This window comes from Streptomyces sp. NPDC048643 (genome assembly GCF_040650615.1).
Classification (GTDB): Bacteria; Actinomycetota; Actinomycetes; order Streptomycetales; family Streptomycetaceae; genus Streptomyces.
On sequence record NZ_JBEZHO010000030.1, the window covers coordinates 1 to 103,486 of the forward strand.

General features: G+C 72.0%; 80 protein-coding genes, 1 tRNA gene and 4 pseudogenes. 47 read left to right on the forward strand and 38 right to left on the reverse strand.

Going from position 1 to position 103,486, the window contains the following annotated elements; translation table 11 throughout:
- Positions 1-123: 123 nt before the first annotated feature.
- The 4 genes and pseudogenes from AB0C62_RS26315 to AB0C62_RS26330 form a co-directional block, all read right to left on the reverse strand.
- A complete protein-coding gene (locus AB0C62_RS26315; protein ID WP_362977244.1) occupies positions 124-915 on the reverse strand; it encodes an aldo/keto reductase in 792 nt (263 codons plus the stop codon).
- A 202-nt stretch (positions 916-1,117) separates the two neighbouring features.
- Positions 1,118-2,944: an AMP-binding protein gene (locus AB0C62_RS26320; RefSeq protein WP_362977099.1), complete on the reverse strand. Its 1,827-nt coding sequence runs from the start codon at positions 2,942-2,944 to the stop codon at positions 1,118-1,120.
- Between the two features lie 424 nt (positions 2,945-3,368).
- Positions 3,369-3,695 (reverse strand): annotated as a pseudogene (locus AB0C62_RS26325) (MFS transporter); the annotation flags it as partial.
- A gap of 52 nt (positions 3,696-3,747) precedes the next feature.
- Positions 3,748-4,620, reverse strand: coding sequence for a LysR substrate-binding domain-containing protein (locus AB0C62_RS26330; RefSeq protein ID WP_362977101.1), 873 nt, complete (start codon positions 4,618-4,620; stop codon positions 3,748-3,750).
- A 185-nt stretch (positions 4,621-4,805) separates the two neighbouring features.
- Here AB0C62_RS26330 and AB0C62_RS26335 point away from each other — a divergent pair, with 185 nt between their 5' ends.
- Complete coding sequence (locus AB0C62_RS26335) at positions 4,806-5,915, forward strand: bile acid:sodium symporter family protein (RefSeq protein ID WP_362977246.1); 1,110 nt, start codon at positions 4,806-4,808, stop codon at positions 5,913-5,915.
- Here the strand turns inward: AB0C62_RS26335 and AB0C62_RS26340 are convergent.
- Together AB0C62_RS26340 and AB0C62_RS26345 are read right to left on the reverse strand one after the other, a co-directional pair.
- Complete coding sequence (locus tag AB0C62_RS26340; protein ID WP_362977103.1) at positions 5,851-7,086, reverse strand: DUF4185 domain-containing protein; 1,236 nt, start codon at positions 7,084-7,086, stop codon at positions 5,851-5,853. The genes AB0C62_RS26335 and AB0C62_RS26340 overlap by 65 nt on opposite strands.
- Before the next feature lie 10 nt (positions 7,087-7,096).
- Entirely contained in the window at positions 7,097-9,112 is a 2,016-nt protein-coding gene (locus AB0C62_RS26345; protein ID WP_362977105.1) for a sialidase family protein, read from the reverse strand.
- Positions 9,113-9,498: 386 nt separating this feature from the next.
- Between AB0C62_RS26345 and AB0C62_RS26350 the strand changes: the two genes are divergently transcribed.
- Complete coding sequence (locus AB0C62_RS26350) at positions 9,499-10,041, forward strand: isochorismatase family protein (protein ID WP_362977107.1); 543 nt, start codon at positions 9,499-9,501, stop codon at positions 10,039-10,041.
- 419 nt (positions 10,042-10,460) lie between these two features.
- On the opposite strand, the gene AB0C62_RS26355 is transcribed toward AB0C62_RS26350, so the two are convergent.
- Positions 10,461-11,180 carry an SDR family oxidoreductase gene (locus tag AB0C62_RS26355; protein ID WP_362977109.1) on the reverse strand — a complete coding sequence of 240 codons (720 nt, stop codon included), beginning with the start codon at positions 11,178-11,180 and terminating at the stop codon, positions 10,461-10,463.
- 140 nt (positions 11,181-11,320) lie between these two features.
- On the opposite strand from AB0C62_RS26355, the gene AB0C62_RS26360 reads away from it, so the two are divergent.
- Positions 11,321-12,136, forward strand: a complete 816-nt coding sequence (locus AB0C62_RS26360; RefSeq protein ID WP_362977111.1) for a LysR substrate-binding domain-containing protein — start codon at positions 11,321-11,323, stop codon at positions 12,134-12,136.
- 72 nt (positions 12,137-12,208) lie between these two features.
- On the opposite strand, the gene fdhD is transcribed toward AB0C62_RS26360, so the two are convergent.
- The gene (gene fdhD / locus AB0C62_RS26365; protein ID WP_362977113.1) at positions 12,209-13,072 is read right to left on the reverse strand and encodes a formate dehydrogenase accessory sulfurtransferase FdhD; all 864 of its coding nucleotides are present in this window, start codon (positions 13,070-13,072) and stop codon (positions 12,209-12,211) included.
- Between the two features lie 170 nt (positions 13,073-13,242).
- Positions 13,243-14,214 carry a 2-dehydropantoate 2-reductase gene (locus AB0C62_RS26370; protein WP_362977115.1) on the reverse strand — a complete coding sequence of 324 codons (972 nt, stop codon included), beginning with the start codon at positions 14,212-14,214 and terminating at the stop codon, positions 13,243-13,245.
- Positions 14,215-14,491: 277 nt separating this feature from the next.
- Here AB0C62_RS26370 and AB0C62_RS26375 point away from each other — a divergent pair, with 277 nt between their 5' ends.
- The 9 genes from AB0C62_RS26375 to AB0C62_RS26415 all read left to right on the forward strand — a co-directional run bounded on the left by AB0C62_RS26375 (position 14,492) and on the right by AB0C62_RS26415 (position 25,416).
- Complete coding sequence (locus AB0C62_RS26375; protein WP_362977117.1) at positions 14,492-15,823, forward strand: OFA family MFS transporter; 1,332 nt, start codon at positions 14,492-14,494, stop codon at positions 15,821-15,823.
- 240 nt (positions 15,824-16,063) lie between these two features.
- On the forward strand, positions 16,064-17,011 hold the full coding sequence (locus AB0C62_RS26380; protein ID WP_362977119.1) for a beta-ketoacyl-ACP synthase III: 948 nt from the start codon (positions 16,064-16,066) through the stop codon (positions 17,009-17,011).
- Positions 17,012-17,188: 177 nt separating this feature from the next.
- Entirely contained in the window at positions 17,189-17,863 is a 675-nt protein-coding gene (locus AB0C62_RS26385) for a GntR family transcriptional regulator (RefSeq protein ID WP_362977121.1), read from the forward strand.
- A 239-nt stretch (positions 17,864-18,102) separates the two neighbouring features.
- The gene (locus tag AB0C62_RS26390; protein WP_362977123.1) at positions 18,103-19,284 is read left to right on the forward strand and encodes an ROK family transcriptional regulator; all 1,182 of its coding nucleotides are present in this window, start codon (positions 18,103-18,105) and stop codon (positions 19,282-19,284) included.
- Between the two features lie 118 nt (positions 19,285-19,402).
- Complete coding sequence (locus AB0C62_RS26395; protein WP_362977125.1) at positions 19,403-20,941, forward strand: sugar ABC transporter ATP-binding protein; 1,539 nt, start codon at positions 19,403-19,405, stop codon at positions 20,939-20,941.
- Positions 20,938-21,957, forward strand: a complete 1,020-nt coding sequence (locus tag AB0C62_RS26400; protein ID WP_362977127.1) for an ABC transporter permease — start codon at positions 20,938-20,940, stop codon at positions 21,955-21,957. Before AB0C62_RS26395 ends, AB0C62_RS26400 begins: the two co-directional genes overlap by 4 nt.
- A 20-nt stretch (positions 21,958-21,977) precedes the next feature.
- Positions 21,978-23,027 (forward strand): substrate-binding domain-containing protein, encoded by a 1,050-nt coding sequence (locus AB0C62_RS26405; protein ID WP_362977129.1) that lies wholly within the window; start codon positions 21,978-21,980, stop codon positions 23,025-23,027.
- An 80-nt stretch (positions 23,028-23,107) separates the two neighbouring features.
- Positions 23,108-24,400 carry a Gfo/Idh/MocA family oxidoreductase gene (locus AB0C62_RS26410; protein WP_362977131.1) on the forward strand — a complete coding sequence of 431 codons (1,293 nt, stop codon included), beginning with the start codon at positions 23,108-23,110 and terminating at the stop codon, positions 24,398-24,400.
- An 11-nt stretch (positions 24,401-24,411) separates the two neighbouring features.
- A complete protein-coding gene (locus AB0C62_RS26415) occupies positions 24,412-25,416 on the forward strand; it encodes a sugar phosphate isomerase/epimerase family protein (protein WP_362977133.1) in 1,005 nt (334 codons plus the stop codon).
- 119 nt (positions 25,417-25,535) lie between these two features.
- Here the strand turns inward: AB0C62_RS26415 and AB0C62_RS26420 are convergent, their stop codons facing one another.
- From AB0C62_RS26420 to frc (AB0C62_RS26430), 3 genes are all read right to left on the reverse strand, one after another.
- Positions 25,536-26,942, reverse strand: coding sequence for an OFA family MFS transporter (locus AB0C62_RS26420; protein WP_362977135.1), 1,407 nt, complete (start codon positions 26,940-26,942; stop codon positions 25,536-25,538).
- Complete coding sequence (locus AB0C62_RS26425) at positions 26,942-28,330, reverse strand: OFA family MFS transporter (protein ID WP_362977137.1); 1,389 nt, start codon at positions 28,328-28,330, stop codon at positions 26,942-26,944. The genes AB0C62_RS26420 and AB0C62_RS26425 overlap by 1 nt, the downstream gene beginning before the upstream one ends.
- A gap of 164 nt (positions 28,331-28,494) precedes the next feature.
- Positions 28,495-29,727, reverse strand: coding sequence for a formyl-CoA transferase (frc, locus tag AB0C62_RS26430; protein ID WP_362977139.1), 1,233 nt, complete (start codon positions 29,725-29,727; stop codon positions 28,495-28,497).
- Positions 29,728-29,894: 167 nt separating this feature from the next.
- On the opposite strand from frc (AB0C62_RS26430), the gene sucC reads away from it, so the two are divergent.
- The 3 genes from sucC to AB0C62_RS26445 all read left to right on the forward strand — a co-directional run bounded on the left by sucC (position 29,895) and on the right by AB0C62_RS26445 (position 33,705).
- Entirely contained in the window at positions 29,895-31,025 is a 1,131-nt protein-coding gene (gene sucC, locus AB0C62_RS26435; RefSeq protein ID WP_362977141.1) for an ADP-forming succinate--CoA ligase subunit beta, read from the forward strand.
- An 11-nt stretch (positions 31,026-31,036) separates the two neighbouring features.
- Positions 31,037-31,963: a succinate--CoA ligase subunit alpha gene (gene sucD / locus AB0C62_RS26440; RefSeq protein ID WP_362977143.1), complete on the forward strand. Its 927-nt coding sequence runs from the start codon at positions 31,037-31,039 to the stop codon at positions 31,961-31,963.
- Between the two features lie 170 nt (positions 31,964-32,133).
- A complete protein-coding gene (locus AB0C62_RS26445; protein WP_362977145.1) occupies positions 32,134-33,705 on the forward strand; it encodes an aldehyde dehydrogenase family protein in 1,572 nt (523 codons plus the stop codon).
- Positions 33,706-33,755: 50 nt separating this feature from the next.
- Here AB0C62_RS26445 and AB0C62_RS26450 read toward each other — a convergent pair whose 3' ends face one another.
- Entirely contained in the window at positions 33,756-35,075 is a 1,320-nt protein-coding gene (locus AB0C62_RS26450) for a DUF2254 domain-containing protein (RefSeq protein WP_362977248.1), read from the reverse strand.
- Between the two features lie 154 nt (positions 35,076-35,229).
- Here AB0C62_RS26450 and AB0C62_RS26455 point away from each other — a divergent pair.
- Positions 35,230-35,314, forward strand: a tRNA-Leu gene (locus AB0C62_RS26455).
- 84 nt (positions 35,315-35,398) lie between these two features.
- Here AB0C62_RS26455 and AB0C62_RS26460 read toward each other — a convergent pair.
- The 6 genes from AB0C62_RS26460 to AB0C62_RS26485 all read right to left on the reverse strand — a co-directional run bounded on the left by AB0C62_RS26460 (position 35,399) and on the right by AB0C62_RS26485 (position 44,225).
- A complete protein-coding gene (locus tag AB0C62_RS26460) occupies positions 35,399-37,069 on the reverse strand; it encodes a glycoside hydrolase family 13 protein (protein ID WP_362977147.1) in 1,671 nt (556 codons plus the stop codon).
- Positions 37,070-37,162: 93 nt separating this feature from the next.
- Positions 37,163-39,676, reverse strand: a complete 2,514-nt coding sequence (locus AB0C62_RS26465; protein WP_362977149.1) for a CBM35 domain-containing protein — start codon at positions 39,674-39,676, stop codon at positions 37,163-37,165.
- 152 nt (positions 39,677-39,828) lie between these two features.
- Positions 39,829-40,713 carry a carbohydrate ABC transporter permease gene (locus AB0C62_RS26470; RefSeq protein WP_362977151.1) on the reverse strand — a complete coding sequence of 295 codons (885 nt, stop codon included), beginning with the start codon at positions 40,711-40,713 and terminating at the stop codon, positions 39,829-39,831.
- An 11-nt stretch (positions 40,714-40,724) separates the two neighbouring features.
- Entirely contained in the window at positions 40,725-41,714 is a 990-nt protein-coding gene (locus tag AB0C62_RS26475; RefSeq protein ID WP_362977153.1) for a sugar ABC transporter permease, read from the reverse strand.
- Between the two features lies 1 nt (position 41,715).
- On the reverse strand, positions 41,716-43,071 hold the full coding sequence (locus tag AB0C62_RS26480; protein ID WP_362977155.1) for an extracellular solute-binding protein: 1,356 nt from the start codon (positions 43,069-43,071) through the stop codon (positions 41,716-41,718).
- Between the two features lie 146 nt (positions 43,072-43,217).
- Positions 43,218-44,225, reverse strand: coding sequence for a LacI family DNA-binding transcriptional regulator (locus AB0C62_RS26485; RefSeq protein WP_362977157.1), 1,008 nt, complete (start codon positions 44,223-44,225; stop codon positions 43,218-43,220).
- Positions 44,226-44,461: 236 nt separating this feature from the next.
- On the opposite strand from AB0C62_RS26485, the gene AB0C62_RS26490 reads away from it, so the two are divergent.
- The 3 genes from AB0C62_RS26490 (at position 44,462) to AB0C62_RS26500 (ending at position 47,362) form a co-directional block, all read left to right on the forward strand.
- On the forward strand, positions 44,462-45,310 hold the full coding sequence (locus AB0C62_RS26490) for a DUF429 domain-containing protein (protein WP_362977159.1): 849 nt from the start codon (positions 44,462-44,464) through the stop codon (positions 45,308-45,310).
- Between the two features lie 317 nt (positions 45,311-45,627).
- Complete coding sequence (locus tag AB0C62_RS26495) at positions 45,628-46,176, forward strand: carbonic anhydrase (RefSeq protein ID WP_362977161.1); 549 nt, start codon at positions 45,628-45,630, stop codon at positions 46,174-46,176.
- 178 nt (positions 46,177-46,354) lie between these two features.
- The gene (locus AB0C62_RS26500) at positions 46,355-47,362 is read left to right on the forward strand and encodes an acyl-CoA dehydrogenase family protein (protein ID WP_362977163.1); all 1,008 of its coding nucleotides are present in this window, start codon (positions 46,355-46,357) and stop codon (positions 47,360-47,362) included.
- Between the two features lie 17 nt (positions 47,363-47,379).
- Here the strand turns inward: AB0C62_RS26500 and AB0C62_RS26505 are convergent, their stop codons facing one another.
- Complete coding sequence (locus AB0C62_RS26505) at positions 47,380-48,066, reverse strand: GntR family transcriptional regulator (protein ID WP_107482688.1); 687 nt, start codon at positions 48,064-48,066, stop codon at positions 47,380-47,382.
- 371 nt (positions 48,067-48,437) lie between these two features.
- Between AB0C62_RS26505 and AB0C62_RS26510 the strand changes: the two genes are divergently transcribed.
- From AB0C62_RS26510 to AB0C62_RS26530, 5 genes are all read left to right on the forward strand, one after another.
- Positions 48,438-48,917, forward strand: coding sequence for an NAD(P)H-dependent oxidoreductase subunit E (locus AB0C62_RS26510; RefSeq protein ID WP_362977166.1), 480 nt, complete (start codon positions 48,438-48,440; stop codon positions 48,915-48,917).
- Complete coding sequence (locus tag AB0C62_RS26515; RefSeq protein WP_362977168.1) at positions 48,914-50,527, forward strand: NADH-quinone oxidoreductase subunit NuoF; 1,614 nt, start codon at positions 48,914-48,916, stop codon at positions 50,525-50,527. The genes AB0C62_RS26510 and AB0C62_RS26515 overlap by 4 nt, the downstream gene beginning before the upstream one ends.
- A complete protein-coding gene (gene fdhF / locus AB0C62_RS26520; RefSeq protein WP_362977170.1) occupies positions 50,524-53,394 on the forward strand; it encodes a formate dehydrogenase subunit alpha in 2,871 nt (956 codons plus the stop codon). Before AB0C62_RS26515 ends, fdhF begins: the two co-directional genes overlap by 4 nt.
- Before the next feature lies 1 nt (position 53,395).
- Positions 53,396-53,608, forward strand: coding sequence for a formate dehydrogenase subunit delta (locus tag AB0C62_RS26525; RefSeq protein WP_362977172.1), 213 nt, complete (start codon positions 53,396-53,398; stop codon positions 53,606-53,608).
- Positions 53,609-53,754: 146 nt separating this feature from the next.
- Complete coding sequence (locus AB0C62_RS26530) at positions 53,755-54,687, forward strand: LysR family transcriptional regulator (protein WP_362977174.1); 933 nt, start codon at positions 53,755-53,757, stop codon at positions 54,685-54,687.
- Between the two features lie 23 nt (positions 54,688-54,710).
- Here the strand turns inward: AB0C62_RS26530 and AB0C62_RS26535 are convergent, their stop codons facing one another.
- Positions 54,711-56,300: a FadD7 family fatty acid--CoA ligase gene (locus AB0C62_RS26535; RefSeq protein WP_362977176.1), complete on the reverse strand. Its 1,590-nt coding sequence runs from the start codon at positions 56,298-56,300 to the stop codon at positions 54,711-54,713.
- Between the two features lie 293 nt (positions 56,301-56,593).
- On the opposite strand from AB0C62_RS26535, the gene oxc reads away from it, so the two are divergent.
- Positions 56,594-58,345: an oxalyl-CoA decarboxylase gene (oxc, locus tag AB0C62_RS26540; RefSeq protein WP_362977178.1), complete on the forward strand. Its 1,752-nt coding sequence runs from the start codon at positions 56,594-56,596 to the stop codon at positions 58,343-58,345.
- 65 nt (positions 58,346-58,410) lie between these two features.
- Positions 58,411-59,667: a formyl-CoA transferase gene (gene frc / locus AB0C62_RS26545; protein WP_362977180.1), complete on the forward strand. Its 1,257-nt coding sequence runs from the start codon at positions 58,411-58,413 to the stop codon at positions 59,665-59,667.
- A gap of 85 nt (positions 59,668-59,752) precedes the next feature.
- Here frc (AB0C62_RS26545) and AB0C62_RS26550 read toward each other — a convergent pair whose 3' ends face one another.
- The gene (locus AB0C62_RS26550) at positions 59,753-60,187 is read right to left on the reverse strand and encodes a PAS domain S-box protein (RefSeq protein WP_362977182.1); all 435 of its coding nucleotides are present in this window, start codon (positions 60,185-60,187) and stop codon (positions 59,753-59,755) included.
- A 203-nt stretch (positions 60,188-60,390) separates the two neighbouring features.
- The gene (locus tag AB0C62_RS26555; RefSeq protein ID WP_362977184.1) at positions 60,391-60,969 is read right to left on the reverse strand and encodes a helix-turn-helix domain-containing protein; all 579 of its coding nucleotides are present in this window, start codon (positions 60,967-60,969) and stop codon (positions 60,391-60,393) included.
- A gap of 324 nt (positions 60,970-61,293) precedes the next feature.
- On the opposite strand from AB0C62_RS26555, the gene AB0C62_RS26560 reads away from it, so the two are divergent.
- Positions 61,294-62,778: an MFS transporter gene (locus tag AB0C62_RS26560; protein ID WP_362977186.1), complete on the forward strand. Its 1,485-nt coding sequence runs from the start codon at positions 61,294-61,296 to the stop codon at positions 62,776-62,778.
- Positions 62,779-62,972: 194 nt separating this feature from the next.
- Here AB0C62_RS26560 and AB0C62_RS26565 read toward each other — a convergent pair whose 3' ends face one another.
- Positions 62,973-64,658, reverse strand: coding sequence for an aromatic amino acid ammonia-lyase (locus tag AB0C62_RS26565; protein ID WP_362977188.1), 1,686 nt, complete (start codon positions 64,656-64,658; stop codon positions 62,973-62,975).
- Between the two features lie 101 nt (positions 64,659-64,759).
- Positions 64,760-65,719, reverse strand: a complete 960-nt coding sequence (locus AB0C62_RS26570; protein WP_362977190.1) for an ABC transporter substrate-binding protein — start codon at positions 65,717-65,719, stop codon at positions 64,760-64,762.
- Between the two features lie 332 nt (positions 65,720-66,051).
- On the opposite strand from AB0C62_RS26570, the gene AB0C62_RS26575 reads away from it, so the two are divergent.
- The 4 genes from AB0C62_RS26575 to AB0C62_RS26590 are packed head-to-tail and all read left to right on the forward strand — an operon-like array spanning position 66,052 to position 70,150.
- Positions 66,052-68,625 (forward strand): ATP-binding protein, encoded by a 2,574-nt coding sequence (locus AB0C62_RS26575; RefSeq protein ID WP_362977192.1) that lies wholly within the window; start codon positions 66,052-66,054, stop codon positions 68,623-68,625.
- A gap of 2 nt (positions 68,626-68,627) precedes the next feature.
- The gene (locus AB0C62_RS26580) at positions 68,628-69,101 is read left to right on the forward strand and encodes a roadblock/LC7 domain-containing protein (protein WP_356173911.1); all 474 of its coding nucleotides are present in this window, start codon (positions 68,628-68,630) and stop codon (positions 69,099-69,101) included.
- 55 nt (positions 69,102-69,156) lie between these two features.
- Entirely contained in the window at positions 69,157-69,588 is a 432-nt protein-coding gene (locus tag AB0C62_RS26585) for a DUF742 domain-containing protein (protein WP_362977194.1), read from the forward strand.
- Between the two features lie 34 nt (positions 69,589-69,622).
- A complete protein-coding gene (locus AB0C62_RS26590) occupies positions 69,623-70,150 on the forward strand; it encodes an ATP/GTP-binding protein (protein ID WP_241539967.1) in 528 nt (175 codons plus the stop codon).
- A 69-nt stretch (positions 70,151-70,219) separates the two neighbouring features.
- Here the strand turns inward: AB0C62_RS26590 and AB0C62_RS26595 are convergent, their stop codons facing one another.
- From AB0C62_RS26595 to AB0C62_RS26610, 4 genes are all read right to left on the reverse strand, one after another.
- Positions 70,220-70,894 (reverse strand): ABC transporter permease, encoded by a 675-nt coding sequence (locus AB0C62_RS26595; protein ID WP_362977196.1) that lies wholly within the window; start codon positions 70,892-70,894, stop codon positions 70,220-70,222.
- A complete protein-coding gene (locus tag AB0C62_RS26600; protein ID WP_362977198.1) occupies positions 70,891-71,601 on the reverse strand; it encodes an ABC transporter permease subunit in 711 nt (236 codons plus the stop codon). The genes AB0C62_RS26595 and AB0C62_RS26600 overlap by 4 nt, the downstream gene beginning before the upstream one ends.
- Positions 71,601-72,734, reverse strand: coding sequence for an ABC transporter ATP-binding protein (locus AB0C62_RS26605; RefSeq protein WP_362977200.1), 1,134 nt, complete (start codon positions 72,732-72,734; stop codon positions 71,601-71,603). The genes AB0C62_RS26600 and AB0C62_RS26605 overlap by 1 nt, the downstream gene beginning before the upstream one ends.
- 162 nt (positions 72,735-72,896) lie before the next feature.
- A complete protein-coding gene (locus tag AB0C62_RS26610; RefSeq protein ID WP_362977202.1) occupies positions 72,897-73,778 on the reverse strand; it encodes a DNA-3-methyladenine glycosylase 2 family protein in 882 nt (293 codons plus the stop codon).
- 260 nt (positions 73,779-74,038) lie between these two features.
- On the opposite strand from AB0C62_RS26610, the gene AB0C62_RS26615 reads away from it, so the two are divergent.
- A complete protein-coding gene (locus AB0C62_RS26615) occupies positions 74,039-75,343 on the forward strand; it encodes a hypothetical protein (protein WP_362977204.1) in 1,305 nt (434 codons plus the stop codon).
- Positions 75,344-75,502: 159 nt separating this feature from the next.
- On the opposite strand, the gene AB0C62_RS26620 is transcribed toward AB0C62_RS26615, so the two are convergent.
- Positions 75,503-76,336: a CDP-alcohol phosphatidyltransferase family protein gene (locus AB0C62_RS26620; protein ID WP_362977206.1), complete on the reverse strand. Its 834-nt coding sequence runs from the start codon at positions 76,334-76,336 to the stop codon at positions 75,503-75,505.
- A gap of 106 nt (positions 76,337-76,442) precedes the next feature.
- Between AB0C62_RS26620 and AB0C62_RS26625 the strand changes: the two genes are divergently transcribed.
- The 5 genes and pseudogenes from AB0C62_RS26625 to AB0C62_RS26645 form a co-directional block, all read left to right on the forward strand.
- Positions 76,443-77,423 (forward strand): zinc-binding alcohol dehydrogenase, encoded by a 981-nt coding sequence (locus tag AB0C62_RS26625; protein WP_362977208.1) that lies wholly within the window; start codon positions 76,443-76,445, stop codon positions 77,421-77,423.
- Between the two features lie 137 nt (positions 77,424-77,560).
- Complete coding sequence (locus AB0C62_RS26630) at positions 77,561-77,959, forward strand: 6-carboxytetrahydropterin synthase (RefSeq protein WP_362977210.1); 399 nt, start codon at positions 77,561-77,563, stop codon at positions 77,957-77,959.
- Positions 77,960-78,030: 71 nt separating this feature from the next.
- Positions 78,031-79,182 (forward strand): glycosyltransferase family 4 protein, encoded by a 1,152-nt coding sequence (locus AB0C62_RS26635; RefSeq protein ID WP_362977251.1) that lies wholly within the window; start codon positions 78,031-78,033, stop codon positions 79,180-79,182.
- A complete protein-coding gene (locus AB0C62_RS26640) occupies positions 79,179-80,126 on the forward strand; it encodes a class I SAM-dependent methyltransferase (protein ID WP_362977212.1) in 948 nt (315 codons plus the stop codon). The genes AB0C62_RS26635 and AB0C62_RS26640 overlap by 4 nt, the downstream gene beginning before the upstream one ends.
- Before the next feature lie 290 nt (positions 80,127-80,416).
- Positions 80,417-81,268: pseudogene (locus AB0C62_RS26645) on the forward strand (lysylphosphatidylglycerol synthase transmembrane domain-containing protein); the annotation flags it as partial.
- An 89-nt stretch (positions 81,269-81,357) separates the two neighbouring features.
- Here the strand turns inward: AB0C62_RS26645 and AB0C62_RS26650 are convergent.
- The gene (locus tag AB0C62_RS26650) at positions 81,358-82,119 is read right to left on the reverse strand and encodes a creatininase family protein (RefSeq protein WP_362977253.1); all 762 of its coding nucleotides are present in this window, start codon (positions 82,117-82,119) and stop codon (positions 81,358-81,360) included.
- A 39-nt stretch (positions 82,120-82,158) separates the two neighbouring features.
- Between AB0C62_RS26650 and ribA the strand changes: the two genes are divergently transcribed.
- From ribA to AB0C62_RS26665, 3 genes are all read left to right on the forward strand, one after another.
- Positions 82,159-82,866, forward strand: coding sequence for a GTP cyclohydrolase II (gene ribA / locus AB0C62_RS26655; protein ID WP_362977214.1), 708 nt, complete (start codon positions 82,159-82,161; stop codon positions 82,864-82,866).
- Positions 82,863-83,849 carry an ornithine cyclodeaminase family protein gene (locus tag AB0C62_RS26660; protein ID WP_362977216.1) on the forward strand — a complete coding sequence of 329 codons (987 nt, stop codon included), beginning with the start codon at positions 82,863-82,865 and terminating at the stop codon, positions 83,847-83,849. The genes ribA and AB0C62_RS26660 overlap by 4 nt, the downstream gene beginning before the upstream one ends.
- Positions 83,850-83,997: 148 nt before the next feature.
- On the forward strand, positions 83,998-85,233 hold the full coding sequence (locus tag AB0C62_RS26665) for an MFS transporter (protein WP_362977218.1): 1,236 nt from the start codon (positions 83,998-84,000) through the stop codon (positions 85,231-85,233).
- A gap of 13 nt (positions 85,234-85,246) precedes the next feature.
- Here AB0C62_RS26665 and AB0C62_RS26670 read toward each other — a convergent pair whose 3' ends face one another.
- From AB0C62_RS26670 to AB0C62_RS26680, 3 genes are read right to left on the reverse strand one after another with little or no spacing between them, the layout of a single operon-like run.
- Positions 85,247-86,473 carry a serine hydrolase domain-containing protein gene (locus tag AB0C62_RS26670; protein ID WP_362977220.1) on the reverse strand — a complete coding sequence of 409 codons (1,227 nt, stop codon included), beginning with the start codon at positions 86,471-86,473 and terminating at the stop codon, positions 85,247-85,249.
- A 29-nt stretch (positions 86,474-86,502) separates the two neighbouring features.
- On the reverse strand, positions 86,503-88,005 hold the full coding sequence (locus AB0C62_RS26675) for an MFS transporter (protein ID WP_362977222.1): 1,503 nt from the start codon (positions 88,003-88,005) through the stop codon (positions 86,503-86,505).
- Positions 88,002-88,583, reverse strand: a complete 582-nt coding sequence (locus AB0C62_RS26680; protein WP_362977224.1) for a TetR/AcrR family transcriptional regulator — start codon at positions 88,581-88,583, stop codon at positions 88,002-88,004. The genes AB0C62_RS26675 and AB0C62_RS26680 overlap by 4 nt, the downstream gene beginning before the upstream one ends.
- A 129-nt stretch (positions 88,584-88,712) precedes the next feature.
- On the opposite strand from AB0C62_RS26680, the gene AB0C62_RS26685 reads away from it, so the two are divergent.
- The gene (locus tag AB0C62_RS26685) at positions 88,713-89,162 is read left to right on the forward strand and encodes a PPOX class F420-dependent oxidoreductase (protein WP_362977226.1); all 450 of its coding nucleotides are present in this window, start codon (positions 88,713-88,715) and stop codon (positions 89,160-89,162) included.
- Here the strand turns inward: AB0C62_RS26685 and AB0C62_RS26690 are convergent.
- Positions 89,118-89,990: an NAD(P)-dependent oxidoreductase gene (locus tag AB0C62_RS26690; protein WP_362977228.1), complete on the reverse strand. Its 873-nt coding sequence runs from the start codon at positions 89,988-89,990 to the stop codon at positions 89,118-89,120. The genes AB0C62_RS26685 and AB0C62_RS26690 overlap by 45 nt on opposite strands.
- Before the next feature lie 11 nt (positions 89,991-90,001).
- On the opposite strand from AB0C62_RS26690, the pseudogene AB0C62_RS26695 reads away from it, so the two are divergent.
- Positions 90,002-90,262, forward strand: a pseudogene (locus AB0C62_RS26695) (TetR/AcrR family transcriptional regulator); the annotation flags it as partial.
- 249 nt (positions 90,263-90,511) lie between these two features.
- Here AB0C62_RS26695 and AB0C62_RS26700 read toward each other — a convergent pair.
- Complete coding sequence (locus tag AB0C62_RS26700) at positions 90,512-91,864, reverse strand: MFS transporter (protein WP_362977230.1); 1,353 nt, start codon at positions 91,862-91,864, stop codon at positions 90,512-90,514.
- 233 nt (positions 91,865-92,097) lie between these two features.
- A complete protein-coding gene (locus tag AB0C62_RS26705; RefSeq protein WP_362977232.1) occupies positions 92,098-92,763 on the reverse strand; it encodes a TetR family transcriptional regulator in 666 nt (221 codons plus the stop codon).
- A 178-nt stretch (positions 92,764-92,941) separates the two neighbouring features.
- Here AB0C62_RS26705 and AB0C62_RS26710 point away from each other — a divergent pair, with 178 nt between their 5' ends.
- Positions 92,942-93,826 carry a shikimate dehydrogenase gene (locus AB0C62_RS26710; protein ID WP_362977234.1) on the forward strand — a complete coding sequence of 295 codons (885 nt, stop codon included), beginning with the start codon at positions 92,942-92,944 and terminating at the stop codon, positions 93,824-93,826.
- Between the two features lie 107 nt (positions 93,827-93,933).
- Complete coding sequence (locus AB0C62_RS26715; RefSeq protein ID WP_362977236.1) at positions 93,934-95,808, forward strand: TIM barrel protein; 1,875 nt, start codon at positions 93,934-93,936, stop codon at positions 95,806-95,808.
- A 99-nt stretch (positions 95,809-95,907) separates the two neighbouring features.
- Here AB0C62_RS26715 and AB0C62_RS26720 read toward each other — a convergent pair.
- Positions 95,908-97,944, reverse strand: a pseudogene (locus tag AB0C62_RS26720) (TIM-barrel domain-containing protein); the annotation flags it as partial.
- A gap of 958 nt (positions 97,945-98,902) precedes the next feature.
- On the opposite strand from AB0C62_RS26720, the gene AB0C62_RS26725 reads away from it, so the two are divergent.
- From AB0C62_RS26725 to AB0C62_RS26735, 3 genes are all read left to right on the forward strand, one after another.
- Positions 98,903-100,387, forward strand: a complete 1,485-nt coding sequence (locus AB0C62_RS26725; RefSeq protein ID WP_362977238.1) for an APC family permease — start codon at positions 98,903-98,905, stop codon at positions 100,385-100,387.
- A 12-nt stretch (positions 100,388-100,399) separates the two neighbouring features.
- Positions 100,400-101,377, forward strand: coding sequence for a hypothetical protein (locus tag AB0C62_RS26730; RefSeq protein ID WP_362977240.1), 978 nt, complete (start codon positions 100,400-100,402; stop codon positions 101,375-101,377).
- A gap of 544 nt (positions 101,378-101,921) precedes the next feature.
- Complete coding sequence (locus AB0C62_RS26735; RefSeq protein ID WP_362977242.1) at positions 101,922-103,370, forward strand: hypothetical protein; 1,449 nt, start codon at positions 101,922-101,924, stop codon at positions 103,368-103,370.
- Positions 103,371-103,486 lie beyond the last annotated feature (116 nt).

The following is a 103,486-nucleotide window of genomic DNA, read 5'->3' on the forward strand; positions in this document are numbered from 1 at the left end:
GGTACGGGCCCCTCCGTCACCTCCCGTGACACGGACCTCGACACCGACAACGTCAAGCCCGGTTCAGTGCAGCGCGGACGCGTCGAAGCGTCCGGGCCGACGGTGGTGGTCGGTGCGGGCCGGTCAGCCGATCTCGAACGTGGCCGGGTCCGGGCCGAGCCGGCGGTCCTCGTTCAGAGCGGAGATGGCCGCGATGTCCTCGGTGTCCAGGGAGAAGTCGAAGACGTCGATGTTCTCCTTGATCCGCGACGGGGTCACGGACTTCGGGATCACGACGTTGCCGAGCTGGATGTGCCAGCGCAGTACGACCTGTGCGGGGGTGCGGCCGTGCTTCTGGGCGATGGCGACGATCGCCGGAACCTCCAGGAGGCCCTTGCCCTGGCCCAGTGGGGACCAGGCCTCGGTCGCGATGCCCTGCTCCGCGTGGAACTCACGAGCGGCGTTCTGCTGGAGGTGCGGGTGCAGCTCGATCTGGTTGACGGCCGGGATGACGGACGTCTCGTCGATCAGCTTCGCCAGGTGCTCCGGCAGGAAGTTGGATGTGCCGATGGCCTTGGCGCGGCCGTCGGCGTAGATCTTCTCGAAGGCCTTGAACGAGTCGATGTTCGTGCCGCGGGACGGCATCGGCCAGTGGATCAGGTACAGATCCACGTGGTCCAGGCCGAGCTTCTCCAGCGAGGTGTCGAAGGCGCGCAGGGTGGAGTCGTACCCCTGGTCGCTGTTCCAGAGCTTGGTGGTGACGAAGAGCTCCTCGCGCGGGACGCCCGACGCGGCGATGGCCTTGCCGGTGCCCTCTTCGTTGCCGTAGATCGCCGCGGTGTCGATGCTGCGGTACCCGGACTCCAGCGCGGTGGCGACCGCCCGCTCCGCCTCGTCGTCCGGCACCTGCCAGACACCGAAGCCCAGCTGCGGCATCTCGACGCCGTTGTTCAGGATGATCGGGGGGACCTTGCTCACGAGCTCTCGATCCTTCAGTCGTCGGGTGGTTCTGCCATGGTCAACGATCACGGCCCGTGATGCATTCCTGACCGGGCCCGTGGTCCTGTGAAATACAGATTGGCCGAAAGGCCCACCGCGCCGGCCCCCGCCGACCGCCGTTTCCCGCGCCGTCCGGCCGCTACGCCCGGTACAGCGCCTCGACCTCCGACGTGTACGCCTTCTCGATCGCCTTGCGCTTCAGCTTCAGCGACGGGGTCAGCAGGCCGTGCTCCTCGGTGAACTGGTGGGCCAGTATCCGGAACGTACGGATCGACTCGGCCTGCGAGACCAGGGTGTTCGCGGCGACCACGGCGCGCCGCACCTCGGTCTCCAGATCGGCGTCGCGCACCAGGTCGCCGGCGGCCAGCTGCGGCTTGCCGCGCATCTGGAGCCAGTGCTCGACCGCCTCGGAGTCGAGGGTGACGAGCGCGGCGATGTACGGGCGGTCGTTGCCGACCACGATGCACTGCGCGACCAGCGGATGGTCGCGCACCCGCTCCTCCAGTACGCCCGGCGAGACGCTCTTGCCGCCGGAGGTCACCAGGATCTCCTTCTTGCGCCCGGTGATGGTGAGGTAGCCGTCCTCGTCCAGGGAACCGAGGTCACCGGTGGCGAGCCAGCCGTCGTGCAGGGTGGCGTCCGTGGCCTTGTCGTTGTTGAGGTAGCCGTGGAACACGTTGCCGCCGTGCAGCCAGATCTCACTGTCGTCCGCGATGTGCACGGTGGTGCCCGGGATGGCCTGTCCGACGGTGCCGAACCGGGTGCGCTCGGGCGGGTTGGCGGTCGCGGCGGCCGTGGACTCGGTGAGCCCGTAGCCCTCGTAGATGACGACGCCCGCGCCCGCGAAGAACAGTCCGAGCCGCCGGTCCATCGCCGAACCGCCCGACATGGCGTGCTTGACCCGGCCGCCCATCGCGGCCCGCACCTTGGAGTAGACGAGCTTGTCGAAGACCTGGTGCTGCATGCGCAGGCTCGCGGAGGGGCCGGGGCCGATGCCCCAGGCTTTCGACTCGACGGCGTCCGCGTAGCGCACGGCGATGTCGACGGCCTTCTCGAAGGGCCCCGATCTGCCTTCCTTCTCGGCCTTGCGGCGGGCGGCGTTGAAGACCTTCTCGAAGATGTACGGCACGGCCAGGAAGAAGGTGGGCCGGAAGGCCGCCAGGTCCGGCAGCAGCGCGGCCGCGTTCAGCTGCGGCTGGTGCCCGAACTTGACCCTCCCGCGCACCGCGGCCACCTGCACCATCCGCCCGAAGACATGTGCGAGCGGCAGGAACAGCAGGGTGGTCGCCTCGTCGCCGCGCTTGGAGTGGAACACCGGCTCCCAGCGCTCGATGACGGTGTCCGCCTCGAACATGAAGTTCTCGTGCGACAGGACACAGCCCTTGGGCCGCCCGGTGGTGCCCGAGGTGTAGATGATCGTCGCGGTCGACTCGGGGGTGACGGCGCGGCGGTGCCGATGCACCACGTCGTCGTCGATGTGCGCCCCGGCCTCGTACAGCTCGTGCACCGCGCCCGCGTCGAGCTGCCACAGCTGCTGCAGCGTGGGCAGTCGGTCCACGACCGTGGCGATGGTCATCGCGTGGTCCTCGTGCTCCACCATGACCGCCGACACCTGCGCGTCGTGCAGCATCCAGAAGACCTGCTCGGCGGAGGACGTGGGATAGACGGGCACCACCTGGGCGCCGACCGTCCACAGGGCGAAGTCGAAGAGCGTCCACTCGTAGCGGGTGCGGCACATGATGGCGACGCGGTCGCCGAACCGGACGCCCTGGGCGAGCAGGCCCTTGGCCAGGGCCAGGACCTCGTCGCGGAACTCGGCAGCGGTGACGTCGCGCCACTCTCCCCGCTCGTCCTTGCGGCCGAGCGCGATGCGCAGCGGGTCCTCCTGGGCATACTCGAAGACGACGTCGGCCAGGCCGCCCACCGGCGGCGCCGACGCCAACGGGGGGTTGGTGAACTCGCGCAATACCGCTCCTCGTGGCGCTCCGCACAGCGCCGTGAAAGCTACCCCACCCCGCGACCGGACGGGAGGGGGCTCGAACCGCCGAGGGGCACGGCGTCCGCACTGGTCAGCCGAGGAAATGCCCGCACAAGGGGAAGGGTCGGACAGAAGTGCCTACGGTTCCGTAGGTTTCGGGTCCGCAATCTCCACGGAATCTGTACGACCCCGGACCAGTCCGCGGCGCCACCCGCGTCGGAGGGTGATCCTCCCCCTCCCACCGCCGTGTGAACCCTCTCCGCGGGCCTCGTGAACCCCCGCCAGGCCGCCACGGTCCCGGCCCGGGGGAGGCCCTCCGTCCCGGGCGAGGGCGGCCCCGACCGGCGCGCCGGGCCGCCCGGTGAGCGCGTGTCGAGCCGGTCCCGGCGGGGCGGGACCGGCTCCGGGGGGCTCAGGCCCGGGACGCCGGCACCTTCTCCGCTGGGGTGCCCGCCGGGCTCGCCGCGGCGCGCGGTGTCCGGACCAGGATCAGGACGAGCGCGCCCGCGGCCAGGGCGGTCAGCCCGGCCGCCACCGAGGCCGTGTCGAGCCGCGAGGCGAACGCGGCCCGCAGCGTGTGCTCGGGGACGGTGCCCCGCAGTGCCCCGGCGCCGCCGCCCGCCAGCGTGTGCGCCGCGTCCTGTGACAGCGTCTCCCGCATCCGGGAGATCAGCACGGTCCCGAAGACGGCCACCCCGAGCGCGTACCCGAGCTGCCGGACGGTGTTCACCGCGCCGCCGTTCCTGCGCCGGGTCAAGCAGCTCACGTACACCCGGATCCGCTGACCGCCCTCAGCCCCGACGCCCCCGGTGCAGCCGGTCCCCGCCCGCCAGGATCACCGCCGCGAGCGCGTCCGCCGCCCCCTGCGCCGACGGCCTCCGATGCCCGTGCACCAGCACGAAGTCCACCTCGCCCAGCGTGGGCAGGCCCGCCCGCTCCGGGACCCGGGCCAGCCCCGGCGGCACGAGCCCCCGGGAGTGGGCCATCACGCCGAGACCCGCGCGGGCCGCGGCGATCAGCCCGTTCAGGCTGCCGCTGGTGCAGGCGATGCGCCAGGACCGGCCCTGGCGTTCCAGCGCCTCCAGCGCGAGGGCCCGGGTGATGCCCGGCGGCGGATAGACGATCAGCGGCACCGGGCGGTCGGGGTCGAGACGCAGCCGCGGGGCGCCGATCCACACCAGGTGGTCGTGCCAGACGAGTTGGCCGACCGGGTCCTCGGGCCGCCGCTTCGCCAGCACCAGGTCGAGGTGGCCCGCCGCCAACCGCTCGTGCAGGGTGCCCGACAGCTCGACCGTCAGTTCCAGGTCCACCTCGGGATGGTCGGAGCGGAACCCCTCCAGGATCTCCGGCAGCCGGGTCAGCACGAAGTCCTCGGAGGCCCCGAAGCGCAGCCGGCCGCGCAGCCGCGTCCCGGCGAAGAACGCCGTGGCCTGCTCCTGCACCTCCAGGATCCGGCGCGCGAACCCGAGCATCGCCTCGCCGTCCTCGGTGAGTTCCACGGAGTGCGTGTCCCGGGAGAAGAACTGCCGTCCGGCCGCGTCCTCCAGCCGGCGCACATGCTGGCTGACCGTCGACTGGCGCACCCCGAGCCGCCGGGCGGCCTGCGTGAAGCTGAGGGTCTGCGCCACCGCCAGGAACGTACGCAGCTGCGAAGGGTCGTACATGTCGATCACGTTATCGTGGAACGTGATGACAGTCAGAGCGGTGTGAAGGATTCCCGATCGCGGAGGGGGAGAGGACGATGGAGAGGGCACGACCCGGGCCGGCCCGAACGGCACCTCCGCCGGCCCCGACCGACGCACCGAACGAGTAGTGGAGCACCGTGAAACGCCTGCAGTGGCCGAGTTGGATGCCGATCGATCCGTACATCCTGCTGTTGCTCGGGACCGTGGGGCTCGCCGCCCTGTTCCCGGCGAGCGGTACGGGAGCGGACGTCGCCTCGGGGGCGTCCACGGCGGCGATCGCGTTCCTCTTCTTCCTGTACGGCGCCCGCCTGTCGACCCGTGAGGCGGTGGAGGGCGTCAAGCACTGGCGGCTCCACACCACGGTGCTGGTGTGCACCTTCGTGGTGTTCCCGCTGCTCGGCCTCGCCGCCCGCGGCCTGGTCCCGGTGTTCCTGACGCACGACCTGTACACGGGCCTGCTCTTCCTCACGCTCGTCCCCTCGACCATCCAGTCGTCGATCGCCTTCACCTCGATCGCGCGCGGCAACGTGCCCGCCGCGATCTGCGCGGGCTCCTTCTCCTCGCTGGCCGGCATCGTCATCACACCCCTGCTCGCCGCCGCCCTGCTCGGCAACAGCGGCGGCGGGTTCTCCGCCGACTCGCTCGTCAAGATCGTGCTGCAACTGCTCGTGCCCTTCGTCGCCGGACAGGTGCTGCGGCCCTGGATCGGCGCGTTCATCACCCGGCACAAGAAGGTCCTCGGGTACGTCGACCGCGGCTCGATCCTGCTCGTCGTCTACACCGCGTTCAGCGAGGGCATGGTGCAGGGCATCTGGCACCAGGTCAGCGCCGTCCGGCTGGCGGGACTCCTGGTCGTCGAGGCGGTGCTGCTCGCCGTGATGCTGGCTCTCACCTGGTACGGAGGCAAGGCGTTGCACTTCGGCCGGGAGGACCGGATCGCCATCCAGTTCGCCGGGTCGAAGAAGTCGCTCGCCTCCGGACTCCCCATGGCCAGCGTCCTGTTCGGCGCGCACGCCTCGCTCGCCGTGCTGCCGCTGATGCTCTTCCACCAGATGCAGCTGATGGTGTGCGCGGTGATCGCCAAGCGCCGCGCCCGCGACCCCGAGGCGACGGGACCGGCCGACGGAACCGGCCCGGACCGCCCGGACACGACGACGGGCACCGGCGGAACACGCGGCGCGGGCGGCACCACCGGCTCGGCCGGGAGCGCTAGGAAGGCGCCCCCAGGCGCAGCGTCACGAAGCGCGGTCGGTACAGGGACACGTTCCGGCTGAGGTTCGTCTGCGCCGCACCGCCCGTGGCGTCCAGCCAGTTGACGTCGTAGCTCAGCACGATGCGCCCGCCCTCGCCCAGCTCGGGATGCGCCTGCGGGTTGTACGCGGCCACCTCGCCCCGCGGCAGCGGCGGGCTGAAACCGCGGGTGGGCCCGTGCCAGGGCCCGGTGGGGGCGCACGCCCAGTAGGAGGTGACCGTGGTCAGGCCCGCGGTGCCCGCCGCCATGGTGAACAGGACGTACGTGCCGCCGTCCCGCACGACGCTGAACGCGCTGCCCACGCCGGTGCTCCGGCTGTTCCCGAGCACCGGCGCGGGACGCCCGCGCACCGTCCACGCCCTGCCGTCCCAGTACTCCCAGGCCCCCGGCTCACCGAGCCGGCCGCGCGGCACCCGCGCCACGTACGCCCGCGAGGCGGAGCGCCCGGCGGCGCGGCCGTCGTCACCGCCGAAGACGTACGTCCAGCCGCCGGCGTCGACGGCGGTGGTGCCGAAGAGGACCCGCCGGGAGGCGTCGGGCACGGAACGCTGGTCCAGGACCGTGGTGACGCCTTCGAGGCGGAGTCCCGGCAGGGACAGCGTGGCGACCTCGGTGGACGTGGGCACCCCGTAGATCCAGGGCGCCGGGCCGGTGGCGCGCGTCCACAGCAGGACACGCAGGACCTGCTCGCCGGAGGCGGGGGAGCGGGGTTCGACGCGGGCCGCCACCGGCCAGCGCCACTGCTGCGGGGCCGGGTCGGGAAAGAGGGGCGCGGGCAGCGTGCTCTCCGGCGTGCCGTCGCGCGCCGCCACGACCGCCGCGTTGCGCACCAGGGGCGTGCTCACGTCACGCCAGGCGTACGACTCGCCGACCGGGTTCGGCGGTGCGTACACGGGCCCGAGATAGGTGTCCGAGAACAGCCACAGCGTCCGGCCGTCCGGCAGCCGCACCGAATGGGTTCCGTCGCCGCCGGTCCAGTCGTCGGCGCGGCCGGCGTCGTCCCCGTACCGCGCGAACGCGTCCGTGTGCCGAGCGTCCGCGGACCAGGACCGCACACCGCGGGCGGCGCACGTGCCGCCGCCCTCCCGGTCGTGGTCCGGGAGGGCGGTGAGCAGCACGGCGGCCGAGACCAGGGCCAGCAGCACGCCGAGCCCGGTCCCGGTCCGCCGTCGCGTTCGTGCGTCGTCGGGCACGCACGGGACGTTAGTGGCCCCCGCCCACCCGGTCCATGGGGAGCCACAGGACGGTGTCGCGGGTGGCGTGTGCCGCGGGCTCCGCCGCCAGTTCGGCGTCGCTCAACGCCCGGTCGTGGACGCGCACGTCGTCGAGGGTGCCGGTGAAGTACGCCCGGCTGTCCATCCGTTGGCCGATGTGCACCCCGAACGGTGCGTTCCGGCTGACCGATCCGGGCACGTCCGCGGTACTCACGGCCGATCCGTCGACGGACAGGGTGAGCTGTCCGCCGCCGCGGCGCAGCGCCAGATGGTGCCACTGGCCGTCGTTGTACGCGCCCGTGGTCCGCACGGACGCGGTGGCCGGGGCCGCCGCACCGTTCCTTGTGGTGATGAGACCGGTGATCCGGCCGGACGCGGGCTCCCCGCGCACCCACACCTGCGGCTGCGTCGTACCGATCCCGCCCATCCACAGCAGGGGCTGTTCACCGCTGGCCGCCGTGTAGCGGAACCACAGGGAGGCCGTGAAGTCCTTTGTCCCCAGCGGCAGTCGGCTGCTGTAGGGCAGACGTACGGCGTCGTCGGTGCCGTCGAACTCCAGCGCGCCGCCGCGGACGCCCGCCGTCTCGTGGGCGCCGCCGAGGACCACGGCCCGCCGGGCGAACGGCACGAGGTCGGCGGTCGTCGGGTCGGGGCCCCGACGGGGCCGGAGCCAGTCCTCGGTGAAGCGGGCGAAGCGGATCTCGTCGCGTGCGTCGACCGCGCCACCCTCGTAGAGCAGGCCCACCGCGTCGCCGTCGATCCGCACCAGGTCGGAGTAGCCCGACCAGTCGGAGGTCACGACGGTCCCGCGGTCGACGCTGTCCCAGGTGCGCCCGCCGTCGTAGGAGGAGCGGATCATCATGGTCCGGCGGCGGTCCGGGTCGCCCGGGCAGGCCAGCAGGATCCGGTCGCCGACGCGCAGGACCGAGCCCTGCACCTGGGGCGCGTACAGGTCGGGGACGGCGGCGAAGGGCGACACGAAGCTGTCGCCGCCGTCCCGGCTCACCGCCTGGGTGCGGTGGCCCAGGTCGGTGCCGTCCTGCTCGCGGCCGCTGACCAGGACCGACCCGTCGGTCCGCTCGGTGAGTGTCATCTCGGACGGCTTCTGCCGGAAGGCCCCGTCGTCCGCGATCGGCCAGGAGTCCCGCGCGCCGATGTCCCAGTGGTCGCCGCCGTCGTCGCTGGTGATGAGCGCGGCGTTGTTGGCCGTGACCCGACCGCCGTCCCACGTCTCGGTGTTGACGGCGAAGACGAGGCGTCCCGCGTGGCGTCCGTGGGTGAGCTGGATGCCGTGCACCGGGCCGGTGGCGTACCAGGAGTTCCAGGTCGCGGGCAGGATCTCGTCGCTCAGGTCGCGCGGCTGCGACCAGGTGAGACCGTCGTCGTCGCTGTACTGGAGGTGCGGGGTGCGGTCGCACGGCACCGAGCAGCTCGCGCTGTCGGTCCGGCCCGTGTTGTACGTCTCGGCGAGCAGGATCCGGCCCGTCTCGCGGTCGACGACCGGCGTGGGGTTGCCGTGGGTGTCGCCGCCCCCGTCGTTGACGACCCGCAGCGGGCTCCAGGTGCGTCCGCCGTCGCCGGAGCGCTTCACCACGATGTCGATGTCCGCCGCGTCACCGCAGTTCAGGACGCGCCCCTCGGCGAACGCCAGCAGCGTTCCGTCCGTGGTCCGCACGACGGACGGGATGCGGAAGCAGGCGTAACCCGGGTCCTGGGAGGCCTTGAACAGCACCTGCTGCTCGAACGTACCGGGCGCGGTGGCGGTGGCGGTGGCGCTGGCGCTGGTGGGGGCGGCCGTGGCCGTATCGGCCGGTGAGGCGTGTGCCGTGCCGGGCAGTGTGAGCAGTGCGGCGGCGGCCGAGAGGGCGGTGAGCGCGGCGCCCGGACGGGTGCGGGAGCGGCGGCGCGGGCCGGGGGCCGAGACGGGCCGCCGGCGGGCGGTGAAACGCGGGCCCGGTCGCGCGGCGAGTGCGGATCTCAGACGGCTGCGGAGGCGTGACGGCATGCTGCGACCTGCCCTTCGTACGGCGGGGCAATCCGGATTCTCTGGACATCCCACGTCCAACGTTCGCGCCGCAGACGCTACTTGGGCCCTCGCCCACCTCACAAGGAGCGTGCACCGGTCGTGTTCACGCCAGATTTTCGGCTGCCGACGGCGAGCGGGCGGAGCGTTCGGGCGCAAGATCACCTTGCCTCGGCCCGCCCCGGGAGGACCGGACGCGGCACGGCCGCGCGTGTCGGTTCGTGGCCGTACGGCGGAGGGCGCGGACCGCGGGAACGCGGGCCGTCCCGGCCGGCCGTGCCACGCCCGACGGCCCCGGCGGGAGCAGTTCACGGGCTTGTTGATCCGGATTTCCGGTACGGACGGCTGATGCGGGCTAACGTTCCGTCATGACCGCACCCGAAGCCGAACCCCGCCTCGCCCTCGATCCGGCGTGCACCGCCCTCGTGCTCGTCGATCTGATGGAGCGCATCGTGGCGCTGCCCCTGGCGCCCCACAAGGGCACCGAAGTCCTCGCCACCGCAGAGGAGTTGGCGGCCACCTTCCGCAAGGCGGGCGCGCTCGTCGTGCTCGTCCGGGTCGAGCGGTCCGGAGTGCCCGAGCAGCCCCCCGGCAGCGGACTCGTCGCCGGGCTCGCCGAGGCGGGCGACCTGGAGATCGTGAAGCGGACCATCGGCGGGTTCCAGGGCACCGGTCTCGACGACAAGCTGCGCGAACACGGTGTCTCCACCCTGGTGTTCGGTGGGATCGCCACCAACCTCGGGGTCGAGTCGACCGCGCGCGCCGCCGGAGACCTCGGCTACGACCTCGTCTTCGTCGAGGACGCGATGGCCGCGTTCACCGCCCCCGAGCACGACGCCTCCGTCCGGCTGGACTTCCCCCGCCTCGGCACCGTCGTGGCAGCGGCGGAGGTGCGCTTCACGGCACGGTGAGCGGCGGCCGGGGGAAGCCGGTGTGCCGCGTCGCGCGGCGAAGCGCGGGTGCCTGCCGGGAGAGCCGGTGTGCCGCGTCGCGTCACGGCGGGCGGCGAGGGCCGGTGCGCCCGCCGAGGTGAGCCGCGGGCGCCGGTGGCCCACCGCGTACGACCTCCTGGTGACGTGCGGAATCCGGTGCGATGCCGGCGGGTGTCCCTGGCGTCGCGATGTGCGGAGCGGTGCGACGCGCGGACTCCGGTGCGATGCCGGCGAGCATCCCGGGCGTCGGGATGCGGTACCGGTGGGATGCGCCTCATTGTGCTGCGCGTCCCACCGGTCTCGCGGTCCCATCGGTCGCGCCGGCCCACTGTGCGCGCCGGACCGGCCTCCCGGTCCGGCGCCCTGCTTCGGTCCGGCGCCGTCCGTCCGGCCGGGCCTCAGACCAGCACCCCGCCCCCGTCCACCACGACCACCGATCCCGTGGTGTAGCCGCCGCGCATCAGGTACAGGTAGGCCTCCGCGACATCCTCCGGTTCGCCCGCCCGGCCGACGGGCAGGGAAGCGGCGGCGGACGCGAACAGCCCGTCGCGGTCCTGGGCCGGCAGGTCCCGCCACAGCTCCGTGCGCACCACCCCCGGCGAGACGGCGTTCACCCGGAGCGGCGCGAGCTCCAGGGCGAGGGCCCTGGTGAGCGACTCCATCGCCCCGCACAGGCTCGCCGCGACGGTCGTCCCCGGCAGGGGCCGGCGCCCGGCCGTACCGGTCGTCAGGACCACCGAGCCGCCCTCCCGGATCACCGGAGCGCCGTGCTTCACGGCCGTGTACGCGCCCCACAGCCGGGTGTCCAGGAAGCCCCGGGCCCGCGTCAGGTCCGACTCGGCGAGGGTTTCCAGCAGCAGGGACTCACCGGCCGTGTACACGAGGTGGTCGAACGCGCCGACCCGGCCGAAGAACTCCCGGACGGCCTGCTCGTCGGTGGCGTCCAGCACCTCCCCCTCGGCGCCCGCGGGCAGCCTCTTCAGCGCCGCCTCCACACCTTCCCGGCGGCGGGAGGCGACCACCACCTCCGCCCCCTCCCGCGCGGCCGCCTCCGCGACCGCGAACCCGATCCCCGCCGTACCGCCGATCACGACGACCCGCTGTCCTCGCAGACCCATGTCCGTTCCCTTCCGCGTCTTCCCCGGGGCCACCCCGGTGTCTGCAAGCCTGCGCGCGGCCCCGCCCCGCCGTCCAAGACCTCTTGCGGCGCCGGCGATACCCTGAAGGCATCGCCACCGTGTGGACGAAAGGGGCGGCCGTGGATCTCGACCTGCGCAAGGTCCGTTACTTCGTGACGGTGGCCGAACTGCTGCACTTCGGACGCGCGGCGGAGCGGCTGCACATCGCCCAGCCGGTGCTGAGCCGTCAGATCAGGGCCCTGGAGAAGGACGTGGACGCGGTGCTCCTCGACCGCGACAGCCACGGGGTGCGGTTGACGGCCGCCGGACGTCAACTCCTCGACGACTCGCGCCCGTTGCTCGCCGCGGCCGAGGCCGCCCGGCGCCGGGCGCACCGTGCGGCGCGCGGCCCGCGCCGGCTCGTCGTGGGCTTCCGGGCCGGGGTGGTCGTCACCCACGCCCTGCGCGCCTTCTCCGCCGGCCATCCCGACGTCGACGTGGCCGCCCGTCGCGTCGAGTGGGACGACCAGGAACAGCTGATCCTCGACGGGACCGTCGACGTCGCCTACGTCCGCAGGCCCGTCGACGAGCGGGGACTCACGCTGCTGCCCCTGTTCGGCGAGGCCAGGGTCGCCATGCTCCCGGCCGCCCACCGGCTCGCCGGGAAGCAGGAACTCCTGCTCGGCGACCTGGACGGCGAGACCTGGCTGCGCTACTCCGACCCCGGCCCGGACGACACACCGATCAGGACCGTCGAGGAGAAGTTCGAGCGCGTGGCGGGCGGCGCCGGCATCACGCTCGTACCGGAGTCGGTGGCGGCGCAGTACTCCCGGCCCGACATCACCTACGTGCCCGTCACGGACGCCGCGCCCGACCAGGTGTTCCTCGCCTGGGAGGCGGGCCGCCGCGCCCCCCTGGTCGCCGCGTTCGCCGAGGTCGCGGGGGTACGCGGCTGAGGCGGGGCCCCTCCGGCGCAGGGGGCGCACCCCGCCGTTCGGGGCCCCGCCGCCGTGTCGCGGGGAGCCGGGTCAGCCCTGGGCGGCCTCGGCCCGCAGAGCGATCCGGTGCTCGCCCGCGTACACGTTCATGTTGGAGCCGCGCAGGAAGCCGACCAGGGTCAGGCCGGTCTCCGCGGCCAGGTCGACCGCGAGCGACGACGGGGCGGAGACCGCCGCCAGCACCGGGATGCCGGCCATCACCGCTTTCTGCGCCAGCTCGAAGGAGGCCCGGCCGGAGACCAGCAGGACCGTCCGGGACAGCGGGAGCGTGCCGTTCTGCAGGGCGCGGCCGACCAGCTTGTCGACCGCGTTGTGCCGGCCCACGTCCTCGCGGACGTCCACCAGCTCGCCCTCCTCGGTGAACAGCGCCGCCGCGTGCAGACCCCCGGTCCGGTCGAAGACCCGCTGGGCCGCGCGCAGCCGGTCGGGGAGGCGCGCGAGCAGCTCGGGCTCCAGCCGTACCGGGGGAGTCGTGTCGCCCGCCGTGTCGTCGACGGGCCAGCGGGCCGTGGTGCGGACCGCGTCGAGGCTCGCCTTGCCGCACAGGCCGCAGGAGGACGTCGTGTACACGTTGCGTTCGAGCGTGATGTCGGGGATGACGACGCCCGGCGCGGTCGTCACGTCGACGACGTTGTAGCTGTTGGAGCCGTCCACGGTGGCGCCCGCGCAGTACACGATGTTCTGCAGCTCCTCGGCCGCGCCGAGCACCCCCTCGCTGACCAGGAAGCCCGCCGCGAGGGCGAAGTCGTCGCCCGGGGTGCGCATCGTGATGGCGAGGGGCTTGCCGTTGAGGCGGATCTCCAGCGGCTCCTCGGCGACCAGCGTGTCGGGGCGGGTGTTCACGGCCCCGTCCCGGATGCGGATCACCTTGCGTCGTTCCGTGACTCGTCCCATGTCCTGATCAGTCCCGGTTCTGTCCGTGCGGCCGGCCGGAGAGGCCCTTCATGCGGCGGTTGCCGTGCGGGTCACCGGCCCGTCGCGCGACCGGGTGACCGTCAGGCCCTCATTGTCCTGCACGGACGGAGCGGACCGCATGCCGCCCGGCCCCGCGGCCCGCTCCGCGCTCATGCCGCCGTCCGCAGCGCGAGCAGGTCCGAGATGGCGTGGACGGTGCGCAGGGTCGGCACCGGCACCCCGGTGATCTCGGCGAGTTCCACGACGGCCGCGAGCAGCACGTCGAGTTCCAGCGGTTTGCCGCGCTCCAGGTCCTGGAGCGTGGAGGTGCGGTGGTCCCCGACCCGCTCGGCGCCCGCGAGGCGCCGCTCGATGGACACCCCCACCTCGCAGCCGAGTGCCTCGGCGACGCTCAGCGTCTCGGTCATCATGATCTCGATGACCCTGCGCGTCCCGCCGTGCAGGCACATCTGCCGCATCGTGGCGCGGGCGAGTGCGCTGATCGGGTTGAAGGAGATGTTGCCGAGCAGCTTGAGCCAGATGTCGTTGCGCAGATCCGGTTCGACCGGGCACTTCAGCCCGCCCTCCCGCATCGCGTCGCCGAACGCCAGGCAGCGCGCCGACACCGACCGGTCCGGCTCCCCGATGGAGAACCGGGTGCCTTCGAGGTGACGGACGACGCCGGGCCCCTCCAGTTCCGTCGCGGCGTACACGACGCAGCCGATGGCCCGCTCGGGCGCGAGCACCGCACTGACCGCGCCGCCGGGGTCCACGCTCTCCACACGGTGACCGTCGTGGGGTCCGCCGTGCCGGTGGAAGTACCACCAGGGGATGCCGTTCTGGGCGGCGATCACCGCCGTGGTGTCGTGCAGCAACGGCTCGATGAGCGGCCCGCACGCCGCGTACGAGTTGGCCTTGAGGCCGAGGAAGACGTAGTCGACCGGACCGATCTCGGCCGGGTCGTCGGTGGCGTGGGCCCGGGCGGTGAAGTCGCCGCGCGGGCTGAGGACTTGGACGCCGTGCTGCCTCATGGCCGCGAGATGCGGTCCACGGGCCACGAGATGCACGTCGGCGCCCGCTCGGTGCAGCGCGGCGCCGACGTAGGCGCCGATCGCACCGGCGCCGAGAACTGCGACTCTCACTGTGTGGCGCTCCGTTCGGTCGAGGGTACCGAGGAACTTCCGAACTTGTCGACGAAATATTGTCTACAGGATGGAATGACTGGCGGCAAGGGATTCGACAACCACCGGGCGAAGGAGGTGAATCGGCCACGGGCGCGACCCTGCCGGCGTCCGCGGACCCGCTCGGCCCGCGTCCGCGACCGTTCGTCGCGTCAGGAGGACCGCTCGTCGCACACGTCCCGACGGTTCGCGTCACGCGGGTTCCCAGCCGGGCAACCGCTTCCTATCGTTCCGGATCATGAGCCCCCCTGTCGCACCCCCCGGCTGGAGCCGCTGGCTCGTCCCGCCGGCCGCCCTGTCGGTCCACCTCTCCATCGGCCAGGCCTACGCCTGGAGCGTCTTCAAGCCGCCGCTCGAGTCCGCGCTCGGTCTCAGCGGGACGGAGAGCGCGCTGCCCTTCCAGCTCGGCATCGTGATGCTCGGTCTGTCCGCCGCGTTCGGCGGCACGCTCGTCGAGCGCAACGGCCCGCGCTGGGCGATGACCGTCGCCCTCGTCTGCTTCTCCTCCGGCTTCCTGATCTCCGCGCTCGGCGCCGCCACCGAGCAGTACTGGCTGATCGTCTTCGGCTACGGATTCGTCGGCGGGATAGGCCTCGGCATCGGCTACATATCGCCGGTGTCCACCCTGATCAAGTGGTTCCCGGACCGGCCCGGCATGGCCACCGGCATCGCGATCATGGGCTTCGGGGGCGGCGCGCTGATCGCCTCGCCCTGGTCCGCCCAGATGCTGAAGTCCTTCGGGTCCGACTCCTCCGGCATCGCCCTCGCGTTCCTCGTGCACGGACTGACGTACGCCGTCTTCATGACGCTCGGTGTGCTGCTGGTGCGCGTGCCGCGCGGCGAGCGGCCGGTCGCCTCCGGGCCGAGCGCGCTCGACGGCGTCCAGGTCTCGGCACGCAGCGCGGTGCGCACCCCGCAGTTCTGGTGCCTGTGGATCGTGCTCTGCATGAACGTGACCGCGGGCATCGGCATCCTGGAGAAGGCCGCCCCGATGATCACGGACTTCTTCGCCGACACCTCCACCCCCGTGTCCGTCTCCGCGGCCGCCGGCTTCGTCGCCCTGCTGTCCGCCGCCAACATGGCCGGCCGGATCGGCTGGTCCTCGACCTCCGACCTGATCGGACGCAAGAACATCTACCGCGTCTACCTCGGCGTCGGCGCGCTCATGTACGCGCTCATCGCCTGGTTCGGGGACTCCTCCAAGCCGCTGTTCGTCATCGGCGCCCTGGTGATCCTCTCCTTCTACGGCGGGGGCTTCGCCACCGTCCCGGCCTACCTGAAGGACCTCTTCGGCACCTACCAGGTCGGCGCGATCCACGGGCGGCTGCTCACCGCCTGGTCCACGGCGGGCGTTCTCGGACCGCTCATCGTCAACCGGATCGCGGACCACCAGGAGGCGGCCGGCAAACACGGCGCTTCCCTGTACGGCATGTCGTTCCTGATCATGATCGGGCTGCTCGTCGTAGGCTTCGTCGCCAACGAGTTCGTGCGGCCCGTCCACCCCCGCCACCACGTCCCCGCACCGAGGGAGGCAGCCGATGTCGCACGACAGCAGCCCGAGTCCGCCTGACCGGCGACCGCTCATCGCCTTCGCCTGGCTCTGGGTGGGCGCACCCCTGTGCTACGGCGTCTACGAGCTGGTACAGAAAGTGACACAACTGTTCAGCGGATGAGTGTTCGGGCGTCCGAGAGTCTGACAGAAGCCGACAAGCCTGGCGCCCAGATCCTGTGGCATCACCTGCCGTCGTACCCGTGAGTCACTGATCAGACTGGTGGATCCCGCTACCCAAGGCAACGAGGGGGACCACTCATGAACGGCTCACGGATCGCCGCCGTCGGCCATTACCAGCCCGCCCAGATCCTCACCAACGAGGATCTGGCGGGCCTGGTCGACACCAGTGACGAGTGGATCAGGAGCCGGGTCGGTATCCGGACGCGGCACATCGCCGGGCCCGACGAGCCGGTCGACGAGCTGGCCGCGCACGCCGCCGCCAAGGCGCTCGCCGCCGCCGGGCTCACGCCGGGCGACATCGACCTGGTGCTCGTCGCCACGTCCACCGCCGTCGACCGCTCCCCGAACATGGCCGCCCGGGTCGCCGCCCGCCTCGGCATCCCCTCCCCGGCCGCCATGGACGTCAACGTCGTCTGCGCCGGTTTCACGCACGCCCTCGCCACCGCCGACCACGCCGTGCGCGCCGGTGCCGCGACCCGGGCGCTCGTCATCGGCGCCGACAAGATGTCCGAAGTGACGGACTGGACCGACCGCACGACCTGCGTCCTGGTCGGGGACGGCGCGGGCGCCGCCGTCGTCGAGGCCTCGGCGCCGGGCGCGGAACCCGGCATCGGCCCCGTGCTGTGGGGCTCGGTGCCCGAGATGGGGCACGCGGTTCGCATCGAGGGCACCCCCGCGCGCTTCGCGCAGGAGGGCCAGAGCGTCTACCGCTGGGCGACCACCCAGCTCCCGCCGATCGCCCGCAGGGCCTGCGAACGCGCCGGCCTCACCCCCGAGGACCTCGCCGGCGTCGTCCTGCACCAGGCGAACCTGCGCATCATCGAGCCGCTCGCCCAGAAGATCGGCGCGGTCAACGCCGTCGTCGCACGGGACGTCGTCGAGTCCGGGAACACCTCGGCCGCGAGCATCCCGCTCGCCTTCTCCAAGCTCGTCGAGCGCGGCGAGATCTCCAAGGGTGACCCCGTGCTGCTGTTCGGCTTCGGCGGCAACCTCTCGTACGCCGGACAGGTCGTCCGCTGCCCCTGATCCGGCTCCCGGCGGTCCGACCGGGCTGCCGGCGCGCCCCGGCCGGGATCCGGCCACCCCTGTGACAGGCCCAACTCCCGTGCCCGCGCGGCTTTGTGCGCCGTAGACTGTAGGCGAAAGACAATTCATAATTGCCTTTCCCTATCGCGGCGACGGCGCTGCCCAGGAGGGACCGTGATGTTGTCGGCAGGACTGCCTCAGGGAGCGGTACCCAAGCTCGAACGGCCCGGCCCACTGCGCGACCGTGTGTACGAGGCGCTGCTCGAACTCATCACCACCCGTGCCCTCCAGCCGGGCCAGCACCTCGTCGAGAGCGAACTCGCCGGCCACCTCGGGGTGTCCCGGCAGCCGGTACGGGAGGCGCTGCAGCGTCTGAGCACGGAGGGCTGGGTCGATCTGCGGCCCGCCCAGGGCGCGTTCGTGCACGAGCCGACCGAGGAGGAGGCCGACCAGCTCCTCACGGTGCGGACGCTCCTGGAGGCCGAGGCGGCCCGGCTCGCCGCCGGCAACGCGGGCAGCGACGCGATCAGAGCGCTGGAGGACCTGTGCGCGGAGGGCGAGCGGGCGGTGGCCGCCGACGACGTGGACGCCGCGGTCGCGCTGAACGCCCGGCTGCACGCCAAGGTCATGGAGCTCGCCGGGAACGCGGTGCTCGCGGAGCTCGCCGCGCAGGTCGACCGCCGGGTCCGCTGGTACTACACACCGGTCGCCCGGCAGCGCGGCCGGCAGTCCTGGATCGAGCACCGCGAGCTGATCGCCGCGATCGCGGGACGCGACGGTCAGCGTGCCACCGCGGTCATGCGGGCCCACACGGAGCACACCCGGAAGATGTACCACGAGCGCGCGAAGTGACCGTCTGAACAACGGCGTTGACCGACCCGCCGACCGTCCGCGACACCCCCGTCGACGGTCCGAGGGATGTCCGCACGCCCGGCTTTGTCCACGGAGTGGAGAAAGTAGGTGCCGATTGCTGCGCTACTTCTTCCCACCTCCGGCAGCCACTGCTACGTTCCCCTCGAAAGCGGACCGGTGCGGGTGGCCGGAAACCGACGGACGCAGGCCGGTGGGGCGGGGAGGGGCTCGTGAGACGGATGACGGCACGACCCGCGAACGCCCATCAGGCCCGGCTGCTGCGGCTGTTGCGTGACGGCGGCCCCAACTCCCGCGCACAGCTCGGCGATCAGATCGACCTGTCCCGGTCGAAACTGGCCGTCGAGGTGGACCGGCTCCTGGAGACCGGGCTCGTCGTGGCCGACGGCCTCGCCGCCTCCCGGGGCGGTCGCCGCTCCCACAACATCCGGCTCGCGCCGGCGCTGCGCTTCCTGGGCGTCGACATCGGGGCGACCTCGGTCGACGTGGCCGTCACCAACGCCGAACTGGAGATCCTGGGACACATCAACCAGCCCATGGACGTCCGCGAGGGCCCGGTCGCGGTCTTCGAACAAGTCCTCGGCATGGCAGCGAAGTTGAAGGCCTCGGGGTTCGCGGAGGGGTTCGACGGCGCCGGCATCGGCGTCCCGGGACCGGTCCGCTTCCCCGAGGGCGTACCGGTCGCCCCGCCGATCATGCCCGGCTGGGACGGCTTCCCGGTCCGCGAGGCACTCAGCCAGGAACTCGGCTGCCCGGTCATGGTCGACAACGACGTGAACCTGATGGCGATGGGGGAGCAGCACGCGGGCGTCGCGCGCTCCGTGGGCGACTTCCTCTGCGTCAAGATCGGCACCGGCATCGGCTGCGGCATCGTCGTCGGCGGAGAGGTGCACCGCGGGGCGACGGGCAGCGCGGGGGACATCGGGCACATCCAGGCCGTTCCCGGCGGACGTCCCTGCGCCTGCGGCAACCGGGGCTGCCTGGAGGCCCACTTCAGCGGCGCCGCGCTCGCGCGCGACGCCCTGGACGCCGCCCACCAGGGACGGTCGGCCGAACTCGCCGCGCGGCTGGAGGCGAACGGCGGCCTCACCGCCGTCGACGTCGCCGCCGCCGCCGCGGCGGGCGACGCCACCGCGCTCGACCTGATCCGGGAGGGCGGCAACCGCACCGGCCAGGTCATCGCCGCACTCGTCAGCTTCTTCAATCCGGGCCTGGTGGTGATCGGCGGCGGGGTGACAGGTCTCGGCCACACCCTGCTCGCCACGATCCGCACCCAGGTCTACCGCCAGTCGCTTCCGCTCGCGACCGGCAACCTGCCCATCGTCCTCGGGGAGCTGGGCCCCACCGCCGGAGTCATCGGCGGAGCCCGGCTGATCAGCGACCACCTCTTCTCACCCGCGTAACCCGCACCCCCACCACGGAGCACCGGCACGACGCCCGGCTCCGCCGTGTCCGAAAACAGCTCGCCCTGTACGCGCACCACCCGGCAACCGGCCCGCACGCCTGCCAAGGGGAACCGTCATGGCACCCGAACCACCGCTGCTCACCATGTCCGGCATCACCAAGTCGTTCCCCGGCGTCCGGGCACTCGACGGCGTCGACCTCGACGTGCAGGCCGGCGAGGTCCACTGCCTGCTCGGCCAGAACGGCGCCGGAAAATCCACGCTCATCAAGGTCCTGGCCGGCGCCCACCAGCCCGACGACGGCACCATCAGCTGGCGCGGCGAACCCGTCACCCTCCGGTCCCCGATCGCCGCGATGCGCCTCGGTATCGCCACCATCTACCAGGAACTCGACCTGGTGGAAGGCCTGTCGGTGGCCGAGAACGTCCACCTCGGACACGAACTCACCACCGCCGGATTCGTCGTGCGCGGGAAGGCCGCCAAGGCGTCGACAGCCGCGCTGCTCCACCGACTCGGGCACCCGGAGATCGATCCGGGGCGACTCGTCGGCGACCTGTCGGCGGCCCAGCAGCAGATCGTCTCCATGGCCCGGGCGCTCTCCCACGACGTGCGGCTGATCGTCATGGACGAGCCGTCCGCCGCCCTCGACCCCGACGAGGTCGACAACCTCTTCCGCATCGTCGGCGACCTGACCGCCGCCGGCGTCGCCGTCGTGTACATCTCGCACCGGCTGGAGGAGATCCGCCGCATCGGCGACCGGGTCACCGTGCTCAAGGACGGGCGGGCGGTCGCGGGCGGACTGCCCGCCAGGTCCACCCCGACCCGCGAGGTCGTGGCCCTGATGACCGGCCGGAACGTCGAGTACGCCTTCCCCGACCGGCCGGCCGAACGGCCGGCGGCCGACCCCGTCCTCACCGTCCGGGGCCTCTCCCGGGAGGGCGAGTTCGCACCCCTCGACCTCGACGTGCGCCCCGGCGAGATCGTCGGCCTCGCGGGGCTCGTCGGCTCCGGACGCTCCGAGATCCTGGAGACGATCTACGGGGCGCGCAGGCCCACCACCGGCCGGGTCGCCGTCGGCGGCACGCCGCTGCGCACCGGGAGCGTGCGGGCGGCCGTGCGCGCCGGGCTCGGCCTCGCACCCGAGGAGCGCAAGGCGCAGGCCCTGCTGATGCTGGAGTCCGTCACCCGCAACGTGTCCGTGTCGTCCATGTCCCGCTACGCGCACGCGGGCTGGATCGACCGGCGGGCCGAGCGCGTCGCGGCGCGGGCCGCGACCCGGGAGCTCTCGCTGCGCCCCGACAACCCGTCCGTGCCGGTCCGCACCCTGTCCGGCGGGAACCAGCAGAAGGTCGTGCTCGCCCGCTGGCTGCTGCGCGGCTGCCGGGTCCTGCTCCTCGACGAACCCACCCGCGGCGTCGACGTCGGCGCCCGCGCCGAGCTGTACGCCGTCGTCCGGCGGCTCGCCGACGAGGGGCTCGCCGTCCTCATGGTCTCCAGCGAGGTGCCCGAGGTGCTCGGCCTCGCCGACCGGGTCCTCGTGCTCCGCGAGGGTCGCGTCGTCCACGAGGCGCCGGCGGCGGAGCTGGACGAACACCGCGTACTCGACCTCGTCATGGAAGGAAGCCCTGTGGCCAGTGAAGGGAGCCCGGCGTCATGACGCAGCACGTGTCCCCGCCCCGGGAAGGCACCGACAAGGTGCCCTCGACGGGTGAACTCCCCGCGTGGCGCACGGCGGTGTTCCGCGCCGACGTCCGCACCCTCTCGCTCCTCGGTGTCCTCGCCGTCCTCGTCGTCATCGGAGGGGTGACCCGGCCCGACGAGTTCCTCGACACCCGCAACCTCCAACTCGTGCTCACCCAGGCCTCGGTGATCGGTGTGGTCACCGTCGGCATGACCTTCGTCATCACCTCCGGCGGCATCGACCTGTCGGTCGGCGCGATCGTCGCGCTGTCCTCGGTGTGGGCGACCACGGTCGCCACCCAGGAGTACGGCTTCGCGGGCATCCTCTTCACCGCCGTGCTCGTCGGCGTGGGCTGCGGCCTCGTCAACGGACTGCTCGTCGCGTACGGCGGGGTGGTGCCCTTCATCGCCACGCTCGCCATGCTCGCCTCGGCCCGCGGTCTCGCCCTCCAGCTCACCGACGGCAGGACCCAGATCGTGTCGGTGGACAGCGTCCTCAGGCTCGGTGAGCGCGACGCGTACGTGCTGGGCATCCCGCCGCTGGTCCTCGTCTTCGCCGTCGTCACCGTCATCGGCTGGCTGATCCTGAACCGCACCACCTTCGGCCGCCGCACCGTCGCCGTCGGCGGCAACGCGGAGGCGGCCCGCCTCGCCGGCATCGACGTACGACGCCAGCGGCTCTACCTCTATCTGCTGTCCGGACTGTGCTGCGGCATCGCCGCGTTCCTGTTGATCATCCTGTCCGGCTCCGGCCAGAACACCAACGGCAACCTGTACGAACTCGACGCCATCGCGGCCGCGATCATCGGCGGCACCCTGCTCAGCGGAGGCCGCGGCACCATCACCGGCTCCGTACTGGGCGTCCTCATCTTCACGACGATCACCAACATCTTCGCGCTGAACAACCTCCAGAGCGACGTCCAGCAGATCGCCAAGGGCGCGATCATCGTCGCCGCGGTCCTGGTCCAGCGGCGCACAGCAAGCACGACCTGACACGGGAAGGGTCCACCGCCATGCCAGAACCCACGAGCCTGACCAGCCGCAGAGGACTGCTCTTCGGCACCGCCGCCGTCTCCGCCGGCGTCCTCCTCACCGGCTGCACCAGCAACGAGACCAAGGACGACAAGCCGGCAGCGAACGACCAGCCGGCCGCCGACGACAAGCCCGGCAAGCACGTCACCATCGGCTTCGCCGGCCCCCAGGCCGACCACGGCTGGCTCAACGCCATCAACGACAACGCCAAGAGCCGCGCCAAGAAGTACGCGGACGTCAGCCTGGAGATCACCGAGGGCTCCAACGACACCGCCGCGCAGATCGGCCAGATCGAGACACTGATCAACAAGAAGGTCGACGTCCTGGTCGTGCTGCCCGCCGACGGCAAGGCACTCACCCAGGTCGGCCTCAAGGCGATGCGCGCCGGCATCCCCGTCATCAACCTCGACCGCATCTTCAACTCGCCCCAGGCGTACCGCTGCTGGATCGGCGGCGACAACTACGGCATGGGGCTCAGCGCCGGCCACTACATCGGGGAGAAACTCAAGGGCAAGAGCGACGCCCGGGTCATCGAGCTGGCCGGGATCGACAACCTGGAACTCACCAAGCAGCGCACCCAGGGCTTCGACGCGGCGCTCAAGAACTACCCGAACATCAAGAAGGTCGCCCGCCAGGCTGCCGAGTTCACCGTCGAGACCGGTCAGGCCAAGATGGCGCAACTCCTCCAGGCGCAACCGAAGTTCGACGCGCTGTGGAACCACGACGACGACCAGGGCGTGGGCGCGCTGCGGGCCATCAAGCAGGCGGGACGGGACGGCTTCCTGATGGTCGGCGGGGCCGGCGCGCTCTCCGCCTTCCAGGCCATCGAGGCCGACGACAGCGTCCTGAAGGCCACGGTCCTGTACCCGCCGACCATGGCCGCCTCCGCGATCGACCTCGCCCGCACCCTCGGCCAGGGCAAGGGCATCGGGGGACTGGCCGAGTTCGAGATCCCCGCCTCGCTCACCCTCTACTCCGCCGTCGTCGACAAGGACAACGTCAAGCAGTACATGCCCACCGGCTTCAAGTGAGCCGCCCCCGTTCCAGGGGCCCGGCACGGGGGTCCGGGCCCCTTTCCGCACCGCGCCACGACGACGAGGAGGACATCCGTATGGGACAGCCGCACCGGGGTGACGAGGCCGCGAAGCCCCCACTGCGTGTCGGCATGGTCGGCTACGCGTTCATGGGCGCCGCCCACTCACAGGGCTGGCGCACCGCGGGCCGCGTCTTCGACCTGCCGCTGCGCCCCGTCCTCGCCGCGGTCTGCGGCCGGGACGGAGCGGCGGTGCGGGCGATGGCCGACCGGCACGGCTGGGCGGCGGCCGAGACGGACTGGCGTGCGCTGATCGCCCGGGACGACGTCGACCTCGTCGACATCTGCACCCCCGGCGACAGCCACGCCGAGATCGCGGTCGCCGCGCTGGCCGCGGGCAAGCACGTGCTGTGCGAGAAGCCCCTCGCGAACACGGTCGCCGAGGCGGAGACGATGGCCGCGGCGGCCGCGACGGCCCTCGAACACGGCCGGCTGTCCATGGTCGGGTTCAACTACCGCAGACTGCCCGCCACGGTGCTCGCCCGCTCCATGGTCGCCGAGGGCCGCCTCGGCGCTCTGCGGCACGTACGGGTGACCTACCTCCAGGACTGGCTGGTCGACCCGGACTTCCCGCTCACCTGGCGGCTCCGCAAGGAGGTCGCGGGCTCGGGTGCGCTCGGGGACCTCGGAGCCCACATCGTCGACCTCGCGCAGTTCCTGGCCGGCGAACCGCTCGGCGGGGTGTCCGCGCTCACCGAGACGTTCGTGCGCAGCAGACCGTGGCCCACGGGAGCGTCCAGCGGACTGTCGGCCGTGCCCGAACCGGACGGATCGGCGGGCGGCACGGGCGCCGGTGCGGGTTCCGTCCCCGGTACCGATCCAGGGACGGCAGCCGCGGGCACCCTCCACGGGCCCGGTTCGGGAGCCGTCACCGTCGACGACGCCGCCCTGTTCACCGCCCGCTTCGCCTCCGGCGCCCTCGCCTCCTTCGAGGCCTCCCGCTTCGCGACCGGGCGCAAGAACGCCCTGCGCATCGAACTCAACGGCGAGCGCGGCTCGTTGGCCTTCGACCTGGAGCGCCTCAACGAGCTCTCCTACCACGACCACACCGAGCCCGCCACGCACGCGGGCTTCCGCCGCATCCTGGTCACCGAGCCCGACCACCCCTACCTCGACGCCTGGTGGCCGCCGGGCCACGGCCTCGGCTACGAGCACACCTTCGTGCACCAGGCCCGCGACCTCGTGAGCGCCATCGCCGCCGGCCGCCCGCCCACCCCGTCCTTCGCCGACGGTCTCCAGGTGCAGCGCGTCCTCGCCGCGGTCGAGGAGAGCGCCGAGAAGAACTCCGTCTACACCCCCATCGCGGTCTGAGGAGGCCCCGAATGCCGCGCACCTTCACGCTCTTCACCGGCCAGTGGGCAGACCTGCCCCTCGAAGAGGTCTGCCGCCTGGCCCGCGACTTCGGCTACGACGGACTCGAACTCGCCTGCTGGGGAGACCACTTCGAGGTCGACAAGGCGCTCGCCGACCCGGCGTACGTCGACTCCCGGCGCGCTCTGCTCGACAAGTACGGGCTGACCTGCCGGGCCATCTCCAACCACCTCGTCGGACAGGCCGTCTGCGACGCCATCATCGACGAACGCCACCGCGCCATCCTGCCCGCCCGCATCTGGGGCGACGGCGAGGCCGAGGGCGTACGGCAGCGGGCCGCCGCCGAGATCGCCGACACCGCGCGGGCGGCCGCCACGCTCGGCGTCGACACCGTCATCGGCTTCACCGGCTCGGCGATCTGGCACCTCGTCGCGATGTTCCCGCCCGTCCCCGAGTCGATGATCGAGCGTGGTTACGAGGACTTCGCGACCCGCTGGAACCCGGTCCTGGACGTCTTCGACGCCGAGGGCGTCCGGTTCGCCCACGAGGTCCACCCCAGCGAGATCGCGTACGACTACTGGACCACCCACCGTGCCCTGGCCGCCGTCGACCACCGGCCGGCCTTCGGCCTCAACTTCGACCCGTCGCACTTCGTGTGGCAGGACCTCGACCCGGTCGGCTTCCTGTACGACTTCCGCGACCGGATCTACCACGTCGACTGCAAGGAGGCCCGCAAGCGCCTCGACGGCCGCAACGGCCGCCTCGGCTCCCATCTGCCCTGGGGCGACCCGCGCCGCGGCTGGGACTTCGTCTCCGCCGGCCACGGCGACGTCCCCTGGGAGGACGTCTTCCGCATGCTGCGCTCCATCGGCTACACGGGACCGATATCGGTCGAGTGGGAGGACGCGGGCATGGACCGGCTCCAGGGCGCGCCGGAGGCGCTGAAGCGTCTGAAGGCCTACGACTTCGACCCGCCGTCCGCGTCCTTCGACGCCGCCTTCGCAGGCAACGACTAGGCGGGGCACGGCAGTTGTCCCGTTCCCTTCCGCTGTCGCGCACCACGTGAGGGGCCCTCCCCGCCGGATCTGCGGGGAGGGCCCCTCACCATGCGCCGCCCCGGTGCGGGCGGCCCTCCTCAGCCGACCGGCTGCGGCTGCGGTGTCGAGGTGTCCGCCGTGCTGCGTCCCGGCTGCCGCAGCAGCAGGGCGATCGCGGCCGCCACCATGGAGATGCCGCCCGCCAGCGCGTAGGCGCCGTCGTAGCCCCACGCCGCGACCACCATCGAGCCGAGGCCGCCGCCGAACAGGCCGCTGATCAGCTTGCCGCTGTACACCAGGCCGTAGTTGGTGGCGTTGTAGTTCTCGCCGAAGTAGTCCGGGGTCAGGGCCGCGAACATCGGATAGAAGGCGCCGCCGCCGAACCCGGAGAGGAAGGCGAAGAACAGGAACAGCGCCTCGCTGTGGATGTCACCGGCCCAGATCACACCGAACTGCGCGAGACCGAGGACCACGATGACGAACACCAGGGACTGCTTGCGGCCCCAGGTGTCGGACAGCCAGCCCACCACGCCCCGGCCGACGCCGTTGATGACCGCCATCACGCCCATCGACGACGCCGCCACCAGCGGGCCGAAGCCCACCTCCTTGGCGAAGTCGACCTGGAAGGAGATCCCGAAGATCGACACACCCGCGGTCATCACCAGCGCGACCCACATCAGGGGGAGCATCCCGGTCCTGATGGCCTCCTTGGGCGTGTACTGCTTCACCGCGGGAGGGTTCTTCGCGAGACTCGCGGCCCCCTTCGCACTGCCGCCGTACGTCAGCGGGTCGATGTCCGCCGGCCACCAGTTCTTCGGCGGGTCCTTGAAGAAGAACGCGGAGGCGAACACCACGACCATCACGTAGACACCGATGAGGTCGAGCACCCGGTGGTAGTTGGCGGTGTCGAACGCGTAGTTGAAGATGAAGATGAACGGCAGCGAGCCGTACGCGAAGCCGCCGTTCACGAACCCCGTCTTCGCGCCCCGGCGTTCGGGGAACCACTTGCCGACCATGTTGATGCAGGTCGCGTACACGAGCCCGGACCCGAGACCGCCGACGACGCCGAAGCCGAGGATGGCCAGCAGTACGTTGCCGAGGTGCGACAGGGCCAGGAAGCCGATCGCGCACATCACCGAGCCCACGTACATCGCCCTGCGGGCCGTGAGGATGCCCTTCTCCCGCATCCAGCCCGCCGGGAACGCGATGCCGGCCTGGAAGAACACCCAGACGCTCAGGATCCAGAAGGTGTTGCTCTGCGTCCAGCCGTGCGCGTGGGACAGGGTGTCCTCCGCCGAGCCGAAGGCGTACTCGAAGACACTGATCGCCATCATGGCCGCCCAGGGCAGGTACACCATGAACTTCCGCGAGTGGCCGAGGATGTCCCGGTCGCTCTCGCCGATCCGGTACACGCGGCCCCGGGAGTCGGTGACCTCCCGGTAGGCACGCCGTGAGGCGCCGGAGTCGTCCGGCCGGTCCTTCGCCGCCATGGGTTCCGCCGTCATCACGCCATCTCCTCGCCGAGCGGGTGCGGATTGGGAACGATGCTCCGGGCCTGCGGTCGGCCCGGCGATTTGAGGAACAGGGCCAGTACGGCGGACGCCAGTCCGACGGACCCGGCCAGCACGAAGGCGCCGTGGTAGTCCCACGCGCCGACGACGACCGCGCCCATTCCGGAGCCCACCAGGCCCGAGATCAGCTTCGAGCTGTAGACCATGCCATAGTTGGAGGCGTTGTTGTTCTCACCGAAGTAGTCCGCCGTCATGGCCGCGAACAGCGGGAAGATCGCGCCGCCGCCGAAGCCGGAGACCATGGAGCAGAACAGGAAGAACGGCATGCTGCCCATCTGGCCGGAGATCAGCACCCCGAACTGCGCGGTGCCCAGCACCAGACACACGATGATCAGCGTGTGCCGGCGGCCGGCCCGGTCGGAGATCCAGCCGATGACGCCGCGCCCGGTGCCGTTCACGATGGCCTTCAGGGACATCGCCGTGGCCACGATCCCGCCCGCGAAGCCCATGTCCTTGCCGAACGGCACCTGGAAGGCGATGCCGAAGATGTTGATCCCGGCCGTGCACAGCAGACAGAACCACATCATCCACAGAACGGGGGTACGCGCCGCCTCCCTCGGGGTGTACTGCTTCACGGCCGGCGGGTTCTTCTCCAGCGCCCGGCGGATCTTCGGGTCGTCCGACACCTTCAGCGGGTCCACGTGCGCCGGCCACCAGCCCTTGGGCGGGTCCTTGAAGAACCAGCCGGCCACCGCGACGATCGCGCAGCACAGCAGACCGACGCCCACCAGGACGACCCGGTAGTTGCCCAGGTCCATGTACGAGGTGAACAGGAACACGAAGGGCACGGACCCGTAGGCGAAACCGCCGTTGACGAAGCCCGTCTTGCCGCCCTTGCGCTCCGGATACCACTTGCCCACCATGTTCACGCAGGTCGCGTAGACAAGACCGGCGCCGATGCCGCTGCACATGCCGAAGCCGAGATAGGCGATCGCCACATGGGGCGCGTACGCCAGCGACACATAGCCGAGCAGGGTGCCCAGGGCGCCCAGCAGCATCGCCGTACGGGCCGGCAGCCGGCCGCTCTCGCGCAGCTGCCCGGCGGGGAAGGCCACGGCCGCCTGGAAGAAGATCCAGACACCCATCAGCCAGAAGATGTGTCCGCTGCTCCACAGATGCGCGTCGTGCAGCGTGTCCTCCGCCGAGGTGAACGCGTACTCGGCGGAACTGATGCCCATCATCCCCGCCCAGGGCAGGAAGACCATCCACTTGCGTGTGCGGCCCATGATGTCGACGTCGGACTCGCCGACGCGGTACACCCGGCCGTTGGAATCCGTCACCTCTTGATGGGGGACGGAGGTCGAATAGTCGGTGGTTGTCATGTCGGTCCAGCACCCCTTGCGTCGAAAGATCTGGTCAGCGCCCCCTGCCAAATGCCTTTCGTGCGCTCACGGGTCCCGGGGCCGGCCGACGCGCACCGTCGGCCGTCCCCGCGCACACTCATGTCATCGACGCGCCCCCCAACGGCAGGTGTGGACAGGCCATCTCAGATCACCCCGGTGGACTTGAGAAGCCGCAGTTCCTCTTCGCCCAGGCCGAGTTCACCGATGTAGATCTCCTCGTTGTGCTCGCCGAGGAGCGGGGAGGCGGTGATCTCGACGGGGGAGTCGGAGAGCTTCAGCGGGTTGCCGACGGTGACGTAGGACCCGCGTTCTGGATGCTCGACCTCGACGACCATGTCGTTGGCGGCGAGCGAGGAGTCCTCGATGATCTCCCGGGTGGACAGGATCGGCCCGCACGGGATGTTCTCGGCGTTGAGCCGTTCCAGCACCTCCCACTTGGGCAGGGTGCTGGTCCACTCCTCGATGAGCTGGAACATCTTGGCCAGCTTCGGCAGCCGGGCCCGCGGGGTGGACCACTCGGGGTCGTCGGCGAGTTCGGGCCGGGCGATCAGCCGGGTCAACGGCTGCCAGCCGGCCGGCTGGACGATGACGTAGACGTAGTCGTTGGGTCCGCCGGGCGCGCAGCGCACCGCCCAGCCGGGCTGTCCGCCGCCGGAGGCGTTTCCGGACCGGGGCACCTCGTCGCCGAAGTCCTCGTTCGGATACTCGGCGAGCGGCCCGTGCGCGAGGCGTTGCTGGTCGCGCAGTTTGACCCGGCAGAGGTTGAGGACGGCGTGCTGCATGGCGACGTTGACGCGCTGCCCGCGTCCGGTGCGGGTGCGCTGGAGCAGCGCGGCGAGGACGGCGGCGACGGCGTGGATGCCGGTGCCCGAGTCCCCGATCTGCGCGCCGGTCGCCATCGGAGGGCCGTCCTCGAAGCCGGTGGTGGCCATGGAGCCGCCCATGGCCTGCGCGACCACCTCGTAGGCCTTGAAGGCGGTGTACGGGCCGTCCCCGAAGCCCTTGATGGAGGCGTAGACGATCCGCGGGTTGATCTCGCGGATCCGGTCCCAGGTGAAGCCCATGCGGTCGACGGCTCCGGGGCCGAAGTTCTCCACCATGACGTCCGAGCGGCGGATCAGCTCGGTCAGGAGCTGCTTGCCGCGCTCCGTCTTGGTGTTGAGCGTGATGCTGCGCTTGTTGCTGTTGAGCATCGTGAAGTAGAGGGAGTCGGCGTCCGGGATGTCCCGCAGCTGGGTGCGGGTGATGTCCCCGGCCGGCGCCTCCAGCTTGACCACGTCGGCGCCGAGCCAGGCCATCAACTGGGTCGCCGAGGGGCCGGACTGAACATGTGTCATGTCGAGCACGCGGATGCCTTCGAGAGCCTTGGTCGTCACAGGTCACCTCACTTGTCCGTTGCCTTGGGCCGCCCTGGTGCCGCCGGTGGTCGGGTCCCATCCGGCACATTGCATACAGTCGACGAATACTGTATGAAGATTGTTATCCCGCATCCGCTGGGTGATGTCCAGAGGTCGCGCACCACTTTCAGGACAGGAGCCGAAACATGGACCTGTACGAGCACCAGGCGCGGGAACTCCTCGCGGGACACGGCATCTTGGTGCCCCGCGCCGAGATCACGGACTCGCCCTGCGAGGCCCGCGCCATCGCCCGCCGGCTCGGCGGACCGGCCGTCGTCAAGGCGCAGGTCAGGGCCGGTGGGCGTGGCAAGGCCGGCGGCGTCCGGTTCGCTGCCGACCCGGCCGAGGCGGAACTGATGACCCGGCGGATCCTCGGCACGGACATCAAGGGCCACCCCGTCCGCACCGTGATGCTGGCCCAACCCGTCGACATCGAGGCCGAGTTCTACGTCGCGTACGTCCTCGACCGGACCCGCGGACAGTTCGTCGCCGTCCTGTCCACCGAGGGCGGCACGGAGATCGAGGAGGTGGCCGCGGCCCGGCCGGAGGCGGTGATCCGCGTCCCCGTCGACCCGACGGAGGGCGTCACCCCGGCGAAGGCGGCCGGCATCGTCCGGGCGGCCGGACTGCCCGCGCGGGCCGCCGACGTCCTCGTACGGCTCTGGCAGGTGCTCACCCGCGAGGACGCCCTCCTGGTCGAGGTGAACCCCCTCGCCCTCACCGCCCAGGGCAGGCTCACGGCACTCGACGCCAAGGTCACCCTCGACGACAACGCCCGCTTCCGTCAGACACGCTGGGGCGAGCGGGACGCGGCGCACGACGACCCCTTGGAGGCGTCCGCCGCGGCCAGGGGACTCACCTACGTGAAACTGGACGGCGAGGTCGGCGTCATCGGCAACGGCGCGGGCCTCGTCATGTCCACCCTCGACGTGATCGCGGGCTGCGGCGCCCGTCCCGCCAACTTCCTCGACATCGGCGGCGGAGCCTCCGCCCGGGTCATGTCCGACGGCCTGTCCGTCGTCCTCTCCGACCCGGACGTCGAAGCCGTCCTCGTCAACGTCTTCGGCGGCATCACCGCCTGCGACGCGGTCGCCGGCGGCATCGTGCGGGCCCTCGACGCCGTGCGGCCCACCAAGCCGATCGTCGTCCGGCTCGACGGCAACAACGCCGCGCGCGGCCACGCCGTCCTCGACGACCGCGCCCACCCCCTGGTGCACCGGGCCACCACCATGGACGACGCCGCCCGCCGCGCCGCCCACCTCGCCAACACCACCTGAAGGAGCGGGACATGGCCGTCTTTCTCACCAAGGAGTCCAAAATCCTCGTCCAGGGCATGACCGGAGTCGAGGGCATGCGGCACACCCTGCGCATGCTCGCGGCCGGCACCGACGTCGTCGGCGGCGTCAACCCCCGCAAGGCCGGCCGGACCGTCCGCTTCGACGTCCCCCGGAGCCCCGCGGGCCTCGGCACCGCTCACCGGTCCGTCCCGGTCTTCGGCTCGGTGCGCGACGGCGTCGAGGCGACCGGGGCGGACGTCAGCGTCGTCTTCGTGCCGCCCGCCTTCGCCAGGGCCGCCGTCGAGGAGGCCGCGGACGCCGGCACCGGCCTCGTCGTCGTCATCACCGAAGGCATCCCCGTCCACGACGCGGTCGCCTTCCGCGCCCACGCCGCCGAGCGGGGCACCCGCGTCGTCGGCCCCAACTGCCCCGGCCTGATCACCCCCGGACAGTCCAACGCGGGCATCATCCCCGCCGACATCGCGGGACCGGGCCCCATCGGCCTGGTCTCCAAGTCCGGCACCCTCACCTACCAACTCATGCACGACCTGCGGGACATCGGCTTCTCCACCTGCGTGGGCATCGGAGGAGACCCCGTCGTCGGCACCAGCCACATCGACTGCCTCGCCGCCTTCCAGGACGACCCCGACACCGAACTCGTCGTCCTCATCGGGGAGATCGGCGGCGACGCCGAGGAACGGGCCGCCGCCTTCGTCCGCGACCACGTCACCAAACCCGTCGTCGGCTACGTCGCCGGATTCACCGCCCCCGAGGGCAGGACCATGGGCCACGCCGGAGCCATCGTCTCCGGCTCCTCGGGCACCGCCCGGGCCAAGAAGGAGGCACTGGAGACGGCCGGCGTACCCGTCGGCGACACCCCGACCGAGACCGCCCGCCTGGTCCGCGCCCGGCTGAACACCCCGACCCGGTCCCCCTGAACCCGACGTGACCTCACTCATAGTCGACGTGAGGTGACTCCCGGAAACCGCGCCGCCTCACTACCTTCCCCTTACCCGCGCGACGACTGTTCGCGCGGGCCCGGGCGACCCGCCGCAGGGCGGACGCCGGGCCCCCCGCCCCCGACTGTGCACCGAGAGCGGAGACACCCATGACAACCCTCGACCCCACCCCCGCGGAGCCCCCCAACACTCTCGTCCTCAAGTCCGGAACGTCCTGGACCGACGCCTGGCGGCGCTGCCTCGCCGTCGCACCCGAGGCGTTCCGCGACGACCGCGTCCTCAACCTCTGGAACGCCGCCTGGCAGGCGGACGGCCGGACCCTCACCGCGACCAGCCCCGTGGACGGGGGGCCCATCGCGGGCCCGCCCCGCCTCGACGGCGCCACCGCCCGGCAGGCCGTCGGCGCGGCGCTCGACCAGCACCGCGCCTGGCGCCACGTCCCCCTCGCGGAGCGCCGCGCCCGCGTCGCGGCGACCCTCGACGCCCTCACCGAACACCGCGAACTCCTCGCCCTCCTCCTCGTCTGGGAGATCGGCAAGCCCTGGCGGCTCGCCCAGGCCGACGTGGACCGGGCGATCGACGGCGTGCGCTGGTACGTCGACGGCATCGAGCCCATGGTCGACGGCCGGACCCCGCTCGACGGACCCGTCTCCAACATCGCGAGCTGGAACTACCCGATGAGCGTCCTCGTCCACGCCATGCTGGTGCAGGCCCTGGCCGGCAACGCGGTCATCGCCAAGACCCCCACCGACGGCGGCGTCGCCTGCCTCACCCTCGCCTGCGCCCTCGCTGCCCGCGAGGGAGTCCCTCTCACCCTGGTCAGCGGCAGCGGCGGCGAGCTGTCGGAGGCGCTCGTGCGCGCGCCCGAGATCGGCTGCGTCTCCTTCGTCGGCGGACGCGACACCGGCGCCGCGGTCGCCACCGCCGTCGCCGACCTCGGCAAGCGCCACGTCCTCGAACAGGAGGGCCTCAACACCTGGGGCATCTGGAACCACACCGACTGGGACGCGCTGACCGCCGTCATCCCCAAGCTCTTCGACTACGGCAAGCAGCGCTGCACGGCCTACCCGCGCTTCGTCGTCCAGCGCTCCCTCTTCGACGACTTCCTCACCGCGTACCTCCCCGCCGTCCGCACCCTGCGGACCGGCCACCCCCTCGCCGTCGAGCACCCCGACGACCCCTACCCCTCGCTCGACTTCGGCCCGGTCATCAACGCGGCCAAGGCGAAGGAACTCCACGACCAGGTCGCCGAGGCCATCGACCGGGGTGCCGTCCCGCTGCACCGCGGCAACCCGGCCGACGCGCGCTTCCTGCCCGGCCAGGACACCTCGGCGTACGTCCAGCCCGTCACCCTCCTCAACCCGCCCCCGTCCTCGCCGCTGCACCACGCGGAACCCTTCGGCCCGGTCGACACCATCGTCCTGGTCGACACCGAGGCCGAGCTGCTCGCCGCCATGAACGCCTCGAACGGCGCGCTCGTCGCCACCCTGTCCACGGACGACGAGGCGACGTACGACCGACTCGCCCCGCAGATCCGCGCCTTCAAGGTCGGCCACGGCAAACCCCGCTCGCGCGGCGACCGCGACGAGCTGTTCGGCGGCTTCGGCGCGTCGTGGCGCGGCGCGTTCGTCGGCGGGGAACTCCTGGTCCGCGCGGTCACCCAGGGCCCGCCCGGAGAACGGCTCCCGGGCAACTTCCCGGACCACCACCTCATGCCGTGAGGCGAGGGGCGGCGCCCGTGCGCGGCGCCGCCCCGTCCGCGGCAGGCGCGCTACGCGATGCCCTGCCGGTCCGGCCGCAGCGCGAAGGCGCGGTCCGACGGTTCGGCGACCGTGAGCTGCACGGCCTCCACCAGCAGGGTGCGGTGCCGGAGCAGCGGCTCCCGGCGCTCCTCGGGAGCGACGAGCAGCAGGTCGTCGAGGCCGGCGACCAGACGCCGCGTCACCTGCGGACTGCCCACCGCGCACGCCCGGATCTCCGCGAACGCGAGATCGACCAGCTCCGTCCACCCGGGCACGGGCTGCACCAGCCGCACCGCCCCGCGCCGGTCGCGGTGGAGCGCCGTGTCGAGGGGCCGACGCACGACGGCGGACAGGAACTGCACGATGCGGTCGATCGCCTGCACGGCGGTGGTCGGGTCGTTCACCGCCGCCGACAGCGCCCGCAGTCCGATGTCGGCGAGCTGCCGCAGCCCGAACGAGAAGTCCTGATGGAAGGTCCGCTCCACCCCGACGTTCACCGTGTAGCTCAACGACCGTCGCGAGGGGGCGGCCCCTCCGTGCACGGCGAGCAGCGGCGTGCCCGGTACGACGAAGTCCCCGATCCGCGGGATCAGCCGCAGTACGACGTCCTGCTGCCGGGCCGCCCGCACCAGCCGGGGGATGTTCACGTCGCGCAGCACCCCGGGCCGTCCCTGATGGGCGACCCGCGCGGTCTCCGGCCCGAGCGCGTCCTCCTCGCCGGTCGAACGGGCCACCGGCATCCGCCCGACGAGCTTGAACGCGTCCCGGGTGATGTGGTCGATGACGTGGCTGATGCGCATGAGCCGCAGCGTCTGGTTCACGTACAGCACGAAGAGCAGCAGGCTCAGCCCCAGCATCAGGAGCGTCAGCACCGACTGCACCAACGGGACCGAGGTCACCAGCCGCGCCTCGGCGTTCGACTCGTAGGAGGTGAGCACGAGGAGCGACAGCAGGAACGTCGCGAGGAACACCGCGAACGTCGCCTTGGTGATCCGGCTCCGTACGAAGATACGCACCACCCGCGGGCTGAACTGCCCGCTCGCCATCTGCACGGCGACCAGCGAGATGCTGAAGACCACACCGATGAAGGTCATCATCGCCGAGCTGACCGACGTCACCACGGTCTTGGTGTCCTCGGCCAGCCGCAGCAGGTCGTCGAGCGTGTCGTAGTCCCGCGACCGCTGGAGCGACTCGACGATCGCGGTGTCGATCGCGCCGGCCACCGTCCACACCACGAAGACCAGCACCATGGCCGCGGTGGGCGCGAACCAGAACGTGTCCCGCAGATGCTCCCGCAACGGCGACAACGCTCGCGGCCGACGCCCCTCCGGCAAGCCCCCGGTAGTCATCCAGTCACCCATGGTGAGACTGTAGGCGCACCCCCGTCCCGCCGCGCGGACCCGCTCCGGAGGCCCGGATATGCAGGTGAAGGGCACTCCGAAAGCTTGGTATTGTTGTCCATGTCGCCGCGGGGAACACCCCCGGCCAGGCGGCAGACACCTCGTCCGGGTGGCGGAATGGCAGACGCGCTAGCTTGAGGTGCTAGTGCCCTTTAACGGGCGTGGGGGTTCAAGTCCCCCCTCGGACACAGAGATCATCACCGATGGTGCAGACCGGAACCGGTCTGCACCATCGGTGTTTCCCGGGGCGCTTCGCCCCCGGAAACCTCCTCTCAGGACCCCGATCCCCGCTCCCACAGCCACACCGTCGTGTCGCCCGGCACCGTCACCCGTCCCTTTGCGTCCTCGTCCAGGGGACCGCTGGCCAGGGCCACCTCCGTGTCCCGGGGGAGGGGCTGAGGGGTGGACGACAGGTTGGTCAGGCAGTGGAAGCCGTCCGGGCGGGTGAAGCTCAGGACGTCGGCCGCCGACTCGGTCCACGTCAGGATCTCGGGGAGGTGGGCCAGCCGGGTCCGGCGCAGGGACAGGGCCGTGCGGTAGAGGTTCAGGACCGAGTCCGGGTCGCTCTGTTGGGCGGCCACGGCGAGGCCGTCCCAGTCCGCGGGTTGGGGGAGCCAGGGGCCGGCCGTCGCGCCCGCCGGGGAGAAGCCGAGCGACGGGCCGTCGGCGGTCCAGGGCAGCGGGATGCGGCAGCCGTCGCGGCCCCGGTCGGTGCCGCCGGAGCGGGCGAACGTCGGGTCCTGGAGCAGCTCGTCGGGCAGGTCCTGCACCTCGGGGAGGCCGAGTTCGTCGCCCTGGTACACGTAGACCCCGCCGGGCAGGGCCAGGGTGAGCAGGGCCGCGGCGCGGGCCCGGCGCCGGCCCAGCTCCGTGTCGCTCGGGTCCAGCAGCCGCTTGTCGGACATGTCGAAGGACGTGTCCTCGCGGCCGTAGCGGGTGACATGCCGGATGGTGTCGTGGTTGGCCAGCACCCAGGTCGGCGGGGCGTCGACCGGCGCGTGCGCGGCGAGGGTGCCGTCGACCACCTCGCGCAGCACCCGCGCGTCCCAGGGGGCGCACAGGATCTCGAAGTTGAACGCGGAGTGCAGCTCGTCGGGGCGCAGGTAGCGGGCGAACTGTTCGGCGGTAGGCAGCCACACCTCGCCGACGAAGGTGCGCTCCCCGTCGTAGGCGTCGAGGATCTTGCGCCAGGAGCGGTACACCTCGTGGACGTCGTCGACGTCCTGGTACGGGAGGTCCGTCGCGTCGGGGGCGGTGCCGACGTCCGGCAGGCCGGGCTTCTTGGCGAGGCCGTGGGCGACGTCGATCCGGAACCCGTCGACCCCGCGGCGCAGCCAGAAGTGCAGGATGTCCTCGAACTCGGCTCGCACCGCGGGGTGTTCCCAGTTCAGGTCGGGCTGCTGCGGCGCGAACATGTGCAGGTACCAGTCGCCGGGCGTGCCGTCGGCCTCGACGACGCGGGTCCAGGCGGGCCCGCCGAAGTACGACTGCCAGTCGTTCGGCGGGAGTTCGCCGTGCGCGCCGCGTCCGGGCACGAACCAGAAGCGGTCGCGTGCCGGTGCCTGCGGGCCCCCGGCGAGTGCCTCCTGGAACCAGGGGTGGCGGTCGGAGCAGTGGTTGGGCACGAGGTCGACGATGACGCGCAGGCCCTGCGCGTGGGCCTCGCCGATCAGGGACTCGGCCTCGGCGAGGGTGCCGAAGACGGGGTCGATGTCCCGGTAGTCGGCGACGTCGTAGCCCCCGTCGGCCATGGGGGAGACGTACCAGGGGGTGAACCACAGGGCGTCCACGCCGAGTTCACGCAGATACGGCAGCCGGTCCCGGGCGCCGGCCAGATCGCCGACGCCGTCGCCGTTGCCGTCGGCGAAGCTGCGGACGTAGATCTGGTAGATCGCGGCGTGTCGCCACCAGGGGGCGGCGGTACGAGGCGCGCGCTCGGTCACGTGGACTCCTTTGCGTTGCTTGCTGCGTGTGCCGGGTGGAGCTGGGCGGGCCCGGCCCGCGGGGCGTTGCGACCGGGCCCGCGTACGGGGCGGCTACCAGCCGGAGTTGCCGGAGCCGCGGTTGACGGTGAAGCCGCCCGCGAGGTTCAGACCGCCGGACGCCGTGCCGGTCACGGTCACCCCGGAGAAGGTGCCGGAGCCCGCGGAGTTGATCTCGATGCCGTACGAACCGGTCCTGTCGATGGTGAGGTTGCTGACGGTGAGGTTGCTGACGGTCTTCTGGTAGGAGATGAGGACCCCGCTGTAGGTGGAGTCGAGGATCGTGTTGTCGGTGACGTTCACCGGTGCGGTGATGTCGGAGGCGTCGGCGTAGATCCACAGGGCGCCGAACTTGCTCTGCCAGTTGGGCTCGTAACCGCCCGTCCTGGTCAGGGTGTTGCGGGCGACCGACGTGGTGCCGGCGAAGGGCAGCGGGGCCGGGTTGAAGTTGCGGGTGCTGATCGCGATGCCCGCGGAGGCGGTGACCGTGTCGGAGATCAGGTTGTCCTCGATGCGGTTGCCGTTGCCGCCGTAGATCGCCGCGCCGTTGGCGAGCAGCGGGAGCTGGACCGTGTTGAAGCGGTAGGCGGAGTCGGTGACGGCCTGGGCCTCGGAGAACATCGCGAGCGCGTCGTCACCGGTGTTGCGGATGCTGGAGTTGGAGATCTCGGTGCCGGCGGTGCCCTTGTGGAGGTTGACGCCGTCGGCGAACGTGTCGCGGATGCGCAGGCCGCTCGCGTACAGGCCGTTGGTGGGGGCGTCGATCCACAGGCCGACCTTGGTGTGCTCGATCCAGACGTTCTGGACGGTGGAGCCGCTGCCGAAGTCGCCCTCGACGGCGGTGTCGAAGCCCGCGTCGTCCCGGTAGGCGACGTCTCCGGAGATGCTCAGGTCCTGCACGGTGTTGGTGCCGCCCTGGCCGAACAGGCCGCCCTTGCCGTTCTTGCCGCGCAGGACGGTGTACCACTCGCCCGCGCCGCGCAGGGCGATGCCCGTGAGGTTGACGTGCCCGGAGATGTCGTACGTGCCGGACGGCAGCCAGAGTCCCTTGCCCTGGCTCTTGGCGGTGCCGACGGCGGAGTTGAGCGCCGCGGTGTCGTCCGAGCCGTCGTCGGCGGTCACGCCGAGCGTGGTGGCGGAGACGAATCCGGCGGGCATGGCGTAGGCGGCGGGCGCCGTCTCCGTCTCGACGAGATCGAGGGTGTACGAGGCGGCCGTGTCCGCCGCGTCCTTCTGGAACTTGAGCACGGTGCCCGCCGGGAGGGTGCTCGCCAGCCGGACGTGGACCTCGTCGAAGAAGTGGTGCCCGGAGCCCTGCGAGGGGTCGTTGTTGTAGGGGTAACCGCCGTACACCCAGCTGTACTTGTTCGTCAGGGTGAGGTCGCGGAGATGGGTTCCGGCGGAGTACAGGCTCAGGGGCGTCTGGTAGGCGGAGCCCGAGGCGCTGTCCGGGATCGAGTAGCGCAGGGTGAGGGCGTTGGCCGGCTTCGACAGGGTGAACTGGACGTACTCGCCGGTCTGGTCGAGGACGACGGCCCTGCGTCCCGAGGCCTCCGAGGCGGTCTTCAGGTAGGTGCGGTCGGGTCCGAGGACGGAGCCGTTGGTGCTGCCGCTCTCCGCCTCGTACGTCGTGTACGGGACGGTGGCGCCGCGGGTGGCGCTCGCGGCGGCGGTGGTGATGTTCAGGCCGTCGAGCTGGAGGTTGCCGTTGTCGCCGGACTCCTTGCGCAGCGTGACGTTGTTGAGGCCGGCCCGCAGCGGCGCGTCGGTCGCCAGGGTCTTCCAGTCGCCGGAGGTGGCGGGCAGGGTGAGCCTGCGGACGGTGAGGCCGTTCGCGACCAGGGTGATCGTCGCGGCGGTGGCGTCGGGCGTCCGGTAGCGCACGTCGAAGGAGTAGCTCTTCGCCTCGGCCGCGTTGACGGCGAAGGCGGCGCGGGCCCCGGTGGTGCCGAACCCGGTGAGGTATCCGCTGCCCGTGTAGCCCGACACCGAGGAGGCCTTGGCGGGGCCGCCGGAGGCGAACGCCTTCTCCGCCTCGTGCGTCACGCTGCCCGTGGGGGCGGTGGGCGTGGTGGCGACGACGTTGTCGAGGTTGATGTTCCCGCTGTCGGAGGACGTGAAGGTCAGGGCGACGGTGTTGCTGCCCGCCTGGTAGGTGAGCGCCTCGTCGGTGGTGGACCAGGTGTCCCAGTTCGCGGTGGCGGGGAGGCTGATCTGCCGGACCTTGCTGCCGTTGACGTACAGGCTGAGCGTCATGACGGCGGTGGTGCCGTTGGCGTACCGGATCTTGAGGGACCCGCCGCCCGCCACCGCCGAGGAGACGGTGAACGACGTGGACGCGGTGCCCTTGTGGCTGTCGGTGTAGCCGCCGACGTAGCCGGTACCGGTGTAGCCGGGGTGCTCGGTCTCGGTGACCGCCCCGCCGGTGCGGGTGGCCGACTCGGCTTCCAGCGTGGTGGACGCGGCGTGGGCCCTGGGTGCGGCGACCACGCAGAGGAGCGCGGCCAGCAGGGCGAGGAGCAAGGGGGGAACGAGTGCTCTGCTGAGGATTCCCGGTGATCGTGACATGGCGATCTGTCCTTCCGTCGGGGCGGCTCGCCCGTGGGGGTTCGGTTCGGACGGGAACGGGCTGCCCGGTCGCGGGCAGCGCTCGGCCGGGGAGCGGGCCGAGGGGATCGGGGGAGGAGGGAGACGTGCCGGTGGCGACCGGCTGACCGGTGTCAGCCCTTGAGGCTGCCGGCGGTGAGGCCCGTGATGATGTGGCGCTGGAAGACGAGGAACAGCACCAGCAGGGGGACGGAGGCCATGACCATCCCGGCGAGGAGCTGGTTGGCCGGCATGAACTCCGCGAGACGGCCGAGGGCGACGGTGATCGGCTGCTTCGACGGCTCGGGCAGCACGAGCATCGGCCAGAGGAAGTCCTTCCAGACGCCGACCACCGCGAAGATGGAGACGACGGCCAGGACCGGACGGGACAGCGGCAGCACGATCGACACGAGGACGCGGACCGGTCCCGCGCCGTCGATGCGCGCCGAGTCGAGGAGCTCGCCCGGGATCTGGTCGAAGAACCGCTTCAGGATGAAGATGTTGAAGGCGTTGGCCGACGCCGGGAGCCAGATCGCGAAGGGCGTGTTGATGAGGTTGACGTGCACGAGCGGCACGTCGGTCACGGTCAGATACGTCGGGACGAGCAGCGCCGACACCGGCAGCATCAGGGTCGCCAGCATCATCCCGAGGACGATGTTGCCGAGCGCCGGGCGCAGCTTGGACAGGGCGTAGGCGGCGGACACGTCGATGACGAGCTGGAACAGCCAGGCGCCGAGGGCGAGCAGCAGGGTGTTGAGGAAATAGGTGCCGAGGCCCACGTTGGTCCAGGCGTCGGCGTACGCCTCGGGGTGCCAGGTGTGGGGCAGCAGCGTCGGATTCGGGTCGGCCAGTTCCGCCGAGGACTTCAGCGCGCCGGTCGCCATCCAGTAGAGGGGGAAGACGAAGGCGAGGGTGAAGCCGGTCAGGGTGAGGGTGAGGACGGTGCGGTAGAGGATCCTGCCGGTGCGGCGGGTCATCTCGGTGGGCGCGATCAGGGTGCGTTCGGCGGTGCCGGCCATGTCGGTTCCTCTCAGCCCTTGGTCCGGGTCAGCCGGAGATAGACGGCCGCGAAGGTGCCGAGCACCACGAAGAGCACGGTGCTCATGGCGCTGGCCATGCCGAAGTCGTTGTAGATGAACGCGTAGCGGTAGAGCAGCAACAGGACGGTCACCGTGGCGTCGTCGGGGCCGCCGCCGGTGAGGACGTACGGCTCGATGAAGACCTGCATCGTCCCGATGACCTGGAGCAGCAGCGTGATCATCAGGATGAACCGCATCTGCGGCAGGGTGACGTGCCACAGGCGTCGCCGGATGGACGCGCCGTCGATCTCCGCCGCCTCGTACAGCTCGCCGGGGATGCCGCCGAGCGCCGCCAGGTAGATCAGCGTGGTGGTGCCCATGTTGGCCCAGGTCGAGACGAGGACCAGCGAGATCATCGCGAGGTTCTCCGACTCCAGCCACTGCTGCGGCGGCAGGTGCACGAGCTCCAGCGCGTTGTTGAAGAGGCCCGGCCCCGGATCGTAGAACCAGCGCCACAGCAGCATCGTCACGATCGGCGGGAGCATCACCGGCAGGTAGACGGTCATCCTCAAGTACGCCCGGCCGTGCCGGAGTTCGTTCAGGACGACCGCGGTGAAGAAGGGGGCCGCGAAGCCGAAGACCAGCGCGAGCAGGGTGAAGTAGCCGGTGTTGCGCCACGCGGTGACGAACAGGGGGTCCTCGAAGAGCCGCCGGAAGTTGTCCCAGCCCACCCACTCGGCGGGCTGGGCGAACGTGACCTGCTGGAAGCCGAGCAGCCAGCCGCGGACGATCGGGTACCAGGAGAACAGTGCGAAGCAGAGCACCCCCGCGGTCAGGAAGGCGTACGCGACGAGGTTCTCGCGGATCCGCCGGCGCCGCCGGGACGGGGTCGTCCCGCTCGGCGCGGACGGTCCCGCGTTCTTCCGGGCGGGGAGCGGATCCGTCCGAGTCGGCCGCTCCCGCGCGGAGTTCGGGGTCGGGGTGAGGGGCTGCACGGTCATGTCACTTGACCGTGGCGAGTATCGAGTCGACCCTCTTCGCGGCGTCGCCCAGCAGGTGGTCGATGTCCGCGTTCTCGCGGGTGAGCACCGCCTGCATGACGCTGTCGAGGACGGTGTAGATCTGCTGGGCGTTCGGCGGCTCGACCTTCTGCGTCAGACCGCTGTTGCGCTCCATGAACGGCTTGTAGTTCTCCTGTGGGACGGTCGCGTACCGCGCGTGGACCGCGTCCACCTTGGCCTGTGTCGACGCGGTGAAGAGCCGGTCGAGCGGCAGGCCGATGGGCACGTCACCGCCCTTGGCCCGCTTGTCGTCGTGCTGGGTGCGCTCGGGGTTGAGGTACTTCCACTGGATCCACCGGACGCCGGCCTTGATCTGCTCCGGCGAGGCCTTGGGGTTGAACATGAAGCCGTTGCCGCCGCCCAGGGTCGCGGTGCCGGGCATGGCGGCCACGCCGAACTCGGCGTACTTGCGCTCGAACTGCTTGACGATGGTGGGGATGTTGTCGGGGCCCGCCATGTAGATGCCGAGCTTGCCGGAGCCCATCATCTTCTGGACGTCCTCGATCTGGAGCAGTTGCCGGGTGCCCATGGTGCGGTCGGTCCAGCGCATGTCGTGCAGGTGGGTCAGCGCCTGCCGTCCCGCGTCACTGTCGAACGCGGCCTTCCAGTGGCCCCCTTGGCGGGTGGCGATGTCGCCGCCGAGCGAGTACACCCATGACGTGAGGTGCCAGCCGCCCTGGTTGTTCTTGCTGTAGTCGGCGTATCCCACGATGCCGTCGCCGAGTGCGGTGATCCGCCGTGCCGCCTCCCGGACCTCGTCCCAGGTGGTCGGGGGCTTGTCGGGGTCGAGTCCGGCCTTCTTGAACAGGTCGCGGTTGTAGATCAGTCCGAGCGAGTACTGGCCGTTCGGCAGGCCGTAGATCTTGCCGTCGGGTCCGGTGAAGACCTTCTTGAACGCGGGAGCGACGTCCTCGACGTACGGAACTCCCTTGAGGTACGGGGTGATGTCGGCGCCCTGACGGCGCTGGATGAGGCCGGAGGGATCGGTGAAGTAGACGTAGTACACGTCCTCCAACTGGCCGCCGGCGAGCTTCGCCGAGAAGGTCTTGGGGTCCATGTAGCCCTCGCGGGCATCGATCTTGATGTTCGGGTGACTCTTCTCGAAGTCCCGGACGTCCTGCTCGTACCACTTGCGGTCGACGGGCTGCGTCTTCGGCGGCATGCCGTTCACGGAGATCGTCACCTTGCCGCCCTTGCCCTCGGACGACGAGGAGCCGCCGCATGCGGACAGCCCGAGGGCGAGTGTCGACGCGATACCCGCACCGACGAAGCCGCGGCGGGAAAGAGAGTCGGCCATACGATCAGCGCCTTCCTGAAGTGAGCCCGGGGACGCCGGTTCCCGAGCAGCAGCGATGACGCAGACCGTAAAAGCTGTCACGCAAATCGTCAATGAAAGTACGCAAAAAATTGATCGTGCTGACGAAGTCGTCTGACGCGGTGTGGCTAGCGCGGGCGGGCGGCGGTTGATCCGCGCACGATCAACTCCGTGCCGAAGAGAAGGGGTTCGGCCGGTGGCGGCTGCCCGTTGAGCTGGGTGACGAGCGCGGTGATCGCCGCGTCGGCCATCGCCTGCACCGGCTGCCGCGCGGTCGTCAGGGGCGGATCGGTGGCGACCATGAACAGCGAGTCGTCGAACCCCACGACGGAGAAGTCGTCCGGCACGGCCAGGCCCTGGCGCCGTGCTCCGCGGATCACGCCGAGCGCCAGGGCGTCGCTCGCGCACACCACTGCGGTGACGCCCTGGGCGGCGAGTTGGGGCACCGCCGTGGCGCCGCCCTCCATCGAGAACATCGTGTGCGCCACCCAGCCGTGCCACTGCTCCGGCGGTACTCCGCGGGCCCGCCAGAAGGCCGCGTACCCGGCGAGCTTCCTGGCCGAGGGGACATGTCCGATCGGTCCCGCGACCAGACCGATCCGCTCGTGCCCCAGGGCGGTGAGGTGCGTCAACGCCTGGTCGGCGGCCTGCGCGTCGTCCGCCGAGACCTGCGCCAGGCCGCGGTTCTCGTCGGCCGCGTTGATCAGGACCAGCGGGGTCCTGCGGTCGCGCAGCGCCCTGCTCTGCTCGGGGCCGGCGTCGGCGTAACTGGACCCGACGAAGACGATGCCGCCGATGTTCTGCCCCAACAGCCGCTGGATGTAGTGGGCTTCGGAGGAGCCGTCCGCGGTGCGGGTGCAAAGGACGGGTATCAGTCCCTGCTTGTTCAGGCGTCCGGCGAGCGCCTCCGTGAACGCGGGGAACACGGGGTTCTGCAGTTCGGGCACCACCAAGCCGACCAGTGGCGCGCGTTCGGTCCGGCCGGCCGCGGGGCGCTCCAGGCCGAGCACGTCGAACGCCCTGAGCACCTTGTCCCGGGTGGCAGGCGCCACGACCGAACTCCCGCTCGCCACACGGCGGACGGTCACTTCACTGACGCCGGCGAACGCGGCCACCTCGGAGAGTCTCGTTGTCACACGGGTACTGTACAACTGTCTCCGCAAAACCGAATCAGATCTACGCAAGAAAGCGACAGTAATGGTGTGCGGGTGATCGGGCCGATGATCCGGGCGGGTGCGCACCCGCCCGGCCGGCCAACGGGCGGCCGACTGCCGCCCGTCGGCGGTCGACGCGAACCCGACGGACGGATGATCCCGACGGCTCTCGGGGGCGCGTCCCTGTTCACGGCCCGCGGTGCGGGTACAACCGACCCATGGCGCTTGAACGGTTCATCGGCATCGACCTCGCCTGGGCCCACGGCGGAGCCCGGGCCCGGCCGAACGAGACGGGTGTCGCCGTCATCGACGGACGGGGGGAGGTCCTCGACTGCGACTGGACCCGGGGGATCGACGAGACGGCGGAGTGGATCGCGTCGGTGGCGACGGAGCGGGCGTCCTGCCTCGCCTTCGTCGACGCCCCGCTCGTGGTGGACAACCCGTCCGGGCAGCGGCCGTGCGAACGGGAGGTCGGCCGTCGCTACGGGCGCTGGAAGGTGAGCGCGAACAGCACGAACACGGCTTCCCCGCGGCTCGCCGGTGTGCTGCTCCTCGAGCGGCTGCGAGCGGCGGGCTGGAGGTACGACGACGGCCTGGGCGGCCCGCCGGACGACGGGGGCGCGCTGTCCGAGTGCTACCCGTACACGACGCTGGTGGGCGCGCCCGAGCTGGGCTACCCGCTGCGGCGGCCGCCGTACAAGCGGCGTCCCGCGAGCGTGCCGACGGCACAATGGCGCGCGGTGCGGGCGGAGGTCTGCGACGAGCTGATCGCGCGCCTGGCGGGTCTCGCGACGGCGGACCCTCCGTTGCGCCTCGCGTCGCACCCGGTCGCGCGCGCCCTGCTCGACGAACCGACACCCGAGGCGGCCGGAGCCTACAAGCACCGCGAGGATCTCATCGACGCGCTGCTGTGCGCGTGGACGGCTTCCCTGTGGGCTCGCCACGGTCTGACGCGCTGCCAGGTGCTCGGTCCGGGTGAATCCGACGTCCGGCATCCCGGGGACGGCGTGGCCACGATCATCGCGCCCGCCCGGCCGGAGCAGCGACGGGACGCCGCCGGGCGGTGAATCGGGGGCGGAGCCGCCGACGGCTCCGGCCGGCTGGACAAGGAACGGCCGACGGTTCAAGAATGCTGGTTCCTGGATACCGTATGCATCATCCTGTACGCGTGTCCGCGCGGTGTCCCTCCGTCCCGGAAGGCGGCTCCCGAGTCGCGCGCCGTGGCCGGGGGCGCCTGAGGCGCGGGCCCACAGGTCGGAGAGCCGGCAGGCCCCGCGCCCGCCGGAGCCTTCGACCCGGTGACGCGTGCCTGTGGCGTCGCCGCGTGGGCATGCTCACCGACGCGGTACTCCTTTCGAACCCGACCGGAGTGAGGTAGCCCAGCATGACTCCAGCACCCCGACTCGCCTCGTCCATCGACGGTCCCCCCGGTGACGGCTCGGTCATCGACCGCCTCGTGGCGGCCAACCGCACCTATGCCGCCGGGTTCGTCGACCCGGGCATGGGCGCCCGGCCCGTCCTGCGGGTCGCCGTCGTGGCCTGCATGGACGCCCGGATCGATCTGCACGCCGCCCTCGGTCTCGAACTGGGCGACTGCCACACCGTGCGCAACGCCGGCGGGGTCGTCACCGACGACACCATCCGGTCCCTGACGATCAGCCAACGTGCCCTCGGTACACGCAGCGTGATACTGATCCACCACACCGGATGCGGTCTGCAGACCCTGACCGAGGAGTTCCGGCACGAGCTGGAGATGGAGGTCGGCCAGCGGCCGGCCTGGGCGGTGGAGGCCTTCCGCGACGTGGACCAGGACGTTCGGCAGTCGATGCAGCGCGTGCGGACCTCGCCGTTCCTGCCGCACACCGACGACGTGCGCGGCTTCGTCTTCGACGTCACCACGGGGCTGCTGCGGGAGATCGACCCCGGCATCTGAGTCGTCGGCCCCCTCGGCGTGCTGTCGAGGGGGCCGACGTCCGTCTCGGCCCGATTCCCCTGCACCGTCCTCTGGCGCACTCCACCCACCATCGGCATACTGTATGCAATTCTTGCGGAAGGGTGCTCCCGGGCGCTCCCGTGGGAGGCCGGTCAGGATTCCAGAAGGGGGTCACCCCGTGTCGTACCGCAGTTCTCTCTCCGCGGTCCTCGCCGATGTCGTCGCGCCCGCCGCCGAAGTGACCGGTGAGCAGGGCAGGTTCCCGCGTACGGGCGTGACGGCCCTCGGTCGCGCGGGGCTGCTCGGGCTCACCGTTGCCGTGGCCGACGGCGGTGGCGGCCGGGGGTGTGCGGAGGCCGCAGAGGTGGTGGCGCGGACCGCGCGTGTCTGTCCGGCGACCGCCGCCGTGCTCACCTCCCACTTCGCCGCCGTCGCCGCTCTGGGGAGGTACGGCAGCTCCTGGCTGCGGGGCGAGATCGCCGCCGGACGGCACCTCGCCACGCTCGCCCTCGGGGACAGGGGCCCGGCTGGGAGCGCTCCTGCCGGGGAGGGGGCGGGTCGGTGGCCGCCGGCGCCGGGGGAGGGCGGCTCGACCGCCGTCCGCTCCGGTGACGTGGTCGCCCTGAGGGCCCGGCGGCGGGATGTGGTCGCCGCCGGTGAGGCGGACAGCTATCTCTGGTCGTCCGGGACCCTGGAGTCCTCCCGATCGGACAGGTCGCCTGCCCTGTCCGGGGCCTCCCGACGGCCCGCGGGCGAGGGCGGCATGACCCTGTGGGTCGTTCCGGCGCACGCCCCCGACCTGTTCGTTCCGGCGAGACCCTACGGCGGGGGCCCCAGCGGCAGCGGGACCTCGACCGTGTGCGCCGACCCGGTGCTCGTTCCGGCCGACGCGATGCTCGGACCGGACGGCGCGGGGCGGGACATCGTCCTCGGTCTCGTGCGGCCATGGCTGCTGGAACTGACGGCCGCGATGGCCGCCGAGGTGTCGCGAGCCGCGGAAGCAGCCTTCGCGGAGGCGCAGTTCGCGGGCGCGCGGCCCGGCGGCGGCCGGTCGCAGGGTGCGGGCCCGGGTGACGTCCGGGCGGGTGACGGCCGGTCCGGGGACGGTCCGGCCGGGACGGCGCGGCCGGCGGACGGCGGTCTCGCGCCTGCCGGCCGGCCCGCCGGAACCCTCGCGCCGACGTGAACGCGGACCGGTACCGACTACGCCCGTCCGCCCGCCGCGATCTGCTTGCGGTAGAAGCCCGTGGTGCGCTCGGTGTGCTTGCGCATCACCTCGCCGGCGCGGTCGGCGTCGCCCTTGGCGATGGCCCTGATCAGCTGGGCGTGTTCGTTCCACGCCTCCTTGCCTCGCGGGCGGGCGATCGGTGTGTAGTACCAGCGCACCTTCTGGCCGACACCGGAGATCAGCTCGGCCAGGACGTCGTTGCCGGCCACGGAGGTGATGAAGGCGTGCAGAGCCGTGTTCGCGGCGACCAGCCGCTCGACGTCACCCTCGGCGAGCGCGTCGACGCCCTCCTGCTGCAACTCCCAGAGCCGCTCGATGTCCTCGGGCTTCGCGTTCTGCGCGGCGAGCTGGGCCGAGTAGGTCTCCAGAACGGCCCGGACACCGAGGAGTTGGGCGGCCTCCTCCTCGGTGGGGGAGTGGACGAACGCGCCCTGGGCCGGACGCAGGTCCACCCAGCCGTCGGTCTGGAGTCGCTGCAACGCCTCGCGGACGGGCTGGCGGCTGACGCCCAGGTGCTCGGCGAGCTCGGCCTCGACCAGGTGTTGGCCGGGCTTGAGGGAACCGCTGACGATCAGCTCGGTCAGAGCGTCGTACACGGCCTGGCGCAGCGGTGCCGGGCGGGTGACGCGCCGGGCCGCGGCGGCCGTGAGTGCCTCGCGCATGGGAGCCCCGTTCTGCCACCGGGCCCGCGGGCCGACGGCTCTGCCAAGTGGTGGCCGCCGAGTGGGTTGCCGACGGCCCGGTCAGCATACAGGTTTTGGTATGCAAGATGGTGGGCTCCTCCCGGAGGATTCCCAGGTCGGCCGGGGGTGTCCGTCGTGCCGCCCACGCTCGCGGGAAGGTGTCGAGAGCGGGCGGGGGTGCGGGCTCGGGTCGCGGGACCGTGACGATCCGTCCTGCGGGGCGCATCAAGTCCCCTACGGGTGAACGGGATCGATGACGATTGAGTTCTGTATACAGAAGCCTGTATGAGGTATCGTCCAGTCTCCCGCGAGCATCGCCGGGGGCCCGCGTGACGGAAGGCGGAGCGATCATGACGACCAGCGCGAGCGACGTGACGGTCGAGAGCGTGGTCCGGAGAGTGGCGGCCGGCCACCGGGATCAGCGCGGTGCGCTGCTGCCGGTACTGCACGCCGTGCAGGCCGCGTTGGGACACGTGCCGCAGGAGGCGATCCCGGTGCTCGCCGACGAGTTCAACCTCTCCCGGGCCGACGTCCACGGAGTCGTGACCTTCTACCACGACTTCCGCCGCGAACCCGCCGGACGCACCCTCCTGCGCATCTGCCGGGCCGAGGCGTGCCAGGCCCTGGGCGCCGACGGCCTGATGACCTACGCCCGCGAGGCGGGACTGGTACCCGGCGAGACGACCGCCGACGGTGCCGTGACCGTCGAGCAGGTCTTCTGCCTCGGCAACTGCGCCCTCGGCCCGGCGGTCGAGGTGAACGGCCGCCTGCACGGACGCGTGACCCCGGCCCGGTTGGGCCCGATCCTCGACGGGACGGTCTCCTCATGAACGACACCGCGCACCCGGCCGCCACGGTCTACGTCCCCCGCGACTCGGCGGCCCGGTCCGTCGGCGCGGACGACGTGGCGGTCGCCCTTCAACAGGCAGCGGATCGAGGCGACTTCACGCTCGACGTCGTACGCAACGGATCGCGCGGCCTGCTCTGGCTGGAACCCCTCGTCGAGGTGGTGACTCCCCGGGGCCGCATCGGATACGGCCCCGTCGCCCCGTCCGACGTCGAGGACCTGCTCGCCGCGGGCCTGCTCGACGGCGCCGACCATCCGCTGTGCCGCGGAGTGGTGGACGAACTCCCCTGGCTGGCACGCCAGAACCGGGTCACCTTCGCCCGCGTCGGCGTCACGGACCCGCTGTCGCCCGAGGACTACGTGGCGCACGGCGGTATCGCGGGGCTGCGCGCCGCGCTGGAGCGACCGCCCGCCGACGTGGTCGCGGAGGTCACCGCGTCCGGACTGCGCGGCCGGGGCGGCGCGGGATTCCCGGCCGGCATCAAGTGGAAGACCGTCCTCGACTGCCCGGACGCGCTGAAGTTCGTCTGCTGCAACGCCGACGAGGGCGACAGCGGAACCTTCGCCGACCGGATGGTCATGGAGGGCGACCCGTTCCTGCTCATCGAGGGCATGACCATCGCCGCGCACGCGGTCGGCGCACGCGAGGGTTACCTCTACATCCGCTCCGAGTACCCGGACGCGGTGGCCTCGATGCGCGCCGCGATCGGCGTCGCCCGTGAACAGGGCTGGCTCGGCACGGGCATCCTCGGCTCCGCGCTCGACTTCGACCTGCACGTCCGCGTCGGCGCGGGCGCGTACATCTGCGGCGAGGAGACCTCCATGCTGGAGAGCCTGGAGGGCAAGCGCGGCACCGTGCGCGCCAAGCCGCCGATCCCCGCGATCGAGGGCCTGTTCGGCAGACCGACGGTCGTGAACAACGTCCTCACGCTCGCGACGGTCCCCGTCGTGCTCGCCGCGGGCGCGGCCGCGTACCAGGAACTCGGCGTCGACCGCTCCCGCGGCACCCAGGTCTTCCAGCTCGGCGGCAACATCGCGCACGGCGGCATCGTCGAGACCGCGTTCGGCGTCACCCTGCGCGAACTGGTCGAGGACTACGGCGGCGGTACGTTCACCGGGCGCCCGGTGCGCACGGTGCAGGTCGGCGGCCCCCTCGGCGCCTACCTGCCGCCGTCGATGTTCGACCTGCCGATGGACTACGAGGCGTTCGCCGCAGCGGGCGCGATGGTCGGGCACGGCGGGATCGTCGTCTTCGACGACACCGTGGACATGGCGGCCCAGGCACGCTTCGCGATGGAGTTCTGCGCGGCGGAGTCCTGCGGCAAGTGCACGCCGTGCAGGGTCGGTTCGGTGCGGGGCGTCGAGGTGATCGACAAGATCGTGGCGGGCCGGCACCGGGACGAGAACCTGGCCCTGCTCGAGGACCTGTGCGACCTGATGACCGACGGATCCCTGTGCGCGATGGGTGGCCTGACGCCGATGCCGGTGCGGAGCGCCCTCGCGCACTTTCCCGACGACTTCCTCGCCCGTGGACCGGGACAGGGAGCCCCACCCGAGCCGACGAGCGGCGTACGGACGGAGGGCACGGCATGACGCTGCTCAAGGAACCCGACTTCGGAACCCCGGAACGCCCCGGCGCGGCCACGGTGTCCGTGGAGGTGGACGGACTGCCGGTGAGCGTGCCCGAGGGCACCTCGGTGATGCGGGCCGCCGCGCTGGCCGGCATCGACATCCCCAAGCTGTGCGCCACCGACAGCCTGGAGCCGTTCGGCTCCTGCCGGCTGTGCGTGGTGGAGATCGACGGCAGGCGCGGCACGCCCGCGTCCTGCACCACGCCGGTGGCCGACGGGATGCGGGTGAGCACCCAGACGCCGAAGGTGGAGAAGCTCCGCCAGGGCGTCATGGAGCTGTACATCTCCGACCATCCGCTGGACTGTCTCACCTGCCCTGCCAACGGCGACTGCGAACTCCAGGACATGGCGGGCGTGGTGGGGCTGCGGCAGGTGCGCTACGGCTACGAGGGGGAGAACCACCTCGACGCCGAGAAGGACACCTCCAACCCGTACTTCGACTTCGACGCGTCCAAGTGCATCGCCTGCTCCCGCTGCGTGCGGGCCTGCGGCGAGGTGCAGGGCACGTGCGCGCTGACCATCGAGGGACGCGGCTTCGACTCCAAGGTGTCGCCCGGCGCCGGCGAGACGTTCATGGACTCCGAATGCGTCTCCTGCGGGGCCTGCGTCCAGGCCTGCCCGACCTCCACCCTCCAGGAGAAGTCGGTGGTCGAACTCGGCATGCCGACCCGGTCGGTGGTCACCACCTGCGCGTACTGCGGGGTCGGCTGCTCCTTCAAGGCCGAGCTGCGCGGCGACGAACTCGTACGGATGGTGCCGTACAAGGACGGCGGCGCGAACGAGGGCCACTCCTGTGTGAAGGGCCGCTTCGCCTTCGGCTACGCCACCCACCCGGACCGGATGCTCAAGCCGATGGTCCGCGACCGGATCACCGACCCCTGGCGCGAGGTCGACTGGGACGAGGCGATCGGCACGGTCGCACGCCGGATGCGGGACATCCAGGCGCGGTTCGGACCCGGTTCGATCGGCGCGATCTCCTCGTCCCGGTGCACCAACGAAGAGGTCTACGTCGTCCAGAAGATGGTCCGCGCGGCCTTCGGCAACAACAACATCGACACCTGCGCCCGGGTCTGCCACTCCCCGACGGGATACGGGCTCAAACAGACCTTCGGAGAGTCGGCCGGCACCCAGGACTTCCGGTCCGTCGCCGAGGCCGACGTCATCATGGTGATCGGCGCCAACCCCACCGACGGGCACCCGGTGTTCGCCTCGCGGATGAAGCGCAGACTCCGTGAGGGCGCCCGACTGATCGTCATCGACCCGCGCCGCATCGACCTGGTGCGCTCACCGCACGTCGAGGCCGCGCACCACCTCCAGCTCAGGCCCAGCACCAACGTCGCCGTCGTCAACGCCCTGGCCCACGTGGTCGTCACCGAGGGACTGGTGGACCGGTCCTTCGTGGAGAGCCGGTGCGAGGGCTTCGAGGAGTGGGCGCGCTTCGTCGCCCTGCCCGAGAACAGCCCGGAGGCCACCGAGGAGATCAGCGGGATCCCCGCAGGCCAACTCCGGTCCGCCGCACGGCTGTACGCCGAGGCACCGAACGGCGCCATCTACTACGGCCTCGGCGTCACCGAGCACAGCCAGGGCTCCACCATGGTCATGGGGATGGCGAACCTCGCCATGGCCTGCGGCAACATCGGCCGCGACGGCGTCGGGGTGAACCCGCTGCGCGGCCAGAACAACGTGCAGGGCTCCTGCGACATGGGGTCCTTCCCGCACGAACTCCCCGGCTACCGGCACGTGTCCGACGACGCGGTCCGCGAGGTGTTCGAGAACCTGTGGGGCGGCACGCTCCTCGCCGAACCGGGCCTGCGCATCCCCAACATGTTCGACGCCGCGATCGACGGCACCTTCCGCGGACTGTTCGTGCACGGCGAGGACATCGCACAGTCCGATCCCAACCTCCAGCACGTCACGGCCGCCCTGGAGGCCATGGAACTCGTCGTGGTGCAGGACCTGTTCCTCAACGAGACCGCCAGGTTCGCCCATGTCTTCCTGCCCGGCGCGTCCTTCCTGGAGAAGGACGGCACCTTCACCAACGCGGAGCGCCGCATCAACCGGGTGCGCGCCGTCATGAAACCGAAGACGGGCAAGCACGAGTGGCAGATCGTCTGCGAGATCGCCACCGCCATGGGCTACCCGATGGCGTACGACCACCCGGCCCGCATCATGGAGGAGATCGCCTCGGTCACCCCGACGTTCACCGGGGTCTCCTTCGAGGTGCTCGACAAGCTGGGCAGCGTGCAGTGGCCGTGCAACGCGGCCGCTCCCGACGGCACACCGGTCATGCACGTCGACGCGTTCGTGCGGGGCAAGGGCCGGTTCGTCGTCACCACGTACGTGCCGACCAAGGAGCGCTCCACCCGGCGCTTCCCGCTGGTGCTCACCACCGGGCGCATCCTCAGCCAGTACAACGTCGGCGCGCAGACCCGGCGTACCGGCAACGTCGCCTGGCATCCCGAGGACGTCCTGGAACTGCACCCGCACGACGCCGAGGTGCGCGGCATCACCGACGGCGCGCTGGTCACGCTCGCCAGCAGGGTCGGGCGGACGACGCTGCGCGCCGAGATCTCCGACCGGATGCCGGCCGGCGTCGTCTACACCACGTTCCACCACCCCGTGACCGGCGCCAACGTGGTGACCACCGAGAACTCCGACTGGGCCACCAACTGCCCCGAGTACAAGGTGACCGCCGTCCAGGTCGGTCTCGTCCACCCGCTGGGCCGCGCCGACGACGTACCCGAGCAGACGGGGGACACGGCATCGGAACCCCTCGGGAACGGGGCCCGGACGTCCGCCGGCGACGACGTGCTCACGGCGGTGGACTGAGATGGCCGGGACCGTGCCGGCGGAGCGCCGGATGGCGAACGACATCGCCGTGAACCTGGGCCACCTGCCCGGGGACGAGGCGGCACAGGCGGTCGCCGGGCACATCGGCCGGTTCTGGGACCCACGCATGCGGTCCCGGCTCGTCGCGGACGTCGACGCCGGGGCCGACGGACTGCATCCGCTGGTGGTCGCGGCGGTACGGCTCCTGCGCTGACCGCGACCGTGTGCGGCGGGCCGGGGTCGGCCGTGCACGACAGGCCACGGGAGACGGCCGGATCGGTAGGCTCGGGATGATCACGGGGCAGCCGGCCGGCCGGTCCGCGGTGCCGGGGTGCGGCGCGAGCGAGAGAGGAGTCGTGCATGCTGTTCCGGCAGCTCGAGTACTTCGTGGCGGTGGCCCGCGAGCGGCACTTCGCGCGGGCCGCGGAGTCCTGCTACGTCTCGCAGCCCGCGCTCTCGGCGGCGATCGCCAAACTGGAGCGGGAGTTGAACGTCACGCTCATCAACCGCGGGCACAACTACCAGGGCCTGACACCCGAGGGCGAGCGGCTCGTGGTGTGGGCCAAGCGCATCCTCGCCGAACAGGACGCGTTCAAGGCGGAGGTGGCCGCCGTGCAGTCGGGCATCACCGGCACGCTCCGCCTCGGCACCGACCCCACCGCCTCCACCACCCTCGCGATGCCCGTGGCCGCGTTCTGCGCCGCGCACCCGCTGGCCAAGGTGCAGGTCCGCTCGCGCCTGTCGACCAAGGAACTCCACCGCCAGCTCCGCGACTTCGAACTGGACGTGGCGATCGCCCACTTCGACCCCGGCGACCAGGAGGGCCTCCAGGTCGTCCCGCTGTACCAGGAGCGGTACATGCTGCTGGTCTCCGACGACCAGCTGACCGCCCAGGCCTCCACCATGACCTGGGCGGACGCCGCCCAGCTGCCGCTCGCCCTGCTGACCCCGGACATGCGCATCCGGCAGGTCGTCGACGGCGTCTTCGCGGACAAGGGCTTCGTGGTGACCCCGCAGGTGGAGACCGACTCGATCGCCTCGCTGTACGCGCACGTCGGCGGCGGCGAGTGGGCGAGCATCGTCCCGCACACCTGGCTGCGCGCGATGCCGGTGATCGGGAGGACGCGGGCGCTGCCGCTGGTCGACCCGGAGGCGGGCGCACAGGTGTCGGTGGCCATCCACGCGGCGACCCCCGGATCGGTGGCCGCCCGCGCCTTCGTGAACGCGGCGACGAGCCTCTCCCTGGACGACTTCTTCGGCCGGCCCCTCACCGGCGAACACCGCGTGCGCTGACCCGGGGCACGTCCGTCCGGCTCTCAGTGCGCGTACCGGGCCTCGACCGCCAGCCGGTCGAGACCGCCCTTCGCGGTGTGCGGCAACGCGGCGACGAACTCCAGCCGTTCGGGCACCTCGAAGGGGGCGAGCCGCTCGCGGCAGTACCGCAGCACCTCCTCGGCGCCCGCGCACTCCGGGTCGCGAACGACCAGGGCCGCGCCGACCCGCTGCCCGTACACGGCATCGGGGACGGCGAACACGGCGGCCTCGGCGACGCCCGGGCAGCCCGCGAGGACGTCCTCCACGTGCTCGGGGGAGATCTTCTCCCCGCCGCGGCTGATGACGGTGGTGATCCGTCCCGTGAGGCGGAGATGGCCGTCCTCGTCGAGGGACCCCAGGTCGCCGGTGCGCAGCCAGCCGCCGGAGAAGCCGCGCGCCGTCTCCGCGGGGTCGGCGAGATAGCCGCGGGCCACCGTGGGTCCGGACAGCCACACCTCGCCCCGGACACCGGCCGGGCACGGCCGCCCGTCCTGGTCGACGACGCGCACCTCCACGCCTGTCGGCCGGCCGACCGACCCGTGCTTGAGGAGGCCGTCCTGTGGCAGCGGCTCGCTGGTCGCCTGGTGGGTGGACTCCGTCATCCCGTAGGCGGAGAGCAGCGGGGCGCCGAACGTACGCTCGAGGGCCCGTTGCGTGGCCGGGTTGAGCGGGGCGCTGGAACTGCGTACGAAGCGCAGCGGCGGACCCTGCGGTCCTGGATGCCCGGACTCGGCCCGCTCCAGCAGGACCTCGTGCAGGGTCGGAGCCGCGGTGAACCAGGTGGCGCAGGCCGCCCGCATGTCGTCCCAGAAGGTCCGCGCGCAGAAGCGGCCCGCTGCGGGCAGCAGGACGCAGCCCCCGCCGGCCAGCGATGCCAGGAGCGAGGCGAACAGGCCGTGACCGTGGAAGAACGGCATCACCGCGACGGTCGCGTCTCCGGGGCCCAGCCGGTAGGTGGCGCAGACGTTCCGCACGGAGGCGGCGACGTTCGCGTGCGTCAGCTGGACCATCCGGGCCCGGGTCGCGGTCCCGGAGGTGTGCAGCACCAGGGCGTCCCGAGCGGTCAACTCGCCTTCCTTGCCCGCCACGTGACGGGCGGCGGCGCTCGTGTCGGCGACCACGGCCGCCGTCCCGCTCGGGGAGACGTCCACCCGCAGGGGCCAGGCCGGGACCCGGAGCGGTGCGAGGGCCGCAGTGCCGGTCGCCGACGGGCCGAGCAGGACCGCGGGGACACCGAGCGCGTCGAGCCGTGCGGCGAGTTCGGGCGCGGGCAGCGCCGGGTCCAGCGGCGCGGCCACCAGTCCGGCCCGCGCCGCGCCGAACAGAGCGACGACGAACTCGGCGGTGTCGGCGCCGACCAGACCGATCGCGTCACCCCGGCGCAGTCCGGTGGCGGCGAGGCGGGCGGCCAGGTCGTCGGCCAGCGCCGACAGGACCCGGAACGAGATCGCCCGCCGGTTCGCCCCGACCACCAGGGCCCGGGCGTAGGGGCGTTCACGCGTCGGCCGGTCCAGCAGGTCGGCGAGGCCCGTCAGTTCGGGCGGCCGGTACCCGTCGGCCTCACGCGTCGACGCCGCGGCCGGAACGGCCATGACCCCACCTCCGTCCCCCGGGTCCGACGGAGCCGCCGTCCGCCGCAGCGGGCCCCGGCTTCGGCGAGGCGCTCCTCTGCGAGCCTGCGGCGAGGTGGGGAGCGCGTCCAATACGCAGCGCCGAACGGCCGATAGCGGGTGTCTATCAAGGGAGTCGAGAGGCGCCGGGGACGCCCTCGATAGACGCTGCTTATCGGCTGGTCGCCGATGGGTCTTGGACGCGGGCGGGCGCGCTGCCGAAGGTGGGAGAAGGAGCCGCACCGGCAGGATCTGCCCAAGGAGGACCTCGGACCATGACCGCCCCCTCGACACTGGAGACCGCGGCGAACGCCGACGTTCCGACCGAGCTCACCGACGGGTACCACCTGGTCGTCGACGCGCTCAGGATGAACGACGTCGACACCATCTACGGGGTGGTCGGCATCCCGATCACCGACCTGGCCCGCCTCGCGCAGGCCCGGGGCATCCGCTACGTCGGCTTCCGGCACGAGAGCAACGCCGGCCACGCGGCCGCGGCCGCCGGCTATCTCACCCAGAAGCCCGGAATCTGCCTCACGGTGTCCGCGCCGGGCTTCCTCAACGGTCTCGTCGCGCTGGCCAACGCCACCACCAACTGCTTCCCCATGGTGCAGATCTCCGGCTCCAGCGAGCGGCACCTCGTCGACCTGCGACAGGGTGACTACGAGGAGATGGACCAGCTCGCCGCCGCGCAGCCGTTCTGCAAGGCCGCCTACCGGGTGAGCCGCGTCGAGGACATCGGCCGGGGCATCGCCCGCGCCCTGCGCACCGCGGTCTCCGGGCGCCCCGGCGGTGTGTATCTCGACATCCCCGCCGCGGTGCTGGGCTCCATCATGGACGCCGAGGCCGGCGCCCGGACGCTGAGCCGCCTCGTCGACCCCGCGCCGCGCCAGCTGCCCGCGCCCGAGGCCGTCGACCGCGCGATCGAGCTTCTCGCGGGTGCGGAGCGGCCGTTGGTGGTCCTCGGCAAGGGCGCCGCGTACGCGCGCGCCGACGACCAGGTCCGCGAGTTCGTCGAGTCCACCGGCATCCCGTACGTTCCCATGTCGATGGCCAAGGGCCTGCTGCCCGACGACCATCCGCAGTCGGCGGCCACCGCCCGCTCGCTGGCCCTGAAGAAGGCCGACGTCGTCATGCTCGTCGGCGCCCGCCTCAACTGGCTGCTCAACCACGGCGAGTCACCGCAGTGGAACCCCGACGCGAAGTTCGTCCAGGTGGACATCGAGGCACGGGAGATGGACAGCAACCAGCCCATCGCCGCCCCGCTCGTCGGCGACATCGGCTCGGTCCTCGACGCCATCGCCGAGCGGACCAAGCCCGGCCGGATCTCCGCTCCCGCCGCCTGGCGCGAGGAACTCGGCGCGCGCTCGGCGCGGAACGTCGCGAAGATGGCGGAGCGCCTGAAGGCCGACCCGCACCCCATGCAGTTCATGGGCGCCCTCAAGGCCGTACGGGACGTGCTGCGCGAGCGCCCGGAGACATACCTCGTCAACGAGGGAGCCAACGCGCTGGACATCGCGCGCAACGTCATCGACATGCACGTACCGCGGCACCGCCTCGACAGCGGCACCTGGGGCGTCATGGGCATCGGGATGGGCTACGCGATCGCCGCCGCCGTGGAGAGCGGCGCCCCGGTGGTGGCCGTGGAGGGCGACAGCGCCTTCGGGTTCAGCGGCATGGAGCTGGAGACCATCTGCCGCTACGGACTGCCCGTCGTCACCGTCGTGATGAACAACGGCGGCGTCTACCGCGGCGACGACGTCAACCCGCTCGGTGACGCGCCCTCCCCGACCACCCTGATGGCCGCGGCACGGCACGACCGGATGATCGAGGCGTTCGGCGGCAAGGGCTACCGCGCGACCACGCCCGCCGAGGTCACCGCCGCCCTCACCGAGGCGCTGGCCTCCGGCGGCCCCGCGCTCATCGACTGCGTGATCGACCCCGCGGCCGGCACCGAGAGCGGCCACATCGCGCACCTGAACCCCAAGGGCATCACCGTCGGCAACATCAAGTCGGCCCGCCCGTGAGCCCTCGACCCCCCGCCCGCAGCGACGACTCCCGCACCGCGATCATTCACGAGAAGGAAACCGCCATGAGTGAAAAGCCGCTCGCCGGAATCAAGGTGATCGACTTCACCGGAGTCCAGGCCGGTCCCGCGTGCACGCAGATGCTCGCCTGGTTCGGCGCCGACGTCATCAAGGTCGAGCGCATCGCCGGCGGCGATGTGACCCGGCGTCAGCTCCGGGACATCCCCGACCTCGACGCCCTCTACTTCACCATGCTCAACAGCAACAAGCGGTCCCTGGCCATCAACACCAAGTCCCCCGAGGGCAAGGAGGTCATGGAGAAGCTGATCCGCGAGGCGGACATCCTGGTGGAGAACTTCGCGCCGGGCGCCATGGACCGGATGGGCCTCGGCTGGGACCACATCCACGCCCTGAACCCCCGGCTGATCTTCGGCTCGGTCAAGGGCTTCAACGACGACTCCCAGTGGAACGACCTCAAGGTCTACGAGAACGTCGCCCAGGCCGCCGGGGGCGCCGCGTCGACCACCGGGTTCTGGGACGGGCCGCCCACCATCAGCGGCTCGGCGCTCGGCGACAGCAACAGCGGGATGCACCTGCTGATCGGCCTGCTCACGGCGATCATCCAGCGCAACGCCACCGGCGTCGGCCAGAAGGTCTCGGTGTCCATGCAGGACGCCGTCCTCAACCTCACCCGGGTCAAGCTCCGCGACCAGCAGCGCCTGGAGCGCGTCGGCTACCTGGAGGAGTACCCGCAGTACCCGAACGGCGAGTTCGGCGACGCGGTGCCGCGCGGCGGCAACGCGGGCGGCGGCGGGCAGCCCGGCTGGATCCTCAAGTGCAAGGGCTGGGAGACCGACCCGAACGCCTACATCTACTTCACGATCCAGGAGCAGAACTGGGCCCGCACCTGCGAGGCCATCGGCCGTCCCGAGTGGACCGAGGACCCCGGCTACACCACCGCGCTGGCCCGGCAGCCGCACATCATGGAGATCTTCGGCGAGATCGAGCAGTGGCTCGCCGACAAGACCAAGTACGAGGCGGTCGACATCCTGCGCACCTTCGAGGTGCCGTGCGCGCCCGTGCTCAGCATGAAGGAACTCGCCGCGGACCCCGACATGCGCAGGAGCGGCACGATCGTCGAGGTCGAGCAGAAGGAACGCGGCACCTATCTGACGGTGGGCAGCCCCATCAAGTTCTCCGGCTTCAAGCCCGAGATCGCCGGCGCCCCGCTGCTCGGGGAGCACACCGACGAGGTGCTCGCGGACCTCGGCTACGACGCGAACGCGATCCGCGAGCTGCACGAGGGCAAGGTCGTCGCCTGACCCCGAACGGCGAAGTGCCCCGCGAACGGACGCCGTTCGCGGGGCACTTCGTGATGTCCCGTGTGCGGGAGGGCCGTCGTGCGGATCACACGGCCGTACGGTCCGTCTCGGCCCGCCGCCGCATCAGCTCCCTCTCCCGGGCCCGCCGGGCGGTGACGTCCCGGACGACCGCGCCGACGTACGGGGCGCCGTCGTCCCCGGTCAGCAGCACGACGCTGAACTCGATGGACAGGGTCCGGCCGTCCGACGCCAGCGCGGGCACGGTCAGGAGGTCGGCGTCACCGTACTTGGTGGTCCCTCGCTCCACGGCGGTGTCGAAGCCCTCCCAGTGCCGACGGCGGTGCTTCTCCGGAATGATGACGTCGAGACTGCCGCCGTCCACCTCGGCCGCCGAGAAGCCGAAGATGCGCTCGGCCCCTCTGTTCCAGTACCGGATCAGGCCTTCCCGGTCGATGATCACCACACCGTCGGGCGCATGGTCCGCCATTCCCAGCACCACTCGGGGATCCAGCTCTGCCATGTCGCCTCCGGTTCGGGGCCATTTGGTGGCGACAGTATACAGAATCCAGTCTGCGGAGAGCCTGGTCGTCGGCTCCCTTCCGTTCCCGTCGGCTCCCGCTGCGGAGGACGGGGGAGCGCGGAAGCGGCCCGGCTCGGCCGTTCGAAGGCGCTGTCGAGCCGGTCCGTCGTCCGTCACCGGGCGGCGGACGTGTTCGTCTCCGGTCAGGCCGGTGCCCGCACCCCGTCGAGCGCCACCGACAGGACGCGGTCGCGCTGGGCGTCGTCCAGGAAGTTCGTGGCGGTGATACCGGCGATCATGCGCAGCAGGTCGTCGAAGTTCATGTCGGTCCGGGCCTCGCCGGCCTTCTGGGCCCGCTCGAAGAGCGGTCCGCCCGCCGCGTACATCGAGTCGCGGCAGGCCAGGAAGATCTCGGACTCGTCGTTCAGTGCCTCCCGGATGGCCCGCTTGGTGACCGTGTAGTCCACGAAGCGCCGCAGCCAGGACGTCAGTGCCTCCCACGGCTCCAGGCCGGAGACCTCCTCGGCGACCCGGCACAGGTCGTCGACCTCGCCCGCGTAGACGCTCTCGAAGAGGTGGCGGCGGGTGGGGAAGTTCCGGTACAGCGTGCCGATGCCGACGCCCGCACGACGGGCCACGTCCTCCAGGGACGCCTCGGCGCCCTTCTCCGCGAACGCCTCACGGGCGGCGGCCAGCAGAGCGTCGTAGTTGCGGGCGGCGTCCTTCCGGTGCGGACGGCGGGACGCGACGATCTCGCTGACGGGGTACGGCTCTGCCGTCACTGCTGCCTCCCGGCTGGATCGGGTTGAAGCGGAGGTATGCCTCCGCTACAGTGGAGGGGTACCTCCACTTTAACAGCCGGGGTGCGTCCGGCGTCGGCCGCGTGCGGCCGCACGCGACGCCGACGTGCACCTGCCCCGGCCCACGACCCCGGCGGGCCGTGCGACGACGCACGGCGCCCGCCCACCCCGACGTATCTCCTCGTATCTCTTCGCGCGACCCGCCGTCGCGGTCGCCGGTGTGCCCGGGCGCCGCCCGGCGCCCCGCCCGTCCCGTACGACCGTGGCCCGACGACCTCGGCCGCAACCTGTCCGGAGAGGCTCTTCATGCCCCGCACGTCCACCCGCCTCACCTTCGCGGTCCTCGCGACCGGTGCCGGCGTGTTCTCCATGCTGCAGTCGCTGATCGCGCCGGCCCTGCCGACCGTCCAGCACGCGCTGCACACCTCGCAGTCCACCGCGACCTGGGTGATGACCGCGTACCTGCTGTCCGCCTCGATCTTCACGCCGATCCTCGGAAGGGTCGGCGACCTCATCGGCAAGAAGCGGACCATGGTCGCGGTCCTCGTCGCCGTCCTGGCCGGATGTCTGCTCGCCGCGCTCGCGCCCACCATCGGCGTACTCATCGTCGCCCGCGTGGTGCAGGGCATCGGTGGCGCGCTCTTCCCGCTGTCCTTCGGCATCATCCGTGACGAGTTCGCCGCCTCCCAGGTCAGCGGCAGCATCAGCAACCTGTCCGCCGTGATCGCCGCGGGCGGCGGAGTCGGCATGGTGGCGGCCGGCCCGATCGTGAGCGCGCTCGACTACCGCTGGCTGTTCTGGATCCCCGTCGGCATCGTCGCGGTGACCGCGCTGATCGCCCTGCGCTACGTCCCCGAGTCGCCCCGACGGGCCGCGGGCCGCGTCAACTGGCTCGGCGCCGTCCTGCTCTCGGGCTGGCTGGTCGCGCTGCTGCTGCCCCTCAGCCAGGCCGGACAGTGGGGCTGGGGGTCGGGCCGGGTGATCGGTCTGTTCGCCGCCGCCGTCCTGCTCTTCGCCGTCTGGCTGGCCTCCGAGGCACGGTCCGCCAGCCCGCTCATCGACCTGCGCATCATGCGGCTGCCCGCCGTGTGGACCACCAACACCGCCGCGCTGCTGTTCGGCGCGGGCATGTACGCGATCTGGTCCTTCCTTCCCGGCTTCGTCCAGACCCCGGAGTCCGCGGGCTACGGCTTCGGCGCGAGCGTGACCGCGGCCGGACTGCTCATGCTGCCGATGCTGCTCGCGATGTTCTGCTCCGGCGTGCTCAGCGGCCGCCTCGAACCCGTCCTCGGCGCGAAGAAGTTGCTGGTCGCCGGTGCCACGCTCGGCGCGGTCGCGTGCGCGATCCTCGCCCTGTGGCACGACCGGCAGTGGCAGGTCGCCCTCGCGGCAGGCGTGTTCGGCCTCGGCATCGGCCTTGCCTTCGCCTCCATGGCCAACCTCATCGTCGGCAGCGTCCCGGCCGAACAGACCGGCGCCGCGACCGGGATGAACGCCAACATCCGCACCATCGGCGGTTCCATCGGCGCGGCCGTGACGAGCGTCCTGGTGACGGGGCACCTCCAGTCCTCGGGCCTGCCGTACGAGTCCGGGTACACCCACGGGTTCACCCTGCTCGCGCTGCTCTGCCTGGCCGCCGCCCTGGCCGCGCTCCTCGTGCCGGCCCGGCGCACCGCACGCCTCTCGGGCCCGCGCGCCTCGGGGGACACCCGGCGCGCCGGCGTCGGTTCGGCCGCCCGGGCAGGGGAGCAGGCGCGGACAGAGGTCGTCGCCCCGGGCGCCCGGAGCTGACCGCGGGGCCGGTCCCCGGCGCACCCGCCTGGTGAGGCGTCGTGCCGTGGACCGGGCCGCGAGCGCCCAGGACCGTGCGGGGGTCGAGTCGCGAGACCGGCCCCCGCACGGTGCTGGGCGCGGGGTGGGTCGCAGGACCGACCTCCTGTGCGCCCCCCCGGGCAGAGCCGCTCCGAGCCTGAACGCAGGTTCCCTCAGCGGGCGGTGGTGAGACCGGCGAACTCGTCGAGCAGCGCCGCCGCGGTGGTCACGTCGTCCGTGAGGGGACGGTCCCGCATCTCGGGGTCCAGCTCCGCGGCCGCGCGGGCGTAGGCCAGGCCGCCCGCCACCGTCTCCGGGCGCGGCGCGCTGCCCCGTAGCCGCAACGCCCGTACGGCGGACACGAGTTCGCACCCGAGGACCAGCCGGTACGCCTGGGCCAGCCGCAGCGACGTGCGGGCGGCCTGGGTCGCGAAGGTCGCCGCCTCCTCCATCCCCTGGGACAGCACCACGTGCCCGAGCGCGGCCGGAGTGGCGCAGAGCTGGAGCTCGGCGAGCGCGGAAGCGGCGCTGTACTCCAGGATCATCATTCCCGACCCGGCCGAGGACGTGTCGGCCAAGTAGGAGCGCAGACCGGTCAGTTCGGGTCGGCCGAGGCCGGACAGCCGAGCCGCGGAGAGGCGGGCGGTGCCGAGCACGGCGAGACCCAGCCGATCGAGCGCGAGCGTGAGCGGCGCGGTGAAGAAGCCGCCGTGATGCAGCGCGACCGGTGCGCCCGTGACCGCGTCCCAGCCGATCAGGGGGTTCTCGGTGGCGGAGTTGAGGTCGATCGACAGCACCCGCTCCAGGCCCTCCCACGCCTCGGTCGCCGGACCGTGGGCCTGCGGGAAGCACCGGAAGCCATAGGAGTCCTGCACCCGGGACGTGCCGCTCGGGGGCTGCTGTGGCACCGCACCCGGGGCCTCGCCGGTGCCGAGCAGTTCCCGGACCCGGGCCGCCGCCCCCTGGATCGCCGGGTGCGGATGGGCGGCGTGGACCTCGGGTGCGTACGGCTCCATGGACGCGTCCACCGCGAGCAGCGAGAGCGCGGCCACCACGTGGGCGGCGCTCAGCAGGACGCCCAGGTCGTGGCAGGCGAGCGCGGACTGGCCGAGGGTGAGGGCGTTGCTGCTGAGCAGGGCCAGCGCGTCACCCCGGCGGACCGGAAGGCTCGCGGGGAGGACGTCCCCGGCGTCCGCCCGGTCCCGATTCCAGGTGCCGTGCCCGAACAGGGCCAGCCCCAGCTCGGCCAGGGCGGTCAGATCCCCGGTGCCCACGGACCCGTACTCCGGCACCCGGGGGTGGACCTCCGCCCGGAGCGCGTCCGTGACGGCCACCGCGATCTCGGGGCCGAGCCCCGATCCGCCGGCGAGGAGCTGGTTGGCGCGCACCAGCATCATGGCGCGGACCTCGCGGGCGGGCAGCGGAGCGCCGACGCCTCCCGCGTGGCTCAGCAGCAGCCGCAGGTCGTGACCCGCGCCGTCGGACTCCTCGACGGCGAGGCCCCGGTGCGCGCCGACGCCGGTGCTGCGCCCGTAGACCCGGGCGCCCTCGGCGGCCAACCGCCGTGCGGCACGCCTGGTGTGTTCCATCGCCTTCAGTGCCGCGGGGTGCGGCGGGGGAGGCGGGGCCCCGTCGGCGACCGAGGCCACCGTCGTCGCGTCGAGTCCCCGGCCGTCGAGAGCGGCTCCGGGCGGCAGGGTGTTCCGGGCCGGTCCGGGAGGGTCCGTCTCCCCGGCGCCGGGGGCCCTGCCCGCGCGGGCGACCGGCGGGCCGCTCTCGGGTGCGAGGGCGATGTCCCCGCCGCCCGCGTCCGCGAGGGCCGTGGCTGCTTCGGCCGCGTCGGCCGTGCGCTTGAGCATGACGGGCGTTCACTCCTCCGTACGCCGTCGGAAGGCCGGGGGCCGGGGTGTCCCGACCGCCCCGGCCCCCGGCATCCGTCAATCGGCCGACGGCCTGCGCGTCAGCTGAGTCCGGCCGAGGACAGCCAGGACTTCGCCACGTCCAGCGGGTCCTTGCTGTCGTTCTGCACCTGGCCGTTGAGCGACACCAGGGTTTCCGTGTCGAGCTTCGCCGAGACGTCGTTGAGAACGGCGATTCCCGCCTTCGGGAGACCCTTCTTGTATGTCAGCGGCGTCACGTTCTCGAAACCGAAGAGACTCTTCGGGTCCTGGAGCACGACGAACTTGTTCTTGCTGATTCCGGGGTCCGTCGAGAAGATGTCCGCGGCCTGGATGTTGTTCCCCTTCAGGGCCGCCACGGTGAGCGGGCCACCGGCGTCCAGCGCCTTGAAGTTCTTGAAATCGAGGCCGTATACGGACTTCAGTCCCTTCAGACCCTGCTGGCGGGTCTGGAACTCCGGCGAGCCGCCGATCACCAGGTCCTTCGCCGAGTCGGCGAGGTCGGAGATGGTCGACTTGTCCGTCAGGCTGTACTTCTTCGCCGTGGCCTCGTTGACCGCTATCGCGTCCTTGTCCTCGGCCTTGGACGGCGTCAGCAGGCTCAGCTTGGAGTCGAGCTTGGCCGTGATGGCCGTGCTGGTCTCCTCGACGGTCTTCGGGGTGGCCTTCGCGTCGAGGTAGGCGAGCAGCGCGCCGTTGTACTCCGGCAGGACGGTGATCGTGCCGTTCTTGATCAGGCCGTACGTGGTCTCGCGGCTGCCGATGTTCAGCTTGTAACTGACCTTGATCCCCTTGGACTTGAGGGCCTCGCCGTAGATGTCGGCGAGCAGGATGCTCTCGGGGAAGTTGTTGGAGCCGACGACGACCGTACCGCCCTTGGCGGCGTCACCCTTCAGCGGGTCGGACGTGCCGGAGTCGTCGGAGGAACCGCAGCCCGTCAGTGCGGCCGCGGCCACAACCAGCAGGGTGGCAGCGTACGTTGCGGACGTTCGGGAACTTCTGGCGATGGTCACGTTGGTCATCCAGACTTGGCATCGGGTGGGGCGTGGGCGCGGGTCTTGACAGTCCAGACGATCCAATCGAGCCAACGCGAGAAACGTCAAGACACGAATAGATCACTGGTGGGGACCGTACAGCTTCGCCGCGTAGGCGCATCGCGATCAATATGCGCGCGAATCCGGCGTCACCGCATGTCACTTTTTGGTTGATCATGGCCGTACTCTTGCGCCAGCCGCTAGGGTTGGCCGCGTCGAGGGCCCCCTTCCACTTGTCGGCCCGAGCGCGCTGTCGTGACCACTGATCCATGCAGGCCTGCCAAAAGGCTTCCAACGGGGAATGAAGTCAAGGAGGTTGGGTGCCCGCGCACAGAAAAGCCGCCTCGGGGCAGCCGTCCACGGCTCTTCCGATCGGCCGGACACCATCCCCGCTGGACCGCTGGCCCTTTCGCCGGAAACTCAACGTCCTGGTGATCGTGCCGCTCGCCGTCATCTCCGCGATGATCGCCTATGTCGTGTACGGCGAGATCGACAAGGCCCGCTCGGCGGCCGACACCGCCCAGCTCGTCCGCGACAGCGCCCAGGTGACCAAACTCATCGACGCCGTACAGACGGAGCACCGGCAGGCGCTGCTCGTCTCCCTGCGCCACGAGGCGGGCGGATCCTCGAAGGGCGCGCAGGACACCACCTCCTACCTCGACGCGCAGCAGGAGGTCGGCACCCGTATCGCCGCCGTCCGCACCGCCTACGGCGACCGGCTGCCCGACGCCGAGGCCCAGGCACTGAAGGAACTGGAGGGCCTGGACAGCCTCCGCAAGACCGTCGAGCAGGGCCCGATCCCCGCCGACAACATCGACCCCGCCTACGGATCGGTGATCGAGGGCCTCATCAACGGCCTCGGCCTCGGACTGTCGGGCGGCGAGTCCGGCTCGACCGCGGCCAACCTGCTCGACGCCCTGCTGCGCGCCGACACCGCCCACGCCTCCTTCGAGACCAGCGTCTTCGCGGCCCGGACCCGCGACTCCAACGCGCTCATCGAGTTCACCGGCGCCGTCGGCGACTACGACCAGTACTCCTACCAGGCCGAGCGGTTCACCCGGTTCGCGAGCCAGGACCAGAGCACCGCCCTCGCCGGGATCGAACGCAGCCCGTACCAGAGCGTCATCAGCCAGCACTGGGCCGCCCTCCAGGTCGACCCGAGCGCCCTGGTCGCCGAGACACCGGCCCAGCTGCGGGCCGCGCTCGGCGACGCGCTGCGCGCCGACCCCACCTACGAACGACAGGCCGGGAACCGCCTGAAGATCGTCCAGTCGCTCATCGGCGAGATCGCCGCGGACGCCCAGTCCGCGTCCCACGACGCCTGGTGGCGGGTGGCCTGGCTGGTCGCCGGCAGCCTCCTCGCCTTCGCCGCCTGGATGCTCTTCTCCGTGCTGGCCCGCCGCTCCGTGGTGCGCACCGTACGATCCCTCACCGCGGCCGCCCAGCACGTGGCCGGCGCGGCCCGCACCGAACTCGCCCGGGTCGCGGACGACGACGCCGACGACGCGAGCCCGCCGCGGCTGGAGGCCGTGCCCGTGCCGGTGCGCGACGAGATCGGCGAACTGGCCGAAGCCTTCAACCAGGTCCAGGTCACCGCGACCGCCCTGCTGGAACGCCAGGTCGTCAGCCGGCGCAACATCGCCGAGATGTTCGGCAACGTGGGGCGCCGCGTCAGCAACCTGACGGCACGCCAACTCGCCCTGATCGACTCGGTGGAGCGCGGCGAGACCGACCCCGAGGTGCTCGACCGCCTCTACCGCATCGACCACATCGCCGTCCGGCTCCAGCGCAACGCCGACAGCCTCATGCTGCTGGCCGGCATCAGCGAGACCGGCCTCACCACCGAACCGATGCGGCTCAGCAACATCGTCCGCGCCTCGCTCGGCCAGATCGAGGGCTACCAGCGTGTCACCCCGCACGCCGAGGGCGACGTCACCGTCGTCCCCGACATCATCGGCGACCTGACCCTGATGCTCGCCGAACTCCTGGAGAACGCCGTCATGTTCTCCCCGGCGAGCAGCGGCGTCGAGGTCGTCCTGCGCCCCCGGCACGACGGGGGCGGCGCGCTCGTCGAGATCGTCGACCACGGTCTCGGCATGAGCCCCGAGCGGCTGGAGCAGGAGAACGCCCGCCTGATCCGCCGTGAGCGGCTCGACCTCGCGCCGACGGAGGTCCTCGGCCTGTTCGTGGTCGGCGGTCTCTCCCGGCGCTGGGGCATCGAGGTCGTCCTGTCCCGCACCCCGGGAGGCGGCGTCACGGCCACCGTCGCGATCCCCGCCTCCCACCTGGTGTCCGGCGACCCCGGCAGGTCCGCTCCGCGCGCCCCGCGCATGATGCCGCCGGCACGCCACCCGGGTCCGGCCGAACCGCGTCCCGCGCAGGTCGAGTCGCCGCCCGGACCCGCCGGACTGCCCCGCCGGGTGCCCGCCCGGCCCCGGCCCGCCGAGCCCGCCGGCCACGCCCGCCGCGCCGAACCCGCGACGGGCCCCGGCGCCGAGCACGCCATGACCCACGGCGGGGTCCGGGCCGGCACCGGAGCCGACGCGGTTCCGGGACCCACGGCCCCCGCCCCACCGGCACGGCCCGGCGAGGCCGGTCCGCTGCGCCGCCGGGTGCGCGGGGCGACCCTGTCGGCCACCACGGCGTCCACGCGGCTGCCCAAGACCCGGGAAGCCGTCACCCACCGCAGACCACCCTCCTGGCAGCCCACGGACGCCGAGGCGGCACGCTCCGAACTCGACGAGTTCGAGGCAGCCGTGCAGCGCGCCCAGCGCGAGAGCGAGACCGGGGAACACCCGGTCTGGGCGTTCCGCCCCGACGACGGACCCGGCGGACCCGCCGGCTCCGACACCCTGAACAGAAGACCCTCTTCCCCGGAAGGCATGAGCACGTGACCATGTGGACAGGCGGGCCGGAGTCCCGAACCGCGGAGCCCGAGACGGACGTGAAGGCCGCCGCTGCCGACTTCAACTGGCTGCTCAACCGGTTCGCCACCGAGACGGCCGGGGTCGTCGACGTCATCGGAGTCTCCTCCGACGGACTGCTCATAGCCGTCTCCCAACTGCGCGGCCAGGCCGACTCCGAGCGCCTCGCGGCGATCGTCTCCGGCATCACCAGCCTGGCCATGGGCGCCTCCGGGAACTACGGCCTCGGCGGGCTCAACAAGGTCATCATCGACCTGGAGGAAGGACACGTCCTGGTGTCCGCCCTCGGCGCCGGAGCGGTGCTCGGCGTGGTGGCGTCGAAGGAGGCGAAGCTCGGCAACATCGCCTACGAGATGACCCTGTTCGCCAACCGGGCGGGCGCGGTACTGAGCCCGCAGTTGGTCATGGAACTGAAGAACACCGTGGGCATCGCCCCGGCCGGATGACGTCCGAGGCGTCGTCGCACGACCGGTGACGGCACTGGGTGAAGGGGAGGACGTGATGACGTCCGGCGAGCCACGGGCCGGCGGCGACGCCGAGTGGGGGGCCGAGCGGCCCGCCTCGGTCGTCCGGCCGTTCCTGCTGACCGCGGGACGGATCGCCGGCGGCGACAGCCTCGTCCCGCCGATCCCGATCGAGACGCAGGTCGTGGCCACCGAGGTGGGACTGGCCGCACTCGACGCGTTCGTCTTCGACCAGCACCGCGACATCATCGCGGTCTGCCGTGAGCCGCAGTCCCTCGCGGAGATCGCGGCGAAACTCCGGATGCACCTCAACGTGATCCGGGTCCTCGCCGACGATCTGCGCGCCGACGGCCAACTGGCCCTGTACCTACCCCAGGCCCACTCCAACCGCGATGTCTCCGTATTGCGAAGGGTTATCGATGGTCTCCGAGCTGTCCCCGACTCCCGGGGAGCGATCCGTGAGGGCTGACGACGAGCGGCCCCGGCCGCCGCTGCCGGTGAAGATGGTGATCGCGGGCGGCTTCGGCGTGGGCAAGACCACCACGGTGGGTGCCATCTCCGAGATCGAACCGCTCACCACCGAGGCGTCCATCACCTCGGTCGCCGCCGGCGTCGACGACCTCTCCCACACGCCGGAGAAGGTGACGACGACCGTCGCCATGGACTTCGGCTGCGTGACGCTCGACCCCACGCTCAAGCTCTACCTGTTCGGCACCCCCGGCCAGGAACGCTTCGGCTTCATGTGGGACGACCTCGTCGAGGGCGCGCTCGGCGGACTCGTCATCGTCGACACCCGGCGGCTCGACGACTGCTATGCCGCCGTCGACTACTTCGAGCACCGCCAGATCCCCTTCGCCGTCGCCGTCAACGCCTTCGACGGCCGGCTCGAACACGATCTGGACGACGTACGGTGGGCGCTCGACGTCGCCGACCACGTGCCGCTGACCGTGTTCGACGCCCGCGAACGGGGCTCCGTGCGCGACGCGCTGCTCGTCGTCCTCGAACACGCCCTGGCCACGGCACAACGCTGAGGCGGACGGCACGACGCGGAGGCGGGGAGGGCCCTCGGGCCCTCCCCACCTCCGCCGTCGCGACGGCCCTCAGGCGGACCGGCGCCTGCGTACTCCGGGAGAGACGGCCACCCGGCCCACGGCCCAGAACAGCATGAGGACGAGCAGCGCCAGGACCGCCGTGAGGGCGGCCCCGCCGACGACCTTCTCGTAGTCCCGCTGGTACAGGCCGTCCAGGATGTAGCGGCCGACCCCGCCGAGGGACACGTAGGCCGCGATCGTCGCGGTCGACACGATCTGGATCGTCGCCGAGCGCAGTCCGCTGAGGATCAGCGGCAGCGCCGCCGGGACCTCGACCTGGAACAGGATCTTCGACTCCTGCATGCCCATGCCCCGGGCGGCGTCCACGGGGGAGGGGTCCACGGTGCGGACGGCCTCGTAGGTGGTGATGAGGATCGGCGGGATCGCCAGCACCACGAGCGGGATCATCACCGGCACGATCCCGAGCCCCAGCCACACGAACATCAGCACCAGAAGACCGAAGGTCGGCAGCGCGCGGGCACCCGCGGACACGAACGCGAGCGCGTTGCCGCCGCGCGCGGTGTGCCCGGTGACCAGACCGACCGGCAGGCCGATCGCCGCCGCGATCGCGAGGGCGCCCGCCGTGTACTGCAGGTGCTCCCACACGCGCTGCGGAATGCCGTCGTAACCGTGCCAGTGGGCGCCGTCGCTGAAGAACGACTGCATGAAGGTGAGTACGTTCACGACACGGCCTCCGGAGTGCGGACCGCCGGGTCCTCGAGCGTTGCCGCGGGACGCCGGGCGGCACGGCCTGACGGGGGCTCCCACGGGGTGAGGAGGCGCCGCAGCAGGACCAGCAGCGCGTCGACCACGATCGCCAGCACGGCGGTGGTGACCACCGAGGTCACCGCGAGCCGCGGACGGTGGTAGAGCATCGCGGTGGTCAGCAGGTTGCCCAGCGCGCCCTGGTTGCCGATCAGCGAACCGACGCTCACCAGGCTGATGCTGGAGGCCGTGGCCACCCGCAGCCCCGCCATGATCGCGGGGACGGCGATGGGCAGTTGGACCTGGAAGTAGCGGCGCACCGGCCCGATGCCCATCGCCGCGGCGGCCGCGTTCGTCTCCTCGGGAACCGAACGGATGCCGTCGACGACCGCCGGCACGAGCACGACCAGGCTGTACAGGCACAGCGGGATCATCACGGTGAGCTGGGTCAGCCCGGTGGAGTCGATGAGCACCACGAAGAAGGCGATCGAAGGGATCGCGTACAGCACCGTGGAGGTCCACAGCACCGGCGGGTACAGCCAGTCGTAGTGCACGCACAGCAGCCCGATCGGCAGCGCGAGCAGCAGACCGACGAGGACCGGGATCAGCGCCTCCTGCATGTGGATGCCGATGAGGCCCGCATAGCTGTGCTGGAGGTCGCTCGGTATGTCGAAGAAGCCGTTCATCACAGGGCCTTCGCCGGTGCGGCGTCCTGCGTGGCGTCCCTGGCCGTGCGCTGCCGGGCCACGCGGATCGCCGCGGCGATCGTCTCCTGCCCGGCGACACCGAGCACCTGCCCCGAGCCGTCGACGCCGACGGCGCGGCCGGTCGGCGACAGCACGGCCCGGTCGAGCGCGACGCGCAGCGAGTCCCGGCCCACCTCGAAGCTCTGCCCGTGGGGTTCGAGCGTCTCCGTCTCGCCGTTCCAGGCGGGCGGTGCCCAGCCGAGCGGCTTGCCGCCCGCGTCGGTCACCAGCACCGGCTCCTGCGCCGTGCCGCGACCGGCGGCCTCCCGCGCCTCGGAACCGACGGGCACGACCCGGGAGCGGTCGAGTTCTAGATCGCGGGTGGACAGGAACGACAGCCCGCGGATGCCCCGGTCCGCGCCGAGGAACTGCTCGACGAACGGGTCGGCGGGTGCCGACAGGATCTCGTCGGGCGCGGCGAACTGGGCGAGCTTGCCGCCGGTGCGCAGTACGGCGATGCGATCACCGATCGTGATCGCCTCGTCCATGTCGTGCGTGACGAAGACGATGGCCTTGCCCAGTTCGCCCTGGATGCGGAGCAACTCCTCCTGCAGTCCCTTGCGGACGACCGGGTCGACCGCGGAGAACGGCTCGTCCATGAGCAGGATGGGCGGATCGGCGGCGAGCGCGCGGGCGACACCGACACGCTGCTGCTGGCCGCCGGAGAGCTGGTACGGGTAGCGGCGGGCCATGCCCGGGTCGAGGCCGACCCGCTCCATGAGCTCCGCCGCGCGGTCCCGGGCGCGCTGCTTGGACCAGCCCAGCAGCCGGGGCACGGTGGCGATGTTGTCGAGGATCGTCCGGTGCTGGAAGAGACCGGCGTTCTGGATGACGTAACCCATGGAGCGGCGCAGGGCGTTGACCGGCTGCCGCGTGATGTCCTCGCCGTCGACCCGGATCGTGCCGCTGCTCGGCTCGACCATGCGGTTGATCATGCGGAGCGTGGTCGTCTTGCCACAGCCCGAGGGTCCCACGAGGACGGTGATGGAGTGGTTCGGTATCTGGAGGGACAGGCGATCGACGGCCACCGTGCCGTCTGCGTATCGCTTGCTGACATCTTCGATGGCTATCAAGCGTCGAAACCCTTCGGGGACGGCATTGCTCGCGCGTGGCGCGATCACGTGCACAAGGGGTCGTAGTCTAGCCAGTTGATGTTTGTTCTCGGCCGGGGCAGGTCGTGAAGTGCGCAAGTGCGCCCGATTTCGGCGGAGTCGTGTCGAAAGCGGGACCACCGGTCACGTCGCGCGGGTCCGCGCCGGCCGGTGCCCGTCGGCGTCGAGCCGTTCGGCCCGCAGGACCCGCAGATGGAGCGCGGCCCAGGTGCGGAAGGGCCGCCAGTCCTCCGCGATCACGGCCGGATCGCGCCCGGGCCCGTACTGTTCCTCGATCTCCGCGGCCAGCCTCCGCTCCTGCGTGGGCAGCACGTCCGGGTGTCCGGCACCCCGGACGACGACGAGTTCGGCGGCGAAGGCGCCGAGCCCCTTGACCTGCCGGACCCGGCGCATGGCCTCCTCCGGTTCCAGGGCCCGCAGTTCGGCCCCGTCCAACTCCCCGTCCAGCGCGGCGCCGGCGACGGCGTGCAGGTACTCGGTCTTGCGCCAGGGCAGTTCGACGTCCAGACCGAGCAGCCGCTCGGGCGACGGGAACGCCCCGCCGTCGCCGAGCCGCGCGACGATGTCGGCCCGTGCGCCCCTGGCCGCCGTCCTCCCGGTGCGCTGCGTCAGCACCGCCCACGCGGCCGCCTCGTACGGGGAGTGGAAGCCGCACGGGCGAAGTCCCGGCCTGCGTGCCTGGATCCCGCCGATCACCGGGTCCCGGTCGCCGACGGCGGGCCAGCCACGGGCGTCGACGTCCAGGGAGAGGAAGCGGACCACCTGCTCCGCGGCCGCGTCCAGGTCGCCGTCCCCGGTGACCACGATCCCGGCGGCGGAGCCGGACTGCGTGACCTCCGCGGTGACGCGCCGCCAGTCGGCGTCCGCGGGGAAGACCGTCCGCAGCGTCCCTTCCGTGCCCGCCGCCCCGGCCGGGGGCACCGGTGCCATCTCCTCCCAGAACTCCCGGCTGCTCTCCAGGGACCAGGGACCCCTCACCTCGTACGTGATCTCGTGCCGCGCCATGTCCGACCTCCCGCTGGGGACACGCTCACCGTGTCGACGCGCACCACTGTGACGGCAATACCTGACACATCCCGTCAACCAATCCGAACGGGGCCTCGCACCGGTCGCGGCGGAGCGGCCGAGCCGTCTTGGCCCGTCGGGGTGAACCATGCCCGGCCCCCGCACCGGGTTCGTACGAATATCGGGCCGGGGTGCCGACCATGATCGCGTGCGGGGCCTCCCGGCCGCCGCTCCCCTTACTCACGCACCGAGGTGGAGACATGCTCAGCCCGCGCGCTCGGCGGACCACGAACCGGCTCCTCGCCCTGGTGACGGGCTGCCTGCTGCTCTCCGCCGCCGGCACGGTGCCCGCACCGGCTGCGGAGCCCGGCCGGGTCACCGTCCCGGCGCCCGGAGCCGGCGGGTGGACACACAACGGGTCCGCCCGGCTCTCCGGCGCCGACCTGCAGCTCACCCGGACCGTGGCACACCAGGCCGGCTCGGCGGTGTTCCCGGTCCCGGTGGTCACCGACGGCCTCAAGGCCGCGTTCTCCACCGTCATCGGCGGCGGCAGCGGCGGCGACGGCCTCACCTTCGGCCTGCTCGATCCGGCCCGGGCCACCCCCACGGCCCTCGGCGCGGCCGGCGGCGGGCTCGGCTGGGCCGGGAAGCCCGGGGTGGCGATCACCTTCGACACCCACCGCAACAGCGGTGACCCGTCGGCCAACTTCATCGGCGTCACGAGCGCCACGAGCGCCAGCTCCCGTACCCTCGCGACGACGTCCGCCAGTGTGCCGGACCTCCGCTCGGGCCCGCACGCCGTCGCGATCGCCGTCTCCGGGAAGACCCTGTCCGTCTGGATGGACGGTGCCCGGCTGCTGACCGCGACCGTCCCCGCGCTGCCTCCGACGGCCATGCCTGTCTTCACCGGCGCCAACGGCGGCAAGACCGACAACCACGCCGTCCGCGACACGGTCATCACGGCTGCCTCCTACGCGGTGGCGCCGCCCGGTCCGAACGGCTGGACCCGCAACGGTTCCGCCACGCAGTCCGGCACCGACCTCGTGCTCACCGACGCCGTGCGCGACGCCAGGGGATCCGCCGTCCAGGCGGGCGCCGTACCGTCGGCGCGGCTGCGCGCTCGCTACACCGCACAACTCGGCGGCGGCACCGGCGGGGACGGGCTCGCGCTGCTTCTTCTCGACGCCGCCAAGGCGACTCCGACGGCGCTCGGCGCGGGCGGCGGGGGCCTCGGCTCCGCGGGTCTGCCGGGCATCGCCGTCACCCTCGACACCCATCGCAACACCGGTGAGCCGGCTGCCGGGTTCGCCGGGGTGGCCGTCGGCGGAGCGGGCTCCCCGCTGCGGTACGCCGCCACCTCGGCCGCCCTGCCCGGCCTGCGGACCGGTACCCATGCCCTGGACGTGTCCGTGACGGGGTCGGGGCATCTGCGGGTCGCCGTGGACGGCACGCGGGTCGTCGACGCCGACGTCACTCTCCCGCGGAACGTGCTGGTCGGCTTCGCCGCGGCCACCGGCGGCCGCACGGACCGTCACACCGTGCGCGACGCGGTGATCACCTACTGAACCATCCCTGCCGCATCACGCCCTCGGACCGGATCACGGGTCGGACGGCATCGCTGGTCGGACCGGAGCACGGCCGGACCCTCGCGGGGTCGTGAGTGGACCACGGTCCGGAGCGGACCACGGGCCCGGAGCCGGCCGCGGGCGCGGGCCGGTCGGCGGTCAGGCCGCCGTGCGGGTCGTCGGGGCGACCGGGCGCGGAGCCGCGACCGGGCCCGTCGCCGTGGCGCCGACCAGGTGGCGGGGCCGCCGCTCGACGCGCGCGGCCCGCTCCACGGGCGGCCGCGCGCCGTGCCGCCACAGCCACACGATGTCGCGGCCGAACGACCAGACCAGCGAGCCGAGCGCCAGCGCCACGGCCGCCGCCGTCACCCCGTACGGCAGGACCCCGGCGCCCGCGACCAGCAGCACCACGCCCTGCAGCGCCGCCACCGTCTTGCGGGCCATGCTCGGCGGCAGCGCCGCGTTCAGCCACGGCAGCACCCGGGCCGCCGCGACGAACACGTAGCGCATGGTGCCGATCAGCAGCACCCACGGTCCGAGCGACATCGCGACGTACACGCTCAGGACCAGGATCAGGAACGCGTCCACCTCCATGTCGAAGCGGGCGCCCAGGGCGGACGACGTGCCGGTCCGCCGGGCGACCTTGCCGTCGACACCGTCGAGGATCAGGGCGACCGCCGTCAGGCCGACGAGCAGGCTCACCGGCGGCGAACTCCGGAAGGAGTCCGCGACGAGCGCGGTGACACCGCCCACCAGGATCGCGCGGCCGAGCGTGACGCGGTTGGCCGGTCCGAAGGAGCGGGGCCGCGTGCGCCGCAGGGCGCGGGTGAGCACCGCCCAGGTCGCGATCCCGAAGGCCAGACCGCTCAGCCAGCCCGCGGGCCCCATGCCTATCACCGTGCCCAGCAGCACCAGCAGGAGAAGCTGCACCCCGGCCCCCACCATGGTCTCCTGTTGGGGGAGCCTCGCGCCGTACGTGTTGTTCAGGGCCACCGCACATCCTCCGGCCGTGTGACAGAGTCGATCAACGCCGCGTACCGTCCGCGGCTTGTCACTGGTCCGTACGTGAAGATCTGCTGAATCGTTCAGGGGGACGCTCATGGAACGCACGGCTCGCGCCTTCTGGCTCGCCGAACCCGGCCACGGAGAGATCCGACCGACACTCCTGTCCCCTCCCGGTGACGGAGAGGTGCTGGTGCGCACGCTGTACTCCGGGGTCAGCAGGGGCACGGAGACCCTGGTGTTCCGCGGCGGAGTCCCGGAGAACCAGCACGCCTCGATGCGCGCGCCCTTCCAGGAGGGGGACTTCCCCGCACCCGTGAAGTACGGCTACCTGAACGTCGGCCGGGTCGAGGAAGGACCCGAACCGCTCCTCGGGCGCACCGTCTTCTGCCTCTACCCGCACCAGACGCACTACGTCGTCCCGGCGAGCGCCGTGACCGTCGTGCCCGACTCCGTGCCCGCGTCCCGCGCGATCCTCGCCGGCACGGTCGAGACCGCGGTCAACGCCCTGTGGGACGCCGCCCCGCTGATCGGGGACCGGATCGCCGTCGTCGGCGGCGGCATGGTCGGCTGCTCGGTCGCGGCCCTCCTCGCCCGGTTCCCCGGCGTACGGGTCCAGCTCGTCGACGCCGACCCGGAACGCGCCGCCGTCGCCCGCGCCCTCGGCGTCGGCTTCGCGCTCCCCGGGGACGCGGCGGGCGAGTGCGACCTCGTCGTGCACGCCAGCGCCACCGAGGCCGGCCTCACCCGCTCCCTGGAACTCCTCGCCCGGGAGGGCACCGTCATCGAACTGAGCTGGTACGGCGACCGCCGGGTCAGCCTGCCGCTCGGGGAGGCCTTCCACTCCCGGCGACTGACCCTGCGCAGCAGCCAGGTCGGTTCCGTTTCCCCCTCCGGCCGGGCCGGACGGACCTACGCCGACCGGCTCGCCCTCGCCCTGGAACTCCTCGCGGAACCGGCCTTCGACGCCCTGATCACCGGAGAGTGCGCCTTCTCCGAACTCCCCGACGTGATGGGGAAACTCGCCTCCGGATCGATCCCCGCGCTGTGTCACCGCGTCGCCTACGACGAGGTTTGAGCCGACCGAAACCGGCCTGACCTCCGGCGACTCCGAAGAAAGGGCGACCGGCGGCTGAACACGGTGCGCGGGGTACCCGTACTAGAAGACGTGATCCCGGCAGAGGATCAGACGTACCGCACCTGGAGGGTCGTCCGTTGTTCAGCATCACCGTCCGCGATCACCTGATGATCGCCCACAGCTTCCGTGGCGAGGTCTTCGGACCCGCGCAGCGCCTGCACGGAGCGACGTTCCTGGTGGACGCCACCTTCCGCCGCCCCGAGCTCGACGACGACAACATCGTCGTCGACATCGGGCTCGCGACGCAGGAACTCGGCGCCCTCGTGAGCGAGTTGAACTACCGCAACCTCGACAGCGAGCCGGACTTCAAGGACACCAACACCTCGACCGAGTTCCTCGCCAAGGTCATCGCGGACCGGCTCGCCGCCCGGGTCCACGCGGGCGGGCTCGGCGAGGGTGCCCGCGGCCTGACCGGCATCACCGTCACCCTCCACGAGTCGCACATCGCCTGGGCGAGTTACGAGCGTGCGCTGTGACCGACGTGATCCTCGACAAGACGACCCCGCGGGCCGGACACGGCACCGTGACGCCGGGACCCGACGGCGCCCTGAACTACGTGCCCGTGCAGCACACGGCTCTGAAGAACGCCGAGATCATCCCCATGTCCCTGCGCTCCGTGCACTTCGTCATGCCCGGCGGTGTCGACGACCCGGCGGCGCCGAGCGGCGGCAACGCCTACGACCGCCGGCTCTGCCTGGACCTGCCCGGCTTCGGCTGGCAGGTCCACCGGCACGCCGTCCCCGGTGAGTGGCCCCGCCCCGGCGTCGCGGCCCGCACGGAACTCTCCCGCACGCTCGCCGACCTGCCCGACGGCACGGTCGTCCTCCTCGACGGTCTGGTCGCCTGCGGGGTCCCGGAGATCGTCGTCCCCGAGGCCGACCGGCTGCGGCTGGTCGTGCTGGTGCACCTGCCGCTCGGCGACGAGACCGGGCTCCCGCCCGCCGTCGCCGCCGACCTGGACGCCCGGGAACGCACCACTCTGCGGGCCGTGTCGGCCGTCGTCGCCACCAGTGACTGGGCCGTCCGCCGGCTCGTCGCCCACCACGGCCTCGCCCCCGACCGCGTCCACGTCGCCGCCCCCGGCGCCGACATCGCGCCGCTCGCCTCCGGCACGGACGGTGTCTCACGGCTGCTGTGCGTCGCCGCGGTCACCCCCCGCAAGGGCCAGCACCGGCTCGTCGAAGCCCTCGCGACCGTCACCGACCTGCCCTGGAGCTGCGTCTGCGTCGGCGGACTCGCCCAAGACCCGGCCTACGTCGCCCATCTGCGCTCCCTGATCGCCCAGTACGGCCTCGGTGACCGCCTCCACCTGGCGGGCCCGCAGGCCGGAGCCGAACTCGACGCCAGCTACGCCGCCGCCGACCTCATGGTCCTCACCTCGTACGCCGAGACGTACGGCATGGCCGTCACCGAGGCGCTGGCGCGCGGCATTCCGGTGCTCGCCACCGACGTCGGCGGCCTTCCCGAGGCGGTCGGCCGCGCGCCCGACGGCGGGGTGCCCGGCATCCTCGTACCGCCGGAGGACCCGGGGGCACTCGCCGCCGAACTGCGCGGCTGGTTCGGCGAGGCCGATGTGCGCCGCCGGCTGAAGGCCGCCGCCCGCGGGCGGCGCGCCGCGCTCGACGGCTGGGCGACCACCGCGCGCAGCCTGGCCGGAGTGCTCGGCCGGCTGCCCGACGCACCCCGGAGGGCCGCATGAGTGCCCCGACGACGTCCACGGGCGGGCCGGATTCCGGCACGCCCGAGGAGCCCGAGGAGAAGGTGAGGACGGGCGTGCCCGGTCAGCCAGGGGCGGAGTCCGGCGCCGACGAGGTGCCGCGCTACGCGCCCCAGTGGCTCCGGCTGCGTGAACCCGCCGACGCCGCGGCCCGCGCGGCGGACCTGCTCGACCCGCTGCGCGTCCGGCTGGCCAACCGGCCGGTGCGCGGCGGCGACCTGGTGATCCACGACCTCGGCTGCGGCACCGGCTCGATGGGCCGCTGGCTGGCGCCCCGGCTCGACGGCGCCCAGCACTGGATCCTGCACGACCGGGACCCGTACCTGCTGCACTTCGCCACGGTGGGGGCGCCCCGCGCGGCGGCCGACGGCAGCCACGTCGGCGTCACCACCCAGCGCGGCGACATCGGCCGACTGACCGCTGACGCTCTCGCCGGAGCGTCCCTGGTGACCGCCTCGGCCCTGCTCGACGTGCTCACCGGCGAGGAGATCGACCGGCTCGCGGCGGCCTGTACCGGCGCCGGGGTGCCCGCCCTGCTGACCCTGTCCGTCGTCGGCCGCGTCGAACTCTCCCCGGCCGACCCGCTGGACGCCGAGATCGGCGAGGCGTTCAACGCCCACCAGCGGCGCGGCGACCGGCTCGGCCCCGAGGCCGTCACGGCGGCCTGCGAGGCCTTCGGCCGGTACGGGGCGACGGTGCGCGCCCATCCCAGCCCCTGGCGGCTCGGCCCCGACCAGGCCGATCTGACCGCGGAGTGGCTGCGCGGCTGGGTCGGCGCGGCGGTCGAGCAGCGCCCCGAACTCGCGGAACGCGCCGAGTCCTACCTGAGCGCCCGCCTGGAGGCGTGCGCCGCGGGGGAGTTGAGCGTTCTCGTGCACCACAGCGACGTCCTGGCGCTGCCCCGGGGCAACGGGGGTGCGCGGTGAGTGCCGGCCTGGAGACGGTGAGCGCGCCCGGGGCTGCCGTACCGGCAACTCCGGTTCCCGCGGACGCGGCCGCGGTCGCGGTGAACAGCGTGGCGGTGAAACCTGTCGGCGGTGTCGGCGGGGTGCACGCGCCGGCGGTCCGGCCGGCCCGCACGGGACCGGCCGACGCGGCCTCCGCGTCGGCGGGCACCGCGACGCCGGTGAGCGTCCCCGGGCCGTCCCCTGCCGACAGCCTCCCGGACGAGACCGAGCCGGACCCCGGGCCGCGTGCCCGGGACGCCGTCCGCCGGATGCGCAGGCATCTCGGCACGGTCGTCGGTGTCCTCATCCTCGGTGTGCTGCTCTGGCGACTGGGTACAGGAGTGTTCCTCGACGGGTTGCGACGGATCGACGGGACGACGCTCATGGCGGCGATCGGGATCGGGCTGCTCACCACGGCGTTCAGCGCCTGGCGGTGGTGCCTCGTCGCGCGCGAACTGCGCATCCGGCTCCCGCTCGGCGCGGCCGTCGCGGACTACTACCGCGCGCTGTTCCTGAACGCCGCGCTGCCCGGCGGTGTCCTCGGCGACGTGCACCGGGCAGTACGGCACGGACAGAGCGCCGGCGACATCGGCCGGGGCGTGCGCGCGGTGGTCATCGAACGCACTGCGGGACAGGCCGTGTTGGTCGCCGTCGGCGCGGTGGTGCTGCTCACCCAGCCCTCGCCCGTGCTCACCCAGTCCCGGGAGTCGGCCCTGCTGCTCGCCGTCGTCTCGGTGTGCGGGGTGGTGACCGTCGGAGCCGTCCGCAAGGGCCGGGCCCCGGCCTCCGCCACCCGGTACGGCGCCGTCCGCGTCGCTCTCACCGAGGCGCGGGGCGCCCTGCTGGCCCGGCGCAGTTGGCCCGGCGTGACGCTGTCGTCGGTTCTGGTGCTCGCCGGACACCTGGCGATGTTCGTGCTGGCGGCCCGGGCGGCCGGGTCCGACGCGTCCGTCACCCGACTGCTGCCGCTCGCCCTGCTGGCCCTGCTCGCCATGGGACTGCCGCTGAACATCGGCGGCTGGGGTCCTCGCGAGGGCGTCACCGCCTGGGCGTTCGGTGCCGCCGGGCTCGGTGCCGGCATGGGCCTCACCGTCGCCGTGATCTACGGCGTCCTGAGCTTCGCGGCGAGCCTGCCCGGCGCCGTGGTCCTGGTCGTCCGGTGGGGAGCCGCGCTGCGGCGCCCCCGCGAGGAGAACGCGGAAGGACGTGATCAGTGCAGCGTCTCGGACGTCACCAGAGCGAAGTACGCGCCGAAGGCCTCGGTCAGCCCGGCCAGGAGCGCCCTGCCCTTCTCGGCGGACGCCATCGAGGGACGGCCGATGACCCCGGACTCGGTATAGGCGGACATGCCGAGCGTGAGCAGATGCCGACGGTCGTCGGCGACGAAATCGGAGGCCTCATAACCGTCTTTGACGCATTCCGGATGAGCGTGCAGGAGAATGGACGTCTCGATTTCTCCCGCGTGCATGTCGCTGAGCAACGAGGTCTGCACACCGGCCTGTTCGCAGGCGCCCTCCCAGTCCTCCGCGACGGGGAAAAGCGCCATACGCGTACCGGTGCCCGCGGATTCCTGCACGACATTCCCCAGCACGTAATTCCCGCCGTGGCCGTTGACCACCACCAGGGTGTCGACGCCCGAGCGCCGCAACGACGCGGCGATGTCGCGGACCACCGCGTACAGGGTGACCGCGGAGATGCTCACCGTGCCCGGCCAGGCGGCGTGCTCGTGCGAGCAGGAGATCGTCACCGGGGGAAGGAGCTGCACCGGGTAGGCGTCCGCGATCTCCCGGGCCACGGCGCACGCGACGAGCGTGTCGGTCGTCAACGGCAAATGGGCCCCGTGCTGTTCGAGACTGCCGACGGGAAGAACGGCGACCTGACGGGGGACACCGGCCCCCCGTGCGCGGACATCCTCCGTGGTGTCCAGCGGCAGTACACCGGACACCGTCGAGCGCGTTCCCGAACCACTCATGTTTTCACGGCCCTTTCGACTCTGCTTAGGAACCAGATCATGACAGATAACTTTGGCGTACTCGGCGGGAATGCCCACCTCACAGGTGTCGAACGAGTCGTGATTGCCCCCCTGCCCACCGAATACGGCGACTTCCAGGCCGTCGGCTACCTCGACCACGACCGGGGCGAGGAACAAGTCGTCCTCGTCTACGGCGACTTGGACGCCGTGCGGGAAGGCGATGTGCTCACCCGGCTGCATTCGGAATGCCTGACCGGTGACGCGTTCGGCTCGCAGCACTGCGAGTGCGGGCCCCAACTCGCCGCCGCACTGCGGGCGATCGTCGCCGAGGGCCGCGGTGTCCTCGTCTACCTGCGGGGCCACGAGGGCCGGGGCATCGGTCTGCTCGCCAAGCTGAAGGCGATGAAGCTCCAGGCGGAGGGCCTCGACACCGTCGAGGCCAACCTCGCCCTCGGCCTGCCGGTGGACGCCCGCGACTACGGGGTGGCGGCGCAGATGCTGCACGACCTCGGCGTACGGTCCGTGCGGCTGCTGTCGAACAACCCGCGCAAGCGCGAGTCTCTGGTGCGGCACGGCATCAAGGTCGCCGAGCAGGTGCCCCTGCTGATACCGCCGTGCGAGGACAACCTCACCTATCTGCTGACCAAGCGCGAGCGCCTCGACCACTACCTCCCGCACCTCGACGGCGACGAATGGGCGAAGGCGATCTTTTGCGGGTCGGCGAAAACGGTCATCACTGAGGAATGACACACGACGACCCAGGCCCGCTGTTCCTCTCGCGCGAGCGGGTGAGCGCGCTGCTGGACACCGACGCGGCGATCGCCTCGCAGCGCGCGGCCTTCACCGCGCTCGGTGACGGCACCGCGGAACTGCCCGGCAAGATCATGCATCCCAGCCGCTTCGACGACAGCGTGGTCTTCGCCTACCTGGCGCGGCTGTCCGCGGACACCGGGGCGGTCGCCAAGATCGGCAGCGTCAACCCGGCCAACGCGGCGGCCGGGCTGCCCACCGTCCACGCGGTCGTCACCGTGCTCGACCCGGTCACCGGCCAGGTCGTCGCCGTCCTGGACGGCACCGCGGTGACGACCCTGCGCACCGCCGCGGCCAGTGCCGTCGCCTTCGACGTCCTGGCCCGCCCCGACAGCGCGGAACTGGGCCTCCTCGGCTCCGGAACCCAGGCCCTCGCCCACGCCCGGGCCGTCGCCCTGGTGCGCGACCTGCGGTCCGTACGCCTGTGGAGCCCGCACCCCGGCCGCCGCGCCACGGCGGCGGCGCGTCTCACCGCCGAACTCGGCGTCCCGGTCGAGGCGGTCGGCTCGCCCGAGGAGGCCGTCACCGGCCTGCCGATGGTCGCCGCCTGCACCCTCAGCGCCACCCCGGTCGTCCGGGGCGCCTGGCTGACCCCCGGCTGCACGGTCGTCAGCGTCGGCTCCTTCGAACCCGGCCGCAGCGAGGTCGACGCCGAGGTGCTCCGCCGGGCCGCCGCGGTCGTCGTCGACGATCCGGCCACGGCGGCCGAACACGCCGGCCCGGTGGTGGACGCCCTGCGGGAGGGACGCCTGACCGTCGACGACCTGGTCCCGCTCGGCGCCGTCCTCACCGGCCGCCACCCCGGCCGCACGCACCCCGAGGACATCCTCTTCCACAACAGCACGGGCCTCGGGATCCAGGACGCCGCGGCGGCGTGGGCGGTGGTGCACGCCGCGGGAGCGGCGGAGCCGGGGGCCTGAGGGCGGCACGCCGCCCTGGTCCGCGGCCCCGGTCCGAGGATCCGCCGCCCGCCCTCGCGTCCCGCGGCCGACCTCGTATGATCGCCCGGCACAGGGAGTCGATCGACGGAGCCGGGCCGTGTCCCGGCGTCGTCGGTGAGGGAGGACGATGAAGACCGCGGCGCGCCCGCCGACGACCCGGACGGCGCCGCTGCGCAGCGCCGCCTTCCGCCGGTTCGTCCTCGCCAACCTGATCTCGGCGACGGGGACGGCGATGGCGCCGCTCGCCCTCGCCTACGCGGTGATCGGGGAGGGGGGCGGGGCCGGCTCGCTCGGCCTGGTGCTCGCCACGAACACCGTGCCCACGGTCGCCTTCCTGCTGGCCGGCGGGGTCCTCGCGGACCGGATGTCCCGCAGCCGGATCCTGGTGGCGGGCAACCTCGTCGCGGCGACCGCCCAAGGCGCCCTCGCCGCCGTGGTGCTTTGCGGCGCGGCCTCGACCCTCTCGATCGCCGCCTGCGGATTCCTCTCGGGCGTCGCCATGGCGTTCACCGTGCCCGCCGGTCAGGGAGTGGTGAACCAACTGGTCGCGGCCGAACACCTGCAACAGGCCAACGCGCTGGTCAGGCTGCCGAGCAACGCGGTACGGGTGCTCGGCCCGGTCGTGGGCGGACTCGTCGTCGCGCTCTGCGGACCCGGATGGGCACTGGCCTGGGACGCCGTCACCTTCCTGATCGCGGCCCTGCTGCTGCACGGACTGCGCCTGGAGACCCCCGTCAGCGTGCACAGCGCCCTGAGCGATCTGCGCGCGGGCTGGACCGGATTCCGCTCCCGGACGTGGCTGTGGACGTACACCGTGGCCGGAATGATCGTGGTCGCCGCCTGGCTGGCCGGCTTCCAGATGCTCGGGCCCCTTCTCGCGGCGGAGCTGTACTCCGGCGCCGGCTCCTGGGGCCTCGTCCAAGGCGCCTTCGCGCTGGGCCTGTTGGCGGGCGCGCTGGTCTGTCTGTGGTGGAAACCGTACCGGCTGCTCGCCGTCGCCGTGAGCACCACCTCGCTGCTCTTCCTGCCGCTGACGGCGATGGGACTCGGTCTCCCGCTGCCCGCCGTGCTGGTCGCGGCGCTGCTCGCCGGGATCGGCCTCGACGTCGCCATCGTCGCCTGGACGACCGCCTTCCAACTGCACATACCTGAGCAGGAGTTGGGTCGGGCAGGCTCCTTCAACAGCATCGGCGAGCGCCTCGCGATTCCGCTCGGCTACCTGCTCGCCGCGCTCGCCGCGGGCACCTGGTCCGACCGGGACGTCCTCCTCGTGTGCGCGGGGGTGATCGTGGCCGCCACGGTGGTCAACCTGTGTGTGCGGGACGTCTACCGCGTCAACCGGGCCGATCGACAGCCCGGTTGACGTCGAACGCCGGTCAACCCTGGACGGCCTCGTGCACCAGGCGCTTGAGCTCGGGGTAGACCGAGTGGGAGGCGGTCGGGCGGAGCTGGCTCAGGAACTGCACCGTGAGGTCGTTGCGCGGGTCCACCCAGAAAGTGGTGGTGGCGACGCCGCTCCAGCCGAACGCGCCCTCGCTGGAGGGGGACCGGGTCAGCTCCGGGTCGAGTACGACCGAGACACCGAGGCCGAAGCCGAGGCCCGCGTTGCCCGGCTCCTGGTGGAAGGGGGTGCCGACGCTACGGCGGTCGGCGTTGCCCGGCAGGTGGTTGGCCGCCATCATGTCCACGGTCTCGGGGCGCAGCAGCCGAACCCCGTCGAGTTCGCCGCGCCTGCGGAGCATCTCCGCGAAGCGGTGGTAGTCGTGGGCGCTCGCGACCATCCCGCCGCTGCCGGAGAGGAAGCGGGGCCGGCCGCGCAACGGCAGCCCGGCGATGGGCCGGATGCAGCCCTCGCCGTCCTCCCCGTACAACTGGGCCAGCCGGACGCTCTGTTCGGGGGTGACGTGGAAGCCGGCGTCCGTCATGTCGAGCGGACGGAAGATCCGCTCGTGGAGGAAGGTGTCGAGGTCCTGGCCGGACACCACCTCGATGACGCGGCCGAGGACGTTCGTGGCGACGGAGTAGTTCCATCGGGTGCCGGGCTCGAACTGCAGGGGCAGCCCCGCGTACACCTCGCACGTCCGGGCCAGGTCGGTGCCGGGCGCCACCGAGGACTCCACACCGGCGTCCCGGTACAGCGCGTCGACGGGGTGTGCGTGGTAGAAGCCGAAGGTCAGGCCGGCGGTGTGGCTGAGCAGGTGCCGGATCAGGATGGGCTGTTCGGCGGGCCGTGTGACCGTCCCGGATCCCGAACCGCTGACGTACACGCGTGGTTCGGCGAAGGCCGGGAGATGGTCGGACAGACGGTCGTCGAGTCCGAGCCGTCCCTCCTCGACCAGCGTCAGCGCGGCGACCGAGGTCACCGGCTTGGTCATGGAGTACATCCGCCACAACGTGTCGGTCTCCACCGGGAGTCCGGCCTCGCGGTCACGCCGTCCGTACGTGGTGAGGTGGGCGACCTTGCCGTGCCGGGAGACGCAGACCAGATAGCCGGGCAGATGGCCGTCGTCGACCATGTGGGTGAAGTGCTGGTCGAGTCGGGCCAGCGCCTTGGTGTCGAGGCCGACCGATCTCGGTTCGACTTCCTGTCGCAGATGTCCCATGGCTCTCCTCCGGGCTGCGCCTGTCTCGTTCATCGTCCCGTACGGGCCGAAGCCGCGTCGTCCGGGCTCCGGTGAGCGGTGCTCACGGTGTTCTTGTGCCCAGGAAGCCGCAGCGCGAGCAGTGTTCCGGCCGTGCAGATCGCCGCCAGCGTGACGAGGGGGAGGCCGACGGAGCCGGGTGTCACGGTCAGCAGCGTGGCGGCGGCCGCGATTCCGAGGACGGGGCCGACGTTCATCGCCGTCTGCTGCAGCCCGCCCGCCACGCCGGCCGATCCAGCGGACGCCTGCCGGACGACGACCGCGGTCGCGGTGACCATCACGGTGGCGAAACCGCTTCCCAGCAGCATGAAGCCCGCGCCGACGGTCACGGCGGTCGACGTCGTGTCGAGCCGGGACAGGAGCAGGACACCGGCGGTGAGGAGGAGCGTTCCGGTCAGGGTGGTCGCACGGGCGCCGAGCCTGCGCAGGAGGACGGCGGCGACGGGGGCGCCGAGCACCATCATGACGCCGCCCGGCAGGGCCCGTACACCGGTCTCCAGCGGGTCGAGAGTCAGGGTGCGCTGGAGGAAGTAGCTGGCGGTGAACAGGGTGCCGAACATGGCGGCGGACGCGGCGACCAGGATGCCGAGCGCCGCTCCGACGGTCGCCGAGCCGAGGACGTCGAGGGGCACCAGCGGGCTCGCGGCACGCCGTTCCCGGCGTACGAACGCGGCGCCGGCGACGGCCACCACGGTCAGGCCGAGCGCGGTGGCCGCCGTCCAGCCGGAGTCGGGGATCGCGACCAGGGTGTGGACCAGGGCGACCAGCGTCACCGTCAGAAGGCAGGCGCCCGGCACGTCGAGGGCGTCGGACGCGGCGGGGCCGCCGGTCCTCACGCCCGCACCTGCGCCCGCCTCCGCACCCGCGTTCCCGGCCCCGCCGGCCTCCACGGCGACCGGCGGCCGGACCGTCAGCGCCAGCACGCCCAGCACCAGCGCGGGAAGGACGTTGAGGGTGAAGACGGCCCGCCAGCCGAACTGGCCGACCAGCGCGCCGCCGAGGAGGGGTCCGGAGGCCGCGGCGACGCCGATGGCACTGGTCCGCAGCGCGATGGGCATCCCGAGCCGGTCGGGCGGATAGGCGGCCCGCAGCATGCCGAGAGTGGCCGGCTGCAGGAGCGCCCCGAAGACACCCTGCGCCACCCGGAGCGCGATCACCCAGCCGATCCCGGGAGCGAGGCCGATCCCCGCCGACGCCACGCCGAAGCCCAGCATGCCCAGGGCGAAGACGCGTTGATGGCCGTGGCGGTCCCCGAGCCGTCCGGCGAACACCAACAGCCCGGCCACCGCGATGAGATACCCGGTGCTGGTCCACTGGACCCGGGCGAACGAGGTGTGCAGATCGCGCTGGAGAGTGGGTTGCGCGACGGTGAGGACCGTGCCGTCGAGCGCGACGATCACCGCACCGACGACGCTGCTCGCCAGCGTGACCCGGCGGTGCGCGGCCGCGGTCGCCGTTCGCCGACCGGCGCCCACGGAGCGGTCCGCGCTCACCGCTCCTCCGGCCCGAGGTGCGCGTCGAGCGCGGCCCGCAGCAGCGGCGTGAACTCGGACGCGCCGGTGCTGAGTTGCAGGCTGCCCCACCCCCACAGCTGGGCGATGCCGTGCAGGTTCGCCCACAGGGCACCCGCGACGGTCGGGGCGTCGGCCTCCGGGCGCACCCGACCGACGAGGTCGACCAGCACCCCGAACAGCGGAAGGCTCGTCTCCCGCAGCCCCAACCGATCGCTCTCCAGCAGGTCGTGACGGAACATCAGCTCGTACATGCCGCGCCGGGACAGGGCGAAGTCCAGATAGACCGTCGCGAGGGCGGTGAGCCGGGTCCGCGGGTCGCCCGAGCCGTCGTCGTCCACCGCAGCGGCCCGCGCCTGGAGATCGCCGAACCCGCGCTGCGCGATGGCGGACAGCAGTTCCAGGTGGGTCGGGAAGTAGCGGCGCGGGGCACCGTGCGACACCCCCGCCCTGCGGGCGATCTCCCGCAGGGTCAGCGCCTGCGCGCCCTCTTCCGTCACCAGGTCGACGCCCACGTCGATCAGGCGCGCCCTCAGTCCGCCGGTCTCCGGATCGCTCATAGACACTGTCTACCAGGATGGAGTAGACACTGTCTACGGATGGCCGTGAACGGGACCGGGGAACGGCCGGACGGGTGGTGCGGCCCGTTGGGCGGAATGGGACGTCCGGCCCCGGGCGTTGCCACCGACATGACTGCTGAAGAGAAACGGGACGGGACGCAGGACGACCTGCTCGAACTGCTCTCCGCGTACAAGGGCGGCGTACTCGTCACCCTCAAGAAGGACGGCCGGCCCCAGTTGTCCAACGTCAGCCACGTCTACTACCCCGACGAGGGGGTCATCCGCGTCTCCCTCACCGACGACCGGGCCAAGACGCGCAACCTCCGCCGGGACCCGCGGGCCTCGTACCACGTGACCAGCGACGACCGCTGGGCGTACACGGTGGTCGAGGGCACGGCCGAGCTGACGCCCGTCGCCGCCGACCCGAACGACGAGACGGTCGAGGAGCTGATCCGCGTCTACCGTGACGTCCTCGGCGAGCACTCCGACTGGGACGACTACCGCGCGGCCATGGTCCGCGACCGCCGCCTCGTCCTACGCCTGCGCGTGGAGCGGGCCTACGGAATCCCCGCCCGCTGACCGTGTGGCGTCGCCCCGTGCCGGGCCCGCCTCCGTGCGGTGCTCGATCGCCCGCAGCACCGCGACCATGTCCAGGTCCCCGTGACCGAGTGCCACGGTCTCGGCGAAGAGGGCGTGACAGGCGTCCAGCAGGGGCGACGCCAGACCGGTGAGCCGAGCCGCCCGCGCGATCAACTCGTTGTTCTTCAGGACGTCCTGGACGGCGGCCTGCACCGCGAAGTCCCCGTCCAGCAGTTTCGGCGCCTTCATCCGGGAGACCCCGCTGGCCATCGGGCCCGCGTCCAGGACGTCCAGGAACAGGCCCCGGTCCAGGCCCTGTCGGTCGGCGAAGTGGAACGCCTCGGTCAGGCCGGTCACCAGGGTGATCAGGAACAGGTTCACCGACAGCTTCATCAGCAGGGCGTTCGGCGCCGCTCCGCACGCGAACGTCTCCTGGCACAGAGGTGCGAGCAGCGGGCGTACGTCCTCGACCGTGACCGGGTCCCCGGCGAGCATCGCCACCAGCCGTCCCGCCTCGGCGGGAACGCGCGAGCCTGAGACGGGGGCCTCGGCGTACCGGCCGCCGACGGCACGGATGTCGGCGTCGAGGGCGCGCGAGTACTCCGGTGACGTCGTGCCCATGTGGACCACGGTGCGCCCGGCGACGCGCGCCACGAATCCGTCCGTCCCGCGGGCGAGGACCGCGTCGACGGCGCCCTCGTCGGCCAGCATGAGGAAGACCGTGTCCGCCCGATCGAAGACCTCGGAGGGGCCGGCCGCCACCTCGGCCCCCTCGGCGCGCAGGGGCTCGGCCCGGGAGGCCGTGCGGTTCCAGACGACGAGGGGCACGCCCGCCCGGACTCGACCGTGCCGAGTCCGCCGACGCGACCAGGGCCGCCGCGGCCGCGGCGTTCGCGCGCTGGACCCGTCCGGTCGCCGAGGCGCTCACCGGGACGGGTGTCCCCGCCGAGCGCGCCGAACCGCTCGCGACCTTGATGATCAGCGCGCTGGAGGGCGCGCTCCTCATCGCCCGGGCCGAACGCGACGTACGCGCCCTGACCGCCGTGACCCGCGAACTGGGCCCCCTGCTCGACGCGGCACGCGGGGGAGCGGCGCCCTGACGTCCGATCGCCGACTTCTCTGCGCAGAGGCGGCATCGACGGTGTACGGCTCCGTTGCGCCCGCCCGCGACGGGAACTCCGCGCACCCCGGCCGCCCCTGAACCCGGCCGGGGTGCGCGGAGCCCCTCTCAAGGGTGCCGCAGACCAGAGCGTCGCGGGTGCTCTGATCGTCTTTCAATACCTGATGTTGCCTCAAGTGCCCTGCTGTGAAGGGCCGGTGAACGTGACGACACGGTCGGTGCCGTCGGATCAGGCGGCGACCGTGGTCGGCCGTACCGCCTCGTCCGGCGCCCGCTCGCCCAGCTGCTCGGTCGGCACCTTGTGCGTCTCTCGGGCGGTGAGCACGGCGATGACCGGCGGGACGCACAGCGCCGCGGTGAACAGGGCCACCGCCGACCAGTCGTCCCCGTCCGGACCCGCGATCCGCGCCGCGAACGTGACGGCGAACCCGGCGACCGCGAAACCGATCTGCGTGCCGATGGCCATGCCGGACAGCCGGACCCGGGTGGAGAACATCTCGCCGTAGAACGACGGCCAGACGCCGTTCGCCGCGCTGTAGACGACGCCGAACGCGAGGATGCCGAAGAGCATGACCAGTGCGTACGAGCCGGTGGAGATCGCCCACAGGTAGGCGACCATCAGGACGGCGCTGCCCGCGGCGCCGATCAGGTACACCGGACGGCGGCCGATGCGGTCCGAGAGCGTGGCCCAGGCGGGAATCGCGCCGAGCGCGACCACGTTGGCCAGCGCGCCCACCCACAGCATCTGTGTCCGGGACAGACCGACCGCGTCACTGGTGCCGTAGGCCAGCGCCCACACGGTGAAGATCGTGCTGACCGACGCGATCAGCGCACCGGCGACCACCCGCAGCACGTCCGCCCAGTGGTCGTGGAAGAGTACGCCGAGCGGCAGCTTCACGACGCCCTCCGTCGCCGCCTGCCGGGTGAAGGCCGGGGTCTCCTGGAGGGTGCGGCGGATGACGTAGCCGACCACGGCGACCGCGACGCTCGCCCAGAACGGGACGCGCCAGCCCCACGAGAGCAACTGGTCCTCGGGCAGCGCGGCGATCGGCAGGAAGACGAGGGTCGCGAGGAGCTGGCCGCCCTGGGTGCCGCTGAGGGTGAAGCTGGTGAAGAAGCCGCGCCGGTCCGGCGGTGCGTGTTCCAGCGTCATCGAGTTGGCGCTGGCCTGCTCGCCGGCCGCCGAGACGCCCTGGAGGACCCGGCACAGGACGAGCAGCACCGGGGCGAGGCCGCCGACCTGGTCGCGCGTCGGCAGGCAGCCGATGAGGAACGTCGAGAGCCCCATCAGGATCAGCGTGAAGACCATGATCTTCTTGCGGCCGACGCGGTCCCCGAAGTGGCCGAGGAACAGCGCGCCGACGGGCCGGGCCGCGTAGGCGACCCCGAAGGTGGCGAGCGACAGGAGGGTCGCGTTGGCGGGGTCCGAGTCGTCGAAGAAGACCTTCGGGAAGATCAGGGCCGCGGCGCTGCCGTAGATGAAGAAGTCGTAGTACTCCAGGGCGCTGCCGATCCAGGCGGCCGTCGCGGCCTTCTTCGGCTGGCCCGGTGGCGCGGTGAGCGGGGTGGCGGGGTCGGACACGGCTGCTCCTTCGGGGAACTCCGGGGACGGGAGTGCGGCGGTGCCAGGGGAGGGGTGCCGAGACCCTGGGGGTGTACGGGTCGGCCGTGCCGGGAGCGGGACCGTGTGGCGCCCGCGCATCCGGCTAATTAACCCACTGGATAGTTAGTAGCGACTGGCTACGGATGCTGCGCCCACGTCTCCCGGGTGTCAAGAGGTCGCGCCGAAGGATCTCCCCGCGCTCGGCGGGCCGTTCAGCCGGCCGCGCGGTCGGCGGTGAGGTAGGCGATGACCATGTCGCCGAGCATCGCCCGGTAGTGGTCCCGCTGGTCGGGGGCGACCAGGTCGCGGCCGAACAGGGCGCCGAACGTGTGCCGGTTGGAGACCCGGAAGAAGCAGAAGGAGCTGATCATCGCGTGCAGGTCCACGGCGTCGACCTCGGCCGTGAACAGCCCCGACGCGCGGCCGGTCGCCAGGATCCGGCCGATCACGTCCAGGGCGGGTGAGCCGATGCTGCCCAACTCGTCGGAGGCGACGATGTGTTCGGCCTCGTGGATGTTCTCGATGCTCACCAGGCGGATGAAGTCGGGGTGCGCCTCGTGGTGGTCGAAGGTCAGCTCGGCGAGTCTGCGGATGGCCGCGACCGGGTCCAGATGCTCGACGTCCAGCTTCTGTTCGGCCTGCCGGATGACCGTGTACGCCCGCTCCAGGACCGCCGTGAAGAGCTGCTCCTTGCCGCCGAAGTAGTAGTAGATCATCCGCTTCGTGGTGCGGGTGCGGGCGGCGATCTCGTCGACCCGGGCGCCCGCGAAGCCGGCGCGGGAGAACTCCTGGGTCGCCACGTCGAGAATCTCGGCCCTGGTGCGGGCGGCGTCGCGGATGCGCCCGCCGGGTCGTGCCGGTTCTTCGACGCTGGTCATCGGGTTCCTTCGGGCGAGACGGTCGGTGCCCGCGATTCTAGAAGCAGGGTGCGGCGGAGCGAGGGCGCGCGGTCCCCTCCCGCCGCCTCCCTTCCCATCGGACGGAGGGCTTGATATGACTAACGAACAAGTTCGTACATTAACTGCCGCCAGTCGTCCGCGCCCCCGGAGGCCCGCCGTGTCCCAGACCTCGTATCTCGTCGGCCTGATCGGCTCGGGGATCGGCCCCTCGCTCAGCCCGGCGCTGCACGAGCGCGAGGCCGACCGTCGGGGACTGCGCTGTCTGTACCGGCTGATCGACATCGACCGGCTCGGCGTCGCGCCGGAGGCGGTCGGCGATCTCGTACGCGCCGCACGCGACCTCGGCTTCGACGGGCTGAACATCACCCACCCCTGCAAGCAGCTCGTCATCGGACACCTCGACGACCTCACCCCGCAGGCGGCGGCGCTCGGCGCGGTCAACACCGTCGTCTTCGAGGACGGCCGGGCGATCGGCCACAACACGGACGTCACGGGCTTCGCCGCGTCCTTCGCCCGCGGCCTGCCCGAGGTGTCCCTGGAGCGGGTCGTCCAACTGGGCGCGGGCGGCGCGGGCGCCGCCGTCGCCCACGCGGTGCTCACCCTCGGCGCGGGCCACGTCACCGTCGTCGACGCGCTGCCCGACCGCGCCGCCGAGCTCGCCGCCGCGCTGCGACGGCACTTCGGCACCGGCCGGGCCGCCGCCGCGACAGCGGACACGCTCGCCCCGCTCCTCGACCGTGCCGACGGCATCGTGCACGCCACGCCCACCGGCATGGCCGCGCACCCCGGACTCCCGTTCCCGGCACGGTTGCTGCGCCCCGGGCTGTGGGTCGCGGAGGTGGTCTACCGGCCGCTGGAGACCGAGCTGGTGCGGGCCGCCCGCGCGGCCGGCTGCGCGACCCTCGACGGAGGCGGCATGGCCGCCTTCCAGGCCGCGGACGCCTTCCGGCTCTTCACCGGACGCGAGCCCGACCCGGCCCGGATGCTCGCGGACATCGCCGAACTGGCGGCCTCCCCGGTGCCCTCGGCAACGACCGCGTGACGGCAGGCCGCGCCACGACGCCCCCGACCGCCTCGGGGCACCCGGCCGTCCTCGGCCACCCCGACTGTCCGGCCACCCCGACTTCCCCGGCTACGGAAGGAAGCAGCGTGCGTACGTCCATCGCCACCGTGTCCCTCAGCGGTTCCCTGACCGAGAAGCTCACCGCCGCCGCCCGCGCGGGGTTCGACGGCGTGGAGATCTTCGAGAACGACCTGCTCGCGAGCACCCTCACCCCCGAGGAGATCCGGGACCGCACCGCCGACCTCGGTCTGACCATCGACCTGTACCAGCCGATGCGCGACGTCGAGGCCCTCCCCGAGCCGGAGTTCGCGCGCTCGCTGCGCCGGGCACGCCACAAGTTCGCTCTCATGCGACGTCTGGGCGCCGACACCGTGCTGGTGTGCTCCAGCGTCTCGCCCCTCGCCGTCGACGACGACGCGCTCGCGGCGGAACAACTGCACCGACTGGCCCGCCTCGCCGCGGACTTCGGCATCAGGGTGGCGTACGAGGCGCTCGCCTGGGGGCGGCACGTGAACACGTACGACCATGCCTGGACCGTCGTCGAGAGTGCCGGGCATCCGGCCCTCGGCACCTGCCTGGACAGCTTCCACATCCTGGCGCGCGGCTCCGACCCCAAGGGGATCGAGGACATCCCCGGGGACCGGATCTTCTTCCTCCAGCTGGCCGACGCCCCGCTGATGGCGATGGACGTCCTCCAGTGGAGCCGTCACTACCGCTGCTTCCCCGGGCAGGGCGGCTTCGACCTCTCCGGTCTGCTGGCGCACGTCCTGCGCGCCGGCTACCGGGGCCCCTTGTCGCTGGAGGTCTTCAACGACGTGTTCCGGCAGGCCGCGGCGGGGCCGACCGCCGTCGACGCCCGCCGTTCCCTCCTCGTCCTCCAGGAACGGACGCGGCCGGCTCTGCCCGCCGGGGTGGACCTCGCCGCGCCGCCCGCCCCGGTCGTGCCGACCGGCGTCGCCTTCGCCGAACTCGTCACGCCCGACGTCGTCCCCGTCGCCGGGCTCCTCGGCGCGCTCGGCTTCACCCGCACCGCCCGGCACCGCGGCAAGCCGGTCGACCTCTGGCAGCAGGGCGGGGCCCGCGTCCTCGTCAACACCGGTCCGGCCGCGGCCCGGGACGGCACGGCCCTCGCCGCGATCGGCCTGGAGTCGCCCGACCCGGCCGGCGCGGCCCGTCGCGCCGAGGCACTCCTCGCGCCCGTACTGCCGCGCCGCCGGGCGCTCCACGACGCCGCGCTCGACGCCGTCGCCGCGCCCGACGGCACGGAGGTCTTCTTCTGCGCCCCCACCGGATCCCCGGCAGTCTCCGGCCCGCGAGCGGCCTGCGCCGGTCCCGAACTCCGCCGGTGGACGGACGACTTCGAGCCGGTCGACACCGGCGCACCGGCCGCGCGCCCGGCCGGCCCTGGCTCCGTGAGCCGGATCGACCACCTCGCGCTCACCCAGCCCTGGCACCAGTTCGACGAGGCAGCCCTCTTCCACCACGGTGTGCTCGGCCTGACCGGCCAGGAGAGCGTGGACGTCGCCGACCCCTACGGACTGCACCGCAGCCGCGCCGTCACCAACGCCGACGGGAGCGTCCGGATCGCCCTCGGGGTCGGCCCCGCCCCCACGGACGACGGCGCCCGCGTCCAGCACATCGCCCTCGCCACCGACGACGTGGCCGAAGCCGCCCGGCGTTTCCGCGCGGCCGGCGGCCGACTGCTGCCCATCCCCGCCAACTACCACGACGACCTGGCCGCGCGGCACGATCTCGACGCGGAGGAACTGGCCGTCCTGCGCGACCTCGGCATCCTCTACGACCGGGACGCCCACGGGGAGTTCAGGCACTGCTACACGGAGACGATCGGCCGGGTCTTCTTCGAACTCGTGCAACGCGACGGCGGATACCGGGGTTACGGAGCGCAGAACGCCCCGGTGCGTCTCGCCGCACAGCACGCGGCGGGACGCCCGGGGCGCTGACGCGCGCTGCTACCGGAGCAGACGCAGGGTGAACCCGCGGTCCAGCGTCAGCCGGGGTGTGCTCACCGTGGTCACCCCGGTGCCGCTGTCGTGCGACCACGACGTGCGGGGCAGCGGGCGTCCGTCGAGGAGTACCTGCCGGGGCGCCGACTCGCCGTGCACGGTGAAGCGGTACGCGCGGGAGGCGGGCTTGGCCTGGTAACTCCCCTTGCTCGCGCCGACGTCGACAGTCGTCGCGGTCCGTCCGGCGGCGACCGTGACACGCTGGGTCGCCGAGGCGCCCTCGGTGAAGTGCCGGGTCACGCCGTCGTCCTCGTACAGCGTGTAACCGCTGTCGCCCTGCGGGTACAGGTCCCAGTCCAGTTGGTGCCGGTCACGGGTCTTCCAACTCGTCGTCCCCTTCGGCCACATGGGGACGATCGAGCCGCCCTTCACGAAGAGGGGAAGGGTGTCGAGCGGTGCGTGGTAGCCGTTGACGGTGGTCGGGCCCTTGTAGACGCGGCCCGTCCAGTAGTCCGTCCAGGTGCCCTTGGGCAGATAGATGTCGTCCCGGGTGTCGGAGTCCTCGTAGACGGGCGCGACCAGGAAGTCGGAGCCCGCGAGGAACTCGTACTTCGCGTCGGCCCCGAGGGTCTTCGGGTCGTCCGGGTACTCCAGCCAGAGCGGGCGTACGGCACCGACGCCCGACCTCGCCGCCTCGGCGGAGAGCGTGTACATGTAGGGGAGCAGTCGCTCCTTCAGCTGGAGGTACGTGCGGTTGATGGAGGTGTAGGGCTCCCCGTCCAGCCAGGGCTGCTGGTCGGCCGGTTTGCCGGTGGTGATGTCCGAGGCCCAGCCGTCCATGGTCATGACGGCCGGCAGGAACGCCTTCCACTGGAGGTCCCGCGCGTACATCTCCGGGTCGTGGCCGTAGATGGAGCCCACGTCGCCGGTGTTGTACGCGATGCCCGACATCGTGGCCCCGGCGTAGGTGGGGATCTGCCAGCGGATGTAGTCCCAGGACAGCTTCTGGTCGCCGCTCCACAGGACGCCGCAGCGCTGGGCGCCGGCCCAGGACACCGGCAGCCAGACGAACCCACGGGCGTCGCTGTTGTCCTCGATCCCGGCCTTCGCCCGGTCGCAGGCGTCGAGCGCGAAGCCGTAGCCGTTGCCGACCCAGGCCACGTCGAGTTTCGCCACCCGCTGGCCCGCCTTCACCTGCTCGGCGAGCTTGTCGATGCCGTCCTGGGTCCACAGTCCCAGCTGGGCGTTGTGGTCGTTCAGGCCCTTGGCGGTCTGGTCGAGGTTCTCGTAGCCGCAGCCGTACCCGTCGTTGACGAGCATCCAGCCGAGCGGCATGTCGTGCTCGGTGTAGCCGTCGGCGACCTTCAGGGCGTCGAGGGTGTGCCGCTCGCCGCGGTTGGCGTTGTGCAGATAGCAGTCGGAGTCGCCGGGTTCGAGGCCGTACACCGGCGGCATGAACGGCTTGCCCACCAGGGCGGAGTACTTGCCGATGACCTTCTTGGCGTTCCCGAGGAAGTAGTAGGCGTCCAGGCGCCGTTCCTGCTGCCCGGTGCGCACCGGTGAGCCGAAGTCGTACACGCCCGGCGCGAAGGTGTTGCGGTAGACGCCGTACCCCGCGCTGGACAGGTAGAAGGGCTGCGAGTTGTTGTAACCGCCCTCGTTCCAGTTGAAGTTGTTCGCCACGTATATGGTCCGATCGCGGTGGGCGAAGGAGCCGTTCTGTTCGCCGCCGCCGAAGAACTGCTCGTCCGCGCCCCGCGCCAGGCTCTGCCGCATCCCGCTGGTGGACCAGCGCAGCGGCTTGTCCTCCTGCCAGATCCGGGTGTGGTTGTCGGGTGTGTAGAGTCCGAAGCGCAGGGGGTTCTTGTACACGCGCAGGACGGCGTCGGGGGACCGGATGCCGTAGTACGCGCCCGCGTCGAACGACGTCGTGCGGGTCTGCCGGGCGGGCTGCTCGCGGACGATCGCGCTGCCGGCGGGGTCGCTGAACGTGCCGGACGGGTCGGCCCGCAGCCGGAGTTGACCGTTAGCCAGGAAGTCGGCCCGGGCCTTCAGGTCACCGGCGGCGACGGTGTAACTGCCGTGGTCGCCGCCGAAGGAGGTCAGGTCGCCCGCGTCCGTGGTCAGGGGCAGATAGACCTTCCCGGTGTACCCGCCGTCGTGCACGTCGTACGGCACGACCAGCACGTGATACGCCCCCGACGCGTTCGGGATCACGGTGGCCTCGGGGTCGGCGGTGCCCGCGCTGGAGGCGACCTCCTTGCCCGTGTCGTCGTACACGTACAGGTCGAAGTCGTCGGTGGGGTGCTGCCACTCGATGGAGATCGGCACCCCGCCCTCGGGGTTGTCGGCCCAATACCCCTCGGGTACCTCGACGTTCACGTCGAAACGGTCGCAGACCTTGCTGTCGGGGTCCTCGGCGGCCGGCGGACAGTCCTCGGTGCCGCCGGAGGTGCCCTTCGGGTAGACGGGACTCTGCCAGGTGACGCTCTGGTGGGTGGCGTCGAGGACGGCACTCGCCGGGGTCGCCGCGAGCGCCGGTCCCGCGGGCGCGGTGAGCAGGGTGACGGCCAGGGCGGTGGCCAGCCCCGCCACGGCCCAGGAACGGTGTCGGAGTCTTCGCACGGTACGCATCTCCACTCGACGGATTCGAACCAGGTGCTGCACCGGCCTCAAGAGCCCGATGCTTGCTCATGCTTGAACAGTCGTGATTCCGCGCAACTTCGAGCATGAAGGGTCACAGGCTTTGCGGAAGCTGTCAACGGTGTGATCGCGAACCCGGAACGGGCGTACGGGAGCGAAGCGGGGCGATCCGTGAGCCGTTGCACGAATGGACCGTCGGCTGCTTCCGGGGGAGTTCGCCACCCCGGACACGGCTCATCAAAAGCCGCGCATTACCGACCGGTTGACGTGGAAAGGGCAACGGTCACCGCTATCATCGCAGCACCCGCGGAGCGACCCTCCGCATCCGCGGTGTGACCCTCTGCCCGATGACGGCGCTGGTGCGGCATCGGCCTTCACACCCCCCACTCGCACGGCGCTGCCCGGCGTGCCCACCGACGCGTCGTGCAGCACGGAAAGCAGCACGACCATGAGCAAGAACAGGGGAAGAGGGCTTCAGGCCAACGCCCTCGGGACCTTCGACACGATCGTGATGGCGGTGGCGGGCAGTGCCCCCGCGTACTCGCTCGCCGCCACCACCGCCGTCCTCCTGGGCGCGGTCGGCCTCGCCGGTCCCGCCGCGCTCCTGTACTGCGCGATACCCATGCTGGGCATCGCCCTGGCCTTCAGTTACCTCGGCCGGATCGACGTCAACGCAGGTGCCGGCTACTCCTGGGTCGGCCGCACGCTGCACCCCTTCCTCGGCTTCATCAGCGGCTGGGCCCTGGTCGTCTCCGCCACCATCTTCATGGTCGCGGGCTCGCTGCCCGCCGGCTCGATGACCCTCGCCCTCGTCGACCCGGATCTCGCCGACGACACCGCCCTGTCCACTGTCGTCGGCGCGGCCTGGTTCCTCGTCATGCTGTTCGTCGTCCTCGGCGGCGCCCGGCTGACCGTGCGCGCCCAACTGGTCATGTCCGGCGTGGAACTGGCCGTCCTCGCCGCCTTCGCCGTGGGCGCCCTGCTGCACGACGACAACGCCCGCGCCTTCTCGTGGTCCTGGCTCGGCCTCGGCCAGTTCGACGGCGTGAGCGGCTTCGCGTCCGGCGCGCTCATCGCCGCCTTCTACTACTGGGGCTGGGACGTCACCAGCAACCTCAGCGAGGAGACGAGGAACAGCCGCCGCACCACCGGACTCGCCGGCCTGATCGGCGTCGGCATCGTCTTCCTGCTCTTCGAGGTCTTCACCATCGCGGTGAACGTCATCCTCACCGACCGGCAGATCCAGGACAACGGCGCCAACGTGCTCGGCGCCCTCGGCGAGGAGATCTGGCCCGGCTGGGGCGGAAAACTCATCGTGGTGGCCGTGATGCTCTCCACCATCGCCACCCTGGAGACCACCCTCATCCAGGTCACCCGCTCGCTGTTCGCGATGGGCCGCGACCGGACGATGCCGAGCGCGCTCGGCCGGGTGCACCGCCGTTGGAACACCCCGTGGGTGGCGATCGTCGTCGTCGGCGCCGTCGCCCTCGCCCTGTTCGTGACCGCCAACGCCCTCGGCTCGGTCGGCGACATCCTCGCCGACGCCATCGCCGCCATCGGCCTGCAGATCGCCGTCTACTACGGCCTGGCCGGCCTCGCCGCCGTCGTCGCCTACCGCAAGACGCTGCTGAAGTCCCCGGCCAACTTCCTCTTCGGCGGCCTCTGGCCGCTCGTCGGTGCCGCGTTCATGTTCTGGGTCTTCGTCGAGTCGCTCGGCGACCTCAGCGCCGCGTCCATCGCGATCGGTATCGGAGGCATCGCCGCCGGACTGCTCCCCATGCTCTGGTACTGGGGGCAGGGCAGCGACTACTACCGGCCCGCGAAGCTGGACGCCACCCACGTCGTCGAGGCCGAGTACATCCCCGACGGTCATGCCGAGGCGACGGTCGCCGCCGCAACCCGCGTCCACGAGGGTCTGCCCACCGACTTCTGAGGGGGCTTTTCGATGGCGGGAGACCGCTTCACGCCCGATGTCGACCCCGACTGCGGCGACGCGCCCCTCACCTCGGCGCGCCAGGACATCGTCATCGGCCGCTGGCAGGGACTGCGCGAACTCCTGCGCGCCACCGGCGACGACTGGGCGACGCGCAGCCACCGCGTCCGGCTGCTCGCCCCGGCCTGCGCGGGCAACTCGACGGCCGAGTCCTGGCTCGCCGCCGAACCGCACAGCGCCGACGCCCTGGTCCTGCGGGCCGCGACCGACGTGACCCGGGCCTTCAACCTGGCGATCGCGGCGGGACGCGGGGTCCCCATCGACGGGCAACGCGTCGACAGGGCGGTGCTGGCCTGTCTGCGCGCCGCCGAGGCCCACCCGCGGGACCCCACGCCATGGATCTTCCTCGTCTCGGTCGCGCGGCTCTACCCTTGCGGCGTGCGGCGCGGGGAACTCGGCCGCTGGTGGGACGAGTTGCACGGGCGGGATCCGTACAGCATGGAGGGGCACCTGCAGATCCTGCACTACTACTCCGCTCGCTGGCACGGCAGCCACGGCCTGATGTACGACTTCGCGCGGGACGCCGCGGGGGTCGCACCGGCGGGCTGCGTGCTGCCCGTGCTGGTGCAGTACGCCCGCGTCGAGGAGTACCGCTGTGTCCTCGACGCGGCCAGGGGTCGACGGGACGCCGTCGTCGGCATGGTCCGGCACTGGAGTCACGACGCCGCCGTCAACGACGTACGGCGCACCTGGCAGCGCTGGATCGGCGCGCGCCCGGAGGGGCCACCGGCACCGGTGGAGCTGCGCGACCTCAACCACCTGGCCCACGCGGCCTGTTACGCCGACACGACGGACACGGTGGACATCGCGGCCGACCTGTTCCGGATCATCGGGCGGCGCGTCACCCGGACGCCGTGGTCCGCCACCGGCGACGCGGAGAAGGAGTTCGTGAAGTGGGGCAGGCGTTCCGCCCGCGGAGAGGCGCGCTGAACGAGTCGACCGCCGACCGCGCCGCTGGAAGCCGAACCGGCCCCGCGCGCGGCCGAGTTCGCCGAAGGGAGTGCGGCGACGGGACGCGGCGTCGAGGTGTTCCGTGCCGGGGGTGGCCGCGCGTCCGTGATGTGGACCGGTCCTTGTCCACGCACGCCCGCTCCTGCCAAGATCCGTGACCATGACAGCTGCTGCGGGAATCGGGTGCACGTCCGTTGTGCTCGTGGCCCGTCGCCATGTCGACCAGTGCCGGCAGTCCAGCGCGCTGTGTCGCTGACGTAGCCGTCCCACCCGGTCGCAGGGCCTTCCGAGCGGGATCACCGCTCCGCCGCGCCTGCCGCCGCCCTCGACGCCGTCCCGTCACCCCTGACCGACCGACTCGTCCCTGACCCGCGTCCCGTACGGACCGCTCCGCCCGTCCCTCGGCGGGACCGGTCCGTCCGGTACGGCGTCCCGGTGCCCGGGGGCGATCCTTCCCGGCGTCCGTCCGCCGCCGGTCCACGCCGGGCGCCGCACGCCCTCCTCACCCGAAAGGGACCCCGCCATGCCGCGTTCCCCGCTGTTCCCGCGCGCCGCCGTGCTCGGAGCCGCCTGCCTGCTCGCGCTCGTGACCGCCGCGCCGACGGCCGCGGCCGACCCGGCCTTCGGCCCGCTGCCGCCGCACAACCCCTACACGGGGCCCCAGGGCACCGCGACCATGCACGGCGACACCGGCTCCTCCGACGCCACCCCGCTCCCCGGCCCGGGCGCCGGTTCCCTCACGTCCCGGCGTGTCGCCCTCCAGTCCGCCTGCCCCACCGTCCTCGTCGGCTCCGACGGCTATCCGGTCGCCCTGTGCACCCCGATCCTCGGGCAGGTCCCCACCGTCCATCTGCTCGACCCCGGGACGGGGGAGTCCCTCGCGGAACTCCCCATCGCCAAGGGCTCGTTGCTGGGCGGGGTCTACGCATACCTCGACGACCAGGACCAGTTGGTCGCGGTGGACGGCGACCGCACCCTGCTGCGGATCGCCCACCGCCGGACCGCCACGGGCGGCTGGGAGCTGTACGTCGCCCGTTCGCTTTCGCTCAGGCAGGCCGTGCCCGACGGGGACGCGGTCACCGGTCTCTCGCCGGACTGGCAGGGCCGCGTCTGGTTCGCCACCGGCGGCGGTGTGGTCGGCACCGCCGACGACCGCACGGGTACCGTCCAGGCGCTGTCGCTGCCGGCGGGGGAACGCGTCGACAACTCGATCTCGACCGCCCCGGCCGGCGCGGCGGTCGCCACCACCCACGCCACCTATCTGCTGACCGCCGCCGAGGACGGGACACCGAGCGTCGCCTGGCGACGGCCGTACGACCGCGGCCCCGCGCGCAAGCCCGGCCAGCTCAGCCGGGGCACCGGCTCCACCCCCACCTTCTTCGGCCCCGGCACCGGCACCGACTACGTCACCGTCGTCGACAACGCGGCACCCACCGAGAACCTGCTCGTCTACCGGACCGACACCGGCGCGCAGATCTGCTCGGTGCCCGTCCTGAAGGCCGGCGGCAGCGGCAGCGAGAACTCCCCGATCGGCGTGGGCAGTTCGGTCTTCGTGGCCGGCACCTACGGATACCCGTACCCCGCGCTGCCGGACGACGCCGGCACCTCCAGCCCGGCCTCCGCCGACTTCAAGGGCGGCCTCAGCCGGGTCGACGTCCGCGCGGACGGCTCGGGCTGTGACCTGAAGTGGGACAACACCGTCCGCTCGTCGGCCGTTCCCCGGCTGTCGACCGCGGACGGACTCATCCACACGATCGTCCGCACCCCGGTCGTCCCGTTCACGAACACGACGTCGATCCTCGACTCGTTCCACTACGCCGAGATCGACCCGGCGACCGGCCGGACCGTCCGCACCCGCTACCTCGGCACCAGCTCCCTGTTCGACACCCTCCAGATGGTCGGCTCGATCGCGCCGGGCGGGGTGATCTACCAGGGCACCATCACCGGCGTCGTACGCATCGCGAACGGCTGACGAAAGGGGCCGCCTGGTCCGCCCGAACGGGCGCAGCCTGAACACCCGACGGGGTTCGGGCGCCGCATCCCGTGTTACGTTCGCGCCATGGCCGATTCCGTCGTACTCGATCCGGT

What these genes read in the sequence shown, in the direction of transcription:
- AB0C62_RS26315 (WP_362977244.1), bottom strand. Translation starts at nt 915, where the DNA reads ATGCCGCAGCTGGGCTTCGGTGTCTGGCAGGTGCCGGACGACGAGGCG.
- AB0C62_RS26330 (WP_362977101.1), bottom strand. Translation starts at nt 4,620, where the DNA reads ATGTACGACCCTTCGCAGCTGCGTACGTTCCTGGCGGTGGCGCAGACC.
- AB0C62_RS26335 (WP_362977246.1), top strand. Translation starts at nt 4,806, where the DNA reads ATGCCGATCGATCCGTACATCCTGCTGTTGCTCGGGACCGTGGGGCTC.
- AB0C62_RS26345 (WP_362977105.1), bottom strand. Translation starts at nt 9,112, where the DNA reads ATGCCGTCACGCCTCCGCAGCCGTCTGAGATCCGCACTCGCCGCGCGA.
- AB0C62_RS26350 (WP_362977107.1), top strand. Translation starts at nt 9,499, where the DNA reads ATGACCGCACCCGAAGCCGAACCCCGCCTCGCCCTCGATCCGGCGTGC.
- AB0C62_RS26355 (WP_362977109.1), bottom strand. Translation starts at nt 11,180, where the DNA reads ATGGGTCTGCGAGGACAGCGGGTCGTCGTGATCGGCGGTACGGCGGGG.
- fdhD (WP_362977113.1), bottom strand. Translation starts at nt 13,072, where the DNA reads ATGGGACGAGTCACGGAACGACGCAAGGTGATCCGCATCCGGGACGGG.
- AB0C62_RS26375 (WP_362977117.1), top strand. Translation starts at nt 14,492, where the DNA reads ATGAGCCCCCCTGTCGCACCCCCCGGCTGGAGCCGCTGGCTCGTCCCG.
- AB0C62_RS26380 (WP_362977119.1), top strand. Translation starts at nt 16,064, where the DNA reads ATGAACGGCTCACGGATCGCCGCCGTCGGCCATTACCAGCCCGCCCAG.
- AB0C62_RS26385 (WP_362977121.1), top strand. Translation starts at nt 17,189, where the DNA reads ATGTTGTCGGCAGGACTGCCTCAGGGAGCGGTACCCAAGCTCGAACGG.
- AB0C62_RS26390 (WP_362977123.1), top strand. Translation starts at nt 18,103, where the DNA reads ATGACGGCACGACCCGCGAACGCCCATCAGGCCCGGCTGCTGCGGCTG.
- AB0C62_RS26395 (WP_362977125.1), top strand. Translation starts at nt 19,403, where the DNA reads ATGGCACCCGAACCACCGCTGCTCACCATGTCCGGCATCACCAAGTCG.
- AB0C62_RS26400 (WP_362977127.1), top strand. Translation starts at nt 20,938, where the DNA reads ATGACGCAGCACGTGTCCCCGCCCCGGGAAGGCACCGACAAGGTGCCC.
- AB0C62_RS26405 (WP_362977129.1), top strand. Translation starts at nt 21,978, where the DNA reads ATGCCAGAACCCACGAGCCTGACCAGCCGCAGAGGACTGCTCTTCGGC.
- AB0C62_RS26410 (WP_362977131.1), top strand. Translation starts at nt 23,108, where the DNA reads ATGGGACAGCCGCACCGGGGTGACGAGGCCGCGAAGCCCCCACTGCGT.
- AB0C62_RS26415 (WP_362977133.1), top strand. Translation starts at nt 24,412, where the DNA reads ATGCCGCGCACCTTCACGCTCTTCACCGGCCAGTGGGCAGACCTGCCC.
- AB0C62_RS26420 (WP_362977135.1), bottom strand. Translation starts at nt 26,942, where the DNA reads ATGACGGCGGAACCCATGGCGGCGAAGGACCGGCCGGACGACTCCGGC.
- AB0C62_RS26425 (WP_362977137.1), bottom strand. Translation starts at nt 28,330, where the DNA reads ATGACAACCACCGACTATTCGACCTCCGTCCCCCATCAAGAGGTGACG.
- sucC (WP_362977141.1), top strand. Translation starts at nt 29,895, where the DNA reads ATGGACCTGTACGAGCACCAGGCGCGGGAACTCCTCGCGGGACACGGC.
- sucD (WP_362977143.1), top strand. Translation starts at nt 31,037, where the DNA reads ATGGCCGTCTTTCTCACCAAGGAGTCCAAAATCCTCGTCCAGGGCATG.
- AB0C62_RS26445 (WP_362977145.1), top strand. Translation starts at nt 32,134, where the DNA reads ATGACAACCCTCGACCCCACCCCCGCGGAGCCCCCCAACACTCTCGTC.
- AB0C62_RS26450 (WP_362977248.1), bottom strand. Translation starts at nt 35,075, where the DNA reads ATGACTACCGGGGGCTTGCCGGAGGGGCGTCGGCCGCGAGCGTTGTCG.
- AB0C62_RS26465 (WP_362977149.1), bottom strand. Translation starts at nt 39,676, where the DNA reads ATGTCACGATCACCGGGAATCCTCAGCAGAGCACTCGTTCCCCCCTTG.
- AB0C62_RS26470 (WP_362977151.1), bottom strand. Translation starts at nt 40,713, where the DNA reads ATGGCCGGCACCGCCGAACGCACCCTGATCGCGCCCACCGAGATGACC.
- AB0C62_RS26475 (WP_362977153.1), bottom strand. Translation starts at nt 41,714, where the DNA reads ATGACCGTGCAGCCCCTCACCCCGACCCCGAACTCCGCGCGGGAGCGG.
- AB0C62_RS26480 (WP_362977155.1), bottom strand. Translation starts at nt 43,071, where the DNA reads ATGGCCGACTCTCTTTCCCGCCGCGGCTTCGTCGGTGCGGGTATCGCG.
- AB0C62_RS26490 (WP_362977159.1), top strand. Translation starts at nt 44,462, where the DNA reads ATGGCGCTTGAACGGTTCATCGGCATCGACCTCGCCTGGGCCCACGGC.
- AB0C62_RS26495 (WP_362977161.1), top strand. Translation starts at nt 45,628, where the DNA reads ATGACTCCAGCACCCCGACTCGCCTCGTCCATCGACGGTCCCCCCGGT.
- AB0C62_RS26505 (WP_107482688.1), bottom strand. Translation starts at nt 48,066, where the DNA reads ATGCGCGAGGCACTCACGGCCGCCGCGGCCCGGCGCGTCACCCGCCCG.
- AB0C62_RS26510 (WP_362977166.1), top strand. Translation starts at nt 48,438, where the DNA reads ATGACGACCAGCGCGAGCGACGTGACGGTCGAGAGCGTGGTCCGGAGA.
- AB0C62_RS26515 (WP_362977168.1), top strand. Translation starts at nt 48,914, where the DNA reads ATGAACGACACCGCGCACCCGGCCGCCACGGTCTACGTCCCCCGCGAC.
- fdhF (WP_362977170.1), top strand. Translation starts at nt 50,524, where the DNA reads ATGACGCTGCTCAAGGAACCCGACTTCGGAACCCCGGAACGCCCCGGC.
- AB0C62_RS26525 (WP_362977172.1), top strand. Translation starts at nt 53,396, where the DNA reads ATGGCCGGGACCGTGCCGGCGGAGCGCCGGATGGCGAACGACATCGCC.
- AB0C62_RS26530 (WP_362977174.1), top strand. Translation starts at nt 53,755, where the DNA reads ATGCTGTTCCGGCAGCTCGAGTACTTCGTGGCGGTGGCCCGCGAGCGG.
- AB0C62_RS26535 (WP_362977176.1), bottom strand. Translation starts at nt 56,300, where the DNA reads ATGGCCGTTCCGGCCGCGGCGTCGACGCGTGAGGCCGACGGGTACCGG.
- oxc (WP_362977178.1), top strand. Translation starts at nt 56,594, where the DNA reads ATGACCGCCCCCTCGACACTGGAGACCGCGGCGAACGCCGACGTTCCG.
- frc (WP_362977180.1), top strand. Translation starts at nt 58,411, where the DNA reads ATGAGTGAAAAGCCGCTCGCCGGAATCAAGGTGATCGACTTCACCGGA.
- AB0C62_RS26550 (WP_362977182.1), bottom strand. Translation starts at nt 60,187, where the DNA reads ATGGCAGAGCTGGATCCCCGAGTGGTGCTGGGAATGGCGGACCATGCG.
- AB0C62_RS26560 (WP_362977186.1), top strand. Translation starts at nt 61,294, where the DNA reads ATGCCCCGCACGTCCACCCGCCTCACCTTCGCGGTCCTCGCGACCGGT.
- AB0C62_RS26565 (WP_362977188.1), bottom strand. Translation starts at nt 64,658, where the DNA reads ATGCTCAAGCGCACGGCCGACGCGGCCGAAGCAGCCACGGCCCTCGCG.
- AB0C62_RS26570 (WP_362977190.1), bottom strand. Translation starts at nt 65,719, where the DNA reads ATGACCAACGTGACCATCGCCAGAAGTTCCCGAACGTCCGCAACGTAC.
- AB0C62_RS26580 (WP_356173911.1), top strand. Translation starts at nt 68,628, where the DNA reads ATGTGGACAGGCGGGCCGGAGTCCCGAACCGCGGAGCCCGAGACGGAC.
- AB0C62_RS26585 (WP_362977194.1), top strand. Translation starts at nt 69,157, where the DNA reads ATGACGTCCGGCGAGCCACGGGCCGGCGGCGACGCCGAGTGGGGGGCC.
- AB0C62_RS26590 (WP_241539967.1), top strand. Translation starts at nt 69,623, where the DNA reads ATGGTGATCGCGGGCGGCTTCGGCGTGGGCAAGACCACCACGGTGGGT.
- AB0C62_RS26600 (WP_362977198.1), bottom strand. Translation starts at nt 71,601, where the DNA reads ATGAACGGCTTCTTCGACATACCGAGCGACCTCCAGCACAGCTATGCG.
- AB0C62_RS26610 (WP_362977202.1), bottom strand. Translation starts at nt 73,778, where the DNA reads ATGGCGCGGCACGAGATCACGTACGAGGTGAGGGGTCCCTGGTCCCTG.
- AB0C62_RS26615 (WP_362977204.1), top strand. Translation starts at nt 74,039, where the DNA reads ATGCTCAGCCCGCGCGCTCGGCGGACCACGAACCGGCTCCTCGCCCTG.
- AB0C62_RS26625 (WP_362977208.1), top strand. Translation starts at nt 76,443, where the DNA reads ATGGAACGCACGGCTCGCGCCTTCTGGCTCGCCGAACCCGGCCACGGA.
- AB0C62_RS26640 (WP_362977212.1), top strand. Translation starts at nt 79,179, where the DNA reads ATGAGTGCCCCGACGACGTCCACGGGCGGGCCGGATTCCGGCACGCCC.
- AB0C62_RS26650 (WP_362977253.1), bottom strand. Translation starts at nt 82,119, where the DNA reads ATGAGTGGTTCGGGAACGCGCTCGACGGTGTCCGGTGTACTGCCGCTG.
- ribA (WP_362977214.1), top strand. Translation starts at nt 82,159, where the DNA reads ATGACAGATAACTTTGGCGTACTCGGCGGGAATGCCCACCTCACAGGT.
- AB0C62_RS26660 (WP_362977216.1), top strand. Translation starts at nt 82,863, where the DNA reads ATGACACACGACGACCCAGGCCCGCTGTTCCTCTCGCGCGAGCGGGTG.
- AB0C62_RS26665 (WP_362977218.1), top strand. Translation starts at nt 83,998, where the DNA reads ATGAAGACCGCGGCGCGCCCGCCGACGACCCGGACGGCGCCGCTGCGC.
- AB0C62_RS26670 (WP_362977220.1), bottom strand. Translation starts at nt 86,473, where the DNA reads ATGGGACATCTGCGACAGGAAGTCGAACCGAGATCGGTCGGCCTCGAC.
- AB0C62_RS26680 (WP_362977224.1), bottom strand. Translation starts at nt 88,583, where the DNA reads ATGAGCGATCCGGAGACCGGCGGACTGAGGGCGCGCCTGATCGACGTG.
- AB0C62_RS26685 (WP_362977226.1), top strand. Translation starts at nt 88,713, where the DNA reads ATGACTGCTGAAGAGAAACGGGACGGGACGCAGGACGACCTGCTCGAA.
- AB0C62_RS26705 (WP_362977232.1), bottom strand. Translation starts at nt 92,763, where the DNA reads ATGACCAGCGTCGAAGAACCGGCACGACCCGGCGGGCGCATCCGCGAC.
- AB0C62_RS26725 (WP_362977238.1), top strand. Translation starts at nt 98,903, where the DNA reads ATGAGCAAGAACAGGGGAAGAGGGCTTCAGGCCAACGCCCTCGGGACC.
- AB0C62_RS26730 (WP_362977240.1), top strand. Translation starts at nt 100,400, where the DNA reads ATGGCGGGAGACCGCTTCACGCCCGATGTCGACCCCGACTGCGGCGAC.
- AB0C62_RS26735 (WP_362977242.1), top strand. Translation starts at nt 101,922, where the DNA reads ATGCCGCGTTCCCCGCTGTTCCCGCGCGCCGCCGTGCTCGGAGCCGCC.